The sequence below is a fragment of the Streptomyces sp. NRRL S-1813 genome (assembly GCF_000719605.1).
Taxonomy (GTDB): Bacteria; Actinomycetota; Actinomycetes; order Streptomycetales; family Streptomycetaceae; genus Streptomyces; species Streptomyces decoyicus.
In genome coordinates this window covers 112,736-228,078 of the sequence record NZ_JOHB01000006.1, presented here as the reverse complement: position 1 = coordinate 228,078, position 115,343 = coordinate 112,736, and the positions used below count along the sequence as shown (strand labels likewise).

The window sequence follows — 115,343 nt, the reverse complement described above, 5'->3', positions numbered from 1 at the left end:
GCCCGGCGCGCTCGACATGGAGTACAACCCTTACGGCGCGACCTGCTACGGCAAGAGCCACAAGTCGATGGTCAGCTGGATCCACGACTTCGTGCGCACCTACCGTGAGGAGACCGGCCGCGACGCGGTCATCTACACCTCCACCAACTGGTGGAAGCGGTGCACCGGCAACTCCGGCAAGTTCGGCAGGACCAACCCGCTGTGGATTCCGCGCTACGGCTCCTCCGTGGGCAAGCTGCCGGCCGGCTGGCGGTTCCACAGCATCTGGCAGCACACCTCCTCGGGCCACCCGGTCGGCGACCGCAACCGCTTCAACGGCACGTACACCCGTCTCAAGGTCCTTGCGAACGGCGACGACTGATCCTCCTCCCCGCACCCGCACCCGGCCGGTCCCCGGCGCCTCCCCCGGCGCCGGGGACCGGCCGTTTTCCGATCCCATCCACCGTCTGCGCGGCGCGAGTCGGGTGCTTTTTTCGACAACCCGGTTCGAACAACGGGGAATTCACCTCCGCGGTACAACCATCCACCGCCGACCGCTGTCCAACACTGCGAAACGACCACGCGACGCACTCCACCCGACGGGGGTATTCCGATGAAGCGTTCACGTGCCATCGCAGGATCCGCAGTACTGGCCGTGGCGAGTATCGCCACGATGACAGCGGCCACCACCGCGACCGCGGCCACGAAGGCCGCGTACAACGGAGCCTGTGGCAGCGGCTACAGCGTAGTGAATTCCGTACCGGTCACCGGAAAGGGGACCGTGTACCTGACATACAGCGCAAAAACCGGAAAGAACTGTGCCGTGACGGTGCGCAACAGCCCCGGTAAGCCCGTGTACATGTACACGTATCTCACGGCCACCGACGGCAGTTCCGATTGGGTTTACGACAACGGGCAGTACACCTCCTACGCCGGTCCCGTATATCTGCCCGCGAAGGGCATTTGTGTGGACTGGGGTGGCTCGATCGAGTCGGTCAGCGTCAGTGTTTCCGGCTCCAACTGCGGCCGGATGGCTGCCGGCGTCGTGAAGCACCACTGAGTCGGCCGTGACGGCGGGTTCCCGGGCAGCGTCCGCCCGGGGACCCGCCGTTGGCGTGTCGTACGCCGACAGCGGCGGGCGGCCGGGGTGGAGCGGGGCGGCTCACGCCGGACGGGCGCGGTGCTCGGCCGCGGCGGCGGCCGCGATGTTGCGGGCCATACCGCCGAACACCGCAGCGTGGAACGGCGAGATGGACCACCAGTACGCATGGCCGGTCAGTCCGTGCGGATGGAACAGGGCCCGCTGGCCGTACAGCGTGCGGCCCTGGGCGTCATGGCCGACCGTCAGTTCCAGCCAGGCCAGACCGGGGAGCCGCATCTCGGCGCGCAGCCGCAGCAGCCGGCCCGGCACGACCTCCTCGACGCGCCAGAAGTCCAGCGAGTCACCGACCCGGAGCCGGCCCGCGTCCCGTCGGCCGCGGCGCAGCCCCACCCCTCCGACCAGCCGGTCCAGCCAGCCGCGCACCGCCCAGGCGAGCGGGAGGGAGTACCAGCCGTTGTCGCCGCCGATGCCTTCGACCACCCGCCACAGCACCTCGGGCGGGGCGTCCACGGTCCGCTCCCGCCGGTCGGTGTAGAGGCTGCCGCCGGCCCAGTCGGGGTCCGTGGGGAGCGGATCGCTCGGTGCGCCGGGCACCGCGGCATTGGACCAGCGGGTGGTGACCTCGGCGTCGCGTACCCGGCGCAGCGCCAGTTCCAGCGCGTCGCCGAAGGCGATGGGGTGGCCCGGCGGGTCCGGGTCGGGGACGTAGCGGGCGATGTCGTGCTCGTGGCAGACGACCTCGTAGCGCAGGGATTCGGCCAGCGGACGGGCCAGGCCCGGCGGCACGGGGGTGACCAGGCCGATCCAGAGGCTGGACAGACGGGGGGTGAGCATCGGCACGGCGAGGATCAGCCGTTCGGGCAGCCCGGCGACCTGTGCGTAGCGCTGCATCATGTCGCGGTAGGTGAGGATGTCGGGCCCGCCGATGTCGAAGGTCCGGCTGACGTCGTCGGGGAGGCGGGCGCAGCCGACGAGGTAGCGCAGCACATCGCGGACGGCGATCGGCTGGATGCGGGTGCGCACCCAGCTGGGGGTGACCATGACCGGCAGCCGCTCGGTGAGATAGCGCAGCATCTCGAACGAGGCCGAGCCGGAACCGATGATGACGGCGGCGCGCAGTACGGCGGTGGGGACACCGGATGCCAGCAGGATGCCGGCGACCTCGGCGCGGGAGCGGAGGTGGGGCGACAGGTCCCGCTCGGGGATGCCCTCGGGAGTGAGTCCGCCGAGGTAGACGATCCGGCGCACTCCGGCGGCGCGGGCCTGACGGGCGAAGATCTCCGCGGCCCGGCGGTCGGTGTCCTCGAACCGCCGCCCGCTGCCCAGGGCATGCACGAGGTAGTAGGCGACATCGACGCCGTCCATGGCGGTGCGGACCGATTCGGCGTCGGTGACATCGCCGCGCCGCACCTCCGTCCGGTCGGCCCAGGGGTGGTCGCGCAGCTTCTCCGGTGTCCTGGCGAGTGCCCGTACGGCGTATCCGGCCTCGAGCAGCTCGGGGACCAGACGGCCGCCGATATAGCCGGTGGCGCCGGTGACCAGGGCACGCGGGCGCGGCGCGGGCGGCACCGGGGCCTCGCCTTTGTCGGCCATGTGCACGGCCTCCTCCGGCTGGTGGCAGCACGATGAACCTGCCCGCCAAGTGTGGCACCGACGCGGGCGCCGAGCATCACGGCGCGGGCCCGGACGGATGGCGCCGTGATGCCTGCCGGCGGGTGCGGGACAGCCCTTACGGCGTGCCGGGCGCCCCGGTGCTTTCCCGTGCCTCCAGATGCGGCAGTTCGCCCTGTACGGTCCGCAGCGGCCCGCCGTCGAGGACCGCGAGGAGTTCCCGGGCGGCGAGCCTGCCGAAGCCGGGGGTGTCGCGGACGAGTGCGGTGAGCCGGGGGTGGGTGACCCGGCACAGCGCCGAGTCGTCCCAGGCCACGATCGACAGCGCGCCCGGTACGGCGATGCCCCGCCCTGCGGCGACCGAGGCGCCGGCCACGGCCATCACATCGTTGTCGTAGATGATCGCCGTGGGCGGCTGCGCGGCGTCGAGGAGGCGGCGGGTGGCCTGGGCTCCCTCGGCGTCGGAGTAGTCGGTGGTCACCGAGTGGACATGCCGGTGGTCGAGGCCCCGCAGGTCCGCTTCGGTGCGCAGGGAGCGGATCCGGCGCTCGGTGTGGGCGAGGCCGGGCAGCCCCGCGATATGCACGATGCGGCGGTGTCCGAGGCCGTAGAGGTGATCGAGGACCCGGGCCATGGCTTTGGAGTCATCGGCCCAGACGGTGGAGAGCAACGGGTGGGGCGGGGCGCCGGCCGGTACGGACGCGGCGGGGCCGGAGGTGCCGGGCGCGGGGACGTCCGGATCGCGCGTGGCCGGGCCCCCGACGACCACGGCGGGCAGTCCGAGCGAGGCGAGCAGTTCCGGCCGTGGGTCCTCGGTGCGCGGGTCGACCACGAGGACGCCGTCCACCCGGCGCTCGGCCCACCAGCGGCGGTAGAGCGCGCACTCGGCATCGAGATCCTCCACGACCTGGAAGAGGAGGGCGATCTTCCGTGCGGAGAGCACTTCCTGGATGCCGGAGACGAGCTGGAGGAAGAAGGACTCCACGCCCAGGGTCTGCGCGGGCCGGGCGAGCACCAGTCCCATGGCGCCGGCGCGTTCGCCGGACAGGGCGCGGGCGGCGCTGTTGGCCTGCCAGCCCAGTTCCTCCGCGACGCGGCGTACCCGGGCGCGGGTGTCCTGGGAGACGCCGGGCCGGTCGTTGAGCGCGAAGGATACGGCGCTCTCCGACACCCCGGCCCGGCGCGCGATGTCCTTGATCGTCGGTCGGCGGACCGGCTTGGGCCGGGCCGCCTCACCGGGCGCTGTCATGGCGGGATCCCCCTCGTACTGAACCGCATTAGTGCGCCTCAGTCTGATCAGCGCCCAGGGGCCTGTCAAACGCCGTACGAACGGGTGGAGCGGGGCCGCTTTCCTGCCTCCTCCGGCGAACCCGGCTACCGGGGTATTGACACCTACTAAAACGCATTAGTAGCGTCTGCCGCGTCGTCGCCCGAGGTCTCGTGAAATAGCCCTCAAAGCGTCCGGGATACCCGCCGCATTCTTTACGGCTGCCATAAATCAAGGGGAATTACCGGCCCCTCGCGGCCATCCCGTCCGTGTCTGGTCCGAGCAAAGGAGCCACCAGTCATGCGTATATCCCGTCGAGCAGCCGCCGCGACCGCGGTCCTGGTCACCTCGGCGCTCGCCTTGACCGCATGCGGGCCCTCGGGGGGATCCGGCGGTTCGGACAGCGCCTCAGGGAAGGTCGAGGGCCAGGTCACCTTCCAGACCTGGAATCTCAAGGCCAATTTCAAAAAGTACTTCGACGGGGTCATCGCGGACTTCGAGAAGAAATATCCGGACGCCAAGGTGAAATGGGTGGACCAGCCCGCCGAGGGATATCCGCAGAAGCTGAGCGCGGACGCCGCGGGCGGCACGCTGCCCGATGTCGTCAATGTGTCGCCGGATCTCGCCTATCCGCTGGCCAAGGCCGGGCTCGCGCTGGATCTGGAAAAGGCGGCCGGAAAATATCGCGGCGAGTATCTCGACGGGGCATGGCGCAGCCACCGGATGCCGGGGATGCCGGGTGTCTATGCCTTCCCCTGGTATCTGAACACCGGGCCGATGTTCTACAACAAGGAGCTCTTCGCCAAGGCCGGGCTCGATCCTGAGAAGCCACCGACGTCCTACGACCAGCTGTTCAAGGACGCGGTGTCGATGGCGCGGAAGAGCGGCCGCAGGATAGCGATGCTCGCCGGCACCCCGTCGATCGAGGACTTCGGGCGCTATGGCGTGCGGCTGATGAACACGCAGGGAACGGAGTTCACCTTCAACGAGCCCAAGGGCGTCGAGCTGCTGCGGCACTACAAGGAGCTCTATGCGGCCGGGGCGCTGGACTCGCAGGCGCTCACCGCGCAGGCCGAGTCCGCCGGGCGGAAGTTCCAGCAGCAGTCCGTGGCCATGAATCCGGGCAGCGCGCTCGATCTGGAGAACTTCAAGAAGGAGGCACCGAGCCTCTACCGGCACATCGGCATCACGGACGCGGCCAACAACACCGGCAAGGCCAATATGTACGTCCAGGGCCTGATGGTGAATGCGCAGAGCAAGGTCAAGCCGGCGGCCGTCGCGTTCGCGCACTTCGTCACCGGCAAGAAGAACCAGATGGCCTTTGCCCAGCAGGTCACCATCTTCCCCAGCACCAAAAGCTCGCTGGACGACCCGTACTTCACCAAGGAGGACGGCACCGATGCGACCCGGGTGCGAGTGGCCTCCGCCAAATCGCTGAAGACCGCGGTGAATTACACCCCGGTGCTGCTCAGCGACCAGATGAAAACCGTGCTGCGCAATGCGGTCGCCAAGGCCGTACAGGGCAAGCAGTCCCCCGAGGCGGCACTGGACGGCGCGGTCGCCGAGTGCAATCGCCTGCTCAAGACCGGCTGAGACCGAGGCTCTTCGTGAAGACCAGGACGAAACCACCCGGCCGGGACGGAACAGCCCTCCTTTCGCCGGCCTCCGCTCCCCCGCAATGCCCCGCACCACGGCGCTCACCTCACGGCATCCGTACGCATCTGCCGTTCGGTCCCTGGCTGTTTCTGGCTCCCGGGCTGCTGATCGTCGCCGCATTCGGTCTGTATCCGTTCCTGAGCACGATGGCTCATTCCTTCACCGATGCGCGCACCCTCACCGCGGGGCAGTTCGTCGGCGGCGCCAATTACCGGGAACTGATCCATGACGCCATGTTCTGGACGGGGCTGCGCAACAGCCTGCTGTACGTCCTCGGGGTCGTACCGCTCCTGGTGCTCCTGCCGCTGCTGCTGGCGATGCTGGTACAGCGGCAGATCCCCGGGATCACCTTCTTCCGGGCCGCGTTCTACACCCCGGTGGTCGCCTCCGTCGTGGTCGTCGGTCTGATCTGGGTGTGGCTGCTGGACGACCGGGGGCTGATCAATGCGCTGCTGGAGGCGCTGGGCTTCGGCAGGGTCGGCTTCCTCAGCGATCCGTGGCTGCTGCTGCTCAGCGCGATGGCGGTCACGGTCTGGAAGGGCCTCGGCTACTACATGATCATTTATCTGGCGGCGCTGGCCAACGTCCCCAGGGAGCTGCACGAGGCGTGCGCGGTCGACGGTGCGGGGGCGGTGCGCCGCTTCCTGACCGTCACGGTGCCCGCGGTGCGCTCCACGATGGTGCTGGTGGCCGCGCTTTCCTCGGTGGGGGCCTTCAAGGTGTTCTCCGAGGTCTATCTGATGGCCGGTCCGACGGGCGGACCCGGCGGCGAGGACACCACGTTGGTGATGCTCGTCCAGCAGGCCGGCACCGGCCTCAGCGGACGGGTCGGCTATGCCTCCGCGCTGTCCGTCGTGGTCTTCGTCCTCACGCTCGGTCTGATGTTGCTGGTGCTGCGCGCCAACCGCAAGGAGGAGCGATGAGCGCCCACGGCCGGCAGGTGGACCGCCGGGAGCCGGACCGTCGGGACCCGGACCGCCGGGCCGGGTGGGAGCGTGCCGAGCGGCGGATTCCGCGGTGGCAGCTGCTGCTCCGCTATCTGCTGCTGCTCGCCGTGCTGGCACTGACCGTCGGGCCGTTCCTGTGGCAGCTCTCCACCTCCCTCAAGGGCGCCGGCGAGGACATCTACCGCTATCCGCCGAGCCTGATCCCGCACGAGGCCACGCTCGGCAACTACGCCGGTGTCGCAAAGATCATCCCCGTCTGGGACTTCGCGCTGAACTCCCTCAAGGTCGCCGTCGCCAATGTGCTCACCAACTGCGCGGGCGCGGCACTCGCGGGCTACGCACTGGCCCGGATGCGCTTCAAGGGCCGGAAGGCCGCACTGGTCGTCTTCATCATGGCGATGCTGGTGCCGGTCGAGAGCATCATGATCGCTCAGTTTGTGACGATGCGGGAGCTTCAGCTCAACAACACCCTGCTCGGGGTGGTGCTGCCCGGCTGCATCGGGGCGATGAACGTGCTGCTGATGCGCAATGCCTTCGCCGGCCTGCCGTACGAGGTGGAGGAGGCCGCGTATGTCGACGGCGCCAACGCCTGGCAGCGTTTCGTGCGGATCGCGCTGCCCTCGGTCAGGGGCACCCTCGCGGTGGTCGCGATCTTCGCCTTCATGGGGGCCTGGGACGACTTCCTGTGGCCGCTGATCGTGCTGAGCGACCAGTCGAAGTTCACCCTGACCATCGGCCTGAACTTTCTGCACGGCACCTTCGCCGACAATCAGCGGCTGGTCGCGGCCGGCACCGTCATCGCCGTGCTCCCGCTGATCGTGCTGTTCGCCTGTCTGCAACGCTCCTTCTTCCGCGGCGTCGGCGAGGGCGCCGTCAAGGGCTGAGCCCTCGACCGGTCCCGGATACGCCCTGCCCCGCTCCCCCTCACAGGAAGCTCCCTGCCCGTGCCGCACACCACCCGCAGCCCGGCGCGCTTCCGCGCCGGCACCACGCCCGGCCAGGGCTCCCCGCCCCGCTTCGGCGCCAACTACACGCCCACCCACGGCTGGTTCCACCATTGGCTGGACTTCGACCTGGATTCCGTACGCGCCGACCTCGACTCCCTCGCCGCCCTCGGCCTGGACCACATCCGGGTCTTCCCGCTGTGGCCGCTGTTCCAGCCCAACCGCACCCTGATCCGGCCGCGCGCCGTGGAACAGCTGGTGCAGCTGGCGGACGCCGCGGCCGAGCGCGGCCTCGACGTCAATGTCGACGGGCTACAGGGCCATCTGTCGAGCTTCGACTTCCTGCCCGCCTGGACCCGGACCTGGCACCGCCGCAACCTCTTCACCGACCCCGAGGTGTGCGCCGGCCAGGAGGAGTATCTGCGGACACTGGCGGCCGCGCTCGCCGACCGGCCCCACTTCCTCGGGATGACGCTCGGCAACGAGATCAACCAGTTCTCGGACCGCCCGCACCCGGACCCCGACCGGATCACCGACGCACAGGCCACGGCCTGGCTGGAGCGGATGCTGGCGGCCTGCGAGCGCGGCGCGCCGGGACGGACACATCTGCACGCCGCGTACGACGCCGCCTGGTACCAGGACGGCCATCCCTTCACCCCCGCCCAGGCGGCCCGGCTGGGCGCCGTCACGGCCGTGCACTCCTGGGTGTTCAACGGCACCGCACAGCGGCACGGCCCCACCGGCACCGCCACCGAGCAGCACGCCGCCTATCTCATCGAGCTGTCCAAGGCCTGGGCGAGGGACCCGCACCGCCCCGTGTGGCTCCAGGAGGTCGGCGCGCCCGCACCGCACATCCCCGAGGAGGGAGCGGCACGGTTCACCGAGGCCACCGTCGTCAACGCGCTGGACTGCCCGGACGTCTGGGGCGTCACCTGGTGGTGCTCACACGATGTGTCGCGGTCGCTGGCGGACTTCCCCGAGCTGGAGTACGGGCTGGGGCTGCTCGACAGCGACCGCAGGGTCAAGCCCGCGGGGCGGGCGATCGCGGCGCTGGTCGCGGACCGGCGCGGCCGTACACACCGTCCGCCGGTACGCACCACCGCGCTGGCCGTCGACGTCGGCGGGGGCGACGCCGCGCCCCGCCGCTCGGTGTGCGCGCCCGGCGGCCCGGTCTTCGAGGCCTGGGCCGAACTCACCGCGCAGGGTGTCCGCCCGGCACTCGTACTGGCCGAACTCGCCTCCGACAGCGCACATTTGACGTCCCGCGGCATCACCGAGGTCTGCACACCCGACGAGGCCATAAGGACCCCGCGCCGGCCGTCGTCATCCTTCCCCCACCGGAGGAGCACCTCATGAACCGGCACCCCTCTCCCGTCTCCCGCCGCCGGGTACTGCTGGCCGGGGCGGGCTCCGCGGCCGCCCTGCTCGGTCCGTCCCTCGGGGGCGGCACCGCGGCGGCGGCCGGCCGGCCCCGGGCCGGCGCCGCGGACTCCCTGCAACCGTATGCCTCGTACTGGTTCCCCGACTCGCTGCCGTCGGGCACGCCCGGGGACGGCATCACCTGGCGCAGCCTCAAGGCCTGGACTCCCGGAAACGACCGGGATCTGGCGTTCAACACGGCGAGCGTGCCGCTGGCCGAGCGCTTCACCCCGGTTCCGGCGAACAACACGGCCCGCGCCGGCCAGGCCCGGATCGGCGCGCTTGCGGCCTTCGACCACACCGCGGGCAACCCGTCGCAGGGCTCGTCGACCGCGGACTACTACACGCCGACCCACTGGGCCTACCTCGACGAGCTGGTCTTCTGGGGCGGCTCGTCCGGCGAGGGCCTGATCCTGGCGCCGAACGCGCCGATCGTCGATGCCGCACACCGTCACGGCGTCCCGGTGCTGGGCACGGTCTTCCTGCCGCCGGTCGCCTACGGCGGACAGCTGCGCTGGACCCGCGATCTGGTGCAGAAGGACGCGGCCGGGCGCTTCCCGCTCGCCGCGAAGCTGGTGCAGGTCGCGACGGTGTACGGCTTCGACGGCTGGTTCATCAACGCGGAGACCGGCGGCGGTGACGCCGCACTGGCCGCCGATATGCAGGCCTTCCTGCGGGCACTGCGCGCCGCGGGCTCCGGGCACGGTCTGCGGATCACCTGGTACGACGCGATGAACAGGACCGGCCAGGTCGGCTGGCAGGGTGCGCTCGACGAGCTGAACCAGCCGTTCTTCCAGGACGACGCCGGTCCGGTCGCGGACTCGATGTTCGTGGACTTCCGGTGGAGCGCCGGGCGGCTGGCGGACTCGGGGCGGCTGGCGGAGCAACTGGGGCGCAGCCGCTACGAGTTGTGGGCCGGGGTCGATGTCGAGTCGGCGGGGTGGGACAGCGGCACGGACTGGGACGCGATCATCCCCGGCGGGCGCGATCATGTCGTCTCGTACGGCTTCTACCGTCCGGAGTGGACCCTTCACCATCTGCCCGCGGGGCGCACACCCGGACAGTTCCATGCCGCGGACGACCGGTTCTGGTCCGGTGAGGGCCTGGATCCGACCCGGCCCGGCGGCACCGGCGGCTGGCGCGCACCGGCCTCCGCCGTCGCGGACCGCTCGACGCTCACCGCGCTGCCCTTCGCCACCACCTTCAACACCGGTCATGGTCTGCGCTGGTACGAGGACGGTGCGGTCACCTCCGCCGGCCCCTGGAACCACCTCGGCCTCCAGGACCGGCTGCCCCCGAGGCGCTGGGCGGTGCGGACCGCGGGGCAACGCCCTGAGGTGTCCCTGGACTTCGCCGACGCGTGGCGCGGTGGCAGCAGCCTGCTGGTGCGGGGCGCCCTCGACGCGCCCGCCACGCTGGAGCTGTTCCCGGCACGGCTGCCGGCCGGCTCCGCCACCGTGCTGGACCTCACCCACCGCCTCGACCCGGCCTCGGGGCCGGTGACCGTCGAGGTGGCCGTGGCACTGCGGGACGCACCGTCGCCGGGCGAGCCCGCCCCGTACTCCTTCCGGCCGGCCGGGACCCTCGCACCGGGCAGCGGCTGGCGCACCACCTCCCTGCGTCTCGGCTCCCTCGGCCCGGGGACCCTTCATGCCCTCGGGGTGCGGCTGACCGGCCGCGAAGGCGCCGCGGTGGCCTGGCGGCTGGGGGCGCTCGCGGTCCGCGACGCCACCGGGACCCCGGCCGCGCCCGCCGGGCTGAAGGTCACGGGTGCCGCCACCGCCGATGGGGCGACCGCGGTGCGGCTGAGCTGGCGCCGCGCACCGGGCCCGGTGCGCCACTACGAGCTGTACCGCCGCTTCCCGGACGGGACACGGGAGTTCCTCGGCGGCACCTGCGGTACGGCCTTCTACGTAACGGGCCTGCGGCGTGCCCGGAACGAGCCGGCCGCCCGGCTCGAAGTACGCGCCGTGCACGAACTGTTCACCGTCTCGCAGCCGTCGAGGACCCAACTCCCCTGGTAAGTACCGACGGCCACCGGATTGCCGTGCCGCCGTCACCACCCCTCAACGCAACGGAGCCCCCTCCATGCATGACGATCGCGCACTGATCGAAGCCCGCCTCAAGCGCGTCCTGGACGAGCGCATCCGGCCCGCGCTGTATCCGGAATCGGTTCCCCTGGACGTCGCGGCCTGGGTGGCACCGGGAACAGGGGGCTCCGCTGCTCGAACGGAGTCGAGAGCTCGGGGAACGGTGCCGGTGGCCGAGGGACTGGCCGCCGCCCATACACCGGTGGCGGTGGGTGACGCCTGGGGCGCTCCCTGGGGTACGACATGGTTCAAGGTCCGTGGTGAGGTGCCGCGGGCCTGGGCAGGACGCACCGTGGAGGCGGTGCTCGACCTGGGCTTCGACGAGCGGATGCCCGGCTTCCAGTGCGAGGCGCTGGTCCATCTGCCCGACGGCACCCCGGTCAAGGCGATCAATCCGCGGAACCAGTGGGTGCGGGTGGGCGCGCCGGTGGGCGGCGGGGAACACGTCGAATGGCATCTGGAGGCCGCGTCCAATCCCGTCATCCTCGATGTCCACCCGTTCCGGCCCACGCAGTTGGGCGACCAGGAGACGGCGGGGAGCGAGCCGCAGTACCGGCTGGCGCGGATGGACCTGGCGGTGTTCGACACCGAGGTGTGGGAGCTGATCCAGGATCTTGAGGTGCTGGGTGAGCTCATGGCCGAGCTTGCGGTGGACAGCCCGCGGCGCTGGGAGCTGCTGCGGTCGGTGGGCCGGGCGCTGGACGCGGTGGATCTTCAGGACGTGAACGGGACGGCGCAGGCGGCCCGTGCGGAACTGCGTACCGCGCTGTCGGCGCCGGCCGGGGCCTCCGCGCACCGCATCAGCGCGGTGGGACATGCGCATATCGACTCGGCGTGGCTGTGGCCGCTGCGCGAGACGGTACGGAAGGTGGCCCGTACGGCGTCGAACATGACGGCGCTGCTGGAGGACGAGCCGGAGTTCGTGTTCGCCATGTCGCAGGCGCAGCAGTACGCCTGGATCAAGGAGCACCGGCCCGAGGTCTACGCCAAGGTCAAGAAGGCGGTCGCGGAGGGGCGGTTCATACCGGCGGGCGGTATGTGGGTGGAGTCGGACACCAATATGCCCGGGTCGGAGGCGATGGCCCGGCAGTTCGTGCACGGCAAGCGGTTCTTCCTGGAGGAGTTCGGCGTCGAGAACGAGGAGGCGTGGCTGCCGGACACCTTCGGTTTCGCCGCGGGACTGCCGCAGATCATCAAGGCGGCGGGGGCGAAATGGCTGCTGACGCAGAAGATCTCCTGGAGCCAGATCAATGCCTTTCCGCACCACACCTTCCGCTGGGAGGGCATCGACGGCACCCGGATCTTCACCCACTTCCCGCCGGTGGACACCTACAACTGCCAGATGGCGGGCAGCGAAATCGCCCATGCGGCACGGAACTTCAAGGACAAGGGAGTGGCGCGGCACTCGCTCGCGCCGACCGGCTGGGGCGACGGGGGCGGCGGCACCACCCGCGAGATGATCGCCAAGGCCCGCAGACTGCGTGATCTGGACGGCTCGGCGACGGTGGAGTGGGAGCGGCCCGCGGACTTCTTCGCGAAGGCGGAGGCGGAGTACCCCCAGGCGCCGGTGTGGGTGGGCGAGCTCTATCTGGAGCTGCATCGCGCGACCCTCACCAGCCAGGCGAAGACCAAACGAGGCAACCGGCGCAGCGAACAGCTGCTGCGGGAGGCCGAACTCTGGTCGGCCACGGCGGCAGTGCTGGCACAACACCCCTACCCCTACGCGGCGTTGGACCGCCTGTGGAAGACGGTGCTGCTCCACCAGTTCCATGACATCCTGCCCGGTTCCTCCATCGCCTGGGTCCATCGCGAGGCGGCGGAGACCTATGCGGCGGTCGCCGCCGAGCTGGAGGGCATCGTCGCGGCCGCACTGGCGGCGCTGGCCGGCCGGGGGGACACGGAGCTGGTGGTGAACTCCGCGCCGCACGCCCGCGGCGGGGTCGCGGCCGGAGCCGTGGCCCCCTCGGTGAGCGAGGGACCCGAGGTGGCGGCCGTGCCGCGCGAGGGCGGCGGATTCGCGCTCACCAACGGTCTGCTGCGGATCGAGATCGACGACCGCGGTCTGGTGGTGTCCGCCTACGACCGGACGGCCGCACGCGAGGCCGTCGCGCCGGGCGGGGCGGCGAATCTGCTCCAGATCCACCCGGACTTCCCCAACATGTGGGACGCCTGGGACGTGGACGCCTTCTACCGCAATGTCGTCACCGATCTGACGGATGCGGACGAGGTCGTGCTCGACGAGGTGTCCGGGGAGGCCGCGACGGTCCGTGTCAGCCGTACCTTCGGCGGCTCCCGTGTGGTGCAGTCGCTGACGCTGGCGCGCGGGCAGCGGCGGCTGGACATCGACACCGAGGTCGACTGGCACGAGACCGAGAAGTTCCTCAAGGCCGCGTTCCCGCTGGACCTGCACGCCGAACGCTATGCGGCGGAGACCCAGTTCGGGCATCTGTACCGGCCCACCCACACCAACACCAGCTGGGAGGCGGCCAAGTTCGAGGCCTGCGCGCACCGGTTCGTCCAGCTCGAGGAGCCGGGCTGGGGCGTGGCCCTGGTCAATGACGCGACATACGGCCATGACGTCACCCGTACCGTCCGGGAGGACGGCGACCGTGGCACCACCACAACCGTCCGGCTCTCCCTGCTGCGGGCCCCGCGGTTCCCCGACCCGGAAACGGACCAGGGCCTGCACCTCTTCCGCTATGCGCTCGTCCCCGGCGCCACCATCGGCGACGCGGTGCGCGAGGGCCATCGCATCAATCTGCCCGAGCGCCGGATCAGCGGTGCCGCGGCGGTCGCGCCCCTGGTCACGGCCGACAACGACGCCGTGGTGGTCACCGCGGTGAAGCTGGCCGACGATGCGAGCGGCGATGTGGTCGTCCGTCTCCATGAGGCGCACGGCGGGCGGGCCGCCGTCACCTTGACCACGGCCTTCGAGCCGGCCGACGCCCTCGCCACCGACCTGCTGGAGCGCCCGGCCGAGGACGGTCCGGTGCTCGACCGGCAGGGGAACACGATCCGGATGCGGCTCCGCCCCTTCCAGATCGTGACCGTGCGGCTGCCCCGGGCGGGCGGCCGGTAGCGGCCGGACGGGGGACGGCGGGCGGCTCCGGGGCCGGCTTACGCCCCGGGGCCGTCCGAGCGCGACCGGGCGTCGCGGCAGGCGTCCCGGCGCAGCTCGTGCCGCCGCTCGCGCCCGGTGCCGCGCCCGGCCGCCCGGCCACGGCCGGGCCGATGGCCGTACGGCGCCTCATGGTCCGGATCGCGGCTCGGGTCCAGGCCCAGCATGTCCGTCAACAACGACAGATCGTCCGCGTCGCGCGCATGGCCGGCCAGCGCCTTCCTGGCGAGCCGTCGTTCCTCGTCACACGGCATGCCGCGCGGCGCGGCGTCCTCGGCACTGCGGTGTTCATCGCTCACCGCTGCATTCTCGGCCGGACCGCACGACCGTGCCCGTCGAGCGAGCCACGGGCCGCCCGGCGGAAACCGCCGGCGAGGCGTTGCTCCACACGAGTGAGCGAAGTCCCTCAGGACCGGCTCACGCAAGGGAACCTCCGACAACGCTTTTACCTCTATATGGGCACTTGCACTTGATCACCCAGTCGCGGAGTCCCCCTTGAAACGCCCTTACGCCGTCGCGCTCGCGGCCACCCTCCTCGCCGCCTGCGCACTGCTCACCGGCTGCTCGGAGGCCGGAAACCCGGTCGACTTCAACGCCGACGCCAAGAATGACGGCGCCGCGCGGGCCAAGCCCGTCGACGACGACACCCTCATGCCGACCGGCCCCAGGAGCGACTTCCGCATCACCCGGACACTGGACGACGGCACCCATATAGCGCGGGCGACGCTGCACGGCCCGAAATCCGGCGTCACCGGAAGTGTCTGGGTCTGGGCCCCGAAGGAATACCGCGACCCGAAATACGCCAAAAGCGGATTTCCGGTGCTGATAGCCCTGCCGGGTGGCCTGGGCAGCCCGAAGGAGGCCGGCGGGGTCACGAATTACTGGGTCGGCGGCGATATCGAGCTCCAGGAGAACCTCACCCGGTGGACCGCGGAGGGCAAGAGCCTGCCGTTCATCGTGGTGATGCCGATGCTCAACCCGGACACCCGCTATCACGACGCCAGCGACATACCCGGGCAGCAGAAGATGGGGACCTGGCTGACGGAGGATGTCGTTCAGCTGGCAAAGGCCAATTTCCGTACGTTCAAGTCACGCGACGGCTGGGCCTTCATGGGCTCGTCCTCGGGCGGCTTCGCCGGGCTGAAGTCGGTGCTGAAGCACCCGGAGAAATTCAAGGCGGCGATAGCCAGCGGCCCGGACATGGCGCCGGATTCGCCGCTGTGGGCGGGGCACCGGGCGGAGCGGGACGCCAACACTCCGGCGAAGCTCGCCCGGCAGCTGCTGCAAAAGGGCGGTCCGGACGTCTACCTCGCCTTCCAGGCCGGCACCAGGGAGTCCACCGCCGTCAAGGCCCCCATACAGCGGTTCCGCCAGACCTACGGCAAGGGCCCGATCCACACCGCCCTCCAGATGATCCCCGACGGCCGGCACAACGCCTGGGACTACCAGAAGGGCATGGCCGCCGGTTCGATCAAGTTCATCAGCGACCGGATGAAGGCACCCGTACCGAGCGCCTCCTGAACCGTGCGCCACGGCCGCCGGGTGCGCCCCGGCGGTGTCCCCGGCGCGCAGATGCAGATCACCTGAGTGGGGGTGATGCTGGACTCGTGGGGGGACCGTGGTGAGGAGGACGACTCATGTCCATGATGGACAAGATCAAGAGCATGCTGAAGGGCCACGAAAGCCAGGCGGACAAGGGCATCGAAAAGACCGGCGACATGGTCGACGACAAGACCCAGGGCAAGTACAAGGGCCAGGTCGACACAGGCCAGGAGAAGATGCGGGACCAGTTCGGCGGCGGGCAGGGCCAGGACCGGCCGCCGCAGCCCTGAGCCGGCGGCTCCCCTTCGGCGGAGGTCCGCCCGCCCGCGAGGGCCGGCGGCCCTTTGCCGCCGTCCGCGGCCGGCCGGGTGAGGCTGCGCCCCGGTACCCGCTTCGGCGCCCGCCCCCGGGGCCGGGAACGGACGCCGACTGCGAGTCCGCCGGACCTACGTCAGCCGGATCTTCTCCGCCTGGGGGCCCTTGTGACCCTGAGTGACCTCGAAGGTCACCTTCTGGCCCTCCTGGAGCTCGCGGAAGCCCGTGGCGTCGATGTTCGAGTAGTGCGCGAAGACGTCGGCGCCGCCGCCGTCCTGTGCGATAAAGCCGAAGCCTTTCTCCGAGTTGAACCACTTCACCGTGCCGGACGCCATTTCCGTCTCCTTCGTTCAAGGGGCTCGAAGCGGCTTGCGCGTGCTGCGGAAGCCGGAGGTGATCGCCCTGGTCCGGAGACGCGCTACACAGCAAGGACGCCCGTGAATGCGACACGGGCGTCCGGCACTTCGGAACCACGACAGCTGATCAGGACGCTACACCGAGCAACGCCCGGCGGGCCGCACAACCGTGACGGACGCGTCGCCCTTCACCGGGCGAGGCCATCGTGCGTCCTCCGTATCCCTGACCGATCGGATGGATGTACGACGGCCGGCGATACGGGGCACGGACTCAGCCGGGCTCCCCGTCCCGGCTCCCGGGCGGTTTGCGACGCCGCCACCACAGACCGGTGCCGAGCCCGGCCAGGGCGATGACCCCGACGGCTCCGGCGGCGTAGAGGAACCACCGGTACCGCGCATGCGCGTCGGCAGCCGTCTGTGCCGCGACCGCGGCCTTGTGCAGCGGTGTGACGGGCTGTGGCCGGTGGACGACCCGCTGCGGCTCGTCGCCGCTGTCGCCGGGCGCCATGACGGGCAGCATGCCGACCGCCGCAGCCCGCGGAGCCGCCTCGAAGCCCCAGTCCAGCAGGCTGCGCGTCTCCTCGTAGACGGCGTTCCGGCTGCCGGACTGCGGGTTCATGACAGTGACCAGCAGCGTCCGGCCGTCGCGCCGGGCGGCGGCGATCAGCGTGTTGCCGGCGTGGGTCGTGTAGCCGTTCTTCACCCCGATGAGGCCGTTGTACGGTCTGACGCCGTGTGAGCCGACCAGCAGCCGGTTGGTGTTCTGGATGCCGAACGCGTCCGGGCCGCCGTCCTCCGGCAGCTCCGCCTGTTTCGTCGAGGCGAAGTAGGCGAAGTCGGGGTCGGTCAGGCCGGCCCGCCCGAAGAGCGTCAGGTCGTACGCGGACGAGAACTGACCCGGTGTGTCGAACCCGTCGGCGGACGCCACCGTGGTGTCCCGGGCGCCGAGGCGGCGCGCCGTCGCCTGCATGTCGTCGATGGTCTTGTCCCAGCCGCCGTTCATGCCGGCCAGGGTGTGCACCGCATCGCTGCCCGAGCGGAGGAAGACGCCGTGCCACAGATCCGCGACGCGATAGGGGAGGTCCTCCTTGAGGCCGGCGAGCGAGCTGCCCGCCTCGATGCCGGCCAGGTCCCGGAGGGAGACGGTGTGTACCTCCTCCTGGGAGAACCTCGGCAGCACCGTCACGGCGAACAGCGCCTTGAGGGTGCTGGCGGGCGGCAGCGGCCGATGGGCGTCCTTGGCCGCGAGGACCTTCCCGCTCGCCATGTCCGTCACCATCCAGGACAGCGCGGTGACATCCGGTGGCTCCGGTACGTCCCGCCGGGGCAGGAACTGCACTCCACGCCCGTCCAGCCGGCTGTTGGCATCGACCGGATCGGCCACGTGCGCGCCGGGCCGCAGGTCGTCGACGCCATGGGGGCCATCGGCGGCTGCCGGCCCGGGAACGGCCAGCAGGCTCACGGCACAAACGGTGGCTGCGGTAACGACTCTGACGGAGGCCCAACTCGCGCTCGACATGTGGCCCACGCTAAAAACGACCTCGGCCGGGCGCTGGTTGGCCTACGCCATCCGATGCGCGGGCGCCCCACTGCTGCACGCGCCACGCCGGGGCCGACGGAACACCGCCGGCCCCGGCCCGGCCGGGCGGACGCGGTCTACCAGATCGCGTCGACCCACTCCGGGTGGTCGATGAACGGGTTCCGGTTGTGCTGGTACTTGTCGAAAATCACCTGGTTGCGGTGCTGCTCGAAGGCGTTGGGCGGGTCCTCCTTGCTCCACTGCTTCAGGACGGAGAGCCGTCCGATGTGCGGCTGGGAGCCGTTGCCGACCTGGTCATTGGGCTCCAGGTCGGGGAAGCCGTCGCCACCGTCGTAGCGGACGGCCATATAGAGGATCATGCGGGCGACATCGCCCTTGACCTCGTCACGGGGCTCGAAGGAGTCGTCGTCGGTGTAGTTGCCCGGCGCCTCGCCGACCTCCGTACCGCCGTTGTCGAAGTCCTTGTTGCCGCGGGTGCTGTTGACGGACACATCCGCCGGGCGCAGATGGTGGATGTCGGTGCCGGGCCCGGTGTCGGTACCGAAGTCGCCGTGGGACTTCGCCCAGACGTGCTCGCGATTCCAGTCGTCGGGATTGCTTCCGTTGGCGGTCTTGCTCTGCGAACGGCCGGTGTACAGCAGAATGACGTTCGCGCTGTTGGCCGGGTCCTGGTCGGTGTCCTTGAGGGCGTCCCAGACCTGGGAATACGTCAGCTTTCCGGTCTGGGTGCTGCTGATGATCCGGTGCAGCGAATCCTTGAGCTCCTGGCCGGTCTTGCCCACGGCGTCTTTGTAGTACGTGTCGTCATATCCGCCGACGGATATGGAGGAATGCTGGGCGATGGACGCGGCAGTGGCACTGTGGTGTGCGGCCGGCGTTGCCGTTGCATTTGCCGGGATCTGTACCGCTACTGCCGTCAATGCCGTTCCGGCGGCGATGGCCAGCGCGGTACGGGCGCGACGCGTCACGCGGATGTGGTCCACGAAGGGTGTCCTCTCCCCGAATTGTGGCGCCGAGTCGCGAAAATGTGGGGCACGACCGGCACCGGCCGTTGGGAATACGGCCGCAGGCAGCTTTCCACCGCGGTAATCACCACCGTGTGAACATCAGGGAAGAGTTATGTGTCCACCCCGTGGCAATCACCGAATTCCCCCGAAAACGCCGCACCGCTATGCCTCGTCGATACCTCGTCAGAAGTGCTGCGTCCACGTCGCTTTCGGCTTGAGCGCCCGAGGGAACAGCCGCTCACGGATGCGGTGTGGCCCATACCGGCGAAGAGCGCCACAGCAGATGGCGGCGGAAGCGACGCCCCGGCAACGCCGGCGAGCGCGCCGATGCCCCCTTGGGCCCATCGGGTGAACCCATGCCTCACCCGCAACCGAACGGGCACCGTACGGCTTCCGAAGCACTGACACAGTCTTCGCCGAATCCCTGAACCCTTCGGACCGCGAGTTGTGGAGGCCCCCATGTCGCCTTACCGCCCCACTCCCCCGCCGTACGGTGCGACGCCGGAATATGCGCTCGCTCCCCCGCGCCCCGAGGAGCGCCTCGGCACGCCCGCCCACCCCTTCCTCCCGCCGCCCCGCCCGGAGGACCGGCTGCCCTTCGAGCCGCCGCGGCCGTCCCACCTGCCCGCTCCCCCGCGTCCCGAGGAGCAGCGGCAGGGGCCGGTGGCGATGCCCGATCGCCGGTGGCTGGACCTCCAGGCCGCCTTGGCCGCGGCAGGAGTCGCTCCGGCGGACGGGGAGCTGGCCGCCCTGGCGGAGATCGCGAGTCTGGGCGACACCACGGTGGGTGCCGTCATCGGCTGGCTCACGGCCGCCGCACAGGCGTCCTGGCCCCGGTCGCGCGCCGTGTGAGGGAGTCCGCCTGCCCGGTCACCGCAGACCGGGCAGGCTGCGCAGCTCACCGATCTTCAGGGCGCGGGCCAGGCCCAGGAAGATCAGGGCCATGCTGAGGCCGCCGGCGAACAGCGCCAGGGCAGGGCTCCAGCCCGCTGCGACGGGCACACCGGAGCAGGCTCGGGCCGCGAGCCAGCCGACCGCCGCGGCCGCGGCGGCGGATGCGGCCAGCTTGCCGTAGGTGCGGCACAGGCGTCGGCCGTCGAGGCGTCCGGAGAGCCGCCGGCGCAGCAGCAGCGCGGTGATCAGCAGCCCGATGCCGTAGGCGACGGCATAGGCGGCGGCCATTCCGGTGACGGCCCACTGGGCGGGCAGCAGCAGATGGCATGCGGTGGCCAGGACGATGTTGACGGCGGCGATCCAGACGGCCACCCAGAACGGCGTACGGGTGTCCTCGAAGGCGTAGAAGCCGCGCAGCAGCAGGTACTGGGCGGAGTACGGGATCAGGCCGAGCCCGAAGGCCTGGAGCATGTGCCCGGCGGGCGCGGCCGAGGCGACGTCCACGGCGCCGTGCGCGAACAGGAGCTGGGCGGTCTGCGGGCCGAGGGCAAGGAAGAAGAAGGCGGCCGGGACGATGACGACGCCGCTGATGCGCAGCGCACCGGAGAGGTCACTGCGCAGCTCGTCCAGACGGTGTTCGGCGACCGCGCGGCTCATCCGCGGCAGCAGCGCCGTCACCAGCGAGACGGTGACGATCGACTGTGGCAGCGTCCAGATGATCTGTGTATAGCTGTACGAGGTGTATCCGACGCCCGCGGTGGGGAGTTGCTGGTCCGCGGCACTGGCGTAGTGCGTGACGACGACCATCGCGGCCAGGTTGGCGAGCACGAACAGCAGGGTCCAGCGGGCGGCCGAGATGCTCTTGCGCAGCCCGGTGCCGCGCCAGTCGAAGCGCGGCCGGAAGCGGAAACCTGCGGCGCGGACGAAGGGGATCAGGGCGAGACCCTGCACGGCGATGCCACCGGTGGTGACAAAGCCCAGGAGGTCGATCTGGCCGGGGGTGATGTCCTCGACGCGGTCGGGTCCGGTCAGCAGGCCGAGGTAGATCCCGAACATCGTGATCAGCACGATGTTGTTGAGGACCGGGGTCCACATCATCGCGCCGAACTTGCTGCGGGCGTTGAGGACTTGGCCGAGGATGAAGAACAGGCCGTAGAAGAAGATCTGCGGCAGCAGGAAGCGGGCGAAGACCACGGTGAGCTCGAAGGCGGCGTGGTGCCCGGGTGTGTCGGGTGTGAAGACGGCGACGATCTGCGGCGCGGCCCAGACCGAGAGCGCCGTGCCCACCGCGAGCACGCTCAGGACGAGGGTGACCAGGCGCTGTTCGTGGGCGCGGCCGCCGTCCGCGTGCTCGACCCTGGCGCGGACCAGCTGCGGCACCAGCACCGAGTTCAGCGCGCCGCCGATCAGCAGGGTGTAGATGCTCATCGGGACCATGTTGGCGGTGTTGTACGTCGTGGCGAGCAGGCCGGTGCCGAGTGCGGCCGCCTGGAGCACCTGCCGGATCAGCCCCGTGCCGCGGGAGACCACGGTCCCCAGCGCCATCAGGAGCGAGGAGCGTTGCAGTCCCCCGCCCTCGCCTCCCCCTTCGCCCCCACCCTCGCCGCCCCGTTTACCCGCGGCATGCCGGCGCCGCCCTCGGTGCGGCGTGGACCCGCCCCGTTCCCCCTCGCCGCCGGGCGCCGGCCCGTCGTCGGTTGTCTCGCCGTCCGTCCACCGGTCCGGCAGACGTAGCGGCAGTGTGTCGTGTGGTGTGTGCGGTGTCCCCTCCAGCATTCCGTCAATCTACGTCGAACCCCGGGTGGACTTGGGCCGATTGGACGCCCCGGGCGCACGGGAGGGCTTCGCACGGGGCAGAGGACGGGCCCGGTCGGGATCGAGGAGCGGGGCGAGCAGGTCGCCGTGGTGGGCACAGCGGGGTGCGATCTCACTGAAGAGGAAGGTGAGTTGAGAGGGGTCGCTGCACTCGGCGATCTCGTCCCAGGTGACCGGGGCGGAGACGGTGGGGGTGGGTCGGGCGCGCAGGGTGTAGGCGACGGCGGTGGTCTTGGCGGCGGCGTTCTGGGAGAAGTCGATGAAGACCTTGCCGGGGCGCAGGGCCTTGGTCATCTTGTGCACGACGAGGTCGGGGAGGGCCGCCGCGGCCTCGACGGCGAGGGTCCTGGCGTAGGCGGTGGTCCGCTCGGAGGAGGTGGGTTCGATGGCCACGATGAGGTGCAGGCCCTTGGAGCCGCTGGTCTTCGCGTAGACGTCCAGGCCGTCGGCGGCCAGCCGGTCGTGCAGCCACCGGGCCGCGGTGCAGCACTCCACGATGGTCGCCGGGGCGCCGGGATCGAGGTCGAGGACGAGGCGGTCGGCGATGCCCGGGGCCTGACACGTCCACTGGGGGGTGTGCAGCTCGACGACCAGGTTCGCGGCCCAGACCAGCGCGGGCAGGTCCTGGAGCAGCACCTGGCGGGCGGGACCGGACGTCGAATGGGGCACCTCGCAGGTCTTCACCCAGGAGGGTGTGCCGGGCGGCACGTTCTTGGTGAAGAAGCGCTGGCCGTCCGGTCCGTCGGGGTAGCGCAGGAAGGAGAGCGGCCGGTCGTGGAGGTGGGCGAGCAGCGGGCCCGCGACGGTGGTGCAGTAGTGCAGCACCTCGCCCTTGGTGGTGCCGGTCTCGGCATAGAGGACCTTGTCCAGGTTGGTCAGCGAGAGGCGTCGCCCCTCCACGTCAGTGATCGGCGACATACGATGAGAATCCCACACAAGGGATGAAAGATGCGATCTATCTGGAATGGGTCCATATCATTCGGTCTGGTCACCATCCCCGTGAAGACCTACAGCGCCACCGACCGCACCTCGTCGGTCTCTTTCGTGCGCATTCACGAGAAGGACGGCGCACAGATCCAGTACCGCAAGATCTGCGAGCTGGACGGCAAGGAGGTCCCGAACGAGGAGGTCGGCAAGGGCTACCAGGCGCCGGGCGACGAGACCATCGTGCCGATCACCGACGACGATCTGTCCCAGCTGCCGATGCCGACCGCCAAGACGCTGTCGATCCTGTCGTTCGCCGACCCCGGTGAGATCGACCCGCTCCAGCTGGACAAGGCCTACTACCTGGGGCCCAACGGAGCGTCCGCCACCAAGCCGTACACGCTGCTGCGGGAGGCGCTGGAGCACCATCAGAGGGTCGCGGTCGGCAAGGTGGCGATGCGGGGGCGGGAGTCGCTGGCGATGCTGCGGGCGCACGACGGGGCGATCGTGATGCATACGCTGCTGTGGCCGGATCAGATCCGGCCCGCCACCGGTGTGGTGCCCGACGATGTCGAGCTCCGCGAGAACGAGCTGACGCTGGCCGAGACGCTGATGGACTCCCTGGGCGAGCTGGACCCCGAGGAGCTCCACGACGACTACCGCGAGGCCGTCGAGGAGCTGGTCGCCGCCAAAATGGAGGGCGAGGAGCCGGCCGCCCCCTCCGCATCGGGCGCCTCCGGGGCCCGGGTCCTCGATCTGACGGCGGCGCTGGAGAACAGTCTGCGGGCGGCACGGGGCGGCGGGGAGAGCGACGCACAGGAGGAGTCGGCGTCCGTGACACCCATACGGGGACGGAAGACGACGAAGAAGGGCGAGGCGGCGCCGGGCGGCGGCAAGCGGGGCGGCACGGCGACGAAGAAGGCGGCGAAGAAGACCGCCCCGGCGGCCGCGAAGAAGACTTCCGCGAAGAAGACGGCGGCCGCGCCGAAGGCCACCGGCGGGCGGACGAAGGCCGCTGCGACGGCGAAGAAGAGCGCCGGCAGCCGCGGCACGACCGGCGGCACGTCCAAGAAGTCGGCGTCCAAGAGCACCGCCAAGAAAGCACCGGCAAAGAAGACGGGCCGGCAGTCGTCCGCCTGAGGGCGCCTTCCAGCGGGTCGGCGGCCGGGTGCTGGGTCCGTCGGCCCCTCGCACCGGGGCGGCGCCGTTCTAGAGTCTTGGTATGGCTTCAGACGAGGGGACCACCCGCATCGACAGCTGGATCTGGTCCGTGCGGCTCACCAAGACGCGTTCGCTGGCCGCCGCGGCCTGTCGCGCGGGGCACGTACGGGTCAACGGCGAACGGGTGAAGCCGGCCCACGCCGTGCGCAACGGCGACGAGGTGCGGCTGCGGCACGCGGGCCGCGAGCGGATCGTGGTCGTCTCGCGGCTGGTGCGCAAGCGGGTGGGCGCGGCCATCGCCGCCGAATGCTTCATCGACAACAGCCCGCCGGCCCCGCCGCGTGAGGAGGTTCCGGTGATCGCGCTCCGCGACCGCGGCGCCGGACGCCCCACCAAGCGCGAGCGCCGCGAGATCGATCAGCTGCGCGGGCACGCGACCGGACCGGACCTGCGCCCCTGAGGATCTGCCGCCGAGCGGGCCCGGCCGGGGCCCTCGGGCCTGCCCGCCAGGCACGCCCCCGCCGGCCCGTCTTGGAGCGCGTCTTTGACGTTGTCTGCCCGACCTGGTCCGTGCAGGCTCGGCCGAAAGCGCCGCCTGCCGCGATGAGTTCCGGCCGGGTCGCGAGTCTGTTCCGGTGAGCGTCGCACGTCGTACGACGCCGTCCGGCACGAGACACCACGGAGGACACCATGACGACCACCCCCGGCAACGCGAGCAGCGGCCTCCCCGGCAAGCCGCCCGTCGTCGACCTGGCCACCTGGCAGGCGGCGCGCGAGGAGCTGCTGGTCCGCGAGAAGGCGCACACCCGTGAGGGCGACGCGGTCGCCGCGGCCCGGCGGCGGCTGCCGATGGTCGAGCTCGACGGCACGGTCGAGGTCACCGGCGCCGACGGGCCGGTCCCGTTCCTCGATCTGTTCCAGGGGCGCGACGAGCTCGTGGTCTATCAGCACATGTGGTACGACGGCGCGCCGCACCAGGGGCAGTGCGAGGGCTGCACCACCACGGCCTGGCACATGAAGGACGCCGTCTACCTCAACGCCCGGGGCGTCTCGTTCGCCGTCCTGACCTCGGGCCCTTGGGACGAGGTGGCTCGCTATGTCGCGTTCATGGGTTACACCCAGCCCTGGTACTCGGTGCGGGGCGTGGAGGCGCCGGTCGGCGGAGAAATGGGACACCTCATCTGTTTCCTGCGCGACGGCGACCGCCTGTTCCTCACCTACTCCACGACGGGCCGTGGCAACGAGCCGGTCAACGGGTCCCTCGGCCTGCTCGACATGACGCCCTACGGCCGCGGCGAGGCGTGGGAGGACAACCCCGAGGGCCGGCCCGTGATCGGCAATGTCCGCGAGGGGTACCCGTCCGAGGGCCGCCAGGCCTGCTGGTACTGGCGCTCGGACGCGGAAGGGAACGCCACCTGGGGCCAGACCAGCCGGCCCGTGCCCCAGTGGACCCGCCCCGACGCGACCCCCGTGGAGACCCTCGGCCGCCAGGGCCACCACTGACGCGCCTTCGTCGACGGCGTCGGCAAAGGCGCTCTCACACCGACGACAGCGCGTCCAGATAGACCCACTGGCCGTCCTCGCGGACGAAGCGGCTGTTCTCGTACTGGCTGTCGGCGTGGCCGTGCACGCGGAAATGCGCGCGGAATTCCACCGTGCCCTCGGTGTGGAACGCACTGCCTCCGGTGGCGCCGAGGATGTCCAGGCCGGTCCAGCGCTGTGCCGGATCGAGGTCGAGGCTGCCGGGGCGGGTCGTGGGGTGCCAGGTACGCAGCAGATAGCCGGTGTCACCGACGACGAAGGCGCTGTAGCGCGAGCGCATCAGGCGCTCGGCGGTCGGGGCGGCGGCGCGGCCCTGGTGGAAGGCGGCACAGCAGTCGCGGTAGGCCTCGGCGCGTCCACAGGGGCACGGCGAGGCGGGGGTGACCGCAGGTTCCGGGCGGCGGGACGCGTCCTTCGGCTTGCTCAGCTTCTTCGGGTTCTTCGGGTTCTTCGGCTTCGACACCCCACGATTGTGCCGGGTCGGCGGGCCGGGACCGCGACGCGCCGAGCACACGCGGCAGCGGCACGCTCGGGAACTACACCCATTTAGGGAATTCCAACGATAAATCACCCATTTGCAGCTTTCGTGGCTTGATACGTGCTGTGAGGCTGGAAGAACTCATGGTGTCCGTCCCCACCACCCAGGAGAGAACCCCCCATGATTCTGTCCATTTCCGGCGTCGTCCTGCTCGGTGTCATCGTCTTCCTCTTCTTCCGCAAAGACGGCCTGAAGTTGTCGCATGCACTGGTCTCCGCGCTCTTCGGGTTCTATCTCGCCAGCTCCGCCATCGCGCCCAGCATCAAGGCCGGCGGGGCGAGCCTGGCGAGCCTCCTCGGGGGGATCAAGATCTAGGGGTGTCGGGAGCCTCCGGCCCCACTCCGCGGGTCCCGCCCGAACGGACCGCATCACCTCCCGTCCGGGCGGCTCCGCGTGCAGCACTCTCCCGGCTCGCCGCCCGCACCGAGCCCGCCCCCACGACCACCGCACGAGCAACAGGAGACGATGTGGCCCGGCGCCCCCTGCCCCGCATCCTGACCGACAGCGCACCGCTCGCCCGCATGGCCAACAGCACCTCCCTCGCCCGCAGTCGCGAACTCGCGCGTACCGCTGCCGACAGCGCCTCCGATGTGCTCCATCCGCTGATCACCATCGGCCGGGGACTGCGCCGGCTGGGTGCGGCGGGCCGAGCGCGCTGGGGTGAGACGCCCCGTGATCACCGCGGTCCGCTGGCCTTCTTCGTCGGCGCGTGTGTGCTGGTCGTCTGCCTGGTGCCGTACGGGCCGCTGCTCGCCCTGATCACGGTGATGGGCGCGGGGGCCTGGGCCGGACGGGAGCGTACGCCCGTGGACACCGGGCCCGGTGAGGCCGAGAGGGAGCGGCTGCGGGCGCTCTACGAGGCGCTGGTGCCGTACTTCTCCGTCGACGGCGACCCCAGTCCGCTCTATGCGCACGACGGTGACTGGGAGCGGGTCTTCCCCGAGTACGCCTTCGACGAGGGCGGGCGGATCGAACGGTTGCAGCTGAAGTACCCGGCGTACTTCACCGACGGTGAGGACCAGTCCCGGGTCCGCATCGAGCAGGTGCTGTACGCCAAGGCCGGACGTGGCCGGGAGTACCACTTCGTGTGGGACGAGCTGGCCAATCAGCTGACCCTGACCGCGCTCGGCGCACTGCCCACCGATCTCGTCGCGCAGCGCTTCGTCACCTCGCCGGGCGAGACGGTGCTCGGGTTCACCGACCCGGACGCCGTCCAGCGGACCCTGCCGGTAACCGCCGGGGAGGAGCGGCGGGATGCGCCGCCGGTGGTCTGGCGTACCGGACCGCGCTCCACCGAACCGCATCTGCTCATCCTGGGGCAGCCGGGGACGGGCGCCACGACCCTGCTGCGCTCGATCGCGCTCCAGGCGCTGCAACACGGCGAGGTGCTGGTCATCGACGGCAGCGGCACCGGCGAGTACGGGTGCCTGGTGGGGCGGCACGGCGTACTGGGGGTGGAGAGCGGTCTCGCGGGGGCACTGGCGACCCTGGAGTGGGCGTCCCACGAGACCGAGCGGCGGCTGATCGCGGCGAACCGGGCGCGACAGGCCGGCCGGTCCGCGCCGGAGGACACCCGGCGGCCGCTGTGGATCATTGCGGACCGTCCGACGGCGCTGGCCCACATCGCGGTCGCGGAGGGCCGGGAAGATCCCCAGCAGTGGCTAGAGGTGCCGCTGCGGCACGGCCGGGCCGCCCAGGTCACGGTGGTCGTGGCCGACCAGTTCGAGAGCGCCGAGCTGCTGAGCGATCCGGTGCGGGCGCACACCAAGGCGCGGGTGGTACTCGGTCCCGCCACGGCGGAAGAGGTACGGGCGGTGCTCGGGGCGCCGCCGCACACCACGCCGGTCGAGAGCGTGCCGCCGGGACGCGGCTATGCGCGCCTGGGATCCGCTCCCGTCCTGCGGCTCCAGGTGCCGGCCACCCCCGACCCGCTCGACGACGCCACCGGCCAGGCACACCGGCAGGCCGTCCTGGCGCTGCTGCCGGAGCGTACGGTCCCGGCCGACGGGTCGGGACCGGCCGAGCCGGTGACCGACGGCCGGTCCACGGATGCCGGCAAGCCGGTGGACGTCCGGAAGCTGGAGGAGGCGAGCACCTCTGCGGACGCCGGCAGGCCGGTGAGTGTCAGCAAGCCCGCCGGTCCCGCAGTGGTGTCACCGGACGGCGGGACCGCGGCGGCCGATGCGGACGGTGCAGACGGTGCGGCATCGGATACCGAGCAGGCCGGTTCCTCGGCCGAGCCGGTGGGTGCGGCCTCGCGGGTGCGGTCCGCTCAGCGCGGCGAAACCCGAGTGGTCAACGGGTCGGCGGAGGCCGTCCGCGCCGAGGGGTGAGACTCACCCGCCGAGGCCGGGCGGTCCGCCGTCCAGCCGTCAGGCCGTTCAGCCGTCAGGCCGTTCAGCCGTCAGGCCACGAACGTATGCCGCATCTCCGTATCCACCGGCGCGCCCGTCGCCACCAGTCGCGCGGCGCCGGCCAGCCGGACCGCGGCCTCGTCGGCGACGGCTCCGTTGACCGTGAACGGCAGCCGTACGAAGCCCTCGAAGGCACCGTCGACACCGAACCGCGGGCCGGAGGGCACCCGCACCCCGAGCCGCTCCCCCGCCTCGGCGATCCGGGAGCCGGAGAGCCCGCCCGTACGCGCCCAGAGGGTGAGACCGCCACAGGGGACGCTGAACTCCCAGTCGGGGAGGTGCCGGTGCAGCGCCTCGACGATCGCATCGCGGTTCTCGCGAGCCTGCTCGCGGCGGATGCCGACGGCCGCTTCCCAGCCGCCGGTCTCCAGGAGCGAGGCGATGGCGAGCTGTTCGAGGACCGGTGAGCCCAGGTCGGAGTAGGCACGGGCGGCGACCAGACTGCGGATGATGTCGGGGGCGGCGCGCACCCAGCCGATCCGCATCCCGGCCCAGAACGCCTTGCTCGCCGAGCCGACGGTGATCACCGCGCTGCCGGCCGGGTCGAATGCGCAGACCGGGCGGGGCGGTTCGGTGTCGTGGTCCAGCTGGAGTTCGGTCATGGTCTCGTCGACGACGAGCAGGGTGCCTGCCGACCGGGCGGCGTCGACGAGACGACGGCGCTGGTCCTCGGTGGCGAGGGAGCCGGTGGGGTTGTGGAAGTCGGCGACGACATACGCCATACGGGGCGCGGCATCACGCATCACCTGGCGCCAGACGGGGAGGTCCCAGCCGGCCAGCTTGTCCGCGAGCGCGACCGGGACGAGCCGGGCCCCGGCGTCCCGCATCAGCTGGAGGATGTTGGCGTAGGACGGGGAGTCGACGGCCACCCGCTCGCCGGGGCTCGTACACAGGCGGCAGATCGCGGCCACCGCGCCCATCGCGCCCGTGGTCACCATGATCTGTTCGGGCATGGTGGGGATGCCGCGCGCGGTGTAGCGGTCCGCGAGGGCCTGGCGCAGGACGGGCAGACCGGCGGGGTAGTCGCCGTGGGTGTGGGCGTAGAGCGGAAGGTCGGCCATCGCGCCCTGGAAGGCGCGGGTGAGCCAGGGTTCAGGAGCCGGGAGGGCGGCACAGCCGAGGTCGATCATGGAGCCGGCGGCCTCCGGGGGCAGCGGTTCCAGGCCGCGGGTGGGCAGCGGGTTGCCTGCCGGGACGGCGGTCCAACTGCCGGAGCCGCGCCGGGACTCCAGGAACCCCTCTGCGCGCAGCGCTTCGTAGGCGGCGGCGACGGTGGTGCGGCTGACGCCGAAGGCCGCGGCCAGCTCGCGCTCGGCGGGCAGGCGCGCGGCGACCGGTACCCGGCCTTCCAGTACGAGGAGGCGGACGCCGTCGGCGAGGCTGCGGTAGGCGGGCAACCGGCGGCCGGCGGCCGTGAGTTGGGCATCGCGCGGGTCCTGCGACCGGAGCAGCCGGGCAAGTTGGGGCGCACCCACCGCTGAAGTCCACTGAGCCATGAAGATCAGTCCACCTTCCCCGAATTGGCTCTACTTCCCGAGCCCGGACACGCCACATGGTGTCATGCGTCGGTCCAATCCTGCCAGGAGGGGGAAATGTCGTGTCCATGATCGAGGAATCCGGCCGGAGGAGGGGACTGCCCGTGCGCCGGCTGGTCCAGCTCTATGCGGGACTGACGCTGTACGGCGGGAGCATGGGGCTGATGCTGCGGGCCGAGCTGGGCCTTGAGCCATGGAGCGTGCTGAACCAGGGCATATCTCGTCATACGGGCCTGTCGATCGGCACGGTCACCATCGTGTCCGGCGCGCTGATCCTGCTGCTGTGGATCCCGCTGCGTCAGCGTCCCGGCCTGGGCACGGTGTCCAATGTGGTGATCCTCGGGCTGGTGATGGACGCGACGCTGGCCTGGACGCCGGAGCTGCACTCGCTGGGCGCCCGTATCCCGCTGCTGGCGGGCGCCGTCCTCCTCAACGGCGCCGCGACCGGCCTGTACATCTCCGCCGATTACGGCCCCGGGCCGCGCGACGGGCTGATGACCGGGCTGCATCTGCGGACCGGCCGTCCGGTACGGCTGGTGCGGACCTGCATCGAGGTGACGGTGCTCGCGGCCGGCTTCCTGCTCGGCGGCTCGGTCGGGGCCGGCACGGTGGTCTATGCGCTGGCCATCGGGCCACTGGCGCAGTTCTTCCTCCGCCGCTTCGCGATCGAGGACCGGCCCGGGAAGCCGTCGCCGGTGGTGGCCCGCGGAGGGGCTTCACCCGAGCACGCAATACTGCCGGAGTGACCTCAGCGATACGCATCCGCCACGCCTATCTCGACCACCCCGCGCCGCTCGCCTTCGCCCACCGGGGCGGGGCGGCGGAGGGCCTGGAGAACACCGCCGCCGCCTTCCGCCGCGCGGTCGGCCTCGGCTACCGCTATCTGGAGACCGATGTGCACGCCACATCGGACGGAAAGCTCGTCGCCTTCCACGACGCGACGCTCGACCGCGTCACCGACGCCCGCGGCGCCATCGGGCAGCTCCCCTGGCGCGCGGTGGGCCGGGCCCGGGTCGGCGGGCGGGAGCCGCTGCCGCTCTTCGAGGAGCTGCTGGAGGAGTTCCCCGGGGCCCGCTGGAACGTCGACCTCAAGGCGGAGGCCGCCCTCACACCACTGCTCGGCCTGCTGCGCCGCACCAACGCCTGGGACCGGGTGTGCGTCGGCTCGTTCTCGGAGGCCCGCGTGGCCCGCGCCCAGCGGCTGGCCGGCCGGCGGATGGCGAGCTCGCTCGGCACCCGTGGCGTGGCCGGCCTGCGGCTGCGGTCGTACGGCCGCGGGATGCTGCCGCTCGACCGCCTGCTGGGTGCGGCGGTGCGGCGCAGCGCGGTCTGCGTACAGGTCCCCGAGCGGCAGTCCGGCCTCCCCGTCGTCGATCCGCTGTTCCTGCGCGCCGCGCACGCACTGGGCATGCAGGTCCATGTCTGGACGGTCAATGACGCGGATCGGATGACCGCACTCCTGGACCTCGGCGTGGATGGCATCATGACGGACCACATCGAGACGCTGCGGACGGTGCTGACCGAGCGAGGGTGCTGGGTATAGGGCCGGCTCCGTCGAGCCGTCGTCCGCCGCCGTGAACGGGGACAGGAAGACGGGGGTGGGCGTGGAGAGCGCACAGGCCGTGGCCGAGGGCGTGGACGAGACGGCCGCCCGGCGCCGCGAACAGCGCGGCTGGTACTGGTACGACTGGGCCAACAGCGTCTATTCGACGACCGTCCTGACCGTGTTCCTGGGGCCGTATCTGACCTCGGTGGCGAAGGCCGCTGCGGACGCGGAGGGCTTTGTGCACCCGCTGGGCATCCCGGTGCGGGCGGGCTCCTTCTATGCGTATGCGGTGTCCGCGTCGCTGCTGCTGTCGGTGCTGGCGATGCCGCTCGCCGGGGCGCTGGCCGACCGGAGCGGCCGGAAGAAGCCGCTGCTCGGCGGCTGCGCCTACACGGGCGCCGCGGCGACGACAGGGATGTTCTTCCTGGGCGGTGAGCGCTACCTGCTGGGCGGGGCGCTGCTGGTCGTCGCGAACGTCTCGTTCGTGGTGTCGATGATGCTCTACAACTCCTTCCTGCCGCAGATCGCCCCGCCCGACGAACGGGACGCGGTCTCCTCGCGCGGCTGGGCCTTCGGCTACGCGGGCGGGGCACTGGTCCTGATCGCCAACCTGGTGCTCTACGGAGCGCACGACTCCTTCGGCCTCTCCTCGGGCACCGCGGTACGCATCTGCCTGGCGTCGGCGGGGCTGTGGTGGGGCGCGTTCTCGGTGATTCCGCTGCGCCGGCTGCGCGACCGGCGGGCGGCCGTGACCAAGGAGCCCGCCGGGGCCGGCGGCGCCACGCTCGGCCAGGGGTGGCAGCAGCTCCGGGAGACGCTGCGCGAACTGCGCCGCCACCCCCTCACGCTGTCCTTCCTCCTGGCCTATCTCGTCTACAACGACGGGGTGCAGACAGTGATCACGCAGGCGTCCGTGTACGGGTCGGAGGAGCTCGGCCTGGACCAGACGACGCTGATCGTGGCGGTCCTGCTGGTGCAGGTGCTGGCCGCGGCCGGCGCCCTGCTGATGGGACGCCTCGCCGCACGGTACGGCGCCCAGCGGACGATCCTCGGCTCACTGGTGGCCTGGGTGCTGACGATCGCGGCCGGCTATTTCCTGCCGGCGAAGGCACCGGGGTGGTTCTTCGGGCTGGCCGTCGGTATCGGCCTGGTCCTGGGCGGAAGCCAGGCGTTGTCGCGTTCGCTGTTCTCGCATCTGGTGCCGCGCGGCAAAGAAGCGGAATACTTTTCCGCGTACGAGATGAGCGACCGGGGCGTGAGCTGGCTAGGACCGCTGGTGTTCGGGGTGGCCTATCAGCTCACGGGGAGCTACCGGGATGCCATCGTGTCCCTGGTGGCGTTCTTTGTGATCGGTTTTGTCCTGCTGGCGAGGGTGCCGGTGGGGCGGGCGATCGCGGAGGCCGGAAATCCTGTGCCTGACCGGATTTAGTCCCAGGGGGCGCGGGGCGGTAGTGTACGCCTTTGGCTCACCAGGCGGACCGTTACTGCGCGCTTAACTATGCATGGCGCTGGGTGACATCTGCTGGCAGATGTGACAAACCGGGCGCTGGTGGGTACAACAAGGGGCGGCACGAAGGAAGGCAGCGGCGCACAGCGCCTCCATCATGGGCGGTGGTGGGCGACGGGTGGGCGCATGTCCCGAATTGCGATTTCGGGAATCTTCACCGCCGACCGGACGTTGACCGGATGACGACGACAGCGACACCTGTCCTGTGGGCGACAAGCCCGGGAGGCACGATTCATGAGTGAGCGAGCTCTCCGCGGCACGCGACTCGTGGTGACCAGCTACGAGACCGACCGCGGCATCGACCTGGCCCCGCGCCAGGCGGTGGAGTACGCATGCGAGAACGGACATCGATTCGAGATGCCGTTCTCGGTTGAGGCCGAGATTCCGCCGGAGTGGGAGTGCAAGGTATGTGGTGCACCCTCGCTTCTGGTGGATGGCGATGGCCCTGAGGAAAAGAAGGGTAAGCCCGCGCGTACGCACTGGGACATGCTCATGGAGCGGCGCACCCGCGAGGAGCTCGAGGAGGTGCTGGCCGAAAGGCTGGCCGTCCTGCGCTCCGGCACCATGAACATTGCCGTGCATCCGCGCGACAGCAACCGCAAGTCCGCCTGACAACGGGCCTGCGCCAAGCAGCACGAAGGGCCGGGGCCACTGCACTGCGCAGTGGCCCCGGCCCTTGCTGTGTCCGCGGCTCGTACACCCCGGACGCCGGGCTGCTCAGCCGGTCAGCGGTGGGTCCTGGCGACGCGGGGAGGAAGGCTCGTCCTCACGGATGACCTCGCCCTGGACGACCTTGCCGTCGGGCCGGTGCATCCGGGCCTGCTGGAAGGCGTCACCGAACGAGCCGGGGGCGTAGCCATGGCCCGACCGCCGGGTCATCAGCTTCTCGGCGCGGCGCTGGATCAGCTTCCCGGTCGGCGGGAAGAGGCAGAGCAGCCCCAGTGCGTCGGACACCAGCCCGGGAATCATCAGCAGCAGCCCACCCGCCATCGGGAGCGTATTGCCGCTCACCGACTTGCCGCTGCCGGACTTTCCGCTCCCCGACTTGCCGCCGGCGGGCTTGCCGTCAGCGGACTTGGCGTCGTCGGACGATGTGGAGCTGCCGGAGGCCGCCGGGTCGCCGGTGGTCTGCAAGCTCTCGGTGAGGTTGCGCCAGGCGCGACGGCCGGCCCGCTTGACCACATAGCCGCCGAGGATCACCCCGGCGACCAGCAGGAGGAAAATCGTCAGTCCGCTGGTGGCTCCGGCGACCACGGTCAGCAGCCAGATCTCCAGCACCATCCAGGCGGCGATGCCCAAGGGGACGAAGCGGCGGGCGCGCGAGCGCTGGGGCGGGCGGGGACTCGGCGATGGCGTGGCTCCGAACGTCATGCCTCAAGTGTGCCTGGCCCGTCCCCGCACACCCCCTGAGGGTCGCCCGCGAGGGCTCCTCTCCGGGCGGCCAGGCGCACCGCGCCCGGCGTCAGCGGCCGCGGATCTTGTCCACCCGGGAGCCGACGCCCCAGGCGGTGACCCGCCACAGCGCCTCCACGACGATGTCCCGGCTCATCTTGCTGTCGCCCAGCTCCCGCTCGACGAAGGTGATCGGCACCTCGACGACGTGATGGCCGGCCTGCACGGCACGGCGGGCGAGGTCGACCTGGAAGCAGTAGCCCTGGGAGGCCACGTCGTCCAGGCCCAGCCCCTTGAGCGCCTCCGCACGGAAGGCACGGTAGCCGCCGGTGATGTCGCGCAGCGGCAGGTCCAGCACCAGCCGGGAGTACGTACTGCCCCCGCGGGAGATGAGTTGGCGGTACTTGGGCCAGTTGACGGTGCGGCCACCGGGCACCCAGCGCGAGCCGAGGACGAGATCGGCGCCCTTGAGGGCGGTGAGCAGCCGCGGCAGCTCCTCGGGCTGGTGCGAGCCGTCGGCGTCCATCTCGACCAGCACGTCGTAGCCGTTGTCGATGCCCCACTGGAAGCCCGCGAGGTAGGCGGCGCCGAGGCCTTCCTTGCCCTTGCGGTGCAGGACATGGACGTGCTCGTCGCCGGCGGCCAGTTCATCGGCCAACTTGCCGGTGCCGTCAGGACTGTTGTCGTCCGCGACGAGGACATGGGCCTCGGGGACGGCGGCCCGCACTCGCGAGACGATCGGCTGGATGTTCTCCGCCTCGTTGTACGTCGGAATGATCACCAACGTGGTGCCGAGCGGGCCGTATTGCCGCTGACCGTCTGTCACTGCTGTCCCTTCTCGTCCTTCGTACGCCCGCGCCGGCCGACCACTACCGCGGCGGCGCAGGACAGAAGCCCCACGATAGCGAGCGCCCACTCCGGAGCAGCACCGACGCGGTCGGCGAGCGTCGATTCGTCCCGCAGCGGGATACGCGCGGAGACCACACCCTGGGTGAACTCGGGGATCTGGTGGGTGATCCTGCCGTCCGGGGCGACCACCGCGCTGATCCCGCTGGTGGCGGCGGTGACCACGGCCCGGCCGTGTTCGACGGCGCGCAGCTTGGACATCGCCAGCTGCTGCTCGGGCTGGCCGGAGCGCCCGTAGGTGGCGTTGTTCGTCTGGATCACCAGGGCGCGGGCGCCGGCGTCGACGGTGTCGTGCACGATCTGGTCGTAGGCGACCTCGAAGCAGATGACATCCCCGAGCCGGGCGGGGCCCACGTGGAGCACGCCGGTGTGGTCACCGGGGTAGAAGTCGCGGGGCACCCGCTGGAAACGCGTAATGATCTTGCTGAGCTGCTCCCGGAACGGCACATACTCGCCGAACGGCACCGGATGCTGCTTGGTGTAGGAGGCGCCCGGTCCCTTCTTCGGGTCCCAGACGATGCCCTCGTTGAAGACGTAGCCCTTCTTGGTGGGGTGGTCGACCAGGGCGCCGACGAGGACGGGCACGCCGATGGCCTTCACGGCCTCGTCGATCCGGTCGTAGGCCTGCGGGTACTGGTACGGGTCCAGGTCGGAGGAGTTCTCCGGCCAGATGACCAGGTCCGGCTTCTTGGCCCGGCCGGCCTTGACGTCGGCGGCCAGCTTCTCGGTGGCGGTGGCGTGATTGTCGGTGATCCTCATGGGGCGGCCCAGGAAGTCCATGCCGGGCTGCTGGACATTGCCCTGGACGACGGCGATATCGACGGTGTCGTCGGCCTTCGTGGGGACGGGCACGGCCAGGCCGGCCAGGGTGACCGCGGCGGCGAGCCCGAACGCTTCCAGGGCCGGGACGGCCAGGCGCAGCGACCCGTTGCCGCGCAGCCCCCAGAGGGTGGCGGCGCATGCGGCCAACAGGGCGCCGGCCAGCGCGACCGCGAAGGTCACCAGCGGGGCCCCGCCGAGCGCGGCGATCGGCGTGAACGGCGAGCCGGTGTTGGCGAAGGCGAGCCGGCCCCACGGGAAGCCGCCGAACGGAAGCCGGTCGCGGGCCCATTCCTCGGCGACCCACAGGCAGGCGGCCCACAGTGGCCCGCCCGGCAGCCGGGAGGTGACGGCGAGCGCCGCGCCCAGCAGTGCCGCGAAGAGCGCCTCGGCCACCGAGAGGCCGAACACCGCGTCCCAGCCCACGACATGCAGCCACTTCAGCAGGACCAGGAAGAACGGAAGCCCGAACGCAAAGCCCGTCCAGGCGCCCTGGCGGGCGGTCCGGCCACGGGTCAGCAGCGACAGCGCGGCGACGGCCACCAGGGACAGCGGCCACAGGTCGTACGGCGGGAAGGCCAGACCGAGCGCGATGCCGAAGACGGCCGCAAGGCCGGTGCGCGGCGCCTCCCGGCGGACCGGAGCGGCGAGCCGCCGGGCGCGCCCGGGGCGCGCCGGCACGGCGGTGGAGCCCGCCTCGGCGCAGGGCACCTGGCCGTCGGGCGAGGTGCCGCTGACGGCTTCTTCGGTGGTGTCGGAACCCGATGGCACGGTCGCGGGCCTTCCTTGCAGGTCGTGGTGGTGAGCTGACCGTACATCGGGAGGCCTGGATTGCGGATATGGGGTGCACAAAAGGTGAAGGGGCACCGCCGGAGGGTAGGGGCGGGCCGCGGTGCACTGCGGTTAGGGGCCCGGCGCCCTTCGGGCCGACCTGGGACCCGCTGGCTGCGGGTCGACCGAAAGCCGTTGTCTACTGAGCGTCCGGGCCCCACCCGGGTCGCACCTTCCCCCAGGCTCTCAAGGAGCAGGGAGGGACCCCCATCCGGCCGAAACGCTCCGTTGTCCCGTGCCGCTGGTGCTGGACCTGGCTCCCAGTGGCGGTGTGCCCAAGTGGCGCACCGTCCCATGGCCCAGCTGCGTTCGACGACTGCGCGGAGGTCTCCCGGTCGGACGTCCTGTGGTGGACTCGGCCGAACCTACCGGCCGTCGACCGCCTGCTGTCAACAGGTGCTCCGCCTGCGTCGTTTTCGCGTCGCCCCAGGTCAGCCGCGAGCGCACCCAAGTGCGGCAAGGAGCGGCAAGCACAGCCCGCGCCGGCACCTGCCCACGCGATGTCACTCGTTCGGCGGCCCGAAGACCGTGCGTCCGCCGACGACCGTGCGCAGGCACACCGGGAGGTCGTTGCCGGGGGTGAGATCGGGCAGGCCGGGGGTGCCGGAGCGGGGGTCGGTGGACCAGCGTTCCACCCGCTCGTCGGGTGCCTGGACGATCAGGTCACCGGTGCGCCAGACCGCGTAGTCGGCGGGGGCGCCGGGCACCAGGACGCCCGCGTCGTCCCGGCCGATGGCGCGCCAGCCGCCGCGGGTGTGGGCGGTGAACGCCGCGCGGGCGGAGATGCCGTGCGCGCGGGTGCGGTGGAATACGGCGGCGCGCACAGTGCCCCAGGGGTCGAGCGGGGTGACCGGGCTGTCGGACCCGAGCGCGAGCGGGACACCGGCCTTGAGCAGCGCGGCGTACGGGTTGAGGGTGCGGGCCCGGTCGACGCCCAGGCGGGCGGCGTACATGCCGTCCTCGCCGCCCCACGCGGCGTCGAAGGCGGGCTGGACGGACGCGGTCAGGGCCAGGTCGGCGAAGCCGGCGATGGTGTCCTCGGTGAGCATCTCGGCGTGCTCGACACGGTGCCGGGCGGCGCGGATCCGGTCGAGGCCGATCCGGTCGGCGGCGGCCCGTACGCCGGTGACGACGCTGGTCAGAGCGGCGTCGCCGATGGCGTGGAAGCCCGCCTGGAGCCCGGCCTCGGTGCAGGCGGCGACATGGGCGGCGACGGCCTCGGCGTCGAGCTGCGCGACGCCGGTGTGTCCGGCATCCGCGTACGGGGCGTGCAGATGGGCGGTGTGCGATCCGAGCGAGCCGTCGACGAACAGATCGCCCGCGGCACCGATGGCCCCGAGTTCCCTGATCCGCTCCGCGTCCTTTGCGGATGCGATCACCTCGGCCCAGTAGCCGACGACGCGCGGGCCGTTGCCTTCCCCGGCCAGGGCGAGCAGCCCCGTGAAGTCGTCCTCGCCGGAGATGTCCGGGCCCGCGCACTCGTGGATGCTGCCGATGCCGAGCGAGGCGGCACGGGCGAGCGCGGCGGCCTGGGCCTCGGCGCGCTGCGCGGCGGTGACGGTGGCGTACGCGGCCTTGCGCACCGCGTGGTGGGCGGCGCCGGTGAGCGGGGCACCGGCATGGAACCCGTCCCGCTCGCGGATGCCGGGGACCAGATCCAGCAGCGCCGTCGTCACGACGGCGGAGTGCACATCCACACGGGTGAGATAGAGGGGGCGGCCCCCGGTGGCCTCGTCCAGCTCCGCACGGGACGGCGGGCGCCCCTCCGGCCAGACGCTCGCGTCCCAGCCGTGCCCGAGCAGAATCCGGTCCGACCGGCGCGCGTCCGCGTACCCGCGGATCCGGGCCAGCGCTTCGGTCAGCGTGCCGGCCCCGACCAGATCGAGGCCGGTGAGCGCGAGACCGGTCGCGGTGGTGTGCACATGTGCGTCCGTGAACGCCGGGGTGACGAGCGCACCGTCGAGCTGGACGACCTCGTCCACTCCCCCGGCGAACGAGTCGGCCGCGCCCTCCTCGCCGACCCAGGCGATACGGCCCCCTTCCACGACCATGGCGGTGGCGAAGGGGTCCGCCGGGCTGTGCACCTCACCGCCGCGCAGCAGGACGGTACGGGGCGGGGCCGGGTGGGAAAGGTGCTGCCGGGCCGGATCGGGGATGCGCTCGCTCATACCGGACAGTTTGGCCCCTGCGCAGGGACGGGCCGCGCGCAGGGGGGGCGATCACCGGTCAGATGCGCGGCGGGCGGGCCTCGTAGGGCGTGGAGAGCACGACGGTGGTGCGGGTCGAGACGCCGGCGAGGGTGCGGATGCGGGTGAGCAGATGCTCCAGCTCCAGCGGGGTCGCGACCCGGACCTTGAGGATGTAGTTCTCGTCGCCGGCGACGCTGTGGCAGGCCTCCAGCTCAGGGACCTCGGCGAGGCGGTCGGCGATGTCGTCCGGCGCGCTGGGGTCGAAGGGTTTGACCGAGATGAAGGCGGTGAGCGGCAGGCCCACGGCTTCGGGGTCAACGATGGCGGCATAGCCCCGGATGACACCGCGCTGCTCAAGACGGCGCACGCGTTGGTGCACCGCCGAGGTGGACAGGCCGGTGGCCTTGCCCAGGTCGGTGTAGCTCATCCGCCCGTCCTTGACGAGCAGATCCACGATTTGTCGGTCCAACTCCTCCACCCGCTCAACCTACTGTGCGCGGGGGCGTGTGCGCACCGCGCGCCGGATCGTGGACACCCCCGCGCCGGTCCATGTGACCAATGCCACACGCGTGAATCGGTGTCGGTGGGGTGCCGGCGATTATGCATGCGGCATGAAGGGAATTGCTGCTGGTGGCCGGGACCGCCCGTCACAGGAAGTCAGCGGTACGACCGGCCCACCCGAGGGGGATGGACATCATGCGACGCCTTAAGCAGGACTCCGCTGCCGCGCACATCGACGCCCAGGAGGGCGACAGTTTCGGCAGCTCCGGCGACGACGGTGCGGACGACACTTTCGACACCTATGAGATCTACCGCGTGACCTGCCCCGACTGCCTACAGCCGATCGCGCTGCTGGCGGACGAGGACACACTTCCGGAGCACGCACTGTGCGCCTCGCCGTGGAACCCGTTCGGCCTGACGGTGTGCCAGGGCTCCGGGCGGACGGCATCCGAAGCACCGGAGACCGCCGACACCCTGGACGCCCAGGAGCAGGACGCGGCCATGCTGCTGACGCTCCCGGAGAGCCTGGACTGGCGCCGCCAGCCGTTCTCGCACCTCGGCGGACCTGACACCCGCCCGGTCCGAGTCCCGCGGATGCGCCCGCTCAGCTGAGACCCCTGCCGGGCGCGTACGAACGGCGCCCGGCCGGAGAGGAACTTCAGAGGCCGATTCCCCGCCCAGGACGAGTTCGTGGGGGCCGAGGGCGGCCGATTTCCAGCCGGGCGCGGCAGCCGAATGCACGGCCGGACCCACAGTCGGACGCGGAACCGACTCGGAGCTGTCGTAGAGCGGGTACGTCTGCCAATGCCCAGTGACAGCAGACCCATTGAGTCTGCCGTTGGCACTGAACCGGCGCCGCCCATTCCGTTGACGGTGACGTCGTCAGTACCGGGCGGGACTTGGTCGCCCAACCGGGCCAAGTCGGGGACGCCGGCGCCTTCCAGTGATCGCATACGGCGCCGGTGGCGTAGCGCACCCGCCCCTCCCCCAGGCGCCCCCATGCCCAGCCCCTGCTGCGCATGTGAATTGACGGGCAGTCAGCTGTATGTCCGTGACGGCCGAACCCCCGAAGCGGTAGGGGGTCAAACTCACTTTCACCTATTACCTTCACAGGGTCGATACCGAACTGATCCCTGGAGCCACGGTGACCCCACGACCTCCTCTGCACTGTCTGCGCTGCACCCGCCCCGCAGAGGGTTTCGACGGCTGCCGGACCTGCGCCGCGGAGGGCATCGGCGTCAATACGATGCCGCCGCTGGCGGATCTGGCCGGTGTGGACCTCGCCGCGTATCCGGGCGGGCCGTGGGGCCTGCCGACGGCGCTGCCCGTGTCCGGTCCCCCGGTGACGCTGGGCGAGGGCAATACCCCGTGCGTCCGGCTGCGGATGGACCCGGACCCGGCCCAAGACGGCCATGCCTTCGGAGAGTTGTGGCTGAAATACGAGGGTGGGAATCCGACCGGTTCGCACAAGGACCGGGCGATGGCCGTCGGGGTGGCCGCGGCGGTGGCGGCCGGTGCGGACACCGTGGTCGCCGCGTCCTCCGGCAACGCGGGGGCGGCGGCCGCGGCGTATGCGGCGCGGGCCGGGCTGCGCTGTGTGGTGTTCACCAACGAGGCGGTGCCCGCGGGGCTGCGGGCCCAGATCGATGCACTGGGCGCCGAGCGGAGGGTCCACCCGGGCACCACCGGTGAACGGAACGCGGCGATGGCCCGAGCCGTCGAGGAGCACCACTGGTACCCGCTGACCAGCTACTCCTCGCCCTCCCCGGGTGGGAACCCGTATGCCAACGAGGGGTACAAGTCCGTCGCCTACGAGCTGGCGCGGGACTTCTCCGGGCGACGGCTCGATGCCGTGGTGGTACCCACCAGCCGGGCGGATCTGCTGGCCGGAATCGGTCGCGGATTCCGGGAGTTGGCGGCCGCGGGACTGATGGCGCAGGAGCCCCGGCTGGTGGCCGCGGAGCCGTCCGCCTCGGCGCCGTTCACCGCCGCGCTGCGCCGCCCGGACCGCGCGGAGCAGGAGCGTACGCGAGTGGCGCACGGGCCGACGGTGGCGTTCTCCCTCGGCGAGGAGCGGCCCTGCTGGCAGGGGCTGGACGCGCTGTGGCGCAGCGCCGGCTCGGCCGTTGCCGCGGACGACGACGCCATCATGGCGGAACACCAGAGGCTGGCGGCGGAAGGCCTGATCCTGGAGCCGTCCTCCGCCGTCGGGTCCGCCGTGGCCCGGGATCTGGCCCGGACGCACGGCGCGCTGGTGGTCACGATCGGGACGGCGACGGGGCTCAAGGGGCTGGCGGGCTGAGGCCGGGAGGCCCGACCGGGCGGGCGGCCGACCGGGCGGGGAGCCGGGCCGGAAGGGTGCAGGGCGGCGGGGCGGACCGGAGAGAGCACTCGGTCCGCCCCGCCCCGCTCAGCGCGTCTCGGGGCCCGCGAGGTGGCGGGCGATGACCATCCGCTGGATCTGGTTGGTGCCCTCGACGATCTGAAGGACCTTGGCCTCCCGCATATAGCGCTCGGCCGGGAAGTCGAGGGTGTAGCCGTAGCCGCCGAGGAGCTGGACGGCGTCCGTGGTCACCCGCATCGCGGTGTCCGTGCAGAAGAGTTTGGCCATCGCCGCTTCCTTGGAGAACGGCAGACCGGCGTCGCGCAGCCGGGCGGCGGTGAGATAGAGGGCGCGGCCGGCCTCGATCTGGGTGGCCATGTCGGCGAGCATGAAGCGCAGGCCCTGGAAGTCGACGATCGGGCGGCCGAATTGCTGCCGTTCGGAGGTGTACGCAAGCGCCTCGTCCAACGCCGCCTGGGCGACGCCGATGGCGCAGGCCGCGATGCCCAGGCGCCCGGAGTCCAGGGCGGAGAGGGCAATGGCGAAACCCTGGCCCTCGTCCCCGAGGCGGCGGGAGTCGGGGACGCGGACGGCGTCGAAGTGCAGCTGGGCCGTCGGGGACCCCTTCATCCCCATCTTGCGCTCGGGTGCCGCGGCGCTGAGGCCCTCGGCGTCGCCGGGGACCAGGAAGGCGGTGATGCCGTGGGCGCCGCTGCCGCCGGTGCGGGCCAGCACGGTGTAGAAGTCGGCCACGCCGCCGTGGGTGGTCCAGGCCTTGGTGCCCTCCAGTTTCCAGGTGTCGCCCTCCCGGGTCGCCCGGGTGGTCAGGGAGGCGGCGTCGGAGCCCGAGGAGGGCTCGGAGAGGCAGTACGCGCCGATGAGTCCACCGCCGAGCATGTCGGGAAGGTGTTCGGCGCGCTGCTCCTTGGTGCCGTACCCGGCGAGCGCATGGCAGGCGAGGGTGTGCACGCTGACGCCGAGGCCGACGGTGAGCCGGGCGGCGGCGAGCTCCTCCAGAACCTGGAGGTAGACCTCGTAGGGCTGACCGCCGCCACCGAATTCCTCGTCATAGGGCAGCGAGAGCAGTCCGGATTCCGACAGCAGGGTGAAGGTCTCGCGCGGGAAGCGGCCGGCGTCTTCTTCCTCGCCGGCCGTTGGCCTGATCTCGCGCTCGGCGAGCTCACGTACGAGGGTCAACAGGTCGCGGGCTTCCTCAGTGGGCAGCCTGCGGTCCACCGGCCGGGGGCCGTACTCGGTCATGGCGGCGCTCTCCTCCCTGTCGGGCGCTGCGGCGACACGCGCGGGGTGGGCGGCGGCGCCGGTCTAGTGGTGCCAGGCCGATGATCGCGTTCCGGGTCGCGGAAGGCGATGACCTGCGGCGGTGGCGCTAGGAGTATGCCCGATCGGAGCCCTCGCGTCACGGGTTGATCATCACTGCTGCGGGAATCCGGCCCCGTACCGACCGGTCACGATATTGGTCCGAACCATTGACGCACTGGTCTAGTCCTTCTAACTTCTCCTCCAACGTTCAACGCGTTCATGCCAATTCGGAACGCAGGTCAGGCTCCACCCCTCGCCCCCCTCCGAGGAGACGACATGCTCAGACCGCACCGGATGCGATCGCCGCGCAGAGTGATCGCCGCCGCCACCGCACTGTGTACCGCGGCGCTGGCCGGCACCCTGCTCGCCGGACCGGCCTCCGCCGACCCGGTCCGCTCCCCCGCCCCGCAGCACCCCGCCACCACCACAGCGGCGCCGTCCGCGGCGGGCGACAAGGTAGTCGGATACTTCACCAACTGGGGTGTCTACGACCGCAATTACCACGTCAAGAACATCGAGACGTCGGGCTCGGCGACCAAGCTGACGCACATCAACTACGCCTTCGGCAACGTCCAGGGCGGCAAGTGCGCCATCGGTGACTCCTACGCCGACTACGACAAGGCCTACACCGCCGACCAGAGCGTCGACGGCCAGGCGGACACCTGGGACAACGGCGCACTGCGCGGCAACTTCAACCAGCTGCGCAAGCTCAAGAAGCTGCACCCGGGCCTCAAGGTGATCTGGTCGTTCGGCGGCTGGACCTGGTCGGGCGGCTTCACCGAGGCCGCCAGGAACCCCGACGCGTTCGCCCAGTCCTGCCTCGACCTGGTCGAGGACAAGCGCTGGGCGGATGTCTTCGACGGCATCGACATCGACTGGGAGTACCCGAACGCCTGCGGCCTGACCTGCGACACCAGCGGTAAGGACGCCTTCACCAAGGTAATGAAGGCGCTGCGGTCGAAGTTCGGCCAGAGCAATCTGGTGACCGCAGCGATCACCGCGGACGCCTCGGCCGGCGGCAAGATCGAGGCGGCCGACTATGCGGGCGCGGCCCAGTACGTCGACTGGTACAACCCGATGACGTACGACTACTTCGGCGCCTGGGACGCCAAGGGGCCGACGGCGCCGCACTCCCCGCTCACGTCGTACAGCGGCATCCCGAAGGCCGGCTTCAACAGCACCGACACCACCGCCAAGCTCAAGGGCCTCGGCATTCCGGCGGGCAAGCTGCTGCTGGGCATCGGCTTCTACGGCCGTGGCTGGTCGGGTGTCACCCAGGACGCACCGGGCGGCAGCGCGACCGGCGCGGCGCCGGGCAAGTACGAGGCCGGTATCGACGACTACAAGGTGCTCAAGAGCCGCTGCCCGGCCACCGGCAAGGTGGGCGGCACCGCCTACGCCAAGTGCGGCGACCAGTGGTGGAGCTATGACACCCCGGAGACCATCGGCACGAAGATGGCCTTCAAGAACGCGCAGGGTCTGGGCGGCACGTTCTTCTGGGAACTGAGCGGTGACACCACCAACGGTGAGCTGATCAAGGCGATCAAGTAGCCGTAGCGGGCACAGAACCGGAGGGGCGGGGGCGGCGGCCTCCCGCCCCTCCGGCATGACCTGCACGGCGGCGGCGCCTGATGAAGCCTCAGGCAGGCGGGCGCGGGGCAGCCGGACAGCCCGGCTTCGCCCACCGCGGCTCCGATGATCGCCGCGGACGCGTTGTGGGCGCGTACAGGGCGACCACCGGGACGCCTGTGGGTGACCCGGCGCGCCCGCGGGGTTTACTGCCCCGTCCGGTACGAGCACCATCGGCCGTACGGGGGCAGGAGCCGCATTGAAGAGGTGACACGTGGTCAACCCTTGGCTGGCGATGGAGACCGGTGCCGATCCGGTGGAGCGCACCCGCACGGTGCGCCGGGCGCATGCGGCCTTCCTGGCCGACGGGACCGTGGCGCCACCGGTCCGCCGGGTGGTCGCCGACTCCTGGCGCCGCTCCGCCGACGCCCGGGCCGCGGCGGACGGCGCCGCGCCCATCGATCTGGACGAGGCCGCGCTGGGCACCTACCGGGACGGACATCCACTGGCCCGCGCGATGCCCGTCTTCCGGGAGCTGCTGGGCAGCTTCGCGCAGGACGGCGCGCATCTGCTGGCCGTCTGCGATCCGCACGGGCGGCTGCTGTGGGTGGAGGGGCACCGCGGGGTGCGGCGCAGTGCCGAGCGGATGAACTTCGTGGTCGGCGCCCGCTGGGACGAACGGCACGCCGGCACCAACGCCCCGGGCACCGCGCTCGCCGCCGATCACGCCGTACAGATCTTCGCCGCGGAGCACTACAACCGTCAGGTGCAGCGCTGGACCTGCGCCGCCGCCCCGCTGCACGATCCGCGGACCGGGCGGCTGCTGGGCGCGGTCGACATCACCGGCGGCGACCATCTGGCGAGCCCGCACAGCCTGGCTCTGGTGCAGGCCACCGCCCGCGCGGCGGAGGCCCATCTGGCCGCGGACGTAACGGAGTTGGGTGTCTGTCTGTCGGCGCTGGGCCGGGACGAGGCGCTGCTGGTGGTGGACGGGGAGCGGCTGCGGCTCGGTCGCCGGCACAGCGAGATCATGGTGCTGCTGGCCCGGCACCCGGAAGGACTGACGGGCGATCAGCTCTCGGTGCTGCTGTACGGCGAGCGCGATATGCGCCCGGTGACGCTGCGGGCCGAGCTGTCCCGGCTGCGCCACCTCGTCGGCACGCTGCTGCATTCGCGTCCGTACCGGCTCAGCCGGCCTGTCGAGACCGATCTGTGCGTGGTCGAGGAGGCGTTGGCGGCCGGCGAGGCGCACTGTGCACTGGGCGCCTACCGGGGTCCGCTGCTGCCGCTGTCGGAGGCGCCCGGCGTGCAGCGGCTGCGTGGTGCGCTGGAGGACCGGCTACGGCGTGCGCTGCTCGGCGCACGCGACCCCGGCCTGCTGCGTGAGTGGTCGCGCAGCCCCTGGGGCGAGGACGATCTGGAGATCTGGGAAGCCCTGGTGGACGCCCTTCCGGAGCGCTCCCCGGCGCGCGGCGCACCGCTGGCCACCGCGGACCGGCTGCGTGCGGCGTACGGCCTGACCGGCGGGTCCGCCGGTGCCGTGCGCGCCCCGGCGGCCGCGCATGTCGCAACGTTCACGCAACCTCCGCGGCTTTAGCCTGCGCACAACGCCCGTCACACGGGAGTGGCGGGCACCGCGCCGAGAGCGATTGGGAGGCCGCACCATGGCCCGTTACGCCAGCCCGGGTTCCGCCGATGCCGTCATGAGCTATCTGCCCCGCTACGACCACTGGATCGGCGGCGAGTTCGTGGCGCCCGCGCTGGGCCGGTACTTCGAGAACCCGACCCCGGTCAACGGGCAGCCGTTCACCGAGGTCGCGCGGGGCACGGCCGAGGACGTCGAACGTGCCCTGGACGCGGCGCACGCGGCCGCGCCCGGCTGGGCCCGCACGGCCGCCGCCGACCGCGCCGGCGTCCTCAACAAGATCGCCGACCGGATGGAACAGAACCTGGAGGCCCTGGCGGTCGCGGAGAGCTGGGAGAACGGCAAGCCTGTACGGGAGTCCCTGGCGGCCGACATCCCTCTGGCCATCGACCACTTCCGCTACTTCGCGGGCGCCATCCGCGCCCAGGAGGGCTCCCTGTCGGAGATCGACGAGGACACCGTCGCGTACCACTTCCACGAGCCGCTCGGGGTGGTCGCCCAGATCATTCCCTGGAACTTCCCGATCCTGATGGCGACCTGGAAGCTCGCCCCGGCACTGGCCGCCGGCAACGCCGTGGTTCTCAAGCCGGCCGAACAGACCCCCGCCTCGGTGCACTTCTGGATGAGCCTGATCGCGGATCTGCTGCCGCCCGGCGTCGTCAACATCGTCAACGGATTCGGCGCGGAGGCCGGCAAACCGCTGGCCTCCAGCCCGCGGGTCGCCAAGGTCGCCTTCACCGGTGAGACCACCACCGGCCGCCTGATCATGCAGTACGCGTCCGAGCACCTGCGGCCGGTGACGCTCGAACTGGGCGGCAAGAGCCCCAACATCTTCTTCGACGACGTCTCGTCCGCCGCGGACGACTTCCACGACAAGGCTCTGGAAGGCTTCACCATGTTCGCCCTGAACCAGGGCGAGGTGTGCACCTGCCCGTCCCGGGCGCTCATCCAGCGCGGCCACTACCAGGACTTCCTGGCGGCCGGGGTGGCGCGCACGGAGAAGATCGTCCAGGGGCACCCGCTGGACACCGACACCATGATCGGCGCCCAGGCCTCCAACGACCAGCTGGAGAAGATCCTCTCCTACCTGGACATCGGCCAGAAGGAGGGCGCCCGCATCCTGACCGGCGGCTCCCGGGCCGAGCTCGGCGGCGAACTGGAGGGCGGCTACTACGTCCGTCCGACGATCTTCGAGGGCAACAACGAGATGCGGGTCTTCCAGGAGGAGATCTTCGGCCCGGTCGTCGCCGTGGCCCCCTTCAGCGACTTCGACGACGCGATCGGCATCGCCAACGACACGCTCTACGGCCTCGGCGCGGGCGTCTGGACCCGCGACGGCTCCACCGCCTATCGCGCCGGCCGCGCCATCCAGGCCGGGCGGGTATGGACCAACTGCTACCACGCCTACCCGGCGCATGCGGCCTTCGGCGGCTACAAGCAGTCCGGGATCGGCCGGGAGACGCACAAGATGATGCTGGATCACTACCAGCAGACGAAGAACCTGCTGGTGTCGTACTCGGCCAAGAAGCTCGGCTTCTTCTAAAGGCCTGAGGAAGGGCGCCTGAACCGGGTCCTTACCCGTCAGGCGCCTTTTGCTCGGCCCGCTCAGAACTCGGCCCGGTTTTATTGCGTTGCGCCTCCCCGTTCCTCCTACCGCTGCCCCGCTCCTGACCAGTGGTTCCGGTCTGTTTCCGGTCCAGGTCCCGGCTCACCGCGCAGGAGCCGCGCGTTCTCGCCCGCGCCCACGTCGTGCCGTACGCCGAGGCGTCCACATGGTTTTTCTTGGCGAGAGCCAGGGCCCCCCGGGGGGCGCGTGCCGGGCGTCGCGGTGGGGCGAACGTTGGCCCTAGCGTGTGGCGAGCCGCTCCAGCAGGGCGGTGCTCCGTGCCAGCAACGCCCGTTCCTCATCCGTGAGTTCGGCCTCGATGGCCTGCGCGAGCCAACCGGCCCTGCGGCCGCGCTCCGCTTCGAGCGCGGCCCGGCCCGCGTCCGACAGCTCGACCAGCGACTTACGGCCGTCCGTGGGGTGCGCCCGGCGCGTGATCAGGTTCTGTTCCATGAGCAGCCCCACCGACCGGGCCATCGACTGGGGGCGTACGCGCTGATCGGCGGCGAGGTCGCTGGTGGTCATGGCGCCGTTGCGGTCGAGTGCACCGAGCACGGCGGCCTGGCCCAGCGGGATGCGGTCCTCGTGTTTGACGCGTCGGGTGAGCTTGCCCATCGAGGTGCGCAGTTCGGCGGCGATGGCGGCGGCTTCCGGGGTGGGCATAGGGCACTTTACCCCGTTGGCCAGCAAGGCTGTGCACCTGACCTGCACAGCAATGCTGTACAGCAAAACTGAGCAGCATTGCTGTAGGGTTTGGCGTTGTCGGGCTCAGCGCCAGCGTTGTCGCAGCCGGGGCCACGGCACACGACAACGGGAAGGAACCCCCATGTCCGCAAAGGCAGTCGAACCCGCCAAAATCACCGACGCCGCCATCGAGACCGTCACCGCCCGCCGGATCATCGACAGCCGCGGCAACCCCACGGTCGAGGTCGACGTCGTCCTGGCGGACGGATCCCTGGGGCGCGCGGCTGTCCCCTCCGGCGCCTCCACCGGCGCCCGGGAGGCCGTGGAACTGCGCGACGGAGACTCCGCGCGCTGGCACGGCAAGGGCGTCGACCGCGCGGTGGCCCACGTCAACGGAGAGATCGCGGCGTCCGTGCGCGGCCGGGACGCGGCGGACCAGGCGGGCCTCGACGCCGCGCTGGTCGCCCTCGACGGCACCGCCACGAAGTCTCGCCTCGGCGCCAACGCGATCCTCGGCGTCTCCCTCGCCGCCGCCAAGGCCGCCGCGGCGGCCCACCACCGGCCCCTCTACCGCTACCTCGGCGGCGCCGACGCCCGCCTCCTGCCGCTGCCGATGATGAACATCGTCAACGGCGGCGCCCACGCCGACAATCCGCTGGACTTCCAGGAGTTCATGATCGCGCCGGTGGGTGCGGACACCTTCGCCGAAGCCGTCCGTATGGGCAGCGAGGTCTTCCACACCCTGCGCCGCGATCTGCTGGCCGCCGGGCACTCCACTGGCGTCGGCGACGAGGGTGGCTTCGCGCCCGCGCTGCGTACCGCTGAGGAGGCGCTCGACTTCGTGATGACCGCCATCGAGCGCACCGGCTACCGCCCCGGCACGGACATCGGCCTGGTCATGGACCCGGCGTCGTCGGAGTTCTTCCGCGACGGGGTGTACGACTACGCGGGCGAAGGGGTGCGCCGCACCCCTTCCGAGAACGCCGACTACCTGGCCAAGCTCATCGACACCTACCCGGTCGTCTCCATCGAGGACCCGATGGCGGAGAACGACCTGGACGGCTGGCGCGAGCTGACCGCCCGCGTCGGCGACCGCTGTCAGCTCACCGGCGACGACGTGTTCTGCACCAACGAGACGCTGCTGCGCGAGGGCATCCGCACCGGCGTCGGCAACTCGGTCCTGGTCAAGGTCAACCAGATCGGGACCCTGACCGAGGCGCTGGCCGCGGTCGCCACGGCCCACCAGGCGGGCTGGACGGCTGTCATGTCGCACCGCTCGGGCGAGACGGAGGACACCACCATCGCGGATCTGGCGGTGGCGACCGGCTGCGGTCAGATCAAGACCGGCTCGCTCTCCCGCTCCGACCGCACGGCGAAGTACAACCAACTGATCCGGATCGAAGAGGAGTTGGGCGACTCGGCGCGATTCGCGGGCCGCTCCGCACTGCGTGGGGCGTGAACAGCAGGCAGAGGGCCATCCGCTCCGGTGCGGCCCAGTCGGTTCCGCCGCTCATTGAGGACTCGCACCCGCAGGGCGTTCTCCCGCGCGAGATGGCCGGTGCTTCCGAAGCGGATGGGGCCCTGGTCCCACAGGTGGAGTACGCCGCCAGGGCTGCGCCGTTCCCTCGGGCCGTCCGGCTTGATGACCTTAGGTCCAAGGTCGCCACGGGCCTGCCGGGATTGCGCGTGGTCGGCGAGCGGGGGCCGCCCTCCCGTCAACATGCCGATCCACACCGGGAAATGAGCACCGCAACCCCTCTGCTATGGTGCGCCGATGTCATCGATCAAGCAGTTCCAAGTCACCTTCGACTGCGCAGAACCTGAGCGTGTCGCTCGCTTCTGGTGCGAGGTGTTGGGGTACGTCGTGCCGCCGCCCCCGGAGGGGTTTGCGACTTGGGACGATTTCGATCGCTCGCTGCCGCCTGAGCGTCAGGGTTCGGCGTTTGTCTGTATGGATCCCTCAGGTGTGAGCCCGCGGATGTACTTCCAGCGCGTTCCCGAAGGCAAGGTCGTCAAGAATCGGCTGCATCTTGACGTGCGGGTCGGCACCGGGCTCGTGGGTGAAGAGCGCCTGGCCGCACTTGAGGCCGAGTGCGCACGACTGGTCGCGCTCGGTGCGGTGCGTGTGCAACTGCTGCGTGCCGATGGCGTCAATGAGTCGTGCCTCGTGATGCAGGACATCGAGGGCAACGAGTTCTGTCTCGACTGAGCATCCGCCGAGACGGCGAGGTGGGGAGCCTCTCCCTTGGGCCTCTCTTAAAGGTGGTCCATACGGGAACGGGAACGGGAGTCATCCCGTGAGGGCGAGGTGGCGAAGTCCGGCGATGCCGGGCATCGCGGTGTGAATGCCGTCGCCCGTCAGGCGGCAGTCGCGAAGGACCATCCAGGCCTTCACCCGCGCGCAGACGTGCTCAACGTCGGCCCGGACCTTGCGGTGGGAGGCATCGTGCCCCTCCTTCCGAGCAAGCAGTTCGAGCCGGCCGCGTTCGCGGCGGTGCGGGATGGCGCCCGGTGAACGGGGCTGTCCAGGACGGCGCCGACGCCGTGATCACACCAGCCACCACAAGATCATCTCACCCGTGATCAGCAGTCACGGGACAACCCTTACTCCACCGCATACAGCAGGTTGTACTCAGCACCATGCGCCCTGAAGCGCAGACTGCGCTCACCAGGCGTATCCGTGATCCACTGCTCCCCGAGCTTGCCGTCGCCGGCTGTTCCGCCGACCTCCCCGAGAGAGACGGCAATCGTGCCCGTGAAGTCGCAGTCGTACTTGACGGTGTACATCCGGTCTCCCAGCACCGTCCCATTCCACACAGTGCCACGATTCTGGACAACAAGCCTCGGCTCGTCGAAGCCGCTCCAGCCCTCAGTCGTGACGCACTTGAGCTTCTCCAGATAGAGCTTGGCCATACCGTCCCCTGTGCAGGATCCTTCTCGACACTTCACATCCTGCCGAGCCTCAATAAACGATCACTAAACGCATGGACGCCCAACCGCCCGGCACGCAGGCGGGATTCGTACCGGGCGAACCGGCTCGCGATCCGGCCCATGACCACCTCGAACGTCTCCTGCCATCGGGCGGGATCTGCACGATGGCATGCGGCCACCGTCTCATCGTCAGTCCACACAGCTCACGATGACCAATGGATGACCAACGGTGGCCGCACCCGTCTCCCGCACCGGCCCGACCAGCGAGATCACGATCTCTGCTGGATTACTGACAGCGAAAGGCCGTGGTCGCGTCGAGGGCGGCCCTGTCGGTCGTGATGTGGTTGACCGGCGCACTCCCGTCGGCGTAACCGAAGGAGATCCCTACGAGTAACTTCCCGTGGTCCAAGCCGAGTTCGCCACGAACGGTGTCGGCGTAGAAGCTCAGCAGTCCCTGCGGGCAGCTGTCCAAGCCGTACGCGGTCATGGCCAGCAGCAGCGTCTGGGCGTAGATCCCGACATCCGCGGCCAGTCGTGCCCCGGCGTCTCCGGCCGTGAAGAGGAACGCGACGTGCGGGGCGCCGTAGAAGCGCAGGCTCTCGGCGTCGAAGGCGGCTCGGGCCGCGTGGTCGTTCCGGCCGATGCCCAGCGCGCCGTAGAGCGCTGTGCCGAACGCGGCGCGGCGACGCTGCTGCGCTTTCGAGTACATATCGTCGTGGTAGGGGAAGTCGACCGTGGTGCGCTGCTCGGCGTGGGCCGCCTGAAGTGCGTCGGCGAGACGGTCCCGAAGCGCCCCGCTCACCACCTCGACCTGCCAGGGCTGCGTGTTCGAGCTGGACGGTGCGGCGCCGGCGAGTGCGAAGACCGCGCGCAAGGTCTCCTCGGGCACCGGGTCGGGCCGGAATGCGCGGGACGCGCGGCGGCCTCGGATCAGCTTCTCCGCGTAGCCACTCAGCTCGGTCGGATGGGACGGGCTCATGGTGGTACTCCTCCGGCACTCCTCAGACACCTTAGGTATACGGACACGTGTACCTAGACTCGACCGTAACGGCGACTCCACCTAAAGTAAACGCCTGCGTATACTTGAGCCATGGAGGCAACGACCACGAAGACCCGACGCCGGGGGCGCGGCGGGCGTGAACGGATCCTGGGTGCAGCCGCCCTGCTGTTCGCGAACCAGGGGATCAACGCAACCGGTATGGAGCAGGTTGCGGAGGCGGCGCCGGTATCCAAACGCACTCTCTACGCGCATTTCCCGGCCAAGAGCGACCTGGTGATCGCCCATTTGCAAGAGCTGGCCGCATCCGGACGGACCCTGGAGAGCGTGCTCACCCGCGAGGATCTCGCTCCTCGGGAGCGGATTCTCCAGCTGTTCGACTTCCCGGCACCGGACGCGTCCCCGGTGCGCGGGTGCCCGTTCATCGATGCCGCGGCCGAGTTCCCCGACCCGCAAAGCGCGATCCACACGTACGCACGTGAGCAGAAGCTGCTGATGGCGCAGCTCGTCACCGAGCTTGCGGCGGAGCTGGGCGCTACCGAACCCGCCGCGCTCGCCGAGCAGTTGGTCACGCTCGCCGACGGCGCGGCCAGCCGTGCGATGGTGCTGAATCAGCCGGACTGCGGCCGACACGCGCGCGCCGCCGCGGAAATCCTGCTCGACCGGGCCCTCATGCCGCTGAGTTAAGAGGGTTACGGCCGACCTCGCGGCGGCCGCTTGAACATCCCTCCATTGCCGGTCGGCTGCCCCGCCGATGCCCAACGGGGTGCGCTACACCAGGGGCGCGTCTGCTGCTGGAAGGTTCGCGAGCAGAGTTTCGTGCAGCCGCTGCCAGACACCGGCTTCGTGCCACTCGGCAAGGCGGCGCCAGCAGGTCATCCCGGAACCGAAGCCCAATTCCTGTGGCAGGTGCTCCCACGCGATGCCGGTGTGCAACACGAAAAGGATTCCCTGCAGGACCAAACGATCACCGTGCCGCTTGCGACCGGCGTGGTGGAAGCGACGTTTGACCTTCGGCAGCAGCGGATTGACGACTGCCCACAGTTCGTCGCTGATCTCCCAAGGCTTGGACCGCGCCACTGTGGCTACCCCTTCCACACACGCTGATCAATCGCGCTCCGAGTGGCTGACAACCACCGCGTTCGATCACGGTATTCATGGGCCAACGTGCCGCCTGCTAGTTCTTATTCAGGGTTCGGGTCACGCCCGCGACGACGGATGTGGTGAGCACCCAGCCGGCGGCGATCAGTACGTAGGCCAGCCACTGGGGGCCGGTGTCCGTCCAGTACCAGTCAGTGCGCTGACCGAGACCGCCGATGGGAATCAGCAGGTCGAGGGTATAGACGAAGGACTGGAACGGGGTGCCTTCGCCCGGCTTCACCGGGGTCGGATCGTGGGTCCCGAAGACCAGCGTGCCGAGCAAGGCCAGTGCGATGAGCCACAGGCCGGCCAGCCACGGGCGGTAGCCGTAGCCAACGGTGGTATCCAGCAGATGCCCCCACACACGTCCGGCCGGGTGCAGCGTGCGGTGGCGGTGACGCTGCTTCGCCAAGAGCACCCGGCGCGCGTCGCTGTCGTGGCCGATCTGCCGGTACCAGTCCGCGAGTTGCTCGTACGGCTGCGGGGCGTAGCCGGGATTCCGACGGATCCACGCCAGGCGACGTGCCACCTCGTCCTCTGCGGGCGTCCTGTCTCCCTCGGGCATTCCGTCTTCCCCTGCCGCCCCGTCTTCCGCGGACGTCGTCTCCCCGAAACGGATGGAGCCGTACGTAAACCCTTCCAGCCGCACTTGCTCCGGCCAGCCTCGCTCGCTGTCCTGGCACCAGGCGGCCTGTGCGGACCGGAGATCCACCGCTCCCGAGGGCGGTGCGGCGGGTCTGAAGTCGAAGTCCCCCACCTGCATCCCTATACAGACCAAGGCGGTGCGGTCCCCGTTCAGGTGTGCTCCCTCGAAGGTCAGCAGGTCCTCAATGCGAGCCCTTCGCAGCCGTACGACCCCCTGCGCGGTGAACCCGTGGGAACAGTCCACAGTCGAGGTGGCCACATGGCCTGCGGCGAGTGCGACACCGCCGCGGTTCTCCAGCCGCGCGCCCTGCAGAAACAGGCCCCTGGGCAGCTGGGCGCCAGGCAGCCGCAGCCCGCCCTGCGTGACAAGTCGTTCGCCGAAGAAGCCGCCTTCCATGACGAGGCCGCTCGCCCGCACCGCCACTTCGGGGCCCGAGATCCTGGCGTCCGCCAGGTGCAGATTCCCGGCCATACGGGCGTTGATGAGTATGAGAGAGCAGCCTTCCAGGGCCGACCGCCTCAGGTCCAGGTCACCCTCAATCCGGACGAGCTCGGCGCCGATCCCGGGAACCCAGCTGTTCGTGATCCTGATCGTCCGGGTCGTGGCCCCGTGCAGGCTCATCGCCTGCTCCAGCCGGCAGCCCTCGAGCGAGAACGTGTGGCAGATCTCCGCTCCGGACAGGTCCAGACGGCCGGTGATCCGCGCACCGGCGAGCCGCAGGGCGGCGACGGCGCCGGACCGCTGGTCGTTCGCACCAAGCAGCAGCGCCTTCACGACAGCCGCGCGAACCGAGCGTTCGGGGCCCCAATGGCCACCTGCGGCGGGTTCGTCCGCCTCGGGCATGCCCGTACGCAGCTCCACTCGACGCCCCTTGGGGAAGGCGTCCCACAGCTCGCGTTCCGGTGGGGTCAACTCGTCGTATGGCAGCACACATTCAGGGTAGTGACCTGCTCGCCGTCTCCGCTCGCCCTGTCTCATACCAAGCGGAGCCTGGTTCATTCTGTGAGGACTTCTAAGAAGCTGTTGTCCTGAGGGGGGTTCGTCGCACGGGAGTCTCTATCGGGTGATCGCGGCGGCGGCAGGCATGGAAGCAGGGCCTCCTGGTAGCTCGGCAGGTGCGATCACCCGAGTCCCGGGAAGCCCTGTTGCCGCAGTTGTACGCGTCCTCCCGGGTGGAGTTCGACTCGACCGGCTCGTCGTGTGGATGCCTCGCCCACCAGTACGGCAACGCCGGTGACCACACGGAGCGTGAGCGGCGGTATCCGTCGGACATGACGGGGCAGCAACCTCCTGCCGCTCCAGCAGTCCGACATTCGACGGCATCCGCGACCTCCCCGGAAACGGCCTGCCAGGCCACCACTCCCACGGAAACACCGGTCTCGTTCCTGACCAGCGGAAACGCGGCAATCACGTTCGGAAAGACAACAGCTTCTGAGCCGCGCCGTCCGGCACCTGGTGCTGGAAGGCGCGCCGAGACGCAGTGGGCGTGATGCCGACGGTGTCACGGAATCGGGCGCGCATGTTGGTGCCGCTGCCGAGGCCGCACCGGGTGGCGATCTGTTCCACCTGGAGGTCCGTGGTCTCAAGGAGTTCTCGCGCACGGTTGATTCGGCTTCTTCTAGAGCCATGAGGAGAGGCGCCCGACACGGCTTTTGCCCGTCAGGCGCCCTTCGCTCGGTCCGCTCAGAGCGAGGGCAGGCCGCCGTCCAGGAACTTGGCGCAGTGGCGGAAAGGATTGCCGGCGGACTGCGAGGCGCTTGAACGGTGCATGCCGGTCTGCTCGACGGCGTACCGCAGCTTGTCAAAGTCGGGCGTATCGCAGCTTGTCAAAACCGACGATGTCCGGGCCCTTCACTGTTACGGTCGCGCCATGTCCAAGATCGAGATAGATGTGGTGACCGCCGAGTTCTTCGAGGCCTTTGACAACCGGGGCGGCAAGGCTGCCGACGTGGCCCGGATCCGTCGGCTGGTTCTTCCGGGTGGTGTGATCGTCAAGGCCGGACCGGAGTTCACGGTCTACACCGTGGACGAGTTCATCGAGCCTCGCCGGCGGCTGCTGACCGACGGTCGGCTCGTCGAATTCTCCGAGTGGGAGACCTCCGAACGGACGGAGATCGCGGGCGATATCGCGTCGCGGTTCAGCGAGTACCGCAAGTCCGGCACCTTGGACGGTGAGCCGTTCGACGGAGGCGGGACCAAGACCATCCAGTTCGTCCGCACCTCGGAAGGCTGGCGGATCTCAGCGTTGGCCTGGTACGACCAGCCCTGACCACAGGGGCGGTCGGCCGCGGCTCATCAGCTTGGCACTCAACACCGTTGCTTGCCGTGACCACAGAGGTCCGCCTGGTCGGCGAGCGCGGAGGCGTGGCGACTGTCGGTCGGCTCCGCGTACGGCGGGGAATGCACCCCCGATACTCTGCACTGCGTGACCAACTCACATGCGAGCCTTGACGATGCCGAGGTTGCGGTCGCTGCGGTATGTGCCGGGGCGGAGGTCGTGCGCGCCAGGTATGGACGGCGGCTCACCCGTATCGACAAAGGCCTCGGGGACTTCGCCACTGATGCCGATGTGGCGGCTGAGGGAGCGATCCTCGACGTCATCCGTGCTGCGCGGCCCGAGGATGCGGTGCACGGCGAGGAGGGCGGGCAGCAGGGTGGGGCTGACGCGGTGCGCCAGTGGTTGGTGGACCCCTTGTGCGGCACCCTCAACTACGCCGTCGGCAACATGCTGGTGGCCGTCAACGTGGCACTGCGCAACGGCCCGGCAGCCGTGGCCGATCCGTTCAGCGGCGAGGTTTTCTTCACCGACGGTGAGACGGCTTGGGTGCGGCGCGACGGGGGCGACACGCAGCTGGTGCCGACGGCGGCCACCCAGCTGGTGGACCTGAACCTGGATCCGCCCTTTCCGAGCGCGCCTGGGTTCCGGGCTGTGGATGTGCTCGCTCACCCTGGCTTCGTCGAGCGGTTCCGGCCGCGGGTCGTCTCCACGACTCTGGCGCTGGCCTGGGTCGCGGCCGGTAAGCGTGCCGCATACGTCACCGATGGCGGTGATCTGACCGAGAGCGTGCACTTCGCCGCCGGCATCGCTTTGTGCCAGGCCGCCGGCTGTCTCGTCACCGGAGTCGACGGCGCTCCCATCGGGCAGGCAGGCCGTGGGCTCGTAGTGGCCTCGGACGCCGGGACTCACGGTCTGTTGTTGTCGATGATCCGCGGCCGAGTCCAAGGGCTGTGACGTCGGAAACTTCGGCGGGTTGAGCAGGCTGTGGCTTGGAGTGGGCGGATGCCCCGGCGGATGCCCTTCCTTTCGTCGGCGGCGGCGGCGGCGGCCGACGGTACCTGGACGGTGAGGGGCCGCGAGGGCGGCAAGAGCGGCGAGAGCCCGCCTCGCCGATGTGGGCGGCATGCAGGAAGTCAAGGAGCGGCTGGAGGCGGCCTTTCTGGCGCCGTTGCGCAATCCGGAGCTGCGCCGCCTGTACGGCAAGAGTCTGCGAGGGGAGCTACTGCTGTACGGGCCGCCCGGCTGCGGTAAGACCTTCATCGCACGGGCCGTCGCCGGTGAGCTCGGGGCGAACTTCCTGTCCGTGTCGGTCAACGATGTGCTCGACATGTGGATCGGCAACTCCGAGCGCAACATGCACGAGCTCTTCCAGACTGCCCGCCGCCAGGCCCCGTGCGTGGTCTTCCTGGACGAACTGGACGCGCTCGGCGGAAAGCGCAGCCGCACCCATAGCAGCGGTATGCGCAACACGGTCAACCAATAGCTGACCGAGCTGGACGGCGTCGAAGCGGAGGCGAACGAGAGCGTGTTCGTGCCGGCCGCCACCAAAGTGCCCTGGGACGTGGACATCGCTCTGCGCCGCCCTGGCCGGCCCCATCGCCATGGCCGGCCTGCGGGCCGGAGCCGACCGGCTCGCGTTCCGACGACTTCAACCGAGGGTCGCCACCATTGTTTGCCGCGAGCGCGCAGGATGAGGCGTTTACGGCCCGGGGCGGGCGCCGGACGACCCGACGCCTCGGGGGCCTGAGCACCGGCGTTGCCGGCTTCCGGGAGTCCGGGGCGTGGGGCGGGGCGTTCCACTTTCTCCCTGGGACGGCTGGGACACATCATCGCGTGAGTCGTCGGAAACGCTGAGCGACGCAGGGTCACGCTCCGGTGGGCCTGCACAGCACTCGAGGAGAATCCGATGAATCGACGCATGATGCGCAGCGGTGTGGTCGCCGCGTTCGCCGCCCTCGCCATGGTCCCCGCGGTGGCGTTCGCCGACTCCTGTCCGCAGCCCGTATCCGGCTGGCACTCCGTGCACCAGGGCTCGGCGACGATGAGGGCCACTCATGCGCACGGCCGGGTGGTGACCCCGAACGGCAGGGTTCTGAACGTCCGTTCGGGGCCGGGCACCGCCTACCGCGCGGTGGGCACCGTGCGCGACGGCAGTGTGCGGGCCCTCGTGTGCAAGACCAACGGCAGCACGGTGCAGGGCAACGAACGCTGGTACAAGCTCTCGCACCGCCGCGGTTATGTCTCGGCCCACTACGTCCACGCCTACCGCGCCGTCCCGTGGTGCCGATTCCTCGGCAACTGATGCCCCCTCCGTGGTGACGACGCAATGACCTCTGGCTGCCCGTCCGTTCGTGGGGGCGAACGGACGGGCAGTCGGTACGAGTTCTTGGAGCGCTTGATGGTCACAGACATGCAGGGGCCCCGGCCGGGACGCAGGGCCGTGTGCGGCCTCGGAGTGATCGCGGCGGCCGCCGCCGTGGTGCCGGCTCAGTGGGCGCGGGCGGCGCCGGCAACGAGCCGGAAGCTGCCCGCCCTGTCCGCGGCGGGCCGGCCGTTCCTCGCCGGGCGGCTGCGGCACACCACGGTGTTGCAGTCCTTCGCCGTCGATGAACGGCAGAATCATCTCTACGCATTGCAGGTGGTGGCGGGCGGGATCCGGCTGGCGGGCGAGGAGGCGGCTCTGCCCCACACGGAACGCGTCAGGAACGGTGATCTGTGTCTGAACCGGCTCACCCTTGACGGCTCCACGGCCGGACACATGTATCTGAAGGGCTTTGGGCACGGAGGGTCGATCGGGCTGGAGGAATCCGCGGACGGCGTCACACTGTGGACGGAATGGGATGCCAACCCGTCATCCGGCTACGGGCGTGGGGTGTGCCGCTTCCGTTTCACGGACGGGCAGGTGCTGGAGCGCGGCAGCGGCGAGCTGGAAACGTGCCACCCCGTCATGGGCTCCACCAGCAACCTCCCCGCCCTTGATGTGACACACCGACAACTCCTGCTGCGGTACAAGAGGGACGGGATACCGAGGTTCGCCCTGTACGACCTGGACCGATTCCGGGCCCGTTGGCACCTTCCGCTGGCCGACTTCGCCCAGCCGGGCGCCGACCTGGGACTGCCCTTCCAGGGCATGGCCCTGTACGGCAATTACGCCTACCAGCTGCTGGGCAGCGCGTACGGAACGGGGAATCCGGCGTCTTCGGGCGGCAACACCCGGTTGTACCGCATCGACCTGCGGACCGGACGTGTGGTGTGGCAGCAGCTGGAGCACACGGCTCCGGGACTCTCGCCCCGCGAGCCGGAAGGCCTGGCCGTCCTGCGGGGCAGCGGCACACCGCGGCTGTGCCTGGGGTTCGTCGAAGGCCCGGCGGGCGGGCGCAGCTTCCGCCTGTACGACAAAGCGCTCAGCTGACTATTCCGATCCGGCGCGTGCCGGGTGTCAGCGTCCGTCACCAGTGGGTACACATTCCGCGATCCGGGAGGAAACAGACCCCGGACCCCCGGTCGGCCGCTGAAGCGACCGTCGGGTCGGAAGCAGGTGGTGAGGGAGGCGCACAAGGTGTCCCGCTGGCGACCGCTGCCCGACACGCTCGATGCCGAAGCGCAACGCCTGACGGAGGAGTTGCGCGTACTCAAGGAACGGACCGGGCTGAGCCTGGACGGGCTCGCCAGGAAGACCCCGTACAGCAAGTCCGCCTGGCACCGCTATCTCAACGGCGAGAAGCTGCCGCCGCGCAGTGCGGTCGAGGCACTCGGCCAGGTGGCAGGTGCGGATCAGGAACGGCTGCTCGCGGTGTACGACGCCGCGTACCGCGCCCGGACCGCGCCGGTGGCCGACCCGGCCGAGGCTCCCACGGCCGAACGGAGCGGGCGTGCCCGCAGGATTCTGCGCAGCGCCGAGGTGCTGCGGACCGCCGGAGCGCTGGTGGTGCTGACGGCACTGGTGGCGACCATGGGAGCGGCGGCCTCGATCGTGAAGGTTCCCGCACCTGCCGCGCATACGGACGGGCATGCGTCCGATGCGTGCCACGGACACAGGTGCCAGGGGCGGTATCCGTGGAGGTTCGGCTGCAATCGCGACGCGCGCGCGGAGAGCACCATTGTGGACACCACCTACACCGTGCGGCTCCGGTTCAGCCCGTCGTGCGGCTCCGTCTGGTCCGAGGTGCAGCCGCACTCCGGCGGCGCGGAGAAGGTGTCGATCTGGGTCGGCCGTGACGCGCGGCTCACCTCCCACCCCGACGGCCGTCAGGGACTTGCCGTCAGCCCCATGCTGGCCACGTCGGATCTGCGGCAGGCGGTGGCGTGCGCGAAGGTGGCGGACCGGGTGGCATGCACGGGCGCCGTCGAGCTGACGAGCCCGGCCCGCTCCAAGGACCGTGATGATTTCCCGGGTCCCAAGTTCCTGGAGCGGGTGATGCGTTGAGGTGGTCGGAGTGGTTGGTGTGCTCGGTGTAATCGGAGTGGTCGGTGTGGTCGGTTGGTGATGTCCGGCTGACGGGGACCCGGCCGGGCGCACGCACGCGAACCAGCCGACCGCGGTCAGCCTCCAGCAGCCGGGCGGCCCCCTTCAGCCCGGCCCTTCCCGCCAGCCCGGCCGGCCCGGCCAGCCCGCGGAGTCTCAAGCGGTGGCGACCGTCACCCGGTTGAGTCGGACCGCCGTTGGCGAGTCGGCGATTTCGCTGACCACGTTCTCCGATGGGGTGCCTGTCACCTCCCCGAAGAGCGTGTAGTGCCCGTCCAGGTGTGGTGCCGGAGCGAGGGTGATGAAGAACTGGGAGCCGGTGCTGTCCCGGCCGAGATTTGCCATGGCCAGTTGGAAGGGCCGCGCGAAATCCCGTTCTGGAGGGATCTCGTCGGGTATCCGGTATCCGGCGCTGCCGTGGCCGGTGCCCAGTCGGTCGCCGCCTTGGACGACGAAACCGGGCACACGGCGGTGGAAGTCCGTGCCGTCGTAGAAACCGCCCTCGCCCGTGGTTCCGGTCAGGGGATCGGTCCAGGTGCGGCTTCCGGTGGCCAGCCCTACGAAGTTGTCCACCGTATAAGGAGCTTCGTCGGGGCGCAGCGTGAGGTGGATGTCGCCGTGCTCGGTGTGCAGGACGGCGGTAACGGCTCGATAGATCCTCAAGGAGGAGGAGAAGGGGCGGCGGACGACGGTGTGGCGGACTCGCACCGGGGAGTCGCGCAGCGGGTCGTGCGAGGGGTCGTATGCGTTCGGATCGCTGCGATCTCCGCAGCCGACCGTGCCGGGTGCGTTTCCGGGCAGGCAGGCGCCGTCCCGTCCCGATTGATCGATGTCGGACTCGGACGGTGCGGTGGGCGCAGTGGACGCAGTGGCCGCGGTCGAAGGTGGCCCGAGCCACAGCGGATGATGTTCCGCCGAGATGTGGTGCTGTCCGTGCCAGAGGTCTCGGACTTCTGCTGACGCATGGGTGAGCAGCTTGTCGAGATCGGTTGCTGCTTGGGCGTCCAGCACCTCGCGCATGCTCGAGGTGTCGTGGTACTTGTCGAAGAGTGAACCGTTGTTGTGCTCAAGGGTGAAGCACTGATCCACGAAGACTCTGTCGGGCAGCTCGTGGAGGACGTAGCGCCGCACCATGGCGGCGACCGGAGCCCAGGCCTCGCCGCCGAACTCGATGCCCGGGCCGGCGAATGCCTCGGTGGCGAGCTGGAGTGCCCGTCCGTGGCCCAGTTCACGGCGCAGACGTTGCCAGGTGACGCGACTGTCGCCCTGGTTGATCTCCGTGATGAAGTCCGCCAGTTCCTGCGGGTGGTGCTGAGTCCTGGCCCGTTCGTAGTGTCCGAGCTCATTGCCGATGACGTTGTCCAGATGGCCCGCCAGCTCGGCGCACAGGTGGGGCAGCCAGCGGAACAGCCGTGCTCCGGCCGTGCGGTCGCCCGCCGCTGTCAGCCACTCCAGCAGATAGAAGTCGGCGGCGAGCGAGGACGGGTCGACATGGTCGACGAACCAGCGCGGGCTGTGGGCAGTGAGGTCCCTGGCCATCGCGGTAAGGGCTTCGTCGCGGTCGATGTCGCCGACGAGATACCGGGACCAATGCCGCTCGGCCACGGCATGGAGCCGCGGATAACGCCACTTGGTGCCCAGCACGTCGGCGCAGGGACGATGTGCGGAGTCCACCGCGCGCACCAGGTGGCCGGCCGTCACCTCGACGAGGATCTTGGTAAGGATGACCCGCAGCCGGCGCTGGTACGGGGCGCCGCCCGGCATGCGCCGGACGAGCTCGGTGGACAGATGGCTCTCGGGAATGTTCCCGGATTTCAGCTGGGCCCAGCCCAGCATGGTCAGGACGGCGTCCGCGAGCGTCGATCCCCGGAACCGGCGGCAGTCGGCGTAGACCCCCGTGGCCTTGCCCGCGGCGGTCAGAAAGCCCGTGGCGGGCGGATAGGGGGCGAGCGGCACGAGGTGGAGGTCCAGCGTCCGGCCGGTGTCGGCCGTGCCCAACGCCGCGCAGAGCGGGGCCAGATAGCGCTCGGGAGCGAGGACGTCGTTCACCTCCACGACGGCCTGCTTGCGGACCTCCTCGAAGAGGGGGAGCGCGTCTCTGAGCGTCGGCGCGGCGGCCGTCAGTGCGGTGGTGACCAGCTCCGTTCCGGGACGGAGGCGGTCGTCGTCGACCAGCGTGAGGAGATCCTCCGGCCGGCGAGCGGCGGCCAGGAACGCGGGCAGTCCGGAGCCGACCGTCCGTGCCCACGACGTCAGTCCGGCACGGAACAGGTCCGTCTCCGGGGTGAACGGCCTGGGCAGGAAGTTGGGCTCCCAGGAACCTGCGCGTCCGATCAACTCGCGCTGGAGCGCCAGAGCGAGGTCGAGGGTGGTGCTGCGCTTCTGACGGAACTTCACATCGCTCCCTGCTGTGTGCCCGGTCCTGTGAGCAGACCCGCTTCCCGCAATTCGGTGAGGAGGCTCCGGCACCGTTCCTCGGTCAGCCCGGCGTACGTGGGCGACTCCTTGGCCAATTGCTGTGCGTACTCGGTGACGGCCCGCGCGGACCGTCCATGGCACAGGCCCCAGACCAGCGCCGCGTCGGGGGGCAGGCGGAAGTGCCGGCCGCCGGGCTCGACCAGCGTCACCATGTCGTCGTAGGCGCGGGGGAAGAACACCGTGGACCTGCGCAGTGGACCGCTCTCCGCCCGCCAGGCGGGCCAGCGGGAGACATCGATGCCCTGCCAGCCCAAGGTGGCAGTGGCGATCAGGCAGGTCTGGGCGAAGGATGTCAGTGCGGTCAGCCCGGCTTGTGGATCGACGGCCAGGGGGTCGTCCCGCAGAAGCCGCTGGAATTCCGCGAAGGGAAACCCGTCGGGGCCGTTGCGGGAGAGCTGCCGCCACACCCATTTCTCGCCGAAGTAGAGATCCCCGCACGCCGCGGCCAGCGCCTTGCCGGCGCACACCAGTGTGCGCCGGCCGGCGAACGCGGCCGGTTCCAGCTCGAGCGGGCTGTCCGACTGGCGGAGCCCGAGACAGTCCTCGGCCGCGAAGAACGCGGCGAGGATCCAGTTGTTCATCACCCGGCGGGAGAGCCGGCGGGGATGCTCGGCGAGCCGTTGCCGCAGCGCGGCCAGCGCGCCCGAGTCGGTCACGATGTCGCCTGTCCTCAGCCGGACAGCCAGCGCGGTCTCCCGGTCCGACAGCGCCCCTCCCGGGTGATCCGAGCGCAGCCCCGCGCCGAGGACCCGGTCGACGAGCGACTCCAGGGTGTCCAGGGAGAGATGCTGGACGTCGACACGGATGGTGTCGGCGAACAGCTGCCGCCGTTCCTCTTCCGCCGAGGAACCGACCAGGTAGATGTCGATATCGCTGGTGGCGCTGCCCAGGCCGACCACCGAACTCCCGGCCAGGAAGGCCGCGTCCGCGTTCCTCGACGCGGCCAGGCGTGATGCGATGCTCCTGCCCAGACGCACCCGGTCCTCGGCCGATGCGACCACTGTCATGCGCTCACTCACCCCTCCTTGACGCTTGGCCACGACGCCTACCAGCCGGGGTTCTCCGGCAGCGCGAGCCCCAGGTACTTGCCGTCGTCCGACACCATCACGCCGGCTCGACAGCACTGTTCGAGGAACGCCGCCACCTCGTCCTCGGAGACGGACATGTCCCTCGCCGCCAGCTGCCTGCTGACCGCCGCCGCTCCACGGGGCGCGTCTCCGCAGGATTCGTAGGCTTCTGCCTTCCAGCCCGCGAGGACGGCCCGCTTGGGCTGGTCGGTCCTGCGGTCGATCAGCGTCAGCTTGCCGGGCAGCCGCTGGTAGACGAGGCTGGGCCTCGCCTCGGAGAACCGCTTCTGCCATTCCGAGACGGCGGCGTTCAGCGTCGCCACCGTCCCGTGGGAACAGGTGCCGGACGCCTCGTAGTCGAAGAAGTACGCGATCTTCCCGTGGTCCAGAGAGGCCGGATAGACGTGGCTGTAGCTGGCCCGGGGCCGGACCTCGCTGATCGGGAAGGACGGGTCCGTGAAATAGGGGCTGAAGCGTTCCAGCCAGATCCGCCCGCAGCCTCCGGGGGGCTGGAGATGGTGCAGCAGCGGGAGGAGGCGCAGTTGCTCCGCGTAGTCCTCCTCGGTTTCCCCGGGAAATCCCGCCAAGATGTTCCAGGAGACGTCGATCTTGTAGTAGGCGGCCCATTTCAGGAACCGGATATTGATCAGCTTGCTCGCACCCTTGCGCATCAGCTTCAGCACATGGGTGCTGAGGCTCTCGATGCCGGGCTGGATACGGAGGATGCCGGCCCGGCTCAACGTCGCGAGCTGCTCCCGGGTGAGATTCGCCTTTGCCTCGAAGAAGAGGTTCACGTCCCAGTGCGCTTCGGCCAGTTGGGCGCAGAGTGACGAGAAGTACCCCATGTCGAGGATGTTGTCCACGGTGTCGACGTGCACCACCGGGTAGTCGCGCAGCAGCGCGGTGAGCTCGGTGAACGCGCGGGAGCCGGACTTGGACCGGTACGCCATGCCGAGCGCGTTCAGACCGCAGAAGGTGCAGTGGTGTTTCTGGCCCCACCAGCAGCCGCGGGAGAATTCGACCGGCAGCTGTACGGGGGCCCGGCCCAGGAGTTGCGTACGGTCGAAACGTTCCAGCCAGGCGAAATAGTCCCGGTAGTCCGGCGTGGGCAGCTGGTCGAGGACCTGCGGGCGCTCGGCGTCGGTGGCCGGCGGCAGGTCCGTGGCGGCATACCGCAGAACACCGGGCAGCGGGGTGTCTGTGCCGTCGGCGATGTTGTTCAGCAACGCGGGGAACACGATGTCGCCCTCCCCGGCCACGACGTAATCGAGCCATGGCAGCTTCTTGGCGTACTCGGCCCCCATGTCCCCGTCGAAGTTCGCACCCCCGTAGACCAGCGTCACACCGGGGTGGAATTTCTTGATCATCTTCCCTAGTGCCAGGGACGCCGTGTTCTGCATGAAGGTGGAGGTAAAGCCGATGACGTCGTATTCCCCCCACACCGGCTTGGCCGCGCATGCGGCGATCCAGTCCGGCAGCGTCCGGCGGCGCATCTCGGTGAGGTCGTCGAGCCCCTTTCCGGTCAGCTCGTCCCAGATGGACTTCACCTCCGGATACTCTCCGAAGTACTGGTCGTCAGTGGTCACTTCGCCGAACGCGGCGTAGGAGAAGAGCCACTCCCCCATCAAGTGCATCCGCTCCGACGCCATGTTGGCAATCGCGTCGTAGGCCTTGCTGCCGAAGAAGGAGGCGAACTCGAGGTTGAGGTAGTGGCTTTCGCACTCGTGCCCGGCCCTCCTGGCGATGGACTGAAGCAGTCCGCACTGGATGGACGGTGCGTGAATGCGCGCCCAGGGCATGTTCACCAGCGCGATGCGCAGACACCTGCTGGGCGGCGGCGGTGAACCGGACGCCGCGACGTCCTGCTCCGAACGCACGGCCAGGGGCAGGCGGATGAGGCTCATCGAATCCCCCTCGGGTGTGGGCACATCGGTCACTCGAAGTCGTCGTGGCCGAGTCTGCTCGCGCGCCGGGCCTGTACGAGGATCGACAGCGCGGCGAGGACGGTGAACCCGAGACCGGCGGCGACCTCCAGCCCGAGGTCGCCGAGCCAGGGCCGTCCGGCCATCCCCGCGCGGATGGCGTCCAGGCCGTGACGGCCCGGCAGCACTTGGCCGATCGCGTCCACCCACGCCACGCGGCCCGGCGGGACGATCGCGCCGCTGCACAGCATGACCAGATAGGACAGCACGTTCGGCGCCACCACGTCGGCCCGTTTGCCGACGGACATCGTGGCTCCGGCGAGCCCCAGCACACTGAGCGTGAGCGCGATGAGCGCGTACACCCACGCCCAGGGCAGCAGTTGGAGCGCGAAGTCCGTCAGGCCGAGGACGGGCGCCGCGACGGCCGCCTGGACGACGAGCAGGACCCAGCCCATGACGGGGTAGGGAAGCGCACGGGCGAGCTGGGTGACCGTCGGGGACAGCACGCCGGTCCGGACCCGCGCGAAGGTGGCGTACTGCTTGTCCAGGACGGGCACGGCGACGACACCGTTGACGTTGGTGCCGCTCAACACCAGCACCAGCGATCCGGCGAAGGCGTACTCCCGGTGCCCGGGACCCGCGAGGACACCCGCGAGCGTCGTGAAGAAGAGGATCTGGAGCACCCCGCGCGGCAGGGTCGCGCCGAGCAGACCGGCAGGCGTCTCCACCACGCGGTACTCCAGCCAGCCCATACGGGCCGCCTCCGCCGCCCGCCAGGCCAGGGAGGCGCGCGCCGGAGCGGCAGCGTCGCCCGCCGGAGCGGTGTCATGCGAGGTCAAGCGTCCCCTCCTTCCGGGACCACTCGACGGACCGGCGGTAGGCGAGCCCCGCGACGGACAAGTAGACGAGTGTCAGCAGGGTCGCGACGCCCAGCGGGGCGATCGTGACGTCGCCGGTGACCGCCCCGACCATGCAGTCCTTGATCCAGTGCAGGCTGATCAGATCGGGCACCCAGCGCAGCGACTCGGGCAGTGCGTCCACGGGGATGAGCAGCCCGCCGAGGGCGAAGACCGGATACATCAACGCGTGCGACCAGATCAGCCCGTTGCGGGTCACCAGGAACAGGCACGACACCAGTGCCCCCAGGGCGGTGCCGGAACACACCAGTACCACGAGCGACACGACGATCCACCCCGGGTGCGACACACTCAGCGGCAGCCCCAGCGCCGCCGCGGTGACGCCGGTGCTGACGAGGATCGCCCCGACGCTGGTGACCGTGGCACCCAGGCTCTTGCCCAGCAGCACCAGGTACGGCGACCACACTCCGGAGACACAGCGGGCGAGCGTGCCGTAGGTGCGCTCACGGCGCAGCACGCCTCCGCTCATCCACACCGTGGAGCCCCACAGCGCGGTCAGCGCCACGGCCACGACGAGCGCTGCCGCGTCGTCCGGATCCGGGCGGCCGGTCTCCACCGCGGTGACCAGGAACGCGGCGGGCAGCATGCCGGAGTTGACCAGCAGCAGCGGATTGCGCTGCATGGCCCGCTGCTCCATGCGCGCCGCGGTCAGGAACATCCACAGAGCGCCCCTCACCGCGGCCCACCGACCTGGCTGCCGTTCGCCAGACGCGCGGCGACATGCGAGTAGACGTCTTCGAGCCGCACCGGTTCGATGCTGACGTCCAGGACGCTGACGTGGGCCAGCGCCTGCTCCAGCAGGCCGAACGAGCCGACACTCCAGTCACGGACGTGCAGCTGGAGAGTCCATGCCCCCTCGGCCACGTCGACGCTGCCGACGGCGATGTCGGGTGACGACACGGCGCCGCCGTCGGGCGGGCTGCCGGTGCCCCGGACGGTCACCGTGGCGGTGTAGCCCGCCTGCCGGGCGAACTCCTCGACCGGCAGGTCCGCCGCGAGCGTACCGTCCGCGAGGATGATCACCCGGCTGGCGAGGCGCTCGATGTCGAGCAGGTAGTGGCTCGTGAGCAGGACGGACACCCCTGTGTCGCGCAACGCGGCGACGGTGCCGCGCAACCGTTCGGCCTCCACCGGGTCGAGGCCCACGGTCGGTTCGTCGAGCAGCAGTACGCGCGGTTCGGCGATCATGCCGATGGCGATGTGGAGCCGCTGGCGCATGCCCTTGGAGTAGGTCTCCACGGCGCGGTCGGCCGCGCCGACCAGGCCGACCTGCTCCAGCGCGGCGTCCAGCTTCGCGCTCAGGCCGCGCCGGCCGACTCCGGCGAGCATGGCGAAGAACCGCAGGTTGTCGCGGCCGCCCAGCTTGGCGTACAGGCCCCGGTCGCCACCCAGCACCACACCGGTCATCCGGCGTACCTCGCGCAGATCGCTGGTGACATCGTGGCCGAAGATCCGGGCGGTGCCGGTCGTGGGCAGCAGCAGGGTGGCGAGGATCTTGGTGAGGGTGGTCTTGCCCGCGCCGTTGCTGCCCAGCAGGCCCACGATCTCACCGGCCCCAACCTGGAAGCTGACGTCCCGCAGCGCCACGATCTCGTGACGACGGTCGGTGAAGGTGCGGCCGAGCCGTTCCACGGCGATCGCCGGCTCGCTCAACGTCCCTCTCCCCTCGCGTGCACGTCCGCCGCGCTCTCGGACACCGCGGCCCGCGCGGCGGCGAGCCGGGCCAGGGGGACCCGGGGCGCCGCGCACGAGACATGGTCGAAGCCCGCCTCGGCGAAGAACCGTACGGCCGCCGCGTCGGCCGCCTGCTCACCGCAGACTCCGAGGGTGATGCCGGGGCGTACCGCTCGCGCCTGGTCCGCGACCTGGCGCGCCAAGGCCCCGACGACCTCGGTGTCCAGCTGGGCGAAGGGGGATGCGGTGAGGAGCCCGAGGTCCTGATAGGCGGGCAGCACATGCTGTTCCGCGTCATCGCGGGACAGCCCCCAGACCAGTGCGGTCAGGTCGTTGGTGCCCAGGGACAGGGAGTCCGCACGGCGGGCGATCGGCCCGGCCAGCAGCGCGGCCCGCGGAGTCTCGATCATGGCGCCCAGCGACAGGCCCGCCTCGGCCCGTGTGGTGCCCAGTCGGACGCAGACGTCGTTGAGCAGGCTCCGGACGAAGTCCAGTTCCGTCGGCGTGCTCACCATGGGAACCAGCAGCTCGGGCCGGGGGTCACGGCCCGCGCGGCGCAGCGCGAGGGTGGCTTCCACCAGCGCCTGGATCTGTACGGCCGTCAGCATGGGCAGCAGGACGCCCATCCGCACACCGCGCACCCCCAGCATGGGGTTGTGCTCGTGCAGGCGACGCGTGACGTCGAGTCGGTCCTTGTCGCCCTGCGCACCTGTCGCCGCCGAGGTCAGGGCGAGTTCGGTCACGTCGGGGAGGAACTCGTGGCGCGGGGGGTCGAGCAGGCGGATTGTGACGGGAAGCCCGTCCATCGCGCTGAGCACGTCCGTGATTTCCGCCCGCACAAGGGCGTGCACCGCGGCGAGGTCCTCCGTCATATCGGGGCCGGGCCGCGCCATCAGGACCCGCTGGAGCACTTGATGGCGCTCGCCGAGGAACATGTGCTCGAGCCGGCACAACCCCACTCCGGTCGCGCCGAACGCCCGCCCGGCAGCGGCGTCCGCGCCCGTGTCGGCGTTCACCCGCACCGCGATGCCGGCCTGCGCGGGCAGCGCGGACAGTGCCTCGTCCAGCCAGCCGGGCAGCTCCGCGGCGGCTTGCCGTTCGGCGGGCCGCCGCAGGTGGCCGCCGAGACGGATCAGCCCGGCGTAGCCGTCCACCGTCACCCGGTCACCGGCCTGGAGGGTGTCACCACGCGTAGTGCGAAGGCCCTTCCCCTCGCCGTCCAGCACGCTGTCGACGAGCGCGGCGACGGCCGGCAGCCCGAGTCCCCGCGCCACGACCGCCGCGTGTGACGTCTGTCCGCCCCGCTCGGTCACGACGGCCGTCGCGGCCAGCAGACCCGGCAGATCCTCCGGCCTCGACTCGGTCAGGACCAGCACCGGCTGCTCGCCGTTGGCCTTCGAGGCGACGGCCGCGGCCGCGCTGAAGACGACGGTTCCGGTGGCGATGCCGGGGGACACACCCAGGCCGCGCGCCGCCACGGGCAGACCGAGGGACTGCACCGATGCCGTACGCGTCTCCTCCACATCCAGGGGCTCCACCAGCGAAACCGCCTGTGCGGGGGTCAGCCGGCCGTGCTCGTACCGCGTGGCCACGGTGTGCAGGCGAGCGGCGCCGCGCAGGGCGGCGCGGGTGCTCCTGATGAGGTGCGCCCGGCCGTGTTCGACGACAAATTCCGCCCTCACCGGCCAGTCGAGTGCCGCCTCGGCGGTGCGGATCGCCTCGTGCAGCTGAGGGCCCCAGGGCTGCGTGTCGATCAGTCCGGCGAGATCCGCGCCGCCCGCCGTCAGCAGCTGGGCTCCGGATGCCCCCGCGAGATAGGAACCGGTCACGCCGGGCCGGCCGGTCGACGGATCACAGGACCAGGCGAGTCCGCTGCCTCCGTCGGGCCCGCACCACAGCAGCTGTCGCCCGAGCGTGAACTGCGCCGGACTCGCCTCGTCCCTGGTCAGCGCCCGGACCAGGGTGGTCACTTGCTCGACCGGGTCGTTCGGCAGTGCGGCATCGGGATCCACCACGGCCAGTGCGGCGGAGAGCTCGGCCCGGCGTGCCGCGGCGAAGTCGGCACCGGCGAACCCTGCCAGCCACTGTTGACTGACAGGGCTCATTCCGAGAAAGGACAAGCAACTTCCCTTCAGGCAGGGAAGCCATGCCGTGAGGAAGACCGGGTCATCCGCGCTCCCGATGCGATGACCGGGATCGAGGGCGGCGATCGCCTCATGGATGGCGTCGTCAGCGGCATCGACCGGCAGCCACAATGCTGAATCAGCAGGAAGGCCGACCGGCAGATGATCAATGACCACGCTCTGAATCCCCGTCTCCCAAAGCAGGTCCGGTACTGATGCCGGTGGCGAACCTCTGACGACATGCCCCGGCAGGATCAGGGGCGGTTTGACGAGTGGCCGCTATCGCTTCACGAACTCGGAACGGACGCCGAGCAGGTACACACGGTCGTCCAGGTCATCGGCATCCTCCGGGGAGATCGGAGAGAACTCCAGCTCGGCCAGGTCGGCCAGCTCCTCGACATTCGAGTTTGATATATCCATGGCCCGCACGCTAGCAGGATGCCTCTTTGCCGCAAGGTCAACTGCCCATGCTCAGCGCGAAGTTGACTAGATATCGCCCTCGGCGAGGGCAGGTGGTGGCGCTGTCTTATCGCTGCTCACCCCGGAAACGCACCCGGGCAACGGGCGACATTTTCGCGCCATCTCCCGAGGGAATTCGCGGGGCCTTCCGGCTATGCTCAGGCAGGTGCGGATTACCAAGTACACCCATTCCTGCGTCCGGTTGGAACACGACGACGGCGGTGGCACGCTGGTCATCGACCCCGGCGTCTGGAGCGAGCCCGAGGCTCTCGCCGGCGCGGATGCGGTTCTGGTGACCCACGAACACGACGATCACGTCGATGTGTTGCGGCTGAAGGGGCTGAACGTCCCCGTCTACGCGCCCAAGGCGGCACGGATCCCGGGCCTGGACTTCATCGGAGTCGTAGCCGACGAGGAATTCACCGCGGCCGGCTTCCGGGTGACCGCCCACGGCGGGCAGCACGCGCGCGTCCACGGCGGCCTCCCGGACTGCGCCAACCTCGGCTATCTCGTCGGGGACCGCCTCTACCACCCCGGGGACTCGCTGCACGTCCCCGACCGGCCGGTGGAGACCTTGCTGGTCCCCCTCCAGGGGTCATGGATGAAGACGGCGGAGGCCATCGACTTCGTGCGCGCCGTCGAGCCGGAACGGGCGTACGGCATCCACGACGGGCAGATCAACGAGCGGGGACTGGGAAGTCTCAACGGCTGGCTCACCCACGAGTGCGGCGGCCGTTACCGCCGGCTCCTGCCGGGCGCGACCGCCCGATGACGGAGCCGACCACCGCTCCGGCCCTCTTCACCGTCACCGGTCCGCAGCACGCGGGACGCCTGAGCACCATGGCCCGCCCCCGCGCCCACGGGCACCTGGCAGCCGATATGGCGGCCCTCCGCGGAGTGGGCACCGACATCCTCGTGTGCGCCCTTCCGGACGCCGAGCGCGCCGCACTCGGTCTCGCCGACGAGCCCCGCCTCGCCCGGGCAGCCGGACTGCGGTTCGTCCCGCTGCCGATCCCCGACCTGACCGTCCCGCCGGTCCCCGCCGTGCTGCCGGTTCTGGAGGAGCTCGCCGAAGAGCTGCGGGCCGGAGCCCATATCGTCGCGCACTGCCGCTGCGCCATCGGACGGTCCTCCTTGATCGCGGTCTCCGTGCTGATCCTGAACGGCATCGCGCCGGGGGCGGCATGGGCGTCCATGGAACGCTCCCGGGGGACGAAGGTGCCGGACACCGAGGAACAGCGCGCATGGTCCCTGGAGTTCTTCCGCCTCGTCTCGCCCGGCGGGCAGGACCCCGACCCCGACCGGTACCGCGGCTGACCGAGGCCTGGTGGATCAGCGCACGGCATCAGATGCGGTGCATCGCAAGGCGGAGGGACGTCCGGATACTGGGCGTATCCGGACGTTCCGACAACGCGGCGAGGTGCCGTAGCTGTCGTCGTGCGCCCGCCGTGGATTACGGGACAGCCCTTAAACACCGGGCCGGGGCCCGCAGCCCGCTCGATCAGCGGCGGACCCGGCCCTGAGCGAGGACTCGCCGCCCTGCCCTTCGCCCGACGTCGGGCGAGGGGCGAGGGGCGAGGGGCAGCACAGTGCATGCGTCATGCGCGTCTGCTGTGCGGGCCGGCTGCCCACGGGCCGCGCGTTCGACATGCGGGGCCCTGGTCAGACTTTCGCGAACGACCCGATCGTGGTCCCCCGCTGCTCCGCCCAGTTCTCCAACGTCATACGGCAGGCGTGGTCGAGGTGGCGCAGCTCGGAGAGGTCCAGCTCGACCGGACGGCCCTTGGGCAACGCTTCGAGGGTTTCCAGCATGCGGGGCAGACGGAGGAAGGTGGCCGAACCGGTGATGGTGACGATGAATCGGCCGCCGGTCGCCTCGTGAACGTCGAGGTGGAGGTGGGAGGTCTCCCAGGCGCACTTGATCACGGCGAGCGCGAGGCCGAGGAGGACGCCTTCGAACATGTTGGTGGTGATGATGGCGATCGCGGTGATGGCCAGGACAACGGCCTCGCCGCGGTGCGCGCGCCACAGGGGCAGGAGGTCCTTGACGGGGACGAGTTTGCAGCCGGCATGGACGAGGACCCCGGCGAGCGCGGCCAGCGGGATGACGCCGATCGCGGCCGGCAGGAGGGCGGCGAACAGCACGAGCCACAGTCCGTGCAGGATGCGGGAGAGCTTCGTCCTGGCCCCGGCCTGCACGTTGGCCGCGCTGCGCACGATGACAGCGGTCAAGGGCAGGGCGCCGAGGATTCCGCAGACGGTGTTGCCCACGCCCTGGGCCATCAGTTCCTTGTCGTAGTCGGTGCGTGGGCCGTCGTGCATGCGGTCGACCGCGGCGGCGCTGAAGAGGCTTTCGGCGGAGGCGATGAGAGCGAAAGCGAGCACCGTACCGAGACCGGCGAGGCTGGCCAGCGAGGTGAAGTCGGCCATGCCGGGCGGCTGGACGGCGGACAGGAGCCCTTGCACTTCGACACGGGGGACGGACCAGCCGGCAACCGCGGTAGCGGCTGTGGCCAGGGCGACCGCGGCAAGCGGTGCGGGAACCATCTGGGCCTGGGACGGGAGTTTCTTCCACAGGACGAGCACCGCGATGGTGGCCGCCCCGATGGCGAACGCGGTCAGCGCACCGCTGGAGGTGGCGATCTCGGTGACCAGGTGTGGCACTCCCAAGATCTTGTCGATCCCGGAGCGGGGCTGCTTGACGTCGGCCATGGTGTAGAGCTGACCGAAGATCAGAACGAGTCCGATGCCGGCCAGCATGCCCTGGACGACGGCTACCGTGATCGCACGGAAGAACCGGCCGAACCGCAGGGCGCCCAGGGCGAGTTGGACAAGGCCCGCGATCAGGACGATGGCCCCGAGAACGCCGAGGCCGAACTCTTGAACCGCCTCGAAGACCAGGACGGTCAGGCCGGCGGCAGGACCGCTGACCTGGAGGCTGCTGCCGGGCAGGAAGCCGACGATCAGGCCACCGACGATGCCGGTGATCAGGCCGAGCTCGGCGGGGACTCCGGAGGCTACGGCCACTCCCACACACAGGGGCAGGGCGACCAGGAAGACGACGAGGGAGGCCAGGACATCACGCCGCAGGTCTGCGGACTTTTTGAGGGTGGAGAGCATCAGTGGACTTCCTCGCACAGCGGAAGCGGAAAGGGAGGGGTACGCGGAGGCCCGTGGGGCGGGCGGGTGCAGGTCACAGCGGCCGGAAGGACTTGTCGCCCGGCTCGTACGCCTTCACTGCACCGGTGTGCACCTCGTAGTACCAGGCGTGCACCGTCAAAGATCCCGCCTCGACCCGTTCCGCGATGCAGGGGTGGGCGTGCAGCCGCTCCAGCTGGGCGACCGCGTGACGCTGGACCGCCTCCGCGAGGTCGGGGGAATGGGGTGCGGTCGTCTCGGGCTGGGACGCCGCGTGCTCCAGCCAGCCCTGTACGGCGGGCACGCCGGAGAGATCGTCCCCGCTCACCAGGGCGTTGACCGCGCCGCAGTGGGAGTGTCCGCACACGATGACGTCGCGGACGCCCAGCACCCGCACGGCGTACTCGATGGTGGCCGTCTCGCCGCTGGGCCGGTCGCTGCTGAACTCGGGCACGATATTGCCCGCCGTCCGCAGCTCGAACAGTTCACCCGGCCGTGCGCCGGTGATCAGGGACGGCACCACGCGTGAGTCGGAACAGGTGATGAACAGAACTTCTGGGCTCTGACCGGCCTCAAGGGCGCGGAACTCCTCTGCACGCTCCGTGACGTGCGTCGTGAAGGATCGTGCGTTGTCAACCAGGGACTTCATGGTGGCCTTTCTCCTGCGCCCACAAGCGTGCTCGGGGGCGCGGTGTGTTCAGGTCATCAGGGGAAGGGACGTGTGCCGGCGTGCCCGAAGGGCGGACAGCCGGCGCTTCCCGCGTCATCGTTGACGCGAAGAGGCGATCCGGGAGGGGACGGCGCTCGCGCCTACAGCGCGGAGCGCGTCACCACCGCATCGCGGTAGAAGCGGGAACGTCTGTGGTGCGGGAGTGACGGTGTCGACCGGCGCCCGGCATCGGGTGGGATCCGTCGCCACTCCATCAGCGCATCTCCCCCGAATAATGTGGCCGTTGGCCCGACCACATGCGTGCCACTGCGTCAATGCGTCAGCGGCCCACTTGGCTACCGCGAACACCTCTTTGCCTGGAGATTACCTCACGGCCGGAGGTCAAGTCACGGTCAAGCACATTCATATAAAGGTAATTGGCGCACTGAACACCGCGACGTGCCCAGGCGTACGCCCTAGAGGGCGAGATCGAAAGAGCGCTCCCGCGAGCGCCCCGATTCTTCGTAACCGCCGCCCATCACCAGGGTGTTGCCTCCTGTTTCCCTACTGTTCACTTGTGCCCGGCGGTGCACGTCGGGGCGGACCGCGGAGCCGGGCCGCGGACCGCTGCCGATGACCGGCTGCCGGAGCAGGAGATAGGGGCGCAAGGGCGTGACACCCCTCCGCCCGGCGCCGGGGGCCTCCGACGGATGCAACAGCAAACGGGGCCGAACGCCGGCGAACACCCGTGGCGTCGCTTGCTTCGGCCTCTGCCCGTAAACCGGCCACGGCCTGTGGGACGAGGTGATACCACTGGACGCGATCTGCGCCTGACGGCGGTGCTCCGGCAAGCGCTCCGGCAAGGTGCACAAGGTGGGTTGAGGTGGGTTGAGGTGTCTTCCGGCTTACGGGCGTTGGCCCGGCTGATCACGGCGATCACGGTCGTCGCGACCTACATCGCGCTGCACATGACGGTCACCGCATTCCTGGACCTGCGCGCCCGCGACCGCTTCTCCGACGCCCCGGCCCGTGCCGCCGCCTTCGTCGCCGCGCTCGACCACTACGACGCCGACGGAGCACTGTCCGCACGCGCTCACCTCCTGCGGAGCGAGGCGTGGTTCAAGCAGCATGCGCCGTCAGGGGGAAGCCGGTCCACGATCTCCTCCGCCGCCGGCTACGCCGAGGAGGGCAGGGTTTCCCTGGCCCGCGAGCAGGTCGCCGGGCTGGCGGCGGAGATCGAAAAGGACCGGACGGGGCTCGACCGGGAAGTCAGCTCGTCGACAGCGGCCGCGCTGTACTGGGCGGTGCCCGCCGGGGTGCTCCTGGTGCCGACGCTCCGGCTGCGGCAACGTCGCCGGTCAGGCGCCGCGGAGATCGCCGACGTGGTCAGCCGGTTCGTCCCGCATCAGCCGTGGTGGCGGCGACCGGTGTTCCTGGTGGGCAGCTGGGCCGGATACGGGCTGTTCGCGATGGGCACCTTCACCGTCACCATGGCGCAACAGCGGGGCTACAAGCTGCCGTTGGAGGCGCAGGTGCTCCTGCTGCTCGGCGGCCTGGCCGCGCTGGGAGCCGGTGTCCCGATCCTGCGCCACTGCCGCCCCCGTTCGGCGCGCAGCGCGGCCCAGGCTTTACTGGCCGACGGCCGTCAACCCGTGCTCTACCTGCGCAGCTTCGCCGACGATGACACCGCGGCCAGGGTCGACGACGGGGCGCCCGTCAACCTCCATTCGCGGGAGGAGCAGCTCGCCGGGGCGTTGAGCGCCTTCGGCCCCGTGATCGCGGTGGGCAGACCCGGGGAGCCGCTGCCGCACCTGGGGGCGGCGCGGTTCTATCTGCCGCAGGATGACTGGCAGCCGGTGGTTCTGCGGCTGATGGAACTGTCCCAACTCATCGTGCTGGGACTGGGGTTGGGCGAGGGGCTGTGGTGGGAGGTCGGGCAGGCCCGCGCCACCCAGCCCGCGCGAAAGCTGGTCCTGCTGGCGCCCGGCGGGCTGCCGGGCGTGGCCGAGCGGCTGGACCAGCACCTGCCCACGCCGTCCCGGCTGGACGAGGTGACCGCGGGCGGCTCCTGGATCTCCGCGGTCATCGCCTTCGACCCCGAATGGACGCCCCGGGTGCACCCCGTGGGGCGCGTGCCCGGCGCCACGAAACGGCGAGGCACGCTCGCGCGCCTCGCGGCCCGCGGCAAAGAAGCCGGTCTGGCGTCGATGACCCTGAGCACGCCCGCGCACCAGGTGGTCCGCGCCGTGAAGGCGGCTCTGGCGTCGGTGGGGGTTCACAGGCGGACGATGGTGTTGCGGGCTTCTTTCGCCATGCAGACGGCGTTGGGGAAGGGCGCCGCGCTGGTCGTGGCCGTGGGCCTGCTGTGGTGGCTCGTGTTCCGGGCGCTGCAACCCTTCGGTCTCTGGTAGCGCCGGCCTCCCTCACGGGGCATCCGCGTGACAGCCCCGCACGCCCCCAGAAGCTGGAAACGGGGGACATGTCAGAGCGCCGCGGAGTAACGTCCTGCCCCCACAGGGGTGTTCAGCCGTTGCACGGGATTCGGGGGAATCATGGACGGTCCACAGCAGGGTGCGCCGACGAGTGCGAGCCCGGCCGGTCCGGAGCGGTACAGGACGGTGACCGGCACGGCGGTCGCCGCGGCGACACTGATCTTGCTGGTGCTCGTGGGTGAGGTCTTGGTCTCGGTGTCCGACTGGGGCATCTACGACGTCGTCCACGACTACAAGGCCGGGGCGGCGACGGTCGCGGACCTCGATGCGGCCGATTCCTTCTCCCGGCTGGCGTCGATCGCGACACTCGTGGTGTGGGTCTCCGCCGGCGTGGTGTTCCTGGTCTGGTTGTGGCGGGCGCGGATCAACGCCGAGTTGTTCGGCGGTACCGAGGCGCAGCGTCGGTCCCGGGGCTGGGTGGTCGGCGGCTGGTTCACCCCGGTGGCCAACCTGTGGGTTCCGTACCAGGTCGTCTCGGATATCTGGAAGGCCAGCGCGGCCCGGCGGCCGGTCCCCGGCGGCCTGGTCATGGTCTGGTGGGCGCTGCTCGTGGTCAGCACGATCATCGGCCGGTCCCTCGCACAGTTCTACCTCTCGGAGGAGATCACCGAGGAGGGGCTGCGGAGCGCCGCGAACCTGTCCACCCTGAGCACGGCGCTCGACGCGGCCGCCGGTGTGCTGGTCGTTCTCATCATCAGGCGCATTACCGCATGGCAGACCCAGCGGCTTGTTCAGAGCGCAGTGTGAAGGGAGGGAGCTCGCGGCGCACGGCTGCGAAAGCGGCGGTCCCGTACGCGTCACGGCGCCCCGGACACTCCGCGCTCGCCCGCCGCGGCCCGGATGGCCTCGGCATACGGCAGATCCTGACGCTGGGTCGCCTCGTCCAGGGCCTCGAACGGTACGAGCGCCGCGTGGTCCGGGTTGCGCATCTCCGTCCAGGCCGCCCAAGCGTCGTGCACATCCACGTCCGTGACGTGCTCGCCCTTGGCCCGCATGAGCACCGCGTACAGCAGGAACAGCCCCTCCGCGTCGTGCGGCGGCCGGGCGTGCGGGGGCAGGTGGGATCTGATGAGTCGTGCGTCGTCACGTAGGTAGCTCATGCGAGCAGCCTGCCCAAGCACAGCAGGCCATGCAAGAGAACGAAGATCCAGGGGAGCATCCGCTCACTGAAACCGAGTTCGGCGTAGCGCACCCTTCTGGAGATCGCGGGTGTGCGCGTCAGATGCTCCCACTCATCGGTGAAGACCTGGACCGGGAGCTGTGCCTCGATCGCGTTGATGACCGCGAACTTCGCCCGGTTCAGGTCCCGATAGCTACGCAGTTGCAGCCACCAGGTCATCGAGATCGCCACCCCCGCCAGGGCGATGACCGGCGCGCCCCACAGCGGATCATGCCGCAGATTCGGTAAGGCCACGCCGATCACGCTGACGAAGGCCGTCTGGATGGAGAGGAAGAAGACGTTCGCCTGGCCCCGCCGCGCGGACACCCGGTCGGCCATTTCCACGGCCAGCTTGTACAGCTCCAGGACCGTCGGCGAAGACTCACGGACTGCCTCGGGCTCGTCCCCGGCCGAGGACCCGTCCGAGACGGGTGGCGGTGCACTGCGCGGATCAGGCATCACGCCCACCATGATGACGTCCCGACCGATCAGGCACAGCCTGCTTTTGGAAACGGCCCTCTCAACTCGCCGTTGACGGAGATTAATTGACGACTACTCACATCCTGGCCGCCCCCCTTGCACCCTCCCCCTTTCATCGAGGAGCCGGGCCGCCGGCAAGGCGGAACACCGCCCGTTGACAAAGCGGAACACTGCTCCGTATGTTAACCGGAACAGCGTTCCGTTTTCAGCTGGGCTGATGCCGGACGCGCGCCTGACCGCCTCACCAGCCGCCGGCCGAACGAGACCGGCAGCAGAGGCCCTTGAAGGGAAATCCGCATCATGAGTGAATCGACCCACCCGGCCGACGCCTTCGGCTCGCCCGCTCCCGTCCTCTCGGTCAGTCCGGTGGTGCTGCCGGCTCCCGGCCGGGCCGTGGACCTGGAAGTGCGGGTCTCCGCGCCCGTGACCGGGGGCGACCTGCCGGTCATCCTCCTCTCGCACGGTCAGGGCTACTCCCACCACCTCTCCTCGCTGAACGGCTACGCCCCTCTCGCCAACTTCTGGGCGGCGCACGGCTTCGTCGTGATCCAGCCCACCCATCTGAGTTCGAGGACGCTGAGCCTGGATCCGGCCACCCCCGGGGCGCCGCTGTACTGGCGGTCACGGGCCGAGGACATGAAGCACATCCTCGACGGGCTCGACGTGATCGAGGCCGCCGTCCCGCAGCTCGTCGGGCGCCTCGACCGAAGCAAGGTCGCCGTGGCCGGGCACTCGATGGGCGGGCACACCGCGAGCCTGCTGCTGGGCGCCCGGCTCACGGATCCGCACGACGGAACGGAAGTGAACCTGGCCGAGCCCCGGATCAAGGCGGGTGTACTCCTCGCCGCGCCCGGCAGAGGCGGCGATGCTCTCACCGAGTCCGTGGCCGAGAATCTTTCGTTCTTCCTGACCACGGACTTCTCCGCGATGACGACGCCCACGCTCGTGGTCGCCGGCGACAAGGACGCCTCTGCCCATCTGACGGTTCGGGGCCCGGAGTGGCACACCGATCCGTACGTCCTCTCCCCGGGGCGCAAGTCCCTGCTCACCCTGTTCGACGCAGAGCACGGCCTCGGCGGGGTCTCCGGATACGACGTCGCCGAGACCACGGACGAGAATCCCGAGCGCGTGTCGGCGGTCCAGCGGCTCACCTGCGCCTACCTCCGTACCGAGCTCTACCCCGGGGATGTGGCTTGGCGGGCAGCGTGTGAGGCGCTGACGGCCGGCCCCGACCCGCTCGGACGGGTCGAGTCCAAGGAGGCCGACGTGGCCGACGAGGTACCGGCTCCGTAGCTGGCCACCCTCACGAGCAGGTCGTCCACGAGTCCGCTGGGAGCGGGATCGGGGTTCCGCCCGGTCGGTGACCAGGTACCCCGAGTGAGGGCGGTGACCAGGCACACCGCCCCTACACCCGGTGGCCGGGCACACCGGGTGAGGGGTGCGGACTCCGGGTGTTACCGAGCCGCGTGGGTGGGTCTTTCGGCCTCGGCCGTCCGGCGTGCGGCAGCGCTGCGCGGTGCGGTGCGGTGCGGTGCGGCATATCGACGGCAACGGGACCGGCGAAGCGGGGACGGCGGCGCGGGCCGGTTCCCGGGCGGTGACGACGGGCGCCGAAGGAATCCTCACGGTGCGACGGTCATGTTTTTGCGAGACCCTGGGGGCCAGGGGACGCGCCCGACAGTGGTGAGGCATATCCAGCGTGACACCGCACCCAGCGAGGAGGGCGGGCTGTGATGAGCGATTCCGACAGGGGCGCCGCCGGGCGGAGCCAGGGCGAGATGGCCCCACTGTCGGCGGTCACGTTGAGCGTCAACGATCAGGTGCGGCGGCTGGAGGTGGATCCACGGACCTCGCTGCTCGACGCGCTGCGCGAGCATCTGCGCCTGACCGGGACCAAGAAGGGGTGTGACCACGGTCAGTGCGGCGCCTGCACGGTGCTGATCAACGGCCGGCGCGTCAACTCCTGTCTGACGCTCGCCGTCATGCACGAGGGCGACGAGGTGGTGACGATCGAGGGTCTGGGCGATCCCGATGACCTGCACCCCATGCAACGCGCCTTCGTCGAGTGTGACGGCTTCCAATGTGGCTACTGCACTCCCGGCCAGATCTGTTCGGCCGTCGGCATGCTCACCGAGGTGGAGGCCGGCTGGCCCAGTCACGCCGGCGCTGACGTGGCCTCGTCGCGCATCGCGTTGACCGATGCGGAGATCCGCGAGCGGATGAGCGGCAACATCTGCCGGTGTGCCGCCTATCCGAACATCGTCGCGGCCATTCGCGGCGTCGCGGAGGGAGGCCCGGCATGAGGCCCTTCACCTACGAGCGGCCGACGGACCCACAGGCCGCCGTCGCCGCGGTGTCCAGAAGCGGTGCGAAGTTCATCAGCGGCGGCACCAATCTGCTCGACCTGATGAAGCTCGGCATCGAGCGTCCCAGCCATCTCGTCGACATCAGCCGGCTTCCATTGCGGGACATCGAGGAACTGCCGGACGGCGGACTGCACATCGGCGCCCAGGCGGCGAATTCCGACGTGGCCGCCGATGCCCGCGTCCGCACCCGCTATCCGGTGCTGTCGCAGGCGCTGGTGTCCGGTGCCTCGGGCCAGTTGCGCAACAAGGCGTCCACCGGCGGAAACCTGTTGCAGCGCACTCGCTGTCCGTACTTCTACGACACCGCCGCGGGCTGCAACAAGCGGAATCCCGGCACCGGTTGCTCGGCGATCGGCGGGTTCAACCGGATACACGCGATCCTCGGCGCCGGCGACTCCTGCATCGCCACCCACCCCTCGGACATGGCCGTCGCGATGACCGCGCTGGACGCGGAGATCGAGCTGCTCGACGCCGACGCATCGGTACGCCGCGTCGCCATCACGGACTTCTACCGACTGCCGGGCGATACACCGGACATCGAGACCGTGCTCAGGACCGGCGAGATGATCACCGGCGTGATCCTGCCCCCTCCCCCACCGGGCCGGCAGATCTACCGCAAGGTGCGCGACCGGGCGTCGTACGAGTTCGCGCTGGTCTCCGTGGCGGCTGTCGTCGCGACCGACCAGGGAACGATCAGTGAGGCGCGGGTGGCGTTCGGCGGTGTGGCGCCCAAGCCCTGGCGGTCCATCGAGGCGGAGGCCGTATTGGCCGGCCGTCCCGCCACCTCGGCCACCTATCGCGACGCCGCCGAGGCTGCGCTACGCGACGCCGTGGGGCAGGGCGACAACGACTTCAAGATCGAGCTGGCCAAGCGCACGCTGTGCCGCACGCTGGCACAAGCGGCCCGGTCGAGCTGAGGAGGCGAGATGATCGGGCAAGCTCTGAACCGCGTGGACGGCCCGTTGAAGGTCGCCGGCCGGGCCACCTACGCCTACGAGTACGGGGAAGCCGGCCAACCGCTCTACGGTGTCATCGTCGGCGCGACGATCGGCAAGGGCCGTATCACCCGGATCGACACCGAGGACGCCGAACGCGCAGGCGGCGTACACCTGGTGATGACCCATCGCAACGCACCGGAGCAGGGCCCGCGCGATGAGTCCGTTTCGTTCGAATACTGGCGCGCTCAGCCGGTGCTGACCGGCCCGGACGTTCACCATTACGGCGAGCCGGTGGCACTCGTCGTCGCCGGGACCTTCGAGCAGGCCCGAGCGGCGGCCGATCTCGTCGACGTGGAATACGCCACCGGGCGGGGGCGTTTCGCCTTCGCTGCGGACGACGATGAGACGTACATCCCGAAAGTGGTCAATGCCGGGCTCCCCACCGACACTGCGGTGGGCGATTTTGATGCCGGATTCAGTAACGCTGCCGTGAGTGTCGATCAGCTCTACACGACGCCGTACGAACTCTCGATGCCGATGGAGCCGCACGCCTGTCTGGTGGAACCGCGTGGCGAGGATCTGGTCGTCTACGTCAGCTGCCAGATCGTCGATGCGGCGCAGACCTCGGTCGCCGCCACGCTCCGGACCGATCCTGCGCGGATCCACATCGTCACGCCCTTCGTCGGCGGGGGATTCGGCTCCAAGCTGGGCATCCACGCCGAGACGATCCTGGCGGCGCTCGCCGCCCGCGCGTTGCGCCAACCGGTCAAGGTCGCACTGACCCGGCAGCAGGTCTTCCAACTCGTCGGCGTGCGCCCCACATCGAGCCAGCGGGTCCGGCTGGGGGCGGGGCGCGACGGACGGCTGGCGGCGATCGCCCATGACGTCACCATGCACACCAACCCCGACCTGGAGTTCGCCGAGCAGACCGCCGCCACGACCCGCAGCCTCTACGCCGCGCCCCACCGGCTGACCAGCCACCGGCTCACGCCGCTCGACCTGCCGCGCGGATCGGACGTCCGTGCGCCGGGCGAGGCACCGGGCCTGCTGGCGGTCGAGTCGGCGATGGACGAGCTGGCCGATGCGCTCGGGATGGACCCGGTCGAGCTGCGGATCCGCAACGAGCCCACCGTGGACCCCGAGCGGGACGTGCCGTACAGCGACCGGCACCTGGTCGACTGCCTGCGCGAAGGCGCGCGCCGGTTCGGCTGGGAGCACCGGCCCGCCACCCCGGCGAGTGTGCGCGAGGGCCGGTGGCTGGTCGGCTGCGGCATGTCGGCCGCCATCCGCGGGCATTTCCAAGGGCCGACAACGGTGCGGGTGCGCTTGGAGGCGGACGGCACCGCCGTCGTCCAGACGGACATGACCGATATCGGCACGGGCACCTACACCGTCCTGACCCAGGTCACGGGCGACGGGCTCGGACTGCCGCCCGAGCGGGTACGGATCGAGCTCGGGCGTTCCGAGCTTCCCGCCAGCTGGGGGTCCGGTGGCTCGTGGGGCGCCGCCAACTCGAGCACCGCGGCGTATCGGGCGTGCGCGGACCTGCGGGAGCAGCTGCTGGTCACGGCGCGCGGCGACGCGCGCTCTCCGCTGCACGGCCGGGACCCGGCGGACGCCGTGTTCGCCGAGGGCAGCGTGCGCATCGGTGACGCGTCCCAGACACTGAGCGAGATCGTCGCAGGCCATCATCCCGACGGTATGGAGGCGGAGGGCCGGACCCTCTTCATGGGCGATGACCCGAACTACGCGGCGTACTCGATCCACACCTACGGCGCCCAATTCGCCGAAGTGGGGGTCGACGCGGACACCGCCGAGATCCGTCTGCGGCGGATGCTGGGCGTGTTCTCGGTCGGTCGCGTGCTCAATGCAAAGACGGCGCGCTCGCAGCTGATCGGCGGCATGATCTGGGGTGCCGGCGCGGCCCTCGAGGAAGAGGCCGTTGTCGACCCGCGATCCGGCGCCTTCGTCAACCGGGATCTCGCGCAATACCTGGTTCCGGTCCATGCCGACATCCCCGACATCGACGCCGTCGTACTCGACGGGTACGACGGCAAAGCCAACCCCCTGGGCGCGAAGGGCGTCGGTGAACTGGGCATCTGCGGGGCCGGCGCGGCGGTCGCGAACGCGGTGTTCAACGCCACCGGGATACGCGTACGCGACTTCCCCATCACGATCGAGAAGGTGTTGCCCGGACTGCCGCCCATGGACGGGTGAAGCCAGGAAGGTACGACCCCACCGCGCCGCCGGGAATGACGCCCGCATCGCTCCCACCCACTACCGGGACCGGCTCAGAGCCTGACCGGGGGGAGCGGCCGGCGCTGCTCAACCGGTGTCACGCCCCGCCGCGGCCCGTCCCACCGTCAGGGCCAGCCTGCGTACCCTGCGCCAGTTCATCGGGGGCTTGCTGCGCGGCACGCCGGGACGGTGGCGGGGCAGGCGTACGCGCAGGGCGCCCGGTGCGATCCAGCAGCGTACGGGGGCGGGGACGGTGAGGGCCTCGCCGTCGACGCCGGCCGGGATGACGGGTGCGTCGGCATCGACGATCACCTCTCGGGCGGCGGTCGAGGTCAGTCCGGGCCCCCGTCTGCCACGAAGCATCGAGGCCGCCTGGACCGCGTTGTCGACCTTGACGCCGAGTACTCCCAGGACACCGGAGTCCAGCCGTTCCCGGAGTCCCAGGCCCGCGGGATCTCCCACCCGGTAGGGGTTGTTGCTCACCAGGACGGCTTGGGGCTCGTCGACGGTCACGGCATCGGCGTGCACCTTCAGGCGTGGGCCGCTGTGGTGGGTCAGCAGGTCGGGCAGCAGTTGAAGGATGGTGCGGGCCTTGTCGTCGCGATAGGCCGGGCTCTGCACCACGGTCGCGTACGCGCCGAAGGAGGCGTTGTTGACGAAGACGCGCCCCCGGCCTTGCGGCATGGCCTCCCCCACGTCGATGAATCCCAGATCGACGCGCAGCTCGACGCCGTCGGTGAGCGCCTGAAGGCACGCCGAGGGGTCCGCACGGTCGAGGCCGAGGTCCATGGCGAAGTGATTGCGGGTCCCGGCGCAGATGACGACGAACGGCACGCCGTGCGCCGCCGCCACGCCCGCGACCAGGGCCTGCGTACCGTCGCCGCCCGCGACGCCGAGCAGGTCGGCGCCGTCGTCGACGGCCCGCCTCGCCAGCTCGGCCACGTCCTGCGGCCGGGCGGGATCCAGCACGACGACTTCGGCGCCGAGAGCCCTGGCCTTGTCCGCCAAGCGGAACTTCTCGACCTTCCCGCCGCCCGAGCGCGGGTTCATGATGAGGAAGGGGCGTTTCGGAGGAGCGACCGGGCGTTCATACGGGGGCGCCGGGCCGGTGTCCTGCGCCAGTGCTGTTCTGCCCGTGACGACGGCAAGCGTCCACAGGGCGAGCGAGACGAGCACCACCCACAGCAGCCCGGCGAGTGCGTAGAGCAGCAGGACGGCGACCGGTGCGCATACCGCCAGCAGGAGGCCGAGCACCCTGACCACACCTATGTGCGCGAGCACCCACCACAGACCGGCCGCCGTGACGGCCAGCCCCGCCAGCCCCACAGCCACCAGCACGAGTCCCCGGAGCCCGGCGAACACCAGCAGGACCAGCAGCGCCGCCGTTCCCGCCGCCAGTGCCAGACGTGCGGCCCAACGCCTGTCCACGCGTGAAGACCTCCCGCCGTTCCCGCCGCCCTCCCCCTCCACTCCATCCTCGACGCCCTCCTCCCCCGCCGCCAGGCAAGGGCGACATGCCCTGGGCCGATCCGTCTCCCGGCTGGTACACCCGTGTCGCCCAGGGCCGTCTTCAGCGGGGGCCGGGCCGGGCGCGTCGGCCGTCTCCGAGGGTGACGGGCGCAGGAGGACCTGCCGGTCGATCCGGCTCCGGTTGGTCTTCGCGGTATCCCTCGTGAAGACCACCCCGTGCGCCCGGCGTCCTGTCAGGAGGCGCCGTCCCCGGCGACGGACACGAGGGCGCCTCCGCCGCGTGAGAGGAAGCAGTCGGCCAGACCGCGCAGACCAGTGGCGAACACGCCGTCCTGGAAAGTTCCGGTCAGTTCTTCAGTGAGGGCGGGAGCGCAGTCGAAGGTCAGGGTCCATTCGACGACGGATTCGCCGGTGCTGGTCAGCGGTATCACGCGCAGGGTGGAGCGGTAACCCTGCACGGGATAAGGGGATTTGACGATGTCATAGGTCAGCGACCGTGTGTGGTCGTCGAGCGCGGCGAGGCTTTCCGACACCTCCTCTCCTTTGAGGAGTGTCAGGGTACGTACGCTGCCGCTCGGGGCGCCGGTCGACCAGGGGCGATGAAGGCATCCCAGGCGTCGTCACTACATGCGGCTCGAGCAGGGGCGCGAAGGTCGGCGGGCCACCACACCGGCGGCATCCACCAGTCCCTTGACGCGACGCACGGTGTGCGACACGAGTCCCGCCACGTCCGGCGAGACCAGATCACGGCGGGCGCGCAAGAATTCGCCCAGGTCGTACCTGCTCATGTGCTGCACGCTGTCCCCGCGCACGACGAGGAACGTGGGTGTCGTGCACCCACCCTGACCCACCGGCCGTTGAGGGGCGTCTGCCACAGCGTCAACGGAGTCCTCAGCCTGGCCGCCTCCGGGGACCGACGACGACATGATGACGGCGGCCCCACCGGAGGGCCACCGGGTGCACCGAAAGCCCAGTTGAAAATGATTTCCAATAGTCGGGTAGCCTGGGGCCCCGGAGCCCCCACTCACCCATGGACTGGTATGCACCCTCGGCAACAACAACCGCACGGGATCGACACCTACACGATCCGCCCGGCCCGCCCCCAGGACTGCGACGGCGCGCGCAGCGTCATGCTGGACACCTTCTACCGCGAGTTCGACTACGGATATGTGCCCGCATGGCACCCCGACGTCATCGATATCCGAGGCACCTACCTGGACAACCCACGGCATCAGCTGATCGTCGCCCTGTCGCACGACGAGGTCGTCGCCACCGCCGGACTGCTCTCCCGCGGGCCGGCGCATCCACCGCATCCGCGATGGCTGGCCGAGCGCTACGCCTCCGCGGCGCAGCTCGTACGCATCTATGTCCGGCCCGAGCACAGGCGCCGTGGCCTGGCCCGCGCCATGGTGCAGAGGGCGTGCGAGTTCGCCGCCGCCACGGAGGGATACGACTGCGTCTACCTCCACACCAACGTCAACATCCCCGGCGCGCAGGGCTTCTGGAACAGCATCGCCAAGGAGGTCTTCGACGCCAGGACCACCGGCGAACACGGAGCGGGCTTCGGAACCGTGCACTTCGAGATCCCGCTGCCCGGCTGACGCCCGGGGCGGCCCGGACAGTGGAGGGAGTGCTCGGGGGACAACGCCGGGCAGTCCTCGGCCGACCGGTCCAGGGCCGACCGGCCGCGACGCGTCAGCTCAAGGTGCGCAGCATCGAGGCGTCGAACGGAAGGAGTTCGTCGGTGCGGCCTTCGAAGACCTTGGTGGCCCATTCCGGGTCACCGAGCAGGGCCCGTCCGACGGCGACGAGGTCGAACTCGTCACGCTCCATGCGGTCCAACAGGCGCTCGACGCCGGTGACGCCGGACTGCTCGCCCTTGAACGTCCCGATGAACTCGTTGTCGAGACCGACGGAGCCGACGGTGACGGTCGGCCTGCCCGAGAGCTTCTTGACCCACCCGGCGAGGTTGAGGTCGGAGCCCTCGTACTCCGGGAGCCAGTAGCGGCGCGTGGAGCAGTGGAAGGCGCTGACGCCCGCGTCGCTGAGCGGCGCCACGATCTCGTTGAGTTCTTCCGGGGTGTCGGCGAGACGTGCCTGGTAGTTGTTCATCTTCCACTGGGACATACGGAAGAGGACCGGGAAGTTCGGTGCGACGACTTCCCGGACGGCCGCCACGATCTCGGCGGCGAAGCGGGTACGGGCGGCGCGGCTGCCGCCGTAGGCGTCGGTGCGCCGGTTGGTGCCCGACCACAGGAACTGGTCGATGAGATAACCGTGGGCGCCGTGCAGCTCGACTCCGTCGAAGCCGAGGCGCTCGGCCGTTCGGGCCGCTTCGGCGAATGCCGCGATGACGTCGTCGAGGTCCCGCTGTGTCATGGCGTGGCCGGTCGGGGTGCCATTGAGGGCGATCCCGGACGGGCCGGAGGGCGGGGCATCGGGGAAGGGCGGCGCGCCCGCCTCGCGGGCCATGCCGACGTGCCACAGCTGCGGCATGATCGTCCCGCCCGCCGCGTGCACCGCCCGCACCACGTGCTCCCAGCCGGCGAGCGCGTCCTCTCCGTGGAAACGGGGCACGGCGCCGCTGGTCCCGGCGGCCGCGTGATCGACATAGGTGCCCTCGGTGATGATCAGGCCGACCCCGCCCGCGGCCCGGCGCGCGTAGTAGTCCGCGACATCCGCGCCCGGGACGCCGCCCGGTGAGAACTCGCGGGTCATCGGGGCCATGGCTATCCGGTTCGGCACGGTGAGGCCGCCCAGGGTGACGGGGCGGGAGAGCACCTGAGCCGCGCGGGCGGCGGTGTCGCTGGTCTTCACGTGCGGGTCTCCTAGAACGAGAGGGCGGTTGCGGAACGCCGCCGGCAGGTGAACGCTCCGCTGTTCGCAACACGCGACAGCGACTCCGTCATCCGCTTCCCGTTGTCGTCTGCGCCACAGTCGTCGCCCGGCTGCGCGGAGCACGCGAGGACGCGGCAGACGGCCCGCCCCGGCCCGTGAGGCCGGGCCGAGGCGGTGCCCCCACGGAGTTCCCGCGGCCCTCAAACGGCCATCGCCTCCTGGATCCACCGGTTGACCCGGTACGGCAGCCACCACAGCAACGGTCCGGTGCGGGCGGCCAGCCGTTCCTCCAGGAAGTCGGCGGCGATGGGCCCGGGTACGGCCGACAGCGGGGCGCCGTAGGCCAGCCGGCCGATGGCCTCGCGGTATTCGGGCTCGTCCGCGGTGAAGCGGCGCAGGTTGCCCCACCGTCGGTCGCGGATCTGGACGAAGCCGGGGCCTTGGCGCCACAGGCACTTGCAGAGGTAGTGCTCGTTGCGCCACTGGGTGAGCGCGGCCGCCGGGTCGGCGGGGCCGGTGAGGGTCCGGGGCGGCTGGAGATGACTGAGGTCGCGCCACCCGTCATCGGGCTCCGCGGGCAGGCGCAGCTGCCACTGGACCAGCACGGCGCGGGCCGTCAGATCGCGGACCAGACACAGCCGCCGGACCGCGTGGGCGGCGGCGTCGGGGTCGTCGACCGAGGTCAGGTCGATTTCCTCGGCGAGCCGGGCACGGCGTACCCCGCATTCCCACAGCCGGGCGGCGTGCTCCTCCGGCGGTCCGGCCAGGTCGAGTTCGCCCAGACTCATACCCGGCAGTGTGCAGGCGTCCTCGTCGTAGTCCCGCCATGCGGCGAGTGTCAGTGCCCGGGGGGCGGGGGTGGTGGTGCAGGTCATGACGGTCTCCTCGGGGGCCGGGCGGCGCTCAGGCGTGGGCGACGGCGCGGGCCGGTGCGTCCGGCTGCTCCTGCGGGGCGGGCGCGGCGTGGCTGTGGCGCATGTAGTCGAGCCGCAGCAGGTCCTCGTTGACGGCCGCCGGGGCCAGGTGGACGTACTGGCCGCCGTCGGTGAAGACCAGCCCGAGCGTCACCCAGTGCTGGAGAAGGGCGTGCACGGCGGTCTCGTCGACCGGGTGACCGGGCAGGCGCGCGGCGAGTTTGCGGGTCAGTGCGGCGGGGGCGTGCGGCTGGTCGAGGAGCCGGAAGGCCGCGGTCTCCGTGGGCTCGGTGAGTTCCATGGCCCGCCAGTCGAAGGCGCGTCTGCGGCTGACGAGCACGATGCGGTCGCCGAGGTCGGTGTGGGTGAGCCTGCTGTCCGTGTGGTGTTTCCGCCAGGCGCCGAGCGCGTCGTTGAGGGAGGTGACGGTGGGTTCGCCGATGCCGCGTTCGGGGGCCTCGAAGACGTAGGCCAGGTCGTGCAGTTCGGACTCGGGCAGGTCATAGGTGAAGCGGTAGTGCTCCTCGGGACGCAGACCGGTGAAGCCGAGTTCGGGCCGGTTGAAGTACGGGCTGAAGCGTTCGATGGCGATGCGGGCGGACAGGTCGACCGGCGGATCGAGGTGCTCCAGTGCCGGTAACTGGGCGATGACGGGCTCGTAGTCGGCGGCGGTCTCGCCGGGGAAGCCGTGGAGGTAGTTCCAGGAGACGGAGAGTCCGGTCTCGGCGCCGTCGCGGAGCATACGGACGTTCTGACAGCCGCTCACGCCCTTGTCCATCAGGTCGAGGACCCGGCTGTTGAGGCTCTCGATGCCCGGCTGGACGTAGATCATTCCGGCTTCGGCCAGGGTGCGCAGCTGGGGACGGCGCATATTCGCCTTGATCTCGATGTGCATCCGCAGGTCGTAGCCGCTGTCGACGATGCGGGGCAGGACGGTGTTGAGGTAGCCCATGTCGAGGATGTTGTCGACGACGTACATGTCCAGCACACGGTGACGGCGTGCCAGGTCCACGATCTCTTCGTAGAAGATGTCGGGGCTCTTGCTGCGGAACTGCATGAAGGAGCCGTTGAGTCCGCAGAAAGTGCAGTGGTGCTTCTCTCCCCACCAGCAGCCGCGGGCCCCCTCAACGACGAGCTTGGGTTCCACCCAGTTGCGGGCGACGGAGGACGCCAGCCGCTCGAAGTAGCCGCTGTAGTCGGGCGGCAGGATGGTGGCGGGGGGCAGCGGGCTGGTGCTCATCGGGTTGGCGGTGCTGGTGCCGTCGGGGCCCCGGTGGCACAGTCCGGGAACAGCGGACAGGTCGCCGCCCTCGTCGAGGGCGGTGAGCAGCTGGGGGAAGGCGGCTTCGCCCTCGCCGCGGACCACGAAGTCGAGGAAGGGGAAGTTGCGGTGGCCGGCCGCGCCCTGCTCGGCGTCGCAGTTGGCGCCGCCCATGACGGTCCTGATGTGCGGGGCGAGGCGTTTGACGTACTTGGCGGCGGCGAGCGCGGCGGTGTTCTGCTGGAAGGTGGAGGTGAAGCCGACGACGTCGGGGCCGGCCGCGACGATCCGCTCGGCGGTCTCCTGGACGAATTCCGGTACCACGCGGTGCAGTTCGTGCGACATCCGCAGCCGTGCGTCGCGCAGCTTGCCGCGCATCGAGGTGTTGAACTCCGGTACCCGCCACTCGGGGTCGTCGTAGAGAGCGGAGGAGAACACCCAGTCGCCGCATCCCATGAAGTACGAGGAGAGCGCATAGAACTGGTAGTCGTCCGCGGTGAACTCGGTTCGCCGGGTGATCCAGTCGGTGAACTCCAGGTTGGCGTGCAGGACATCGGCGTGGCCGGAGGTGCGTTCGTCGACGCTCCGCCGGAGGATGCCGAGGGCGAGGGACGGGAGGTCGATCGGGGACCAGGGCATGTTGACCAGCAGAACGCGCATGTCGGCTCCTCGTAGGCGGCGGGTCGGGGTGGGCGGCGGCCGGGGTCCGGCCGGTGACACACGGCGGTCCGGCCGGCCCGGGTGGCGCACCGGGCCGGCCGGCGAGGATCAGTCCTCCTCGGTGTCCTCCGCGTTGCGGAACGGGACGGTCACCGTGATGCCGATGCCGGGCTTGCGGTTCTCCTCGTCACCCGCGAGCGGGTCGTTGTGGATGATGTCCTTCTGCATGGCTGCTCTCCTGTTCTGTCGGTTTTCGGGAACGGTTCTCACATTCCGGGGGGCGCCGGACGGGCCGGTGCTCCCGGAGACCCCGTCCGCTGGGGGACAGGGGGTTCGGTGGGCCGCGGGTCGCGGCGCAGGTGGCGGTCGAGGAAGCCCATGGCGCGCCGGAGGGCGGTCACGTGGTGGGCGCCGGTGTACCCGTCGTGGCCGGTGTCCAGCCACAAGGACTCGTGCGCGACGCCGGCCTGCCGCAGGGAAGCGAGGTAGCTCCGGACCTGGCCGGGCGGGCATTTGGCGTCGCGGGTGGCGGCGATCACCAGCAGGGGGGCGCGGACGTCGGCCGCGTAGTGGAGCGGCGAACTCCGCGCGTAGCGTGCGGGCACGGCGTCGGGGGTGCCGCCGAACAGCCGCTCGTCCAGGGCACGCAGTGCGGGGGTGCCCGTGCGGTGCGCCGCGGCGCAGTCGGCGACCGGTTTGACGGCGACGCCCGCCTGCCAGAGGTCCGGCCGGGTGCCGAGGGCGAGCAGCACCAGGTAGCCGCCCCAGGAGGTGCCCCACAGGCCGATCGCGTCCTCGCGGGCCAGTCCGCGACGGAGCAGGTCGGCCCGGACCGCGACGAGATCGGCGACCTGGGTGATCCCGACGCCCTCGCCGTATGCGGCGCGCCAGCGGGGGCCGTATCCGGTGGAGCCGCGGTAGTTGACCCGTGCGACCGCGAACCCGGAGGCGACCAGGGAGTGCACCTGCGGGTCGTAGGCGTCGCGGTCGTGGTCGGCGGGGCCGCCGTGCACCAGGAACACCAGCGGGGCCGGCCGGCCGGGGGCGTGGTCCGGTGCGCTGAGCAGGGTGTGCACGGGCCCGTCCGGGCCGGGGGTCCACAGGTCGCGGTGCCGGCCGGGTACCGGGGCGGGCAGGGCGGGGAGCGACGGGAGCCGGGTGCCGGCGGTGGAGCGCATCTGTGGCGGGGTGGCCGTGTCGGTCCACAGGCAGTGCACGTCATCGCCCGGGTGCGGGGCGGCGTCGAGCAGCGTGCCGGGCGGGCAGGGCACCGGGGTCAGGGTGCGTCGGTCGAGGTCGGCCGCGGTGAGGGTGGAGCGGCCGTGGCGGTCCTGGCGGATGAGGACGCGCCGTCCCCCGAGGTACCAGCGGGCGGTGATCTCGGTGTCGAAGCGGCACCAGTCCTGCGGCCGCAGTCCGGCGCCGGGCCGCCAACTGGCCAGGCGGTAGCGGTCGTTGTGCTCCTGCACCAGCAGCAGTTCGGTGGCTGACGGGGTCGGTGCAAAGCCGAGCGCCCACAGCCTTCCGCCCTGCCCGGAAAGCTGGTCGAGGACCGCCCCGGAGCAGGTCACCAGGGTGACCGCACGGTCGGAGCCCGCCGCCCCCGACAGCGCCAGCAGCCCGCCGGACGGCGAGATGCCGGTCAGCAGCGCGTGGCCGTCGACGGTCCGCACCGGCCGGGCCGGGCCGCCCGGTGTGCCGAGGTGGACGGTCATCCCATGGCCGTCCCCGAGCCCGATGGCCACGGTGCCGGCGTCACTGACCGCGAGACCGTACGGGAGTCCCGGCCGCAGGCCGGTCAGACCACGGAGCCGCGGCCCGCCCTCGAAGTCCTGGAAGTACCAGAGCCCGCGGCCGCTCCGGTCCTCGGCGAACCACCACACCCGGGCGTCCGCGTCGAGGGCGCAGTGCAGCGTGCCGTCCGGGCTGTCGGTGACCTGGCGTGCGGTGCCGGTGGTGGCGTTCCAGGTGAAGATTTCGCAGCGGCCGTCGGCGTCCGCGGCCAGGGCCATGCGCGCGGGGTCGCGTGGGCAGACCTCGGGGAGCGCCGATCGGTAGACCCGGAAGCCGGTGCCGGACGACGGTGTGGCGGTATGTGCCGCGGTCGCGCTCATACGGGCTCCTCCCCGGTGCCGCGGGGGACGGCCGGCGCCGCACAGGTCGCGTACAGCGCCAGTGCGGCCAGCAGCACGGCGCAGCCCGTCAGGGTGGCGGCGACACCGGTCCGCTCGACGGACAGCCCGGCGAGGGCCGGGGCCAGGGCCGCGGCTGCACCGGAGGTGGTGGCCAGCACGGTGCCGGTGCGGGCCTGGAGCCCGGGTGGGGTGATCTGGAGGATCCGGGCCTGTAGCGCAACGGTGGCCGGCGGCGTCAGGAAACAGAGGAGTCCGAAGAGCAGCGCGAACTGCCAGGCGTCGCGGGCCGTCGCCAGGGCCGCGGCGGGCGGCACCAGGAGCCAGGACACCGGCACCAGCACCCGCGCCGCGGAGCGCCGACGGACCAGTCGGGGTGCCGCCAGCGCGCCGGCCAGGCCGGCCACCCCGGCCGACGCGAGGACCAGGCCCAGCGGGGCCGCGCCCCGGCCGTGGTCCTGGAGGGCGAAGACCGTCGTGTAATACAGCGCGACGAGCAGCGCGTTGACGGCCGAGATCCAGACGAGCGCCAGCCGCAGGAAGGGTTCGCGGCGGATCAGGGCCGGCCCCGCCCCCGCTTCGGAGAGCAGGGCCCGCCAGGCCCGGTGCGGGGTGGCGGCCGGGGGCGACTGCTCCTGCCGTGCGGACAGATCGGAGCGCATGGCGTGGATGCCGCCCGCCGCGGCGGCGTACGACAGGGCGTCGACGAGGAACGGCAGCCAGGCGCCGACAGAGAAGAGCAGCCCGCCCAGCGCGGGGCCGACGACGAGGGCGCCCCGCTCCCCCGCCTCCAACCGGGACAGCACACGCCGGTGCGCCTCGGGGGGACACACCAGCGCCACGGTGCCCCGCGACGCCGCCTCGTAGCAGGCGGTCGCGCACCGCTCGACAAGTACGGCGGCGAGGAGCACGGCCACCGGGACCGGGCCCGCCGCGACGGCCACGGTGACACCGGTCATCGCCACTGCGGACACCAGCGCGGCACCCACCATCACCTGCTTGCGTGCCCCGCGGTCGGCGGGGACGGCGGCGAGCGGACCGAGGACCAGGGTGGCGGCCGCGGAGAGCCCGGCGAGGGCGCCGACCTCGGCGGGGGAACGGCCCAGGCTCAGCAACAACAGCGGCAGAACGAACCCGGACGCCTGGCTGCCGAGTGCGTCGCAGGTACCCGCCCCCCAGAACAGCCGGACATCGCGACGGGCGTGGGGCAGGGACACGGCGGACGCTGCCGCCGTAGCGGGCCGCGTCATCAGGGACGGCCCGGGGCCGGTCTCGCGGCGCCGTGCACGGCACCGTGACGGGTGCCGTCCAATGCCGCCCCGGCCCGGTCATTCACCGGCCGGTTCGCCGGCACAGTCCGGGATAACGCCGACGGTAAGCCGGGCGGCATGCCGTGCGGTAAGCCGTGCGGTAAGTCGCCTCCGCGCGGGGTCGCTGAGCGCCGTTCCATGCGAAGCCACCTCGGTTTTCGTGGGCAGATCGTGAAGATTGCCGCACCAATAGGTCAACTTGCGGAGGAAATGTGCCTAAAGCGTGCTGGAGCTTAACCAGCCAGTGACACAGGCCACAAGATGTCGGACAGGGAACACCTTCGGCCGCCCTCACCCCGCCTGCTCCGGGCTCCTCGGACAGCCGGGCCGGACGCCCTCGGCGGCGCCTCACCCGGGATTCCCCGGGCTTTCCGCCCGCCGCCCGCACCGCGCACGGCTCCCGGACCGGTCCCCCGCACCGGTTTGTATTCTCGGCAGGCGCCACCGATCGAAGCGGCACCTGCGAGAGGAACCACCATGACCACCGAGCTGAGCCCCGACGCCCTGACCGGCCTCCTTGAGCGCGCCCGCCAGGACTACCAGGACCTCGTGGGCCGCGGACTCTCTCTCGACCTCACCCGCGGCAAGCCGGCACCGGAGCAGCTCGACCTCTCCGCGGACCTGCTGAGCCTGCCCGGCGAGCGGCACACCTCCGCCGACGGCACGGACGTGCGCAACTACGGCGGACTCCAGGGGCTGCCCGAGCTGCGGGAGATCTTCGCCGAGGTGCTCCAGGTGCCGGCCGGCCAGCTGCTCGCGGCCGGGAACTCCAGCCTCGAGCTGATGCACGACTGCCTGGTGCACGCCCTGCTGAGCGTGCTGCCGGGCGCCGAGTCACGCTGGGTGGACCAGGAGCGGATCGCGTTCCTGTGCCCGATACCCGGCTATGACCGGCATTTCGCGCTCTGCGAGCGGTTCGGTATCGACATGATCCAGGTGCCGATGACCGCCGAGGGCCCGGACATGGAGGCCGTGGAGCGGCTGGTCGCCGAGGACCCGGCGATCAAGGGCATCTGGTGCGTACCGAAGTACAGCAACCCGGACGGCGTCTGCTACAGCGACGCGACCGTGGCCCGGCTCGCCTCGATGAGCACCGCCGCCGCCGACTTCCGGATCTTCTGGGACAACGCCTACGCCGCCCACCACCTCACCGACGAGCCCGTCGAGATAGCCGGTCTGCTCGCCGCCTGTACCGAGGCCGGGAACCCGGACCGGGCCTTCGTGTTCGGCTCCACCTCGAAGATCACCGCGGCGGGCGCGGGGGTCGCCTTCTTCGGTTCGTCGCCCGCGAACGTGCAGTGGCTGCTCGGCAACAACGCCAAGCGGTCGATCGGCCCCGACAAGGTCAACCAGCTGCGGCACGTCCTGTTCCTGCGGGACGCCGACGGGGTGCGGGCCCACATGGAGCGCCAGCGCGCCGTGCTCCAGCCCAAGTTCGAGAGCGTGGCGCGGATCCTGGACGCCGAGCTCGGCGGAACCGGGCTCGCGACCTGGACCTCGCCCAAGGGCGGTTACTTCGTGACCCTCGAGGTGCCGGACGGCTGTGCCAAGGAGGTCGTACGCCGTGCCGCCGAGGCCGGAATCGTACTGACCCCGGCCGGCGCCACGCACCCCTACGGCGACGACCCGCGCGACGCGGTCATCCGGATCGCGCCCAGCTACCCGGGCCTCGCGGAGCTGGAGCAGGCCATCGAAGGGCTCGCCGTCTGCGTCCGGCTCGCGGGGTACGAGCAGCGGGCTCGCTAGGGGCCCCACGCCCGGCCCTGCCCGAACCCGTGGGCGCAACGGGTCCGGGCGGGGGGCGTGCGTGACCCGGCCGAGGGCTTCTTCGCCGGTTCACGCGCCGGGGGCCGCGCCTCGCCCCGGCCAGCGGGGATGCAAGGATGCCGTCATGAGTAACGACGTGTTTTTCGACATCACCATCGACGGCGATCCGGCTGGGCGGATCGTTTTCACCCTGTTCGACGACGTGGTCCCCAAGACCGCGCGGAACTTCCGTGAGCTCGCCACCGGTCAGCACGGCTTCGGCTACGAGGGATCCGGCTTCCACCGCGTCATCCCCGACTTCATGCTCCAGGGAGGCGACTTCACCGCAGGCAACGGCACCGGCGGCAAGAGCATCTACGGCGAGAAGTTCGCGGACGAGAACTTCCAGCTCAAGCACACCAAGCCCGGCCAGCTGTCCATGGCCAACGCCGGCCGGAACACCAACGGCTCGCAGTTCTTCATCACCACCATCGTCACGGACTGGCTCGACAACAAGCACGTCGTCTTCGGCGAGGTCGTCGAGGGCATGGACGTCGTCCGGAAGATCGAGTCCCTGGGCTCCCACGGCGGCACCACCCGCGCCAAGATCACCATCGCCAAGTCCGGCGTGGTCACGCAGTAATCACCGCACATCCGCCGCGCCGGGCAGTCCCGGCCGGCCCTCCGGGGCCGGCGCCGGTCGACGGCCCGGCGCGGCGCGGTGGGGAGCCCGTCGGGCCGGCTCCGGCCACGGGCGTCACCTCTCGCGCACGGCGTAGCCGAGCGCCTGTTCGCTCAGCAACTCCTCGACGAGGCCGAGGAGTTGCAGCACCGCTTCGGCGATCGCGTCCGGTTTCTCGCCCGCGACGATGCGCCGGCCGATCTCGGCGTAGACCAGCGAGTGGAACCAGCCGATCTGACCGGCCACCAGGCGCGGCAGCTGGTCGTCCGGCGCCGCCCCGGTCTCCTCCGCCAGGACGGTGGCGAGCGCGTCGGTCATCTGCCGGCCGAGGTCCTCCAGCCGGGCGGTGAGAGTGGGGGCGGCCCGCATCATGTCGAAGACACGGCCGAAGCCTTCGGTCAGGCCCACGCTGGTCGCGGCGCCGCAGTTCGTCCCGTAGGCGGTCGAGTACGGCCCGCGCGGCGGACTCGCCGGGCTGCCGGGCGCGGACGATGTCGGCGAGCCGCTGCGGAGAGGCTTGGTCCGGCGGCAGCACGAGGTCTTCTTTCGCCTCGTAATAGTTGTAGAGAGTGTTGACCGAGACCTCCGCCGCCGCGGCGACTTCGGCGATGGTGACGTGGTCAAAACCCCGCTCCACGAACAGGCCGAGGGCCACCTCGGAGATGCGTTGCCGTGTCTGCCGCTTTTTGCGTTCCCGCAGCCCTTCCGTCATGGCGCAAGTCTCATCGCCATGCACATTCACCCTGCATTGCCTCTTTGTCATGCAGGGCGCTTGCCTTGCATTTGCGTTGTGCTTCTCCGCGCTTCCACGGCGCCTTTCTCCCGTCGGTTATTCGCGTCTCTCCCGCCGGCTATTCGCGTCGACGGCGCGGGCGGGCGGACCTGACCGCGGGCAGACCTGAATCCCCTTCGGCCGCGCTCCCGCCCGGTGGCCTCGCACGGTTATCAGCCGGCGAGCCGCTCACTGCCGGGGAAACCCGTGGGCAGCCACCGGGCGGAGGCTCTCGCGCGGGAGGCGAGGTGGGCGACGTAGGCCTCGCGAAGCTCGTCCGGCGTCGCGAACCGCGGCTCGTCGGCGAGCCATTCGTCCGGGACGGCGGCGACGACCGCCCGCAGCAATTCGGGCGTCACACGGTGCGCGAGTTCGGCATCCGCCGCCGCCATGTCGGGGTGACGGGAACCGAGCGCGTGGTACCGGAAGTCGTAGGCCTTTTCGACGGCGTCCGCCGCGGTGTCCCACCGGTGATGGAAGACGAGCGAGGCGCCGTGGTCGATGAGCCACAGGCGGGGCTCCTGATGGCCGGAGGCCGGCCAGGTCAGGAGATTCGCGCTGTGCACCGTGCGGTCCACATTGGCGGTGAACGCGTCCAGCCAGATGATCCGGGCGGACGGGCCGGTTTCGCATGTTTCGCGCAACTACCGTGTCGCCCATTGCCTTTCGGGCGAGCCGTCGCTGCACTGGCGCCGTGGACACCTCTGTCAGGCCGAACAGCGAGTGGCGCGGTGCGCGCCCGGGTGCGGGCGGCACCCCGGCCGCCCGGCGCGTGACCCACCTCACACCGGCTGGCCGGAACTCACACTTCCAGTTGCCCGACTCCCTGATGCATACGGCAGAGGACTGGGCCACATCACCTTCGAGCTGGGAGCATCCGCGTGCCCACTGAACAACGTCTCGCATCGAGCAAGGCCGGCGATGCCCCGGACGCCGTCGGCTCCGACACGCAAGGGGCGGCCGTACAGCGGACCGGGTGGTCCGTCCTTCGCCCGCTGGTATTGCGCCTGCACTTCTATGCCGGTGTACTCGTCGCGCCATTCCTCCTTGTCACCGCGGTCACCGGACTGCTCTACGCCGGCTCGTTCCAGGCGGAGAAGGTGATCTATGCGCACGAATTGAGCGTCCCGGCCGGTGAGCACACGCTGCCGGTGTCCCGGCAGGTCGCCGCCGCCCGTAAAGCGCATCCGGAGGGCAAGGTCGCCGCCGTCCGCCCGGCACCACAGCCGGGGGACACCACACGCGTCCTGCTCTCCGACGTGCCGGGAGTGACCGCCGAGCACCAGCTCGCCGTCTTCGTCGACCCGCACACCGGCAGCGTCCGGGGCGCGCTGGAGACGTACGGCGCCACGGGTGCACTGCCGATGCGCACCTGGCTCGACGATCTCCATCGCAATCTCCACCTGGGCGAGAGCGGCCGCCTCTACAGCGAACTGGCCGCCAGCTGGCTGTGGGTGGTCGCCGGCGGCGGACTCGCGCTGTGGATCGGGCGTAAGCGCACGAACCGCAAACTGCGGACTCTCGCCCTGCCGGATCGCGCCGCCACCGGACGGCGCAGGACGCTGTCATGGCACGGCGCGGTGGGGGTGTGGGCGGCGGTCGGCCTCTTCTTCCTCTCCGCCACGGGGCTGACGTGGTCCACGTACGCCGGGGGGAACATCGATGAAATCCGCCAGTCACTGGGGCAGGCGACGCCGACCGTCTCGACGGCCGTGGCCGAGGACCATGCCCACCATGGCGGCTCCGGCGGGATGGCGGGGATGCCCGACATGCCGGGGATGGACGGGAAGAGGGACGGTGCGCCGGGCGGCGCGGCGTCCGCGGACGTGGGCATCGACAAGGTGCTCGAGGCGGCTCGTGCCGAGGGGCTGTCCAACCCCGTGGAGATCGGTCTGCCGACGGACAGCGGCAGCGCCTATGTCGTCAAGCAGGTACAGCGCAGCTGGCCGGAGAAGCAGGACGCCGTCGCCGTGGACCCGGGCACGGGAAAGGTCACGGACGTCTCGCGCTTCGCGGACTACCCCGTCCTCGCCAAGCTCACCCGCTACGGCATCGACCTGCACACCGGCACCCTTTTCGGCATCGTCAACCAGATCGCCCTGGCCGCGCTCGCCCTCGCGCTGATCTTCCTGATCGTCCTGGGGTACCGGATGTGGTGGCAGCGCCGCCCCACCCGCGCCCACGCCCTGTCCTTCGGACGTCCCCTTCCGCGTGGCGCGTGGCGGCAGACTCCGCTGCCCGTACTGATCCCGCTCGGGCTCGTCGTCGCGGTGGTGGGCTGGGCGGTGCCGCTGCTCGGTATCTCGCTCGCCGCGTTCCTGGTCGTGGACATCCTGCTCGGTGTGATCGGACGCCGACGCGTCCCTGCCCCGGTTGACTGACGGCTTCGGCGGGCGGATGCCGCCGGAGAGCCGGCGGCATCCGCCCGCGGCAGATCCGTGGCGCTACCAGTAGTGCTTCCGCCCGCCGACCGCGTGCCCCAGCGAGCCGAGGATCCACAGAATCGCGCCGATCACGGCCAGAATGATTCCGATGGTCCAGAGGATGGAGATTCCGGTCAGGAATCCGACAATGAGCAGAATAATTCCGAGAACGACCACGATGCGCTCCGATCCCGTGTGAGTTTCCTTTAACTTTGGGCCTCGGTTTCCGGCTCGGCAAGTTCTGGGAGGCCCCGGAAAACCGCCGATGGCGCGGTTCGGCCGCCGTCTGCATTACTCACCTCTTTCCCTGGCCCCCGGTCGGCGACGGCCGGACGAGTGTGCGGTCCGACGATCCGGGGGGACCATGGAAGCCACAGCACTCACCGGAGCGCGGGCCGGCCACGGACAGATGCGTGGGCAGGCCACGGAACGGGGCGAGGGGCAGCCCCGGCGGTCCGGCAGACGGAAGGAGTGCCGGGGTGTGCGCAGCCGATGTGCGTCCGTCCGGCGCCGGCGAACCGGAGGGCAAGAAGGTGCCCGCGGGTGGACCGGAGGGCAAGAAGTGGCCCGCCGGTGGACCGGAGGGCAAGTCGTCGCAGCCGAGCGGGCTGATGGACCTCCTCGCTGTTGCCGCGGTGCTGGTGGACGCGGAGGGGCGGATCGTCCTCTGGAGCCCGCAGGCCGAGGATCTGTACGGCTACACCTCCGGGGAGGCCCTCGGGCAGTACGCGGCGCCGCTGCTCATCCACGAAGAGCACTGGGACCTGGTGATCAAGAAGTTCGCCGAGGTCATGGAGACCGGCAAGAGCTGGGGCGGCACCTTCCCGGTCCGGCACAAGGACGGCACCGAACGGCTGGTGGAACTGCGCAACATGCGGCTGCTGGACGACCGCGGCGACTTCTATGCCCTGGGGCTCGCCACCGACTCACCGACGCTCCGCGAGGTGGAGCGGGATGTCGCCCTGTCCACCCGGCTGATCTCCCAGTCCCCCATCGGGCTGGCGATACTCGACACCGAGCTGCGCTATGTGTCCGTCAACCCCGCCCTGGAGCGGATGCACGGCATTCCCGCGAAGGATCACCTCGGCCGGCACTACCGCGAGATCATGACCGCCGCGAAGTTCGAGGTGCCCGAGGCCGCGATGCGGGAGGTCCTGGAGACCGGGGTCCCCATGGTCGACCAGGCCACGGTCGTCGGCCGCAGCCCCGCCGACCCCGACCACCAGCACGCCTGGTCGATCTCGTTGTACCGGCTGGAGGACCCCCAGGGGCGGGTGCTCGGAGTGGCCGACCTGGTGGTGGACGTCACCGACCGGTACCAGGCAGCCATGGAGGCCACCGAGGCCCGGCGGCGGCTGGCCCTGATCGCGGACGGGTCCGCCCGTATCGGCACCACGTTGGAGGTGGAGCAGACCGCCCGTGAGCTGGCCGAGGTCACCGTTCCCGAACTCGCCGACATGGTCACGGTCGATGTGCTCGACTCCGTCCTGGGTGAGCACCGTCCCGCGCGCGAGGAAGGCCCCGCGCTCTTTCGTGCCCTCGCCGTGAAAGGCGCCTACCCCACCGAGGCCCTCCAGGCCGCCGACCCTCCGGGCCAGACCGCCGCCTACGACGCCGACCGCCTGGCCACCCTCTGCGTACGCACCGGCCGCCCGATGATGGTCTCCCACACGGACGACCACGACCTGGCACGCATCGCCCGCGACGACCACGCCGCCACCTTGCTGGCCCGCGCCGGGGTGCACTCCTACCTGCTCGCCCCGCTCATCGCCCGCGGCCAGATCCTGGGCTGTCTGGGTCTCACCCGCGCCCGCAACCCGCTGCCCTTCGACGAGGACGACCTCGCCCTGGCCGCCGAGCTGGCCTCCCGCGCCGCCGTGTGCATCGACAACGCCCGCTCCCACCAGAGCGTGCGCAACGCCGCCGAGACCCTCCAGCGCAGCCTGCTCCCCGACCACCCGCCCCACCTCCCCGGTCTCCAGATCGCCTCCCGGTACCGTCCCGCGCAGGCCACGTACGAGATCGGCGGCGACTGGTACGACGTCCTCCCGCTCGAAGGGGACAAGACCGCACTCGTCGTGGGCGATGTCATGGGCAGCGGAATCGACGCCGCCGCCACCATGGGCCGCCTGCGCACCGCCACCAGCGCCTTCGCCGACCTCGATCTCGACCCCGCCCAGGTCCTCCAGCACCTCGACAAGATCACCTCAGGGCTGGAGCACTACATCGCCACCTGCGTCTACGCCACCTACGATCCGCACCACGCCGAATGCCACATCGCCACCGCCGGTCACCTGCCGCCCGTCCTGGTCCGCAGGGGCCGCCGCCCCGAACTTCTCGACCTGCCCACCGGCACCCCGCTCGGGGTCGGCGGCGTCCCCTTCGAGACCACCACCTTCCGCCTCGGCCCGGGCGACCAGCTGGTCCTGTACACCGACGGGCTGGTCGAGACCCGCCACCACCCCATCGACGCACGCCTCGAAACCCTGCGCCGCCTGCTCGACGCCCCCGACCGCTCCCTGGAGGAGACCTGCGACCGGCTCCTTCGCGAACTCCGGCGCCCCGACGACCCGGATGACGTCGCCCTGCTCATCGCCCGCACCGGGCCCTTCACCTCCGCCCCGTAGCGCCGTCAGCGTCGTCTCCCGCCCCTTGGGACGCCCCCTCACGGGACACCGTGCGGGGGCGCTGCGCGTGCGCGCCCCGTTCGCCCCTCCCGGCAGCCGGGTAAAGCCTTTCCCTCGCTCCCGTATGGCGCAGCTCTCGGCCGGCCGGCCGATCCGGCCCGAGGAGCACGGCAAAGCGGCAGCTCAAGCACCATTTCCAGGGTGGTTTTGCGAGCTGGGGAACGAGTTTCCGCGCGGTGCCGGGCGGGTGACGGCCCGGTTGACGGAGCGGCGCCCGAGGGACACGCTCATTACATAGGTGCTCGATACAACTGGCTCAGCCGAGGCTGTCGGGCAACCGGGCATCGATGTGTCCGCTCGCGGTGTCCGGCGGCTCCTGGGCCGGATCAGGAGGACATGGCATGTGTGGGATCACCGGCTGGATTTCCTTCGACCGTGATCTGCGCTCCGAGCAGGAGACCGTGGACGCGATGACCGAGACGATGGCCTGCCGCGGTCCGGACGACCGTGGCACCTGGGTGCAGGGGCCGGCCGCTCTCGGCCACTGCCGCCTCGCGATCATCGACCTGCCCGGTGGACGTCAGCCGATGACCGCCGAGCGGGCGGACGGCAGCCCGGTCACCCTCGTGTACTCCGGCGAGGCCTACAACTTCGGCGAACTCAGGAAGGAACTCGCCTCCAGGGGCCACCGTTTCACGACCGACTCCGACACCGAGGTCGTCCTGCGCGGATACCTCGAATGGGGCGAGGAGGTCGCCGGACGCCTCAACGGGATGTTCGCGTTCGCGGTCTGGGACGAGCAGCGCCGACGGCTCGTCATGATCCGCGACCGGATGGGGATCAAGCCCTTCTACTACTACCCCACCCCTGACGGCGTGCTGTTCGGCTCCGAGCCGAAGGCGATCCTCGCCCATCCGCTGGCCGGGCGGAACGTCGGCCTCGACGGCCTCCGCGAGCTCTTCGCCTTCGTCAAGACGCCCGGCCACGCCATCTGGGAGGGCATGTACGAGGTGGAGCCCGGCACCGTGGTCACCGTGGACCGCAACGGGCTGCGCCGGCACGTCTACTGGTCGCTGCGGACCCGTGCGCACCTCGACGACCGGGACACCTCGATCGCCCATGTCCGTACGCTGCTCGACGACATCGTCCGCCGTCAGCTCGTCGCCGATGTGCCGCGCTGCACCCTGCTGTCGGGCGGCCTGGACTCCTCCGCCATGACCGCGCTGGCGGCCCGTCAGCTGGGGGAGACGGACGAAACGGTACGCAGTTTCGCGGTCGACTTCGCCGGGCGGACCGAGCACTTCGTGGCCGACGAGCTGCGCGCCACCCCCGACGCCCCCTTCGTGCACGACGTGGCCCGCCTCGCCGGCACCGACCACCAGGACATCGTGCTGGACTCGGCCGACCTGGCCGACCTCGATGTCCGCGCGAAGGTCATCCGCGCGCGGGACATCCCGATGGGCTTCGGCGACATGGACGCCTCGCTCTATCTGCTGTTCAAGGCGATCCGCGGGCACTCGACGGTCGCCCTGTCCGGTGAGTCGGCGGACGAGGTCTTCGGCGGGTACAAGCAGTTCTTCGACGAGGAGGCCCGACGGGCCGACACCTTCCCCTGGCTCGTCCGCTTCGCGGAGCACTTCGGCGACGACGGCGACATCCTGAACCCCGCTGTCACCACCTCCCTCGACCTGGGCTCCTACATCCAGGACGGCTACCGCTCCGCCATCAAGGGCGTCGAGCGTCTCGACGGGGAGAGCGACTTCGAGTTCCGCATGCGCACGATCTGCTATCTGCATCTGACGCGCTTCGTCCGGATCCTGCTCGACCGCAAGGACCGCGCGAGCATGGCGGTCGGACTGGAGGTGCGGGTGCCGTTCTGCGACCACCGGCTGGTCGAGTACGTCTACAACGCGCCATGGTCGCTGAAGTCCTTCGACGGACGGGAGAAGAGCCTGTTGCGCGAGGCCACGGCGGATCTGCTGCCGAAGTCGGTGTACGACCGCGTGAAGAGCCCCTACCCCTCCACACAGGACCCGCAGTACGCGGTCGCGCTCCAGCACCACGCCAAGGACTTGCTGTCGCGCCGCTCGCACCCCGTGTTCGATCTCGTCAACCGCAACTGGCTGGAGCGCGCGGCGAACCACGACTCTCCCCAGATCACCCAGGCGTCCCGGCGCGGGCTCGAGAAGACGCTGGATCTGGCTCTGTGGTGGGACATGTACTCCCCCACGGTTACGCTCTCTTGATCTGAACGGGCGCGCGATGGGCTGAGCGATGACAATCGGTGACGACGAGGCGCTACAGCTGGTGGTCTCCCTGCACCGGCTCACCCGGAGCCTGCGCAGGGCCTCCACGGCGGGCAGCGTCCATCTGACGCATATCGCCGTCCTGGCACTGCTGACACGGCAGGGCCCGGCCCGGGTCGGCGAGATCGCGCAGTGGGTGCCCTGCTCCCAGCCGACCGCCACCGCCGCCGTCATCGGGCTGGAGGAGGCGGGCCTGGTCCGCCGCGAGTCCGACCCGGCCGACAAGCGTGCCAGCCGGGTCCAGCTCACCGAACGCGGCACCGCCGCGCTGGCCGACATCGCACGCGGCGAAGCCGAGGTACTGGCCACCCGCCTCGCTTCGCTGCGGCCCGCCGAGATCCGCCAACTCGCCGAGGTGGAACCCCTGCTGCGCAGGCTCGCGGACACAGCGGACTGAGGCTCGCCCTCCCGGGTCGGCCGACGTGGGTGCACGAGCCGCGACGTCGGCCGCCCGGGTGTGCGAGGGCCGGCCGGGCCGAGTGGCGTCCGCGCGCAGGGGCTGGAACGCGCGATACTCAGCCGACCGGACGGGGCGTGACACCTCGCAGCAGGGGTGGCCCGTCCCCTTGGAGCGCTGACCCGTCCCCCTTGGAGCGCTGAGCAGATGACCGGCAACCCCGGTGCGGCACCGACTCCCCCGTCGGCCGGGGCGGGGAACGGGCCCGCCGTCTCCCGCCAGGAGTTCGACGCACTGTTCGCGGCAGTCCGTACGTGGGGCCGCTGGACGCCCGCCGACCGCGGCGCCTGGAACCGGGTGACCCCGGACCACGTACGGCGGGCCGCCGCCCTGGCCCGGTCCGGAACGGTCGTTCCCCTGGCGCGCCCGTGGAACACGGCCGCGGGCCCGGACAACAGCAAGCCGGCCCTGCACTACATGTCCGACCTCGGGGATGTGGAGGCTCCGGAACCCTCCACGCACAAGGACTTCATCGCCGTCGACTATCACGGCAAAGCGACCAGCCACCTGGACGCCCTGTCCCATGCCGCCTACCGGGGACAGCTCTACGACGGCCGCACGGCGCGCGAGTGCGTCGATGCCGGAGGGGCCCGCTTCGGCGCCGTATCGGCACTGGGCCCCCTCGTGACGCGAGGGGTGCTGCTCGACCTGCCCACCGTGCTGGGGTGCCCATGGCTGGAGCCGGGGCGGGCTGTGCACGCCGGGGACATCGTGTCCGCGGAGCGGGCACTCGGCGTGACGATCGGCGAGGGCGACGCGGTGCTGCTGCGGTCCGGCAGCGTCCGCCGCCGCCGGGAGAAGGGCGCCTGGGACCCCGGCACGGCGAGCGCGGGCTTTCACGTGGACGCCGTGCCCCTGCTGGCCGAGCGGGGGATCGCCCTGCTCGGCGGCGACGGCGACAGCGACGTACGGCCCTCACCGGTCGAGGGGGTGCATTCCCCGGTCCACGCCCTCGCCCTCGCCGCGATGGGAGTGCCGCTCCTGGACAATCTCGACCTCGAAGCGCTCTCGGCCGCCGGCGCGGAGGCGGGCCGCTATGCGTTCCTCCTCGTGGTGGCCCCGCTGAACATCCCTGGCGGCACGGGCTCGCCCGTCAACCCGGTCGCGGTGCTGTGACGGCGAGGCCGGACGGCTGACGGCCGGGCCGCACCGTTTCCGGTCATGACCGCGGGTAACGGCCGACGCGCAGCCCCGACGGCCCCCAGCCCTCTGGAGCGACAGGACCCTCGTCCGTTATATGTACAAAGATCTACAATTGGAGCGCATGATGCGGCTGCTCCGATGTACGGGTGGCCATGGCGGCACGTGCCGATGCGGGAAGTGATGGGGATGGGCCTCGTGGGAGAGGACATCGGCCCCGCGCGCGCCCGAGAGCAGTTCCTTCGGGGTGGGACGGTCGAGGGAACCGTGCGCAACCCGATCCTGAATTCCTGGCAGCGTTCCCGGTCCCTGGGGCTTACACCGGAAGGCTGCGAGCTCCCCTACTTCGAGGATCTCGATCTGGACGGGCGGCTCGTCCGCGCCGCCACACCCGTACTGGACCGGCTGGAGTACCGGTTCGCGGGCAGAACCATGAATGTGTCCCTCGCCGATGGACGCGGCGCCGTGCTGCAACGCCGTTTCGGCGAGACCTCCCAGGTCAGACATCTGGCCGCGATCCAGAGTGTCCCGGGTTTCGTGTTCGCCGAGGAGTTCGCCGGCACCAACGGAATCGGTCTGGCGCTCGCGGAACGGCAGCTGATCAATGTCTACGGCGCCGAGCATTTCGCCGAACGCTCCCAGGCCAATGCGTGTGCGGCCATTCCCGTCCGGGACCCGCTCAGCGGACGCATCGTAGGCGTTCTCTGCTTCGGTTATCCGCCCACCGATGCGGATGCGACCCTGAACATCGTGATCAGCAAGGCCGCCGGCGCCATCGAACGACGGCTGCTGGAGCAGAGTTCGACGCGGGAGCGCGCCCTGCTCCAGGCGTATCTCGATGCCAGGAACCGCGCGCCGACCGGCGATACGACGGGCAACGGGCAACGGGGCGAGCCGGCCGGGAGCGGGCTGGACTGGCGTGACGAGATGCTCCTCAAGGAGCGGGCCACCGATCTGATCTCCGCGGCCCAGCGAGCCGCCGTCGACGTCCTGCTGCCCGGCGGCCGGCGGGTCACCCTGCTGAGCCGCCCGGTGACCAGCCCCTCCGGGGTGGAGGGCGTCGTCATCGAGGCGGTGCTCCCCGCACCGGATCAACACCGCACCGTCCTCACCGAACCCGGCGCCTCACCCGGCCCCCTGGCGCCGCCGGTCCTCGCCCCCGCCGTCCCGCTGCCCGGGCACGTGCCCGGCGCCGAACCGGACCACCCGGCCACGGCGGTCCGCCCGCCCGGCGTCGCCGGTCGCACCGCCGACGGTGCGACCAGCGGGCTGGTGCTGATCGGCGAACCTGGCGTGGGCACCTACGCCGTGGCGGCCCGGCGCCGCCTGGAGCTGCTGTCCGAGGCCAGTACCCGCATCGGCACCACCCTGGACGTGAGCCGTACCGCCCGGGAGCTCGCCGAGATGGCCGTACCGCGCCTGGCCGACTACGTCACCATCGACCTTCCCGAGGCGGTGCTGCGCGGCGAGGAGCCGACCGATCCCCGCACCGGCCTCTACCGCACGGTGGTCCACGGAATTCGCGACGACTGTCCCTTCTACCCTGCCGGTGAGCCGGTCGATCTCCGCCCGTCCACACCCCAGCTCCGCTGTCTGGCCGACCGGCAGCCCGTGCTGGAGCCCGATCTGCGGGCGGCCGGCGGCTGGATCGCCCAGGACCCCGAACACGCCGAGCGCCTCCTCGGCCACCACATCCACTCCCTCATCGCCGTCCCCCTGCTGGCCCGCGGGATCGCCCTGGGCACCGCGAGTTTCTACCGTGCGCAGGACCCCGCCCCCTTCGGGGACGACGACCGTTCGCTGGCCCAGGAACTCGCCACCCGCGCCGCCATCTGCATCGACAACGCCCGCCGGTTCACCCGCGAACACACCATGGTCCTTGCGCTCCAGCACAGCCTGCTGCCGCAGAGCTTCCCCGAGCAGAGCGCCGTCGAGGTCGCCTACCGCTATATGCCTGCCGAGTCCGGAGTCGGGGGCGACTGGTTCGATGTCATTCCGCTCTCCAGCACCCGCGTCGCCCTCGTCGTCGGGGATGTCGTCGGTCATGGGCTGCATGCCGCCGCCACCATGGGCCGGCTGCGCACCGCCGCGCGCAACTTCGCCGAACTCGACCTCGGTCCGGACGAGGTCCTCACCCATCTCGACAATCTCGTGGGGCGCCTCGACCGGGACGAGGGCGGCGAGGAACCCTCCGCCGGCAGCACCGGCATCATCGGCGCCACCTGCCTGTACGCCATCTACGACCCCACGTCGCAGCAGTGTGTGATGGCCCGGTCCGGCCATCCGCCGCCCGCACTGGTCCACCCCGACGGCACCGTCACCTTCCCCGACCTCCCCGCCGGGCCGCCGCTGGGCCTGGGCGGTCTCCCCTTCGAAACCGCCGAATTCGCTCTCCCCGAAGGCAGCCAGCTCGTCCTCTACACCAACGGCCTCATCGAGGACCGCCACCGGGACGTCGATACGTCCCTCGACCAGCTGCGGCACGCCCTGGCTCACCCGACCCGCCCGCCCGAGGACACCTGCGAGGCCGTGGTCCGGGCCGTGGTGCCCCAGCACCCCGCCGACGACATCGCCTTGCTCGTCGCCCGCACCCACGCCCTGGCCCCGCACCGGAGCGCCACCTGGGACCTGCCCGCCGACCCGGCGCTCGTCTCCGGCATCCGTGCCGCCGTGACGCGCCGGCTGGCCGAATGGGGGCTGCACGAGGTCGTCTTCGCCACCGAGCTCCTGCTCAGCGAACTGGTCACCAACGCCATCCGCTACGGCACCGAGCCCATCCAGGTACGCCTGCTCCACGACCGCACACTGATCTGCGAGGTCTCCGACGCCGGCAGCACCGCCCCGCATCTGCGCCACGCGGCCAGCACCGACGAGGGCGGCCGCGGCCTGTTCCTCGTCGCCCAACTCGCGCAGGCCTGGGGCACCCGCTACACCGCCGGCGGCAAGGTCATCTGGGCCGAGTGCGCGCTGGAAGCGCCCGCGGGAAAGGCCGACGCCGCAGCAGCGTATTTCGACGACATTCCCGCGCTCTGACGGTCCATCCGACATCCAGCCCGAAGCGGGCCCTACCATGACGTAATTGCGGTAACCGGTCCGGATGGTGCACCGCCCGACGCGCCGCTCTCACCACCGCGTAGCGCCCCGCGGCGCTGCCCCGCCAGTCGGGAAGCACCCAGAAGGACCAAGCGGCCGACCCCCGGAGAAGTCTGTGCATGACGCTCCTGACAGCACCCCTCCCCCGCGCCGTGCCGCAGAGCCCCTGGTCCGCGTACGCGGCCTCAGCAAACGGTTCGGCGGAACCCTCGCGCTGGACGCGGTCGACCTCGACATCCATTCCGGCCGCATCCTCGCCCTGCTCGGTCCCAACGGTGCCGGGAAGTCCACCCTCATCAAGGTGCTCGCGGGCGTCCACCACGCGGACGAGGGCGAGGTGACCGTCGCCGGCCACCCGCTCGGCACCGAAGCGGCCGCCCGCGCCATGTCCTTCATCCATCAGGACCTGGGGCTGGTCGAGTGGATGACCGTCGCCGAGAACATCGCCCTGGGGGCCGGCTATCCGCGCCGCGCGGGGCTGCTGTCCTGGCGACGGACCCGCAGGCAAGGGGCCGCGGCCCTGGACCTCGTCGCCGCGCATCTCGACCCGGGCACGCCCGTCGCCGACCTCCCGCGGGCCGAACGCTCCCTGGTGGCCATCGCCCGCGCACTGTCCACACAGGCCGCGCTCATCGTCCTCGACGAGCCGACGGCCAGCCTCCCGGCAGCGGACTGCGCCCGGCTGTTCGACGTCCTGCACACCCTGCGCGACCAAGGACACGCCCTCGTCCACGTCACCCACCGGATCGACGAGGTGTACAAGGTCGCCGATGCCTTCGCCGTGCTGCGCGACGGCCGCCTCATCAGCCAGGGTCCGCTCGCCGACTACAGCGCCGCCCGGCTGGTGCGCGACATCGTGGGACACGAACCGGGCGGCTACCGGTTCGCCCCCGCCACGGGCCCGCCCGTGCTCCGTCTCGACCGTGTACGGACCGAGAACACCGCACCGGTCAGCCTGGAACTGCGCCGCGGTGAGATCCTCGGCATGGTGGGCCTCACCAGCGCCGGGCACATGGAACTGGGCCGCGCCCTCGCCGGCTCCCGGCACCTCCTCGGCGGCCGGGCCCTGCTCGACGGACGGCCGTATGCACCGCGCACCGTCACGGCCGCTGTCGACTCCGGCGTCGGCTTCGTGACCAGCAACCGTCAGGAAGAGGGCTGCGCCGCCGAACTGACCGTACGGGAGAACTTCCTCGCCAATCCCCGGGCGGACGGTGTGCCGTCCTGGCGCCCGCTGCGCCCCCGGCGCGAGCGCGCCGAAACCGCTGCCCTGATCGAGCGGTTCTCGGTCTCCCCCAAGGACACCGAAGCTCCGATCGCCACCCTGTCCGGGGGAAACCAGCAGAAGGTCATGGTCGGCCGGTGGCTCAGGACGAGCCGGCACCTGCTGATCCTCGAGGAGCCGACCGCCGGGGTGGACGTCGGCGCCAAGACGGCGCTCTACCTCCTGCTCCGTGACGCCCTGGCCGAGGGCCTCGCGGTTCTGCTCCTCTCCACCGACTTCGAGGAGGTCGCCCAGGTGTGCCACCGGGCCCTGGTGTTCGTTCGCGGGGCGGTGACGGTGGAGCTGAGCGGCGAGGCCCTCACGGTCACCGAACTCGCCCGTGCCTCCTCGGCGATGCCCCCGCTCACCTGGACGAGGAGACCATGACCCCCGCTCCCCGCCCCCCGCTGGGCCGCCGGTTCGGACATCTCCTCGGCGCCTACGGCCTCCTGGTCCTCACCTCCCTGCTGTTCCTGGCCTTCTCCCTGGCGCTGCCGGACACCTTTCCCACCCAGGACAACATCTCCGAGATCCTGTCCAACCAGTCAATCCCCGCCGTCCTCGCGCTCGGCGCCATGATCCCCATCGTCACCGCCAAGTTCGACCTGTCCATCGGCTACGGTCTCGGCCTCGCACACGTCATGACGATGCATCTCCTCGCCGACGAAGCCTGGCCCTGGCCCCTTGCGTGCCTCGTGGTGGTCCTCGGCGGGGCGGTCGTCGGCGTCGTCAACGGCGTCCTCGTCGAATTCGCGAGGATCAACTCCTTTATCGCCACGCTCGGCACCGGCAGCATCCTGTACGCCCTCACCGGCTGGATCACCAACGGGGCCCGGATCGTGCCCGGCCCGCAGGGCCTGCCGGCCGCCTTCACCGATCTCTACGACTCCCGGTTCCTCGGCCTGCCGGTCTCCGCCTTCTACGTCCTCGCGCTGACCGCCGTCCTGTGGCTGCTCCTGGAGCGACTGCCGCTCGGCCGGTATCTGTACGTCATCGGCTCCAACCCCCGCGCCGCCGAGCTGGTGGGCATCCCCACCCGGCGCTACGTCATCTACGCCTTTGCCGGCTCGGGTCTGATCGTCGGCATCGCCGGGGTCCTGCTCGCCGCGCAGCAGCGCATCGGCAACCCCAGCGTCGGCCTGGACTATCTGCTGCCCGCCTTCGTCGGGGCGCTGCTCGGCTCCACCGCGATCAAACCCGGCCGCGCCAACGCCCTGGGCACCCTGGTCGCCGTCGTCATTCTCGCCATCGGCCTCGCCGGTATCGGCCAGCTCGGCGCCCAGTTCTGGGTCACCCCGCTGTTCAACGGCGCCACCTTGCTCATCGCCGTCGGCATGGCCGGTTACGCGGCCCGCCGGCAGCTGCGCCAACGACGGACGGAACCTCCCCGCACCCTGCCCGAACCCGCCACGACCGGCCGCACGTGACGTCGTGCCCCTCGGCCGTCACCACCGTGTCGTCCCTCCGCAAGGAGTGCCCGTGTCCGCGCACCGCAAGTCCGCCCTGGCCGGCGCCGTTGTCCTCGCGATGGCGGCCACGCTCGTCGCCGGCTGCGAGCGCGGCGCCTCGGCCGGCGCCGGGGCCTCCTCCCCAGGGCCGTCACGGGCCGGCTGCCCCACCGTCCTGGCCAAGGCCCGGACGGCCGTTCGGCGGGCCCAGAAGATCCACACCACCTGGGACGGCCCCACCACCGGCCCCACGGCGGTTTCCGGCAAGAGGATCGTCTTTGTCGCGCAGACCATGACCAACCCCGGCGTCGCGGGCGCCGCGCAGGGTGTGCGGGAAGCCGCGAAGGCCATCGGCTGGAACGTCCGGGTGATCGACGGCCAGGGCACCCCCGCCGGGATCCAAGCAGCCTTCAGCCAGGCCCTCACCCTGCGTCCCTCGGGCATCGTCATCGGCGGCTTCGACCCGCGCCTGACGTCGCAACAGGTCGCCAGGGCCCGAGCGGAGCACGTCCCGCTCATCGGCTGGCATGCGGTCGACGCGCCCGGCCCGAGCAAGGACCCCGCACTCTTCAGCAACATCACCACCGAGGTCCGGGACGTGGCGAAGATCAGCGCGGACTGGGTCATCGCACACTCCCGCGGTCACGCCGGAGTCGTCGTGTTCACCGATGCCTCGATCCCGTTCGCCCGGCACAAGTCCGAACTGATCGAGAAGGGACTTGCCGTCTGCTCCGGCGTACGACTGCTGGCCGAGGAGAACATCCCGATCTCGGATACCAGCAGCCGCACTCCCCAGGAAGTCTCCTCCCTCCTCTCCCGCTTCCGGGACAAGTGGACTCACTCCGTAGCCATCAACGACGTGTACTTCGCCGACGCCGCCCCCGCCCTGCGCGCGGCCCGTAGGAAGGGCGCCGGGGCCCCCTACAACATCGGCGCGGGCGACGGCGACCCCTCCGCCTTCCAGCGCATCAACAGCAGACAGTTCCAATCAGCCACCGTCCCCGAGCCCTTCTCCCAGCAGGGCTGGCAGATCCTCGACGAATTCAACCGCGCCTTCTCAAGCAGCCCCGCCAGCCGGTACGTCGCCCCGGTGCACCTCTCCACGGCAGCCGACAGCCGCGGGGCCACGACCTGGGATCCGCCCGGCTATCGCGCGGCGTACCGGAAGATCTGGGGCAGGTGAGGGGGGCGGGGCTTGTCGTCGGCGACGGGGGGACGGGGCTCCGCTCAGTGGTGGACGCGGTCGAGGTCTCGCCGTTCGTCCGGTGTCACTGCTTGACGGTGGCCCGATAGGCGAGGAACTTCCAGCTGCCGTCCGCGCGGGCCCACACCGCCGGCGAGCGGTTGGCCGGCTTCCTGCGGACGCCGCCGGCGGTCATGTCGGCGTGCATCTCGCCGCCTGCGCAACCGTGCCAGCCAGCCCGACCATCACCACGCCCGACGCACCGCCGGTGCAGGACAGCCGACGAGGCGAACCGGACAGCCAGTTGCGTGCCGTACCGGCGAGCAGCCCCCACGACGCGTCGGAGATCAGCGCGATCAGCACACAGATCACCCCGAGCAGGAGCAGTTGCAGCGGCCATGGCCCGCAGCGGGATCCATGAACTGCGGCAGCGCCGCAGTGAAGATCAGCAGTCCCTTCGGATTGCTCACCCCCACCACGAACCCCTCCCGCAGGATCCGGCCCGC

97 protein-coding genes and 6 pseudogenes (2 of these 103 running past the window's edge) are annotated in these 115,343 nt (G+C 70.7%); 54 read left to right on the top strand and 49 right to left on the bottom strand.

Annotation, left to right across the window (positions count from 1 at the left end; genetic code table 11):
- Together IF67_RS0112410 and IF67_RS0112405 are read left to right on the top strand one after the other, a co-directional pair.
- Window positions 1–361 carry the end of a lysozyme gene (locus IF67_RS0112410; protein WP_030985020.1) on the top strand. It extends 503 nt beyond the left edge of the window, so 361 of the gene's 864 nt are visible here — the last part of the coding sequence; its start codon lies off the left edge, out of view; the stop codon is at window positions 359–361.
- Between the two features lie 231 nt (window positions 362–592).
- Complete coding sequence (locus tag IF67_RS0112405; protein WP_030985018.1) at window positions 593–1,039, top strand: hypothetical protein; 447 nt, start codon at window positions 593–595, stop codon at window positions 1,037–1,039.
- A gap of 102 nt (window positions 1,040–1,141) precedes the next feature.
- On the opposite strand, the gene IF67_RS0112400 is transcribed toward IF67_RS0112405, so the two are convergent.
- Together IF67_RS0112400 and IF67_RS0112395 are read right to left on the bottom strand one after the other, a co-directional pair.
- A complete protein-coding gene (locus IF67_RS0112400) occupies window positions 1,142–2,674 on the bottom strand; it encodes an SDR family oxidoreductase (protein WP_030985017.1) in 1,533 nt (510 codons plus the stop codon).
- 136 nt (window positions 2,675–2,810) lie between these two features.
- Window positions 2,811–3,941: a LacI family DNA-binding transcriptional regulator gene (locus tag IF67_RS0112395; protein ID WP_030985015.1), complete on the bottom strand. Its 1,131-nt coding sequence runs from the start codon at window positions 3,939–3,941 to the stop codon at window positions 2,811–2,813.
- A gap of 318 nt (window positions 3,942–4,259) precedes the next feature.
- Between IF67_RS0112395 and IF67_RS0112390 the strand changes: the two genes are divergently transcribed.
- The 6 genes from IF67_RS0112390 to IF67_RS0112365 all read left to right on the top strand — a co-directional run bounded on the left by IF67_RS0112390 (window position 4,260) and on the right by IF67_RS0112365 (window position 14,094).
- The gene (locus IF67_RS0112390; RefSeq protein ID WP_030985013.1) at window positions 4,260–5,552 is read left to right on the top strand and encodes an ABC transporter substrate-binding protein; all 1,293 of its coding nucleotides are present in this window, start codon (window positions 4,260–4,262) and stop codon (window positions 5,550–5,552) included.
- Between the two features lie 116 nt (window positions 5,553–5,668).
- On the top strand, window positions 5,669–6,538 hold the full coding sequence (locus tag IF67_RS0112385; RefSeq protein WP_030985010.1) for a carbohydrate ABC transporter permease: 870 nt from the start codon (window positions 5,669–5,671) through the stop codon (window positions 6,536–6,538).
- A complete protein-coding gene (locus tag IF67_RS0112380; protein WP_030985008.1) occupies window positions 6,535–7,446 on the top strand; it encodes a carbohydrate ABC transporter permease in 912 nt (303 codons plus the stop codon). Before IF67_RS0112385 ends, IF67_RS0112380 begins: the two co-directional genes overlap by 4 nt.
- Window positions 7,447–7,506: 60 nt before the next feature.
- Window positions 7,507–8,862, top strand: coding sequence for a glycosyl hydrolase (locus IF67_RS0112375; protein WP_051817935.1), 1,356 nt, complete (start codon window positions 7,507–7,509; stop codon window positions 8,860–8,862).
- Window positions 8,859–10,949 carry an endo-beta-N-acetylglucosaminidase gene (locus tag IF67_RS0112370; protein WP_030985004.1) on the top strand — a complete coding sequence of 697 codons (2,091 nt, stop codon included), beginning with the start codon at window positions 8,859–8,861 and terminating at the stop codon, window positions 10,947–10,949. The genes IF67_RS0112375 and IF67_RS0112370 overlap by 4 nt, the downstream gene beginning before the upstream one ends.
- Window positions 10,950–11,013: 64 nt before the next feature.
- Entirely contained in the window at window positions 11,014–14,094 is a 3,081-nt protein-coding gene (locus IF67_RS0112365) for an alpha-mannosidase (protein WP_030985002.1), read from the top strand.
- A 38-nt stretch (window positions 14,095–14,132) separates the two neighbouring features.
- Here the strand turns inward: IF67_RS0112365 and IF67_RS0112360 are convergent, their stop codons facing one another.
- On the bottom strand, window positions 14,133–14,432 hold the full coding sequence (locus IF67_RS0112360; protein WP_030985000.1) for a hypothetical protein: 300 nt from the start codon (window positions 14,430–14,432) through the stop codon (window positions 14,133–14,135).
- 196 nt (window positions 14,433–14,628) lie between these two features.
- On the opposite strand from IF67_RS0112360, the gene IF67_RS0112355 reads away from it, so the two are divergent.
- Together IF67_RS0112355 and IF67_RS0112350 are read left to right on the top strand one after the other, a co-directional pair.
- Window positions 14,629–15,654: an alpha/beta hydrolase gene (locus IF67_RS0112355; protein WP_030984999.1), complete on the top strand. Its 1,026-nt coding sequence runs from the start codon at window positions 14,629–14,631 to the stop codon at window positions 15,652–15,654.
- A gap of 116 nt (window positions 15,655–15,770) precedes the next feature.
- The gene (locus IF67_RS0112350; RefSeq protein WP_030984996.1) at window positions 15,771–15,965 is read left to right on the top strand and encodes an antitoxin; all 195 of its coding nucleotides are present in this window, start codon (window positions 15,771–15,773) and stop codon (window positions 15,963–15,965) included.
- A gap of 156 nt (window positions 15,966–16,121) precedes the next feature.
- Here IF67_RS0112350 and IF67_RS0112345 read toward each other — a convergent pair whose 3' ends face one another.
- From IF67_RS0112345 to IF67_RS0112335, 3 genes are all read right to left on the bottom strand, one after another.
- Window positions 16,122–16,325 (bottom strand): cold-shock protein, encoded by a 204-nt coding sequence (locus IF67_RS0112345; protein ID WP_030984995.1) that lies wholly within the window; start codon window positions 16,323–16,325, stop codon window positions 16,122–16,124.
- Between the two features lie 292 nt (window positions 16,326–16,617).
- Window positions 16,618–17,808 carry a D-alanyl-D-alanine carboxypeptidase family protein gene (locus IF67_RS0112340; protein WP_420708640.1) on the bottom strand — a complete coding sequence of 397 codons (1,191 nt, stop codon included), beginning with the start codon at window positions 17,806–17,808 and terminating at the stop codon, window positions 16,618–16,620.
- A 194-nt stretch (window positions 17,809–18,002) separates the two neighbouring features.
- Window positions 18,003–18,869: an endonuclease gene (locus IF67_RS0112335; RefSeq protein WP_030984991.1), complete on the bottom strand. Its 867-nt coding sequence runs from the start codon at window positions 18,867–18,869 to the stop codon at window positions 18,003–18,005.
- Window positions 18,870–19,352: 483 nt separating this feature from the next.
- Here IF67_RS0112335 and IF67_RS40285 point away from each other — a divergent pair, with 483 nt between their 5' ends.
- Complete coding sequence (locus tag IF67_RS40285) at window positions 19,353–19,745, top strand: hypothetical protein (protein ID WP_051817934.1); 393 nt, start codon at window positions 19,353–19,355, stop codon at window positions 19,743–19,745.
- 18 nt (window positions 19,746–19,763) lie between these two features.
- Here the strand turns inward: IF67_RS40285 and murJ are convergent, their stop codons facing one another.
- On the bottom strand, window positions 19,764–21,332 hold the full coding sequence (murJ, locus tag IF67_RS0112325) for a murein biosynthesis integral membrane protein MurJ (RefSeq protein ID WP_030984986.1): 1,569 nt from the start codon (window positions 21,330–21,332) through the stop codon (window positions 19,764–19,766).
- 240 nt (window positions 21,333–21,572) lie between these two features.
- On the bottom strand, window positions 21,573–22,520 hold the full coding sequence (gene ligD, locus IF67_RS0112320; protein ID WP_030984984.1) for a non-homologous end-joining DNA ligase: 948 nt from the start codon (window positions 22,518–22,520) through the stop codon (window positions 21,573–21,575).
- 30 nt (window positions 22,521–22,550) lie between these two features.
- Between ligD and IF67_RS0112315 the strand changes: the two genes are divergently transcribed.
- The 3 genes from IF67_RS0112315 (at window position 22,551) to IF67_RS0112305 (ending at window position 25,190) form a co-directional block, all read left to right on the top strand.
- On the top strand, window positions 22,551–23,666 hold the full coding sequence (locus IF67_RS0112315; protein ID WP_030984983.1) for a Ku protein: 1,116 nt from the start codon (window positions 22,551–22,553) through the stop codon (window positions 23,664–23,666).
- 82 nt (window positions 23,667–23,748) lie between these two features.
- Window positions 23,749–24,147 (top strand): RNA-binding S4 domain-containing protein, encoded by a 399-nt coding sequence (locus IF67_RS0112310; RefSeq protein ID WP_030984981.1) that lies wholly within the window; start codon window positions 23,749–23,751, stop codon window positions 24,145–24,147.
- 230 nt (window positions 24,148–24,377) lie between these two features.
- Entirely contained in the window at window positions 24,378–25,190 is an 813-nt protein-coding gene (locus IF67_RS0112305; protein WP_030984979.1) for a DUF899 domain-containing protein, read from the top strand.
- A gap of 34 nt (window positions 25,191–25,224) precedes the next feature.
- On the opposite strand, the gene IF67_RS0112300 is transcribed toward IF67_RS0112305, so the two are convergent.
- Window positions 25,225–25,656, bottom strand: coding sequence for a YchJ family protein (locus IF67_RS0112300; RefSeq protein ID WP_030984977.1), 432 nt, complete (start codon window positions 25,654–25,656; stop codon window positions 25,225–25,227).
- 231 nt (window positions 25,657–25,887) lie between these two features.
- On the opposite strand from IF67_RS0112300, the gene IF67_RS0112295 reads away from it, so the two are divergent.
- Both IF67_RS0112295 and IF67_RS0112290 read left to right on the top strand, forming a co-directional pair.
- Entirely contained in the window at window positions 25,888–26,082 is a 195-nt protein-coding gene (locus IF67_RS0112295) for a hypothetical protein (RefSeq protein WP_018092434.1), read from the top strand.
- Window positions 26,083–26,234: 152 nt separating this feature from the next.
- Window positions 26,235–28,100, top strand: a complete 1,866-nt coding sequence (locus IF67_RS0112290) for an ATP-binding protein (RefSeq protein WP_030984974.1) — start codon at window positions 26,235–26,237, stop codon at window positions 28,098–28,100.
- Between the two features lie 71 nt (window positions 28,101–28,171).
- On the opposite strand, the gene IF67_RS0112285 is transcribed toward IF67_RS0112290, so the two are convergent.
- Complete coding sequence (locus IF67_RS0112285) at window positions 28,172–29,677, bottom strand: PLP-dependent aminotransferase family protein (protein WP_030984971.1); 1,506 nt, start codon at window positions 29,675–29,677, stop codon at window positions 28,172–28,174.
- A gap of 107 nt (window positions 29,678–29,784) precedes the next feature.
- On the opposite strand from IF67_RS0112285, the gene IF67_RS0112280 reads away from it, so the two are divergent.
- The 4 genes from IF67_RS0112280 to IF67_RS0112265 all read left to right on the top strand — a co-directional run bounded on the left by IF67_RS0112280 (window position 29,785) and on the right by IF67_RS0112265 (window position 33,381).
- On the top strand, window positions 29,785–30,462 hold the full coding sequence (locus tag IF67_RS0112280) for a YczE/YyaS/YitT family protein (RefSeq protein WP_051817969.1): 678 nt from the start codon (window positions 29,785–29,787) through the stop codon (window positions 30,460–30,462).
- Window positions 30,459–31,259, top strand: a complete 801-nt coding sequence (locus IF67_RS0112275; RefSeq protein ID WP_030984967.1) for a glycerophosphodiester phosphodiesterase — start codon at window positions 30,459–30,461, stop codon at window positions 31,257–31,259. Before IF67_RS0112280 ends, IF67_RS0112275 begins: the two co-directional genes overlap by 4 nt.
- 61 nt (window positions 31,260–31,320) lie before the next feature.
- The gene (locus IF67_RS0112270) at window positions 31,321–32,691 is read left to right on the top strand and encodes an MFS transporter (RefSeq protein ID WP_107050212.1); all 1,371 of its coding nucleotides are present in this window, start codon (window positions 31,321–31,323) and stop codon (window positions 32,689–32,691) included.
- A 312-nt stretch (window positions 32,692–33,003) separates the two neighbouring features.
- Window positions 33,004–33,381, top strand: coding sequence for an RNA polymerase-binding protein RbpA (locus IF67_RS0112265; protein ID WP_030080286.1), 378 nt, complete (start codon window positions 33,004–33,006; stop codon window positions 33,379–33,381).
- A gap of 105 nt (window positions 33,382–33,486) precedes the next feature.
- Here IF67_RS0112265 and IF67_RS0112260 read toward each other — a convergent pair whose 3' ends face one another.
- The 5 genes from IF67_RS0112260 to IF67_RS0112240 form a co-directional block, all read right to left on the bottom strand.
- Window positions 33,487–34,140 carry an FxsA family protein gene (locus tag IF67_RS0112260; protein WP_030984963.1) on the bottom strand — a complete coding sequence of 218 codons (654 nt, stop codon included), beginning with the start codon at window positions 34,138–34,140 and terminating at the stop codon, window positions 33,487–33,489.
- 91 nt (window positions 34,141–34,231) lie between these two features.
- Window positions 34,232–34,987, bottom strand: a complete 756-nt coding sequence (locus tag IF67_RS0112255) for a polyprenol monophosphomannose synthase (protein WP_030984961.1) — start codon at window positions 34,985–34,987, stop codon at window positions 34,232–34,234.
- Window positions 34,984–36,657, bottom strand: a complete 1,674-nt coding sequence (gene lnt, locus IF67_RS0112250; protein WP_030984959.1) for an apolipoprotein N-acyltransferase — start codon at window positions 36,655–36,657, stop codon at window positions 34,984–34,986. Before lnt ends, IF67_RS0112255 begins: the two co-directional genes overlap by 4 nt.
- Before the next feature lie 563 nt (window positions 36,658–37,220).
- Window positions 37,221–38,885, bottom strand: coding sequence for an amidohydrolase (locus IF67_RS0112245; RefSeq protein WP_030984957.1), 1,665 nt, complete (start codon window positions 38,883–38,885; stop codon window positions 37,221–37,223).
- A gap of 58 nt (window positions 38,886–38,943) precedes the next feature.
- Window positions 38,944–39,384 (bottom strand): Lrp/AsnC family transcriptional regulator, encoded by a 441-nt coding sequence (locus IF67_RS0112240; RefSeq protein ID WP_026170119.1) that lies wholly within the window; start codon window positions 39,382–39,384, stop codon window positions 38,944–38,946.
- Between the two features lie 209 nt (window positions 39,385–39,593).
- Here IF67_RS0112240 and IF67_RS0112235 point away from each other — a divergent pair, with 209 nt between their 5' ends.
- Complete coding sequence (locus IF67_RS0112235) at window positions 39,594–40,019, top strand: hypothetical protein (RefSeq protein ID WP_030984954.1); 426 nt, start codon at window positions 39,594–39,596, stop codon at window positions 40,017–40,019.
- 532 nt (window positions 40,020–40,551) lie between these two features.
- Window positions 40,552–41,709, top strand: a complete 1,158-nt coding sequence (locus tag IF67_RS39075; protein ID WP_234341061.1) for a pyridoxal-phosphate dependent enzyme — start codon at window positions 40,552–40,554, stop codon at window positions 41,707–41,709.
- Window positions 41,710–41,817: 108 nt separating this feature from the next.
- Here IF67_RS39075 and IF67_RS0112225 read toward each other — a convergent pair whose 3' ends face one another.
- On the bottom strand, window positions 41,818–42,990 hold the full coding sequence (locus IF67_RS0112225; protein WP_030984949.1) for an acyl-CoA dehydrogenase family protein: 1,173 nt from the start codon (window positions 42,988–42,990) through the stop codon (window positions 41,818–41,820).
- 336 nt (window positions 42,991–43,326) lie between these two features.
- Here IF67_RS0112225 and IF67_RS0112220 point away from each other — a divergent pair, with 336 nt between their 5' ends.
- The 3 genes from IF67_RS0112220 (at window position 43,327) to IF67_RS0112210 (ending at window position 47,807) form a co-directional block, all read left to right on the top strand.
- Window positions 43,327–44,601, top strand: coding sequence for a glycoside hydrolase family 18 protein (locus IF67_RS0112220; RefSeq protein WP_030984948.1), 1,275 nt, complete (start codon window positions 43,327–43,329; stop codon window positions 44,599–44,601).
- A gap of 292 nt (window positions 44,602–44,893) precedes the next feature.
- Window positions 44,894–46,216, top strand: coding sequence for a helix-turn-helix domain-containing protein (locus IF67_RS0112215; RefSeq protein WP_030984946.1), 1,323 nt, complete (start codon window positions 44,894–44,896; stop codon window positions 46,214–46,216).
- A gap of 67 nt (window positions 46,217–46,283) precedes the next feature.
- Window positions 46,284–47,807, top strand: coding sequence for an aldehyde dehydrogenase family protein (locus IF67_RS0112210; protein ID WP_030984944.1), 1,524 nt, complete (start codon window positions 46,284–46,286; stop codon window positions 47,805–47,807).
- Window positions 47,808–48,110: 303 nt separating this feature from the next.
- On the opposite strand, the gene IF67_RS0112205 is transcribed toward IF67_RS0112210, so the two are convergent.
- Complete coding sequence (locus tag IF67_RS0112205) at window positions 48,111–48,533, bottom strand: MarR family winged helix-turn-helix transcriptional regulator (protein ID WP_030984941.1); 423 nt, start codon at window positions 48,531–48,533, stop codon at window positions 48,111–48,113.
- A 163-nt stretch (window positions 48,534–48,696) separates the two neighbouring features.
- Here IF67_RS0112205 and eno point away from each other — a divergent pair, with 163 nt between their 5' ends.
- Window positions 48,697–50,013 carry a phosphopyruvate hydratase gene (eno, locus tag IF67_RS0112200; protein ID WP_030984939.1) on the top strand — a complete coding sequence of 439 codons (1,317 nt, stop codon included), beginning with the start codon at window positions 48,697–48,699 and terminating at the stop codon, window positions 50,011–50,013.
- A gap of 315 nt (window positions 50,014–50,328) precedes the next feature.
- On the top strand, window positions 50,329–50,763 hold the full coding sequence (locus tag IF67_RS0112195; protein ID WP_030984937.1) for a VOC family protein: 435 nt from the start codon (window positions 50,329–50,331) through the stop codon (window positions 50,761–50,763).
- A gap of 81 nt (window positions 50,764–50,844) precedes the next feature.
- Here the strand turns inward: IF67_RS0112195 and IF67_RS44820 are convergent.
- The 3 genes and pseudogenes from IF67_RS44820 to IF67_RS0112175 all read right to left on the bottom strand — a co-directional run.
- Window positions 50,845–51,060: pseudogene (locus IF67_RS44820) on the bottom strand (IS5/IS1182 family transposase); the annotation flags it as partial.
- A gap of 98 nt (window positions 51,061–51,158) precedes the next feature.
- Window positions 51,159–51,467, bottom strand: coding sequence for a hypothetical protein (locus tag IF67_RS0112185; RefSeq protein ID WP_030984934.1), 309 nt, complete (start codon window positions 51,465–51,467; stop codon window positions 51,159–51,161).
- Between the two features lie 304 nt (window positions 51,468–51,771).
- Window positions 51,772–52,464 (bottom strand): nitroreductase, encoded by a 693-nt coding sequence (locus IF67_RS0112175; protein WP_030984933.1) that lies wholly within the window; start codon window positions 52,462–52,464, stop codon window positions 51,772–51,774.
- A 111-nt stretch (window positions 52,465–52,575) separates the two neighbouring features.
- On the opposite strand from IF67_RS0112175, the gene IF67_RS0112170 reads away from it, so the two are divergent.
- Window positions 52,576–53,169 (top strand): TetR/AcrR family transcriptional regulator, encoded by a 594-nt coding sequence (locus IF67_RS0112170; protein ID WP_030984932.1) that lies wholly within the window; start codon window positions 52,576–52,578, stop codon window positions 53,167–53,169.
- A 102-nt stretch (window positions 53,170–53,271) separates the two neighbouring features.
- Here the strand turns inward: IF67_RS0112170 and IF67_RS0112165 are convergent.
- The 4 genes and pseudogenes from IF67_RS0112165 to IF67_RS43665 all read right to left on the bottom strand — a co-directional run.
- A pseudogene (locus IF67_RS0112165) lies at window positions 53,272–53,562 on the bottom strand (transposase); the annotation flags it as partial.
- A 97-nt stretch (window positions 53,563–53,659) separates the two neighbouring features.
- Window positions 53,660–55,198 carry a hypothetical protein gene (locus IF67_RS0112160; RefSeq protein WP_030984930.1) on the bottom strand — a complete coding sequence of 513 codons (1,539 nt, stop codon included), beginning with the start codon at window positions 55,196–55,198 and terminating at the stop codon, window positions 53,660–53,662.
- Between the two features lie 477 nt (window positions 55,199–55,675).
- Window positions 55,676–55,915: a helix-turn-helix domain-containing protein gene (locus IF67_RS41345; protein WP_234341060.1), complete on the bottom strand. Its 240-nt coding sequence runs from the start codon at window positions 55,913–55,915 to the stop codon at window positions 55,676–55,678.
- A 36-nt stretch (window positions 55,916–55,951) separates the two neighbouring features.
- On the bottom strand, window positions 55,952–56,098 hold the full coding sequence (locus IF67_RS43665) for a hypothetical protein (RefSeq protein ID WP_158713077.1): 147 nt from the start codon (window positions 56,096–56,098) through the stop codon (window positions 55,952–55,954).
- 40 nt (window positions 56,099–56,138) lie between these two features.
- Here IF67_RS43665 and IF67_RS0112145 point away from each other — a divergent pair, with 40 nt between their 5' ends.
- From IF67_RS0112145 to IF67_RS40280, 6 genes and pseudogenes are all read left to right on the top strand, one after another.
- Window positions 56,139–56,537 carry a nuclear transport factor 2 family protein gene (locus IF67_RS0112145; RefSeq protein ID WP_030984929.1) on the top strand — a complete coding sequence of 133 codons (399 nt, stop codon included), beginning with the start codon at window positions 56,139–56,141 and terminating at the stop codon, window positions 56,535–56,537.
- Window positions 56,538–56,693: 156 nt separating this feature from the next.
- The gene (locus IF67_RS0112140) at window positions 56,694–57,500 is read left to right on the top strand and encodes an inositol monophosphatase family protein (RefSeq protein WP_030984928.1); all 807 of its coding nucleotides are present in this window, start codon (window positions 56,694–56,696) and stop codon (window positions 57,498–57,500) included.
- A gap of 148 nt (window positions 57,501–57,648) precedes the next feature.
- A pseudogene (locus IF67_RS39070) lies at window positions 57,649–58,146 on the top strand (ATP-binding protein); the annotation flags it as partial.
- Window positions 58,147–58,452: 306 nt separating this feature from the next.
- On the top strand, window positions 58,453–58,848 hold the full coding sequence (locus IF67_RS0112130) for an SH3 domain-containing protein (protein WP_030984926.1): 396 nt from the start codon (window positions 58,453–58,455) through the stop codon (window positions 58,846–58,848).
- A gap of 96 nt (window positions 58,849–58,944) precedes the next feature.
- Entirely contained in the window at window positions 58,945–59,958 is a 1,014-nt protein-coding gene (locus IF67_RS0112125; protein ID WP_158713076.1) for a teichoic acid biosynthesis protein C, read from the top strand.
- A 147-nt stretch (window positions 59,959–60,105) separates the two neighbouring features.
- Window positions 60,106–60,972 (top strand): helix-turn-helix domain-containing protein, encoded by an 867-nt coding sequence (locus IF67_RS40280; protein ID WP_051817931.1) that lies wholly within the window; start codon window positions 60,106–60,108, stop codon window positions 60,970–60,972.
- Between the two features lie 195 nt (window positions 60,973–61,167).
- On the opposite strand, the gene IF67_RS44815 is transcribed toward IF67_RS40280, so the two are convergent.
- From IF67_RS44815 to IF67_RS43660, 8 genes are all read right to left on the bottom strand, one after another.
- On the bottom strand, window positions 61,168–63,408 hold the full coding sequence (locus IF67_RS44815; protein ID WP_234341059.1) for a peptidylprolyl isomerase: 2,241 nt from the start codon (window positions 63,406–63,408) through the stop codon (window positions 61,168–61,170).
- Window positions 63,405–64,496, bottom strand: a complete 1,092-nt coding sequence (locus tag IF67_RS0112110) for a hypothetical protein (RefSeq protein ID WP_030984922.1) — start codon at window positions 64,494–64,496, stop codon at window positions 63,405–63,407. The genes IF67_RS44815 and IF67_RS0112110 overlap by 4 nt, the downstream gene beginning before the upstream one ends.
- 38 nt (window positions 64,497–64,534) lie before the next feature.
- Entirely contained in the window at window positions 64,535–66,460 is a 1,926-nt protein-coding gene (locus IF67_RS0112105; protein WP_051817929.1) for a RiPP maturation radical SAM C-methyltransferase, read from the bottom strand.
- Window positions 66,461–66,489: 29 nt separating this feature from the next.
- Window positions 66,490–67,317, bottom strand: a complete 828-nt coding sequence (locus tag IF67_RS0112100) for an ABC transporter permease (RefSeq protein WP_030984918.1) — start codon at window positions 67,315–67,317, stop codon at window positions 66,490–66,492.
- Window positions 67,304–68,053 carry an ABC transporter permease gene (locus IF67_RS0112095; protein WP_030984916.1) on the bottom strand — a complete coding sequence of 250 codons (750 nt, stop codon included), beginning with the start codon at window positions 68,051–68,053 and terminating at the stop codon, window positions 67,304–67,306. The genes IF67_RS0112100 and IF67_RS0112095 overlap by 14 nt, the downstream gene beginning before the upstream one ends.
- Window positions 68,054–68,067: 14 nt before the next feature.
- Entirely contained in the window at window positions 68,068–69,048 is a 981-nt protein-coding gene (locus tag IF67_RS0112090) for an ABC transporter ATP-binding protein (protein ID WP_030984914.1), read from the bottom strand.
- Window positions 69,045–71,174: a putative PEP-binding protein gene (locus IF67_RS0112085; RefSeq protein ID WP_158713075.1), complete on the bottom strand. Its 2,130-nt coding sequence runs from the start codon at window positions 71,172–71,174 to the stop codon at window positions 69,045–69,047. The genes IF67_RS0112090 and IF67_RS0112085 overlap by 4 nt, the downstream gene beginning before the upstream one ends.
- Window positions 71,175–71,471: 297 nt before the next feature.
- A complete protein-coding gene (locus tag IF67_RS43660) occupies window positions 71,472–71,612 on the bottom strand; it encodes a hypothetical protein (protein ID WP_158713074.1) in 141 nt (46 codons plus the stop codon).
- A gap of 193 nt (window positions 71,613–71,805) precedes the next feature.
- Between IF67_RS43660 and IF67_RS0112075 the strand changes: the two genes are divergently transcribed.
- Together IF67_RS0112075 and IF67_RS0112070 are read left to right on the top strand one after the other, a co-directional pair.
- Window positions 71,806–72,423, top strand: a complete 618-nt coding sequence (locus IF67_RS0112075) for an MBL fold metallo-hydrolase (RefSeq protein WP_078889388.1) — start codon at window positions 71,806–71,808, stop codon at window positions 72,421–72,423.
- Window positions 72,420–72,968: a tyrosine protein phosphatase gene (locus tag IF67_RS0112070; protein WP_030984909.1), complete on the top strand. Its 549-nt coding sequence runs from the start codon at window positions 72,420–72,422 to the stop codon at window positions 72,966–72,968. Before IF67_RS0112075 ends, IF67_RS0112070 begins: the two co-directional genes overlap by 4 nt.
- Before the next feature lie 345 nt (window positions 72,969–73,313).
- Here the strand turns inward: IF67_RS0112070 and IF67_RS0112065 are convergent, their stop codons facing one another.
- Window positions 73,314–74,771, bottom strand: a complete 1,458-nt coding sequence (locus IF67_RS0112065; RefSeq protein ID WP_030984907.1) for a SulP family inorganic anion transporter — start codon at window positions 74,769–74,771, stop codon at window positions 73,314–73,316.
- A gap of 73 nt (window positions 74,772–74,844) precedes the next feature.
- A complete protein-coding gene (locus tag IF67_RS0112060; protein ID WP_030984906.1) occupies window positions 74,845–75,438 on the bottom strand; it encodes a carbonic anhydrase in 594 nt (197 codons plus the stop codon).
- 893 nt (window positions 75,439–76,331) lie between these two features.
- Between IF67_RS0112060 and IF67_RS0112055 the strand changes: the two genes are divergently transcribed.
- Together IF67_RS0112055 and IF67_RS0112050 are read left to right on the top strand one after the other, a co-directional pair.
- Window positions 76,332–77,849 (top strand): hypothetical protein, encoded by a 1,518-nt coding sequence (locus IF67_RS0112055; protein WP_030984904.1) that lies wholly within the window; start codon window positions 76,332–76,334, stop codon window positions 77,847–77,849.
- A gap of 141 nt (window positions 77,850–77,990) precedes the next feature.
- Complete coding sequence (locus IF67_RS0112050; RefSeq protein WP_107050207.1) at window positions 77,991–78,677, top strand: DUF4328 domain-containing protein; 687 nt, start codon at window positions 77,991–77,993, stop codon at window positions 78,675–78,677.
- Between the two features lie 50 nt (window positions 78,678–78,727).
- On the opposite strand, the gene IF67_RS0112045 is transcribed toward IF67_RS0112050, so the two are convergent.
- Entirely contained in the window at window positions 78,728–79,030 is a 303-nt protein-coding gene (locus IF67_RS0112045) for a DUF7701 domain-containing protein (RefSeq protein ID WP_030984901.1), read from the bottom strand.
- Window positions 79,027–79,548: a RipA family octameric membrane protein gene (locus IF67_RS0112040; RefSeq protein WP_199812714.1), complete on the bottom strand. Its 522-nt coding sequence runs from the start codon at window positions 79,546–79,548 to the stop codon at window positions 79,027–79,029. The genes IF67_RS0112045 and IF67_RS0112040 overlap by 4 nt, the downstream gene beginning before the upstream one ends.
- A 321-nt stretch (window positions 79,549–79,869) precedes the next feature.
- Here IF67_RS0112040 and IF67_RS0112035 point away from each other — a divergent pair, with 321 nt between their 5' ends.
- The 4 genes from IF67_RS0112035 (at window position 79,870) to IF67_RS0112020 (ending at window position 85,090) form a co-directional block, all read left to right on the top strand.
- Window positions 79,870–80,862, top strand: a complete 993-nt coding sequence (locus IF67_RS0112035; protein WP_030984897.1) for an alpha/beta hydrolase family protein — start codon at window positions 79,870–79,872, stop codon at window positions 80,860–80,862.
- 440 nt (window positions 80,863–81,302) lie between these two features.
- On the top strand, window positions 81,303–81,872 hold the full coding sequence (locus IF67_RS0112030) for a 2Fe-2S iron-sulfur cluster-binding protein (protein ID WP_078889387.1): 570 nt from the start codon (window positions 81,303–81,305) through the stop codon (window positions 81,870–81,872).
- Window positions 81,869–82,852: an FAD binding domain-containing protein gene (locus IF67_RS0112025; RefSeq protein ID WP_030984893.1), complete on the top strand. Its 984-nt coding sequence runs from the start codon at window positions 81,869–81,871 to the stop codon at window positions 82,850–82,852. Before IF67_RS0112030 ends, IF67_RS0112025 begins: the two co-directional genes overlap by 4 nt.
- A 9-nt stretch (window positions 82,853–82,861) precedes the next feature.
- On the top strand, window positions 82,862–85,090 hold the full coding sequence (locus IF67_RS0112020) for a xanthine dehydrogenase family protein molybdopterin-binding subunit (RefSeq protein ID WP_030984891.1): 2,229 nt from the start codon (window positions 82,862–82,864) through the stop codon (window positions 85,088–85,090).
- Window positions 85,091–85,198: 108 nt separating this feature from the next.
- Here IF67_RS0112020 and IF67_RS0112015 read toward each other — a convergent pair whose 3' ends face one another.
- From IF67_RS0112015 to IF67_RS43655, 3 genes are all read right to left on the bottom strand, one after another.
- Entirely contained in the window at window positions 85,199–86,539 is a 1,341-nt protein-coding gene (locus IF67_RS0112015) for a diacylglycerol/lipid kinase family protein (RefSeq protein WP_030984889.1), read from the bottom strand.
- 275 nt (window positions 86,540–86,814) lie between these two features.
- Window positions 86,815–87,195 (bottom strand): SRPBCC family protein, encoded by a 381-nt coding sequence (locus IF67_RS0112010; protein ID WP_078889385.1) that lies wholly within the window; start codon window positions 87,193–87,195, stop codon window positions 86,815–86,817.
- Between the two features lie 9 nt (window positions 87,196–87,204).
- Complete coding sequence (locus IF67_RS43655) at window positions 87,205–87,369, bottom strand: hypothetical protein (RefSeq protein WP_158713073.1); 165 nt, start codon at window positions 87,367–87,369, stop codon at window positions 87,205–87,207.
- 252 nt (window positions 87,370–87,621) lie between these two features.
- Here IF67_RS43655 and IF67_RS0112005 point away from each other — a divergent pair, with 252 nt between their 5' ends.
- Window positions 87,622–88,182, top strand: a complete 561-nt coding sequence (locus IF67_RS0112005; protein WP_030984886.1) for a GNAT family N-acetyltransferase — start codon at window positions 87,622–87,624, stop codon at window positions 88,180–88,182.
- Between the two features lie 94 nt (window positions 88,183–88,276).
- Here the strand turns inward: IF67_RS0112005 and IF67_RS0112000 are convergent, their stop codons facing one another.
- The 5 genes from IF67_RS0112000 to IF67_RS0111975 form a co-directional block, all read right to left on the bottom strand.
- On the bottom strand, window positions 88,277–89,398 hold the full coding sequence (locus IF67_RS0112000; protein WP_030984884.1) for an NADH:flavin oxidoreductase: 1,122 nt from the start codon (window positions 89,396–89,398) through the stop codon (window positions 88,277–88,279).
- A gap of 221 nt (window positions 89,399–89,619) precedes the next feature.
- On the bottom strand, window positions 89,620–90,294 hold the full coding sequence (locus IF67_RS0111995; RefSeq protein ID WP_030984881.1) for a DUF5825 family protein: 675 nt from the start codon (window positions 90,292–90,294) through the stop codon (window positions 89,620–89,622).
- Between the two features lie 28 nt (window positions 90,295–90,322).
- Window positions 90,323–92,254 carry a RiPP maturation radical SAM C-methyltransferase gene (locus IF67_RS0111990; RefSeq protein WP_030984878.1) on the bottom strand — a complete coding sequence of 644 codons (1,932 nt, stop codon included), beginning with the start codon at window positions 92,252–92,254 and terminating at the stop codon, window positions 90,323–90,325.
- A 266-nt stretch (window positions 92,255–92,520) separates the two neighbouring features.
- The gene (locus tag IF67_RS46225) at window positions 92,521–94,368 is read right to left on the bottom strand and encodes an alpha/beta fold hydrolase (RefSeq protein ID WP_420708638.1); all 1,848 of its coding nucleotides are present in this window, start codon (window positions 94,366–94,368) and stop codon (window positions 92,521–92,523) included.
- Window positions 94,365–95,603 carry an MFS transporter gene (locus IF67_RS0111975; protein WP_234341058.1) on the bottom strand — a complete coding sequence of 413 codons (1,239 nt, stop codon included), beginning with the start codon at window positions 95,601–95,603 and terminating at the stop codon, window positions 94,365–94,367. Before IF67_RS0111975 ends, IF67_RS46225 begins: the two co-directional genes overlap by 4 nt.
- A gap of 570 nt (window positions 95,604–96,173) precedes the next feature.
- Between IF67_RS0111975 and IF67_RS0111970 the strand changes: the two genes are divergently transcribed.
- Together IF67_RS0111970 and IF67_RS0111965 are read left to right on the top strand one after the other, a co-directional pair.
- A complete protein-coding gene (locus tag IF67_RS0111970) occupies window positions 96,174–97,442 on the top strand; it encodes an aminotransferase class I/II-fold pyridoxal phosphate-dependent enzyme (protein WP_030984872.1) in 1,269 nt (422 codons plus the stop codon).
- A 145-nt stretch (window positions 97,443–97,587) separates the two neighbouring features.
- Window positions 97,588–98,085 (top strand): peptidylprolyl isomerase, encoded by a 498-nt coding sequence (locus IF67_RS0111965; RefSeq protein ID WP_030984870.1) that lies wholly within the window; start codon window positions 97,588–97,590, stop codon window positions 98,083–98,085.
- A 114-nt stretch (window positions 98,086–98,199) separates the two neighbouring features.
- Here IF67_RS0111965 and IF67_RS39060 read toward each other — a convergent pair.
- Both IF67_RS39060 and IF67_RS0111955 read right to left on the bottom strand, forming a co-directional pair.
- A pseudogene (locus IF67_RS39060) lies at window positions 98,200–98,836 on the bottom strand (TetR/AcrR family transcriptional regulator).
- A 233-nt stretch (window positions 98,837–99,069) separates the two neighbouring features.
- A pseudogene (locus IF67_RS0111955) lies at window positions 99,070–99,513 on the bottom strand (hypothetical protein); the annotation flags it as partial.
- 264 nt (window positions 99,514–99,777) lie between these two features.
- Here IF67_RS0111955 and IF67_RS0111950 point away from each other — a divergent pair.
- On the top strand, window positions 99,778–101,277 hold the full coding sequence (locus tag IF67_RS0111950; RefSeq protein ID WP_030984866.1) for a PepSY-associated TM helix domain-containing protein: 1,500 nt from the start codon (window positions 99,778–99,780) through the stop codon (window positions 101,275–101,277).
- A gap of 63 nt (window positions 101,278–101,340) precedes the next feature.
- Here the strand turns inward: IF67_RS0111950 and IF67_RS44200 are convergent, their stop codons facing one another.
- Window positions 101,341–101,496 (bottom strand): DUF6131 family protein, encoded by a 156-nt coding sequence (locus IF67_RS44200; protein ID WP_150127167.1) that lies wholly within the window; start codon window positions 101,494–101,496, stop codon window positions 101,341–101,343.
- 356 nt (window positions 101,497–101,852) lie between these two features.
- On the opposite strand from IF67_RS44200, the gene IF67_RS0111940 reads away from it, so the two are divergent.
- The 8 genes from IF67_RS0111940 to IF67_RS0111905 all read left to right on the top strand — a co-directional run bounded on the left by IF67_RS0111940 (window position 101,853) and on the right by IF67_RS0111905 (window position 114,837).
- Window positions 101,853–103,946, top strand: a complete 2,094-nt coding sequence (locus IF67_RS0111940; protein WP_030984864.1) for a SpoIIE family protein phosphatase — start codon at window positions 101,853–101,855, stop codon at window positions 103,944–103,946.
- 401 nt (window positions 103,947–104,347) lie between these two features.
- Window positions 104,348–106,192: an asparagine synthase (glutamine-hydrolyzing) gene (gene asnB, locus IF67_RS0111935; RefSeq protein WP_030984862.1), complete on the top strand. Its 1,845-nt coding sequence runs from the start codon at window positions 104,348–104,350 to the stop codon at window positions 106,190–106,192.
- A gap of 28 nt (window positions 106,193–106,220) precedes the next feature.
- Entirely contained in the window at window positions 106,221–106,649 is a 429-nt protein-coding gene (locus tag IF67_RS0111930; RefSeq protein WP_030984860.1) for a MarR family winged helix-turn-helix transcriptional regulator, read from the top strand.
- A 207-nt stretch (window positions 106,650–106,856) separates the two neighbouring features.
- Window positions 106,857–107,825, top strand: coding sequence for a cyclase family protein (locus tag IF67_RS0111925; RefSeq protein WP_030984858.1), 969 nt, complete (start codon window positions 106,857–106,859; stop codon window positions 107,823–107,825).
- A gap of 213 nt (window positions 107,826–108,038) precedes the next feature.
- On the top strand, window positions 108,039–110,882 hold the full coding sequence (locus IF67_RS0111920; protein WP_037839212.1) for a SpoIIE family protein phosphatase: 2,844 nt from the start codon (window positions 108,039–108,041) through the stop codon (window positions 110,880–110,882).
- A gap of 175 nt (window positions 110,883–111,057) precedes the next feature.
- Window positions 111,058–112,593, top strand: a complete 1,536-nt coding sequence (locus IF67_RS0111915) for a sugar ABC transporter ATP-binding protein (protein ID WP_030984855.1) — start codon at window positions 111,058–111,060, stop codon at window positions 112,591–112,593.
- Window positions 112,590–113,633 (top strand): ABC transporter permease, encoded by a 1,044-nt coding sequence (locus IF67_RS0111910; protein ID WP_030984853.1) that lies wholly within the window; start codon window positions 112,590–112,592, stop codon window positions 113,631–113,633. The genes IF67_RS0111915 and IF67_RS0111910 overlap by 4 nt, the downstream gene beginning before the upstream one ends.
- A gap of 100 nt (window positions 113,634–113,733) precedes the next feature.
- On the top strand, window positions 113,734–114,837 hold the full coding sequence (locus IF67_RS0111905; RefSeq protein ID WP_037839256.1) for a substrate-binding domain-containing protein: 1,104 nt from the start codon (window positions 113,734–113,736) through the stop codon (window positions 114,835–114,837).
- A gap of 85 nt (window positions 114,838–114,922) precedes the next feature.
- Here the strand turns inward: IF67_RS0111905 and IF67_RS45715 are convergent, their stop codons facing one another.
- Together IF67_RS45715 and IF67_RS39055 are read right to left on the bottom strand one after the other, a co-directional pair.
- A complete protein-coding gene (locus IF67_RS45715; protein WP_267959188.1) occupies window positions 114,923–115,045 on the bottom strand; it encodes a hypothetical protein in 123 nt (40 codons plus the stop codon).
- Window positions 115,030–115,343, bottom strand: a pseudogene (locus tag IF67_RS39055) (LysE family translocator) (it continues 330 nt past the right edge of the window). The gene IF67_RS45715 and the pseudogene IF67_RS39055 overlap by 16 nt, the downstream one beginning before the upstream one ends.

Bases quoted from the DNA above. Each gene is read 5' to 3' on its own strand.
- IF67_RS0111920 (WP_037839212.1), top strand. From the start codon at position 108,039: ATGGGCCTCGTGGGAGAGGACATCGGCCCCGCGCGCGCCCGAGAGCAG.
- IF67_RS0112145 (WP_030984929.1), top strand. From the start codon at position 56,139: ATGTCCAAGATCGAGATAGATGTGGTGACCGCCGAGTTCTTCGAGGCC.
- IF67_RS0112365 (WP_030985002.1), top strand. From the start codon at position 11,014: ATGCATGACGATCGCGCACTGATCGAAGCCCGCCTCAAGCGCGTCCTG.
- IF67_RS43660 (WP_158713074.1), bottom strand. From the start codon at position 71,612: ATGGATATATCAAACTCGAATGTCGAGGAGCTGGCCGACCTGGCCGAG.
- IF67_RS0111990 (WP_030984878.1), bottom strand. From the start codon at position 92,254: ATGCGCGTTCTGCTGGTCAACATGCCCTGGTCCCCGATCGACCTCCCG.
- IF67_RS0112400 (WP_030985017.1), bottom strand. From the start codon at position 2,674: ATGGCCGACAAAGGCGAGGCCCCGGTGCCGCCCGCGCCGCGCCCGCGT.
- IF67_RS0112395 (WP_030985015.1), bottom strand. From the start codon at position 3,941: ATGACAGCGCCCGGTGAGGCGGCCCGGCCCAAGCCGGTCCGCCGACCG.
- IF67_RS0112040 (WP_199812714.1), bottom strand. From the start codon at position 79,548: ATGCCTGATCCGCGCAGTGCACCGCCACCCGTCTCGGACGGGTCCTCG.
- IF67_RS0112235 (WP_030984954.1), top strand. From the start codon at position 39,594: ATGGACATCATGCGACGCCTTAAGCAGGACTCCGCTGCCGCGCACATC.
- IF67_RS0112105 (WP_051817929.1), bottom strand. From the start codon at position 66,460: ATGAGCCTCATCCGCCTGCCCCTGGCCGTGCGTTCGGAGCAGGACGTC.
- IF67_RS0112050 (WP_107050207.1), top strand. From the start codon at position 77,991: ATGGACGGTCCACAGCAGGGTGCGCCGACGAGTGCGAGCCCGGCCGGT.
- IF67_RS0111905 (WP_037839256.1), top strand. From the start codon at position 113,734: ATGGCGGCCACGCTCGTCGCCGGCTGCGAGCGCGGCGCCTCGGCCGGC.
- IF67_RS0112285 (WP_030984971.1), bottom strand. From the start codon at position 29,677: ATGGCTCAGTGGACTTCAGCGGTGGGTGCGCCCCAACTTGCCCGGCTG.
- IF67_RS0112025 (WP_030984893.1), top strand. From the start codon at position 81,869: ATGAGGCCCTTCACCTACGAGCGGCCGACGGACCCACAGGCCGCCGTC.
- IF67_RS0112220 (WP_030984948.1), top strand. From the start codon at position 43,327: ATGCTCAGACCGCACCGGATGCGATCGCCGCGCAGAGTGATCGCCGCC.
- IF67_RS0112370 (WP_030985004.1), top strand. From the start codon at position 8,859: ATGAACCGGCACCCCTCTCCCGTCTCCCGCCGCCGGGTACTGCTGGCC.
- eno (WP_030984939.1), top strand. From the start codon at position 48,697: ATGTCCGCAAAGGCAGTCGAACCCGCCAAAATCACCGACGCCGCCATC.
- IF67_RS0112295 (WP_018092434.1), top strand. From the start codon at position 25,888: ATGATTCTGTCCATTTCCGGCGTCGTCCTGCTCGGTGTCATCGTCTTC.
- IF67_RS0112075 (WP_078889388.1), top strand. From the start codon at position 71,806: ATGCTCAGGCAGGTGCGGATTACCAAGTACACCCATTCCTGCGTCCGG.
- IF67_RS0112265 (WP_030080286.1), top strand. From the start codon at position 33,004: ATGAGTGAGCGAGCTCTCCGCGGCACGCGACTCGTGGTGACCAGCTAC.
- IF67_RS0112390 (WP_030985013.1), top strand. From the start codon at position 4,260: ATGCGTATATCCCGTCGAGCAGCCGCCGCGACCGCGGTCCTGGTCACC.
- IF67_RS0112030 (WP_078889387.1), top strand. From the start codon at position 81,303: ATGAGCGATTCCGACAGGGGCGCCGCCGGGCGGAGCCAGGGCGAGATG.
- IF67_RS0112210 (WP_030984944.1), top strand. From the start codon at position 46,284: ATGGCCCGTTACGCCAGCCCGGGTTCCGCCGATGCCGTCATGAGCTAT.
- IF67_RS0112175 (WP_030984933.1), bottom strand. From the start codon at position 52,464: ATGAGCCCGTCCCATCCGACCGAGCTGAGTGGCTACGCGGAGAAGCTG.
- IF67_RS0111925 (WP_030984858.1), top strand. From the start codon at position 106,857: ATGACCGGCAACCCCGGTGCGGCACCGACTCCCCCGTCGGCCGGGGCG.
- IF67_RS0111970 (WP_030984872.1), top strand. From the start codon at position 96,174: ATGACCACCGAGCTGAGCCCCGACGCCCTGACCGGCCTCCTTGAGCGC.
- IF67_RS43655 (WP_158713073.1), bottom strand. From the start codon at position 87,369: ATGAGCAGGTACGACCTGGGCGAATTCTTGCGCGCCCGCCGTGATCTG.
- IF67_RS0112110 (WP_030984922.1), bottom strand. From the start codon at position 64,496: ATGACAGTGGTCGCATCGGCCGAGGACCGGGTGCGTCTGGGCAGGAGC.
- IF67_RS0112065 (WP_030984907.1), bottom strand. From the start codon at position 74,771: ATGCTCTCCACCCTCAAAAAGTCCGCAGACCTGCGGCGTGATGTCCTG.
- IF67_RS45715 (WP_267959188.1), bottom strand. From the start codon at position 115,045: ATGCACGCCGACATGACCGCCGGCGGCGTCCGCAGGAAGCCGGCCAAC.
- ligD (WP_030984984.1), bottom strand. From the start codon at position 22,520: ATGTCGCCGATCACTGACGTGGAGGGGCGACGCCTCTCGCTGACCAAC.
- IF67_RS0112020 (WP_030984891.1), top strand. From the start codon at position 82,862: ATGATCGGGCAAGCTCTGAACCGCGTGGACGGCCCGTTGAAGGTCGCC.
- IF67_RS0111995 (WP_030984881.1), bottom strand. From the start codon at position 90,294: ATGACCTGCACCACCACCCCCGCCCCCCGGGCACTGACACTCGCCGCA.
- IF67_RS46225 (WP_420708638.1), bottom strand. From the start codon at position 94,368: ATGAGCGCGACCGCGGCACATACCGCCACACCGTCGTCCGGCACCGGC.
- IF67_RS0112195 (WP_030984937.1), top strand. From the start codon at position 50,329: ATGTCATCGATCAAGCAGTTCCAAGTCACCTTCGACTGCGCAGAACCT.
- IF67_RS0112005 (WP_030984886.1), top strand. From the start codon at position 87,622: ATGCACCCTCGGCAACAACAACCGCACGGGATCGACACCTACACGATC.
- IF67_RS0112085 (WP_158713075.1), bottom strand. From the start codon at position 71,174: ATGAGCCCTGTCAGTCAACAGTGGCTGGCAGGGTTCGCCGGTGCCGAC.
- IF67_RS0111910 (WP_030984853.1), top strand. From the start codon at position 112,590: ATGACCCCCGCTCCCCGCCCCCCGCTGGGCCGCCGGTTCGGACATCTC.
- IF67_RS0112405 (WP_030985018.1), top strand. From the start codon at position 593: ATGAAGCGTTCACGTGCCATCGCAGGATCCGCAGTACTGGCCGTGGCG.
- IF67_RS0112260 (WP_030984963.1), bottom strand. From the start codon at position 34,140: ATGACGTTCGGAGCCACGCCATCGCCGAGTCCCCGCCCGCCCCAGCGC.
- IF67_RS0112245 (WP_030984957.1), bottom strand. From the start codon at position 38,885: ATGAGCGAGCGCATCCCCGATCCGGCCCGGCAGCACCTTTCCCACCCG.
- IF67_RS0112225 (WP_030984949.1), bottom strand. From the start codon at position 42,990: ATGACCGAGTACGGCCCCCGGCCGGTGGACCGCAGGCTGCCCACTGAG.
- IF67_RS0112310 (WP_030984981.1), top strand. From the start codon at position 23,749: ATGGCTTCAGACGAGGGGACCACCCGCATCGACAGCTGGATCTGGTCC.
- IF67_RS0112125 (WP_158713076.1), top strand. From the start codon at position 58,945: ATGGTCACAGACATGCAGGGGCCCCGGCCGGGACGCAGGGCCGTGTGC.
- IF67_RS0111965 (WP_030984870.1), top strand. From the start codon at position 97,588: ATGAGTAACGACGTGTTTTTCGACATCACCATCGACGGCGATCCGGCT.
- IF67_RS0112185 (WP_030984934.1), bottom strand. From the start codon at position 51,467: ATGGCCAAGCTCTATCTGGAGAAGCTCAAGTGCGTCACGACTGAGGGC.
- IF67_RS0112170 (WP_030984932.1), top strand. From the start codon at position 52,576: ATGGAGGCAACGACCACGAAGACCCGACGCCGGGGGCGCGGCGGGCGT.
- asnB (WP_030984862.1), top strand. From the start codon at position 104,348: ATGTGTGGGATCACCGGCTGGATTTCCTTCGACCGTGATCTGCGCTCC.
- IF67_RS0111930 (WP_030984860.1), top strand. From the start codon at position 106,221: ATGACAATCGGTGACGACGAGGCGCTACAGCTGGTGGTCTCCCTGCAC.
- IF67_RS0112380 (WP_030985008.1), top strand. From the start codon at position 6,535: ATGAGCGCCCACGGCCGGCAGGTGGACCGCCGGGAGCCGGACCGTCGG.
- IF67_RS0112070 (WP_030984909.1), top strand. From the start codon at position 72,420: ATGACGGAGCCGACCACCGCTCCGGCCCTCTTCACCGTCACCGGTCCG.
- IF67_RS0112060 (WP_030984906.1), bottom strand. From the start codon at position 75,438: ATGAAGTCCCTGGTTGACAACGCACGATCCTTCACGACGCACGTCACG.
- IF67_RS0112035 (WP_030984897.1), top strand. From the start codon at position 79,870: ATGAGTGAATCGACCCACCCGGCCGACGCCTTCGGCTCGCCCGCTCCC.
- murJ (WP_030984986.1), bottom strand. From the start codon at position 21,332: ATGGCGCTGGGGACCGTGGTCTCCCGCGGCACGGGGCTGATCCGGCAG.
- IF67_RS0112205 (WP_030984941.1), bottom strand. From the start codon at position 48,533: ATGCCCACCCCGGAAGCCGCCGCCATCGCCGCCGAACTGCGCACCTCG.
- IF67_RS40285 (WP_051817934.1), top strand. From the start codon at position 19,353: ATGTCGCCTTACCGCCCCACTCCCCCGCCGTACGGTGCGACGCCGGAA.
- IF67_RS0112095 (WP_030984916.1), bottom strand. From the start codon at position 68,053: ATGTTCCTGACCGCGGCGCGCATGGAGCAGCGGGCCATGCAGCGCAAT.
- IF67_RS0112350 (WP_030984996.1), top strand. From the start codon at position 15,771: ATGTCCATGATGGACAAGATCAAGAGCATGCTGAAGGGCCACGAAAGC.
- IF67_RS0112130 (WP_030984926.1), top strand. From the start codon at position 58,453: ATGAATCGACGCATGATGCGCAGCGGTGTGGTCGCCGCGTTCGCCGCC.
- IF67_RS0112345 (WP_030984995.1), bottom strand. From the start codon at position 16,325: ATGGCGTCCGGCACGGTGAAGTGGTTCAACTCGGAGAAAGGCTTCGGC.
- IF67_RS0112045 (WP_030984901.1), bottom strand. From the start codon at position 79,030: ATGAGCTACCTACGTGACGACGCACGACTCATCAGATCCCACCTGCCC.
- IF67_RS0112280 (WP_051817969.1), top strand. From the start codon at position 29,785: ATGATCGAGGAATCCGGCCGGAGGAGGGGACTGCCCGTGCGCCGGCTG.
- IF67_RS0112305 (WP_030984979.1), top strand. From the start codon at position 24,378: ATGACGACCACCCCCGGCAACGCGAGCAGCGGCCTCCCCGGCAAGCCG.
- IF67_RS0112315 (WP_030984983.1), top strand. From the start codon at position 22,551: ATGCGATCTATCTGGAATGGGTCCATATCATTCGGTCTGGTCACCATC.